Annotated in this window: 97 protein-coding genes and 3 pseudogenes (1 of these 100 running past the window's edge); 57 read left to right on the forward strand and 43 right to left on the reverse strand. The window is 63.3% G+C overall.

The window, feature by feature from the left end:
- Nucleotides 1-954, reverse strand: a 954-nt coding sequence (locus IVB27_RS11410) for an SDR family NAD(P)-dependent oxidoreductase (protein WP_247443623.1), incomplete at its 3' end; no start/stop codon positions are given.
- A 193-nt stretch (nucleotides 955-1147) separates the two neighbouring features.
- On the opposite strand from IVB27_RS11410, the gene IVB27_RS11415 reads away from it, so the two are divergent.
- Entirely contained in the window at nucleotides 1148-2107 is a 960-nt protein-coding gene (locus IVB27_RS11415) for a lysylphosphatidylglycerol synthase transmembrane domain-containing protein (protein WP_247443624.1), read from the forward strand.
- The gene (locus IVB27_RS11420; protein WP_247443625.1) at nucleotides 2104-3123 is read left to right on the forward strand and encodes an MraY family glycosyltransferase; all 1020 of its coding nucleotides are present in this window, start codon (nucleotides 2104-2106) and stop codon (nucleotides 3121-3123) included. The genes IVB27_RS11415 and IVB27_RS11420 overlap by 4 nt, the downstream gene beginning before the upstream one ends.
- Here IVB27_RS11420 and IVB27_RS11425 read toward each other — a convergent pair.
- From IVB27_RS11425 to rfaD, 6 genes are all read right to left on the reverse strand, one after another.
- Nucleotides 3111-4058: an NAD-dependent epimerase/dehydratase family protein gene (locus tag IVB27_RS11425; RefSeq protein WP_247443626.1), complete on the reverse strand. Its 948-nt coding sequence runs from the start codon at nucleotides 4056-4058 to the stop codon at nucleotides 3111-3113. The two genes, IVB27_RS11420 and IVB27_RS11425, sit on opposite strands and share 13 nt — an antisense overlap.
- The gene (locus IVB27_RS11430) at nucleotides 4055-5275 is read right to left on the reverse strand and encodes a glycosyltransferase family 4 protein (RefSeq protein WP_247443627.1); all 1221 of its coding nucleotides are present in this window, start codon (nucleotides 5273-5275) and stop codon (nucleotides 4055-4057) included. Before IVB27_RS11430 ends, IVB27_RS11425 begins: the two co-directional genes overlap by 4 nt.
- Before the next feature lie 2 nt (nucleotides 5276-5277).
- The gene (locus tag IVB27_RS11435) at nucleotides 5278-7191 is read right to left on the reverse strand and encodes a nucleoside-diphosphate sugar epimerase/dehydratase (RefSeq protein WP_247443628.1); all 1914 of its coding nucleotides are present in this window, start codon (nucleotides 7189-7191) and stop codon (nucleotides 5278-5280) included.
- 115 nt (nucleotides 7192-7306) lie between these two features.
- Nucleotides 7307-8596: an O-antigen ligase family protein gene (locus IVB27_RS11440; protein ID WP_247443629.1), complete on the reverse strand. Its 1290-nt coding sequence runs from the start codon at nucleotides 8594-8596 to the stop codon at nucleotides 7307-7309.
- On the reverse strand, nucleotides 8593-10077 hold the full coding sequence (rfaE1, locus tag IVB27_RS11445) for a D-glycero-beta-D-manno-heptose-7-phosphate kinase (RefSeq protein WP_247443630.1): 1485 nt from the start codon (nucleotides 10075-10077) through the stop codon (nucleotides 8593-8595). The genes IVB27_RS11440 and rfaE1 overlap by 4 nt, the downstream gene beginning before the upstream one ends.
- Before the next feature lie 11 nt (nucleotides 10078-10088).
- Nucleotides 10089-11069 carry an ADP-glyceromanno-heptose 6-epimerase gene (gene rfaD / locus IVB27_RS11450; RefSeq protein ID WP_247443631.1) on the reverse strand — a complete coding sequence of 327 codons (981 nt, stop codon included), beginning with the start codon at nucleotides 11067-11069 and terminating at the stop codon, nucleotides 10089-10091.
- Nucleotides 11070-11245: 176 nt separating this feature from the next.
- Here rfaD and waaF point away from each other — a divergent pair, with 176 nt between their 5' ends.
- A complete protein-coding gene (waaF, locus tag IVB27_RS11455) occupies nucleotides 11246-12316 on the forward strand; it encodes a lipopolysaccharide heptosyltransferase II (protein ID WP_247443632.1) in 1071 nt (356 codons plus the stop codon).
- 179 nt (nucleotides 12317-12495) lie between these two features.
- On the opposite strand, the gene IVB27_RS11460 is transcribed toward waaF, so the two are convergent.
- Nucleotides 12496-13533: a glycosyltransferase family 4 protein gene (locus IVB27_RS11460; RefSeq protein WP_247443633.1), complete on the reverse strand. Its 1038-nt coding sequence runs from the start codon at nucleotides 13531-13533 to the stop codon at nucleotides 12496-12498.
- A gap of 125 nt (nucleotides 13534-13658) precedes the next feature.
- Between IVB27_RS11460 and galE the strand changes: the two genes are divergently transcribed.
- The 3 genes from galE (at nucleotide 13659) to IVB27_RS11475 (ending at nucleotide 17331) form a co-directional block, all read left to right on the forward strand.
- On the forward strand, nucleotides 13659-14672 hold the full coding sequence (gene galE, locus IVB27_RS11465; RefSeq protein ID WP_247443634.1) for a UDP-glucose 4-epimerase GalE: 1014 nt from the start codon (nucleotides 13659-13661) through the stop codon (nucleotides 14670-14672).
- A gap of 119 nt (nucleotides 14673-14791) precedes the next feature.
- A complete protein-coding gene (locus IVB27_RS11470) occupies nucleotides 14792-16594 on the forward strand; it encodes an ABC transporter ATP-binding protein (RefSeq protein WP_247443635.1) in 1803 nt (600 codons plus the stop codon).
- A gap of 35 nt (nucleotides 16595-16629) precedes the next feature.
- Nucleotides 16630-17331 carry a fumarylacetoacetate hydrolase family protein gene (locus IVB27_RS11475; protein ID WP_247443636.1) on the forward strand — a complete coding sequence of 234 codons (702 nt, stop codon included), beginning with the start codon at nucleotides 16630-16632 and terminating at the stop codon, nucleotides 17329-17331.
- A gap of 77 nt (nucleotides 17332-17408) precedes the next feature.
- On the opposite strand, the gene IVB27_RS11480 is transcribed toward IVB27_RS11475, so the two are convergent.
- The gene (locus IVB27_RS11480; RefSeq protein WP_247443637.1) at nucleotides 17409-17867 is read right to left on the reverse strand and encodes a YybH family protein; all 459 of its coding nucleotides are present in this window, start codon (nucleotides 17865-17867) and stop codon (nucleotides 17409-17411) included.
- A gap of 129 nt (nucleotides 17868-17996) precedes the next feature.
- Here IVB27_RS11480 and IVB27_RS11485 point away from each other — a divergent pair, with 129 nt between their 5' ends.
- Nucleotides 17997-18539 carry a periplasmic heavy metal sensor gene (locus tag IVB27_RS11485; protein ID WP_247443638.1) on the forward strand — a complete coding sequence of 181 codons (543 nt, stop codon included), beginning with the start codon at nucleotides 17997-17999 and terminating at the stop codon, nucleotides 18537-18539.
- 41 nt (nucleotides 18540-18580) lie between these two features.
- Here the strand turns inward: IVB27_RS11485 and IVB27_RS11490 are convergent, their stop codons facing one another.
- The 3 genes and pseudogenes from IVB27_RS11490 to IVB27_RS11500 form a co-directional block, all read right to left on the reverse strand.
- Nucleotides 18581-19510 carry an aspartyl/asparaginyl beta-hydroxylase domain-containing protein gene (locus IVB27_RS11490; protein WP_247443639.1) on the reverse strand — a complete coding sequence of 310 codons (930 nt, stop codon included), beginning with the start codon at nucleotides 19508-19510 and terminating at the stop codon, nucleotides 18581-18583.
- A 134-nt stretch (nucleotides 19511-19644) separates the two neighbouring features.
- On the reverse strand, nucleotides 19645-19800 hold the full coding sequence (locus tag IVB27_RS11495; RefSeq protein WP_247352127.1) for a hypothetical protein: 156 nt from the start codon (nucleotides 19798-19800) through the stop codon (nucleotides 19645-19647).
- A gap of 144 nt (nucleotides 19801-19944) precedes the next feature.
- Nucleotides 19945-20205 (reverse strand): annotated as a pseudogene (locus tag IVB27_RS11500) (LysR substrate-binding domain-containing protein); the annotation flags it as partial.
- On the opposite strand from IVB27_RS11500, the pseudogene IVB27_RS11505 reads away from it, so the two are divergent.
- A pseudogene (locus IVB27_RS11505) lies at nucleotides 20202-20738 on the forward strand (YbfB/YjiJ family MFS transporter); the annotation flags it as partial. The pseudogenes IVB27_RS11500 and IVB27_RS11505 sit on opposite strands and share 4 nt — an antisense overlap.
- Here the strand turns inward: IVB27_RS11505 and IVB27_RS11510 are convergent.
- The 4 genes from IVB27_RS11510 to IVB27_RS11525 form a co-directional block, all read right to left on the reverse strand.
- Nucleotides 20725-22182: a flavin-containing monooxygenase gene (locus tag IVB27_RS11510; RefSeq protein ID WP_247443640.1), complete on the reverse strand. Its 1458-nt coding sequence runs from the start codon at nucleotides 22180-22182 to the stop codon at nucleotides 20725-20727. The pseudogene IVB27_RS11505 and the gene IVB27_RS11510 sit on opposite strands and share 14 nt — an antisense overlap.
- A gap of 161 nt (nucleotides 22183-22343) precedes the next feature.
- A complete protein-coding gene (gene ahcY, locus IVB27_RS11515; protein ID WP_247443641.1) occupies nucleotides 22344-23765 on the reverse strand; it encodes an adenosylhomocysteinase in 1422 nt (473 codons plus the stop codon).
- A 127-nt stretch (nucleotides 23766-23892) separates the two neighbouring features.
- Entirely contained in the window at nucleotides 23893-25089 is a 1197-nt protein-coding gene (metK, locus tag IVB27_RS11520; protein ID WP_247352142.1) for a methionine adenosyltransferase, read from the reverse strand.
- 60 nt (nucleotides 25090-25149) lie between these two features.
- Nucleotides 25150-26505, reverse strand: a complete 1356-nt coding sequence (locus IVB27_RS11525) for a hypothetical protein (RefSeq protein ID WP_247444024.1) — start codon at nucleotides 26503-26505, stop codon at nucleotides 25150-25152.
- A 175-nt stretch (nucleotides 26506-26680) separates the two neighbouring features.
- On the opposite strand from IVB27_RS11525, the gene IVB27_RS11530 reads away from it, so the two are divergent.
- Entirely contained in the window at nucleotides 26681-28393 is a 1713-nt protein-coding gene (locus IVB27_RS11530; RefSeq protein WP_247443642.1) for a caspase family protein, read from the forward strand.
- A gap of 173 nt (nucleotides 28394-28566) precedes the next feature.
- Here the strand turns inward: IVB27_RS11530 and IVB27_RS11535 are convergent, their stop codons facing one another.
- The 6 genes from IVB27_RS11535 to IVB27_RS11560 all read right to left on the reverse strand — a co-directional run bounded on the left by IVB27_RS11535 (nucleotide 28567) and on the right by IVB27_RS11560 (nucleotide 34415).
- The gene (locus IVB27_RS11535; protein WP_247352145.1) at nucleotides 28567-29685 is read right to left on the reverse strand and encodes a cobalamin-independent methionine synthase II family protein; all 1119 of its coding nucleotides are present in this window, start codon (nucleotides 29683-29685) and stop codon (nucleotides 28567-28569) included.
- 21 nt (nucleotides 29686-29706) lie between these two features.
- The gene (locus tag IVB27_RS11540; RefSeq protein ID WP_247352147.1) at nucleotides 29707-30423 is read right to left on the reverse strand and encodes an ABC transporter ATP-binding protein; all 717 of its coding nucleotides are present in this window, start codon (nucleotides 30421-30423) and stop codon (nucleotides 29707-29709) included.
- On the reverse strand, nucleotides 30416-31171 hold the full coding sequence (locus IVB27_RS11545) for an ABC transporter ATP-binding protein (protein ID WP_247443643.1): 756 nt from the start codon (nucleotides 31169-31171) through the stop codon (nucleotides 30416-30418). Before IVB27_RS11545 ends, IVB27_RS11540 begins: the two co-directional genes overlap by 8 nt.
- The gene (locus tag IVB27_RS11550) at nucleotides 31168-32196 is read right to left on the reverse strand and encodes a branched-chain amino acid ABC transporter permease (RefSeq protein WP_247443644.1); all 1029 of its coding nucleotides are present in this window, start codon (nucleotides 32194-32196) and stop codon (nucleotides 31168-31170) included. The genes IVB27_RS11545 and IVB27_RS11550 overlap by 4 nt, the downstream gene beginning before the upstream one ends.
- Before the next feature lie 8 nt (nucleotides 32197-32204).
- Entirely contained in the window at nucleotides 32205-33074 is an 870-nt protein-coding gene (locus IVB27_RS11555) for a branched-chain amino acid ABC transporter permease (RefSeq protein WP_063982180.1), read from the reverse strand.
- Nucleotides 33075-33224: 150 nt separating this feature from the next.
- Entirely contained in the window at nucleotides 33225-34415 is a 1191-nt protein-coding gene (locus tag IVB27_RS11560) for an ABC transporter substrate-binding protein (protein ID WP_247352155.1), read from the reverse strand.
- A gap of 523 nt (nucleotides 34416-34938) precedes the next feature.
- On the opposite strand from IVB27_RS11560, the gene IVB27_RS11565 reads away from it, so the two are divergent.
- A complete protein-coding gene (locus IVB27_RS11565) occupies nucleotides 34939-35223 on the forward strand; it encodes a hypothetical protein (RefSeq protein WP_247444025.1) in 285 nt (94 codons plus the stop codon).
- A gap of 45 nt (nucleotides 35224-35268) precedes the next feature.
- On the opposite strand, the gene purU is transcribed toward IVB27_RS11565, so the two are convergent.
- Entirely contained in the window at nucleotides 35269-36132 is an 864-nt protein-coding gene (purU, locus tag IVB27_RS11570; RefSeq protein WP_247443645.1) for a formyltetrahydrofolate deformylase, read from the reverse strand.
- A 160-nt stretch (nucleotides 36133-36292) separates the two neighbouring features.
- Between purU and IVB27_RS11575 the strand changes: the two genes are divergently transcribed.
- Both IVB27_RS11575 and IVB27_RS11580 read left to right on the forward strand, forming a co-directional pair.
- Nucleotides 36293-37135: a uroporphyrinogen-III synthase gene (locus IVB27_RS11575; RefSeq protein ID WP_247443646.1), complete on the forward strand. Its 843-nt coding sequence runs from the start codon at nucleotides 36293-36295 to the stop codon at nucleotides 37133-37135.
- Nucleotides 37136-37258: 123 nt separating this feature from the next.
- Nucleotides 37259-38521, forward strand: coding sequence for an MFS transporter (locus tag IVB27_RS11580; protein ID WP_247443647.1), 1263 nt, complete (start codon nucleotides 37259-37261; stop codon nucleotides 38519-38521).
- On the opposite strand, the gene IVB27_RS11585 is transcribed toward IVB27_RS11580, so the two are convergent.
- Nucleotides 38518-39192 carry a Crp/Fnr family transcriptional regulator gene (locus IVB27_RS11585; RefSeq protein WP_247350462.1) on the reverse strand — a complete coding sequence of 225 codons (675 nt, stop codon included), beginning with the start codon at nucleotides 39190-39192 and terminating at the stop codon, nucleotides 38518-38520. The two genes, IVB27_RS11580 and IVB27_RS11585, sit on opposite strands and share 4 nt — an antisense overlap.
- 333 nt (nucleotides 39193-39525) lie before the next feature.
- On the opposite strand from IVB27_RS11585, the gene IVB27_RS11590 reads away from it, so the two are divergent.
- From IVB27_RS11590 to IVB27_RS11615, 6 genes are all read left to right on the forward strand, one after another.
- On the forward strand, nucleotides 39526-40347 hold the full coding sequence (locus IVB27_RS11590; protein ID WP_247350464.1) for an ABC transporter ATP-binding protein: 822 nt from the start codon (nucleotides 39526-39528) through the stop codon (nucleotides 40345-40347).
- On the forward strand, nucleotides 40344-42275 hold the full coding sequence (locus IVB27_RS11595; RefSeq protein WP_247443648.1) for a long-chain fatty acid--CoA ligase: 1932 nt from the start codon (nucleotides 40344-40346) through the stop codon (nucleotides 42273-42275). The genes IVB27_RS11590 and IVB27_RS11595 overlap by 4 nt, the downstream gene beginning before the upstream one ends.
- Before the next feature lie 220 nt (nucleotides 42276-42495).
- A complete protein-coding gene (locus tag IVB27_RS11600; protein ID WP_247443650.1) occupies nucleotides 42496-43389 on the forward strand; it encodes a branched-chain amino acid ABC transporter permease in 894 nt (297 codons plus the stop codon).
- A gap of 3 nt (nucleotides 43390-43392) precedes the next feature.
- Nucleotides 43393-44466 (forward strand): branched-chain amino acid ABC transporter permease, encoded by a 1074-nt coding sequence (locus tag IVB27_RS11605; protein ID WP_247350469.1) that lies wholly within the window; start codon nucleotides 43393-43395, stop codon nucleotides 44464-44466.
- Between the two features lie 45 nt (nucleotides 44467-44511).
- Nucleotides 44512-45795, forward strand: coding sequence for an ABC transporter substrate-binding protein (locus IVB27_RS11610; RefSeq protein ID WP_247443652.1), 1284 nt, complete (start codon nucleotides 44512-44514; stop codon nucleotides 45793-45795).
- Nucleotides 45796-45940: 145 nt separating this feature from the next.
- Complete coding sequence (locus IVB27_RS11615; RefSeq protein WP_247443653.1) at nucleotides 45941-46780, forward strand: ABC transporter ATP-binding protein; 840 nt, start codon at nucleotides 45941-45943, stop codon at nucleotides 46778-46780.
- Here IVB27_RS11615 and IVB27_RS11620 read toward each other — a convergent pair.
- Nucleotides 46777-47931, reverse strand: a complete 1155-nt coding sequence (locus IVB27_RS11620) for an AGE family epimerase/isomerase (RefSeq protein ID WP_247443654.1) — start codon at nucleotides 47929-47931, stop codon at nucleotides 46777-46779. The two genes, IVB27_RS11615 and IVB27_RS11620, sit on opposite strands and share 4 nt — an antisense overlap.
- Before the next feature lie 86 nt (nucleotides 47932-48017).
- Between IVB27_RS11620 and IVB27_RS11625 the strand changes: the two genes are divergently transcribed.
- Complete coding sequence (locus IVB27_RS11625; RefSeq protein ID WP_247443655.1) at nucleotides 48018-49241, forward strand: phenylacetate--CoA ligase family protein; 1224 nt, start codon at nucleotides 48018-48020, stop codon at nucleotides 49239-49241.
- A gap of 220 nt (nucleotides 49242-49461) precedes the next feature.
- On the opposite strand, the gene IVB27_RS11630 is transcribed toward IVB27_RS11625, so the two are convergent.
- From IVB27_RS11630 to IVB27_RS11645, 4 genes are read right to left on the reverse strand one after another with little or no spacing between them, the layout of a single operon-like run.
- Complete coding sequence (locus tag IVB27_RS11630) at nucleotides 49462-50694, reverse strand: Gfo/Idh/MocA family protein (RefSeq protein WP_247443656.1); 1233 nt, start codon at nucleotides 50692-50694, stop codon at nucleotides 49462-49464.
- Between the two features lie 48 nt (nucleotides 50695-50742).
- Nucleotides 50743-51840, reverse strand: a complete 1098-nt coding sequence (rfbG, locus tag IVB27_RS11635) for a CDP-glucose 4,6-dehydratase (protein ID WP_247443657.1) — start codon at nucleotides 51838-51840, stop codon at nucleotides 50743-50745.
- Nucleotides 51822-52595 carry a glucose-1-phosphate cytidylyltransferase gene (gene rfbF / locus IVB27_RS11640; protein ID WP_247443658.1) on the reverse strand — a complete coding sequence of 258 codons (774 nt, stop codon included), beginning with the start codon at nucleotides 52593-52595 and terminating at the stop codon, nucleotides 51822-51824. Before rfbF ends, rfbG begins: the two co-directional genes overlap by 19 nt.
- A 55-nt stretch (nucleotides 52596-52650) precedes the next feature.
- Nucleotides 52651-53916, reverse strand: coding sequence for a class I SAM-dependent methyltransferase (locus IVB27_RS11645; RefSeq protein ID WP_247443660.1), 1266 nt, complete (start codon nucleotides 53914-53916; stop codon nucleotides 52651-52653).
- Between the two features lie 129 nt (nucleotides 53917-54045).
- Here IVB27_RS11645 and IVB27_RS11650 point away from each other — a divergent pair, with 129 nt between their 5' ends.
- The 34 genes from IVB27_RS11650 to IVB27_RS11815 all read left to right on the forward strand — a co-directional run bounded on the left by IVB27_RS11650 (nucleotide 54046) and on the right by IVB27_RS11815 (nucleotide 93729).
- A complete protein-coding gene (locus IVB27_RS11650) occupies nucleotides 54046-55242 on the forward strand; it encodes a glycosyltransferase family 2 protein (RefSeq protein ID WP_247443661.1) in 1197 nt (398 codons plus the stop codon).
- Nucleotides 55239-55946 carry a class I SAM-dependent methyltransferase gene (locus IVB27_RS11655; protein WP_247443662.1) on the forward strand — a complete coding sequence of 236 codons (708 nt, stop codon included), beginning with the start codon at nucleotides 55239-55241 and terminating at the stop codon, nucleotides 55944-55946. Before IVB27_RS11650 ends, IVB27_RS11655 begins: the two co-directional genes overlap by 4 nt.
- 112 nt (nucleotides 55947-56058) lie before the next feature.
- The gene (locus IVB27_RS11660) at nucleotides 56059-58911 is read left to right on the forward strand and encodes a hypothetical protein (protein WP_247443664.1); all 2853 of its coding nucleotides are present in this window, start codon (nucleotides 56059-56061) and stop codon (nucleotides 58909-58911) included.
- Between the two features lie 112 nt (nucleotides 58912-59023).
- A complete protein-coding gene (locus IVB27_RS11665; protein ID WP_247443665.1) occupies nucleotides 59024-60391 on the forward strand; it encodes a GHMP family kinase ATP-binding protein in 1368 nt (455 codons plus the stop codon).
- A gap of 13 nt (nucleotides 60392-60404) precedes the next feature.
- On the forward strand, nucleotides 60405-61259 hold the full coding sequence (locus IVB27_RS11670; RefSeq protein WP_247443667.1) for a class I SAM-dependent methyltransferase: 855 nt from the start codon (nucleotides 60405-60407) through the stop codon (nucleotides 61257-61259).
- Between the two features lie 8 nt (nucleotides 61260-61267).
- Nucleotides 61268-63181, forward strand: a complete 1914-nt coding sequence (locus IVB27_RS11675; RefSeq protein WP_247443669.1) for an N-acetylneuraminate synthase family protein — start codon at nucleotides 61268-61270, stop codon at nucleotides 63179-63181.
- The gene (locus IVB27_RS11680; protein WP_247443671.1) at nucleotides 63181-63870 is read left to right on the forward strand and encodes an acylneuraminate cytidylyltransferase family protein; all 690 of its coding nucleotides are present in this window, start codon (nucleotides 63181-63183) and stop codon (nucleotides 63868-63870) included. The genes IVB27_RS11675 and IVB27_RS11680 overlap by 1 nt, the downstream gene beginning before the upstream one ends.
- A complete protein-coding gene (locus IVB27_RS11685) occupies nucleotides 63863-64624 on the forward strand; it encodes an SDR family oxidoreductase (protein WP_247443673.1) in 762 nt (253 codons plus the stop codon). The genes IVB27_RS11680 and IVB27_RS11685 overlap by 8 nt, the downstream gene beginning before the upstream one ends.
- On the forward strand, nucleotides 64621-65469 hold the full coding sequence (locus IVB27_RS11690; protein WP_247443675.1) for a sugar phosphate isomerase/epimerase family protein: 849 nt from the start codon (nucleotides 64621-64623) through the stop codon (nucleotides 65467-65469). The genes IVB27_RS11685 and IVB27_RS11690 overlap by 4 nt, the downstream gene beginning before the upstream one ends.
- Entirely contained in the window at nucleotides 65466-66227 is a 762-nt protein-coding gene (locus IVB27_RS11695; protein WP_247443677.1) for an SDR family NAD(P)-dependent oxidoreductase, read from the forward strand. The genes IVB27_RS11690 and IVB27_RS11695 overlap by 4 nt, the downstream gene beginning before the upstream one ends.
- A gap of 13 nt (nucleotides 66228-66240) precedes the next feature.
- On the forward strand, nucleotides 66241-67080 hold the full coding sequence (locus IVB27_RS11700; protein WP_247443679.1) for an SDR family oxidoreductase: 840 nt from the start codon (nucleotides 66241-66243) through the stop codon (nucleotides 67078-67080).
- A gap of 44 nt (nucleotides 67081-67124) precedes the next feature.
- Nucleotides 67125-68237, forward strand: a complete 1113-nt coding sequence (locus IVB27_RS11705; protein WP_247443681.1) for an acyltransferase family protein — start codon at nucleotides 67125-67127, stop codon at nucleotides 68235-68237.
- 170 nt (nucleotides 68238-68407) lie between these two features.
- Nucleotides 68408-70099, forward strand: coding sequence for a hypothetical protein (locus IVB27_RS11710; protein WP_247443682.1), 1692 nt, complete (start codon nucleotides 68408-68410; stop codon nucleotides 70097-70099).
- A 140-nt stretch (nucleotides 70100-70239) separates the two neighbouring features.
- The gene (locus tag IVB27_RS11715) at nucleotides 70240-71253 is read left to right on the forward strand and encodes an acyltransferase family protein (protein ID WP_247443684.1); all 1014 of its coding nucleotides are present in this window, start codon (nucleotides 70240-70242) and stop codon (nucleotides 71251-71253) included.
- Between the two features lie 253 nt (nucleotides 71254-71506).
- Complete coding sequence (locus IVB27_RS11720) at nucleotides 71507-72373, forward strand: hypothetical protein (protein ID WP_247443686.1); 867 nt, start codon at nucleotides 71507-71509, stop codon at nucleotides 72371-72373.
- A 39-nt stretch (nucleotides 72374-72412) separates the two neighbouring features.
- Complete coding sequence (locus IVB27_RS11725; RefSeq protein WP_247443688.1) at nucleotides 72413-73879, forward strand: DUF6418 domain-containing protein; 1467 nt, start codon at nucleotides 72413-72415, stop codon at nucleotides 73877-73879.
- Nucleotides 73880-73953: 74 nt separating this feature from the next.
- Nucleotides 73954-75156 (forward strand): HAD-IIIA family hydrolase, encoded by a 1203-nt coding sequence (locus IVB27_RS11730; protein ID WP_247443690.1) that lies wholly within the window; start codon nucleotides 73954-73956, stop codon nucleotides 75154-75156.
- Between the two features lie 132 nt (nucleotides 75157-75288).
- Entirely contained in the window at nucleotides 75289-76308 is a 1020-nt protein-coding gene (locus IVB27_RS11735; protein ID WP_247443692.1) for an NAD-dependent 4,6-dehydratase LegB, read from the forward strand.
- Nucleotides 76309-76327: 19 nt separating this feature from the next.
- Nucleotides 76328-77512: a LegC family aminotransferase gene (locus tag IVB27_RS11740; protein ID WP_247443694.1), complete on the forward strand. Its 1185-nt coding sequence runs from the start codon at nucleotides 76328-76330 to the stop codon at nucleotides 77510-77512.
- On the forward strand, nucleotides 77505-78674 hold the full coding sequence (gene neuC / locus IVB27_RS11745) for a UDP-N-acetylglucosamine 2-epimerase (RefSeq protein ID WP_247443696.1): 1170 nt from the start codon (nucleotides 77505-77507) through the stop codon (nucleotides 78672-78674). Before IVB27_RS11740 ends, neuC begins: the two co-directional genes overlap by 8 nt.
- Nucleotides 78671-79738 (forward strand): N-acetylneuraminate synthase, encoded by a 1068-nt coding sequence (neuB, locus tag IVB27_RS11750; RefSeq protein ID WP_247443697.1) that lies wholly within the window; start codon nucleotides 78671-78673, stop codon nucleotides 79736-79738. Before neuC ends, neuB begins: the two co-directional genes overlap by 4 nt.
- Nucleotides 79735-80733 carry a methionyl-tRNA formyltransferase gene (locus IVB27_RS11755; RefSeq protein WP_247443699.1) on the forward strand — a complete coding sequence of 333 codons (999 nt, stop codon included), beginning with the start codon at nucleotides 79735-79737 and terminating at the stop codon, nucleotides 80731-80733. The genes neuB and IVB27_RS11755 overlap by 4 nt, the downstream gene beginning before the upstream one ends.
- 81 nt (nucleotides 80734-80814) lie before the next feature.
- Nucleotides 80815-81861 (forward strand): nucleotidyltransferase family protein, encoded by a 1047-nt coding sequence (locus IVB27_RS11760; protein ID WP_247443701.1) that lies wholly within the window; start codon nucleotides 80815-80817, stop codon nucleotides 81859-81861.
- Nucleotides 81858-82766 (forward strand): Gfo/Idh/MocA family protein, encoded by a 909-nt coding sequence (locus IVB27_RS11765; protein ID WP_247443703.1) that lies wholly within the window; start codon nucleotides 81858-81860, stop codon nucleotides 82764-82766. The genes IVB27_RS11760 and IVB27_RS11765 overlap by 4 nt, the downstream gene beginning before the upstream one ends.
- Nucleotides 82763-83479, forward strand: a complete 717-nt coding sequence (locus IVB27_RS11770) for an acylneuraminate cytidylyltransferase family protein (RefSeq protein WP_247443704.1) — start codon at nucleotides 82763-82765, stop codon at nucleotides 83477-83479. Before IVB27_RS11765 ends, IVB27_RS11770 begins: the two co-directional genes overlap by 4 nt.
- Nucleotides 83476-84294, forward strand: a complete 819-nt coding sequence (locus IVB27_RS11775; protein WP_247443707.1) for an SDR family oxidoreductase — start codon at nucleotides 83476-83478, stop codon at nucleotides 84292-84294. The genes IVB27_RS11770 and IVB27_RS11775 overlap by 4 nt, the downstream gene beginning before the upstream one ends.
- 12 nt (nucleotides 84295-84306) lie before the next feature.
- Nucleotides 84307-85830: an oligosaccharide flippase family protein gene (locus IVB27_RS11780; protein ID WP_247443709.1), complete on the forward strand. Its 1524-nt coding sequence runs from the start codon at nucleotides 84307-84309 to the stop codon at nucleotides 85828-85830.
- 24 nt (nucleotides 85831-85854) lie between these two features.
- Nucleotides 85855-86739 (forward strand): class I SAM-dependent methyltransferase, encoded by an 885-nt coding sequence (locus tag IVB27_RS11785; protein ID WP_247443710.1) that lies wholly within the window; start codon nucleotides 85855-85857, stop codon nucleotides 86737-86739.
- Nucleotides 86736-87668 carry a hypothetical protein gene (locus IVB27_RS11790; RefSeq protein ID WP_247443712.1) on the forward strand — a complete coding sequence of 311 codons (933 nt, stop codon included), beginning with the start codon at nucleotides 86736-86738 and terminating at the stop codon, nucleotides 87666-87668. Before IVB27_RS11785 ends, IVB27_RS11790 begins: the two co-directional genes overlap by 4 nt.
- 25 nt (nucleotides 87669-87693) lie before the next feature.
- Nucleotides 87694-89088, forward strand: a complete 1395-nt coding sequence (locus IVB27_RS11795; protein ID WP_247443714.1) for a surface carbohydrate biosynthesis protein — start codon at nucleotides 87694-87696, stop codon at nucleotides 89086-89088.
- On the forward strand, nucleotides 89085-90488 hold the full coding sequence (locus IVB27_RS11800) for a capsular polysaccharide export protein, LipB/KpsS family (protein ID WP_247443717.1): 1404 nt from the start codon (nucleotides 89085-89087) through the stop codon (nucleotides 90486-90488). Before IVB27_RS11795 ends, IVB27_RS11800 begins: the two co-directional genes overlap by 4 nt.
- Before the next feature lie 11 nt (nucleotides 90489-90499).
- Nucleotides 90500-91249: a glycosyltransferase family 2 protein gene (locus IVB27_RS11805; protein WP_247443719.1), complete on the forward strand. Its 750-nt coding sequence runs from the start codon at nucleotides 90500-90502 to the stop codon at nucleotides 91247-91249.
- Nucleotides 91250-91410: 161 nt separating this feature from the next.
- Entirely contained in the window at nucleotides 91411-92373 is a 963-nt protein-coding gene (locus IVB27_RS11810; protein ID WP_247443720.1) for a UDP-glucuronic acid decarboxylase family protein, read from the forward strand.
- A gap of 42 nt (nucleotides 92374-92415) precedes the next feature.
- A complete protein-coding gene (locus tag IVB27_RS11815) occupies nucleotides 92416-93729 on the forward strand; it encodes a hypothetical protein (RefSeq protein WP_247443722.1) in 1314 nt (437 codons plus the stop codon).
- Here the strand turns inward: IVB27_RS11815 and IVB27_RS11820 are convergent.
- The 8 genes and pseudogenes from IVB27_RS11820 to IVB27_RS11855 all read right to left on the reverse strand — a co-directional run bounded on the left by IVB27_RS11820 (nucleotide 93726) and on the right by IVB27_RS11855 (nucleotide 104867).
- Entirely contained in the window at nucleotides 93726-94922 is a 1197-nt protein-coding gene (locus IVB27_RS11820; protein WP_247443724.1) for a glycosyltransferase family 4 protein, read from the reverse strand. The two genes, IVB27_RS11815 and IVB27_RS11820, sit on opposite strands and share 4 nt — an antisense overlap.
- Nucleotides 94915-95847 carry an NAD-dependent epimerase/dehydratase family protein gene (locus tag IVB27_RS11825; protein WP_247443725.1) on the reverse strand — a complete coding sequence of 311 codons (933 nt, stop codon included), beginning with the start codon at nucleotides 95845-95847 and terminating at the stop codon, nucleotides 94915-94917. Before IVB27_RS11825 ends, IVB27_RS11820 begins: the two co-directional genes overlap by 8 nt.
- Before the next feature lie 78 nt (nucleotides 95848-95925).
- Nucleotides 95926-96546, reverse strand: coding sequence for an acyltransferase (locus IVB27_RS11830; protein ID WP_247443727.1), 621 nt, complete (start codon nucleotides 96544-96546; stop codon nucleotides 95926-95928).
- 77 nt (nucleotides 96547-96623) lie between these two features.
- A complete protein-coding gene (locus IVB27_RS11835; RefSeq protein WP_247443730.1) occupies nucleotides 96624-97712 on the reverse strand; it encodes a glycosyltransferase family protein in 1089 nt (362 codons plus the stop codon).
- 3 nt (nucleotides 97713-97715) lie between these two features.
- Nucleotides 97716-99554, reverse strand: a complete 1839-nt coding sequence (gene asnB / locus IVB27_RS11840; protein WP_247443731.1) for an asparagine synthase (glutamine-hydrolyzing) — start codon at nucleotides 99552-99554, stop codon at nucleotides 97716-97718.
- Nucleotides 99555-99557: 3 nt separating this feature from the next.
- Nucleotides 99558-101111 carry a lipopolysaccharide biosynthesis protein gene (locus IVB27_RS11845; RefSeq protein ID WP_247443733.1) on the reverse strand — a complete coding sequence of 518 codons (1554 nt, stop codon included), beginning with the start codon at nucleotides 101109-101111 and terminating at the stop codon, nucleotides 99558-99560.
- 353 nt (nucleotides 101112-101464) lie between these two features.
- Nucleotides 101465-101596 (reverse strand): annotated as a pseudogene (locus IVB27_RS11850) (GspMb/PilO family protein); the annotation flags it as partial.
- A 163-nt stretch (nucleotides 101597-101759) separates the two neighbouring features.
- Complete coding sequence (locus IVB27_RS11855) at nucleotides 101760-104867, reverse strand: M10 family metallopeptidase (protein ID WP_247443735.1); 3108 nt, start codon at nucleotides 104865-104867, stop codon at nucleotides 101760-101762.
- Nucleotides 104868-105064: 197 nt separating this feature from the next.
- Between IVB27_RS11855 and IVB27_RS11860 the strand changes: the two genes are divergently transcribed.
- The gene (locus tag IVB27_RS11860; protein ID WP_247443736.1) at nucleotides 105065-105379 is read left to right on the forward strand and encodes a hypothetical protein; all 315 of its coding nucleotides are present in this window, start codon (nucleotides 105065-105067) and stop codon (nucleotides 105377-105379) included.
- A 138-nt stretch (nucleotides 105380-105517) separates the two neighbouring features.
- The gene (locus IVB27_RS11865) at nucleotides 105518-106711 is read left to right on the forward strand and encodes a CaiB/BaiF CoA transferase family protein (protein WP_247443738.1); all 1194 of its coding nucleotides are present in this window, start codon (nucleotides 105518-105520) and stop codon (nucleotides 106709-106711) included.
- A gap of 200 nt (nucleotides 106712-106911) precedes the next feature.
- On the opposite strand, the gene IVB27_RS11870 is transcribed toward IVB27_RS11865, so the two are convergent.
- From IVB27_RS11870 to IVB27_RS11895, 6 genes are all read right to left on the reverse strand, one after another.
- On the reverse strand, nucleotides 106912-108429 hold the full coding sequence (locus IVB27_RS11870; protein ID WP_247443740.1) for a tripartite tricarboxylate transporter permease: 1518 nt from the start codon (nucleotides 108427-108429) through the stop codon (nucleotides 106912-106914).
- Nucleotides 108430-108441: 12 nt separating this feature from the next.
- Nucleotides 108442-108984 carry a tripartite tricarboxylate transporter TctB family protein gene (locus IVB27_RS11875; protein ID WP_247443742.1) on the reverse strand — a complete coding sequence of 181 codons (543 nt, stop codon included), beginning with the start codon at nucleotides 108982-108984 and terminating at the stop codon, nucleotides 108442-108444.
- A gap of 161 nt (nucleotides 108985-109145) precedes the next feature.
- Nucleotides 109146-110132: a Bug family tripartite tricarboxylate transporter substrate binding protein gene (locus tag IVB27_RS11880; protein ID WP_247443744.1), complete on the reverse strand. Its 987-nt coding sequence runs from the start codon at nucleotides 110130-110132 to the stop codon at nucleotides 109146-109148.
- 141 nt (nucleotides 110133-110273) lie between these two features.
- Nucleotides 110274-111071 carry an enoyl-CoA hydratase/isomerase family protein gene (locus IVB27_RS11885; protein WP_247443746.1) on the reverse strand — a complete coding sequence of 266 codons (798 nt, stop codon included), beginning with the start codon at nucleotides 111069-111071 and terminating at the stop codon, nucleotides 110274-110276.
- Nucleotides 111072-111133: 62 nt separating this feature from the next.
- Entirely contained in the window at nucleotides 111134-112333 is a 1200-nt protein-coding gene (locus IVB27_RS11890; RefSeq protein ID WP_247443748.1) for a pyridoxal-phosphate-dependent aminotransferase family protein, read from the reverse strand.
- 181 nt (nucleotides 112334-112514) lie between these two features.
- Entirely contained in the window at nucleotides 112515-113717 is a 1203-nt protein-coding gene (locus IVB27_RS11895; RefSeq protein ID WP_247443749.1) for a pyridoxal-phosphate-dependent aminotransferase family protein, read from the reverse strand.
- Nucleotides 113718-113852: 135 nt separating this feature from the next.
- On the opposite strand from IVB27_RS11895, the gene IVB27_RS11900 reads away from it, so the two are divergent.
- Together IVB27_RS11900 and IVB27_RS11905 are read left to right on the forward strand one after the other, a co-directional pair.
- A complete protein-coding gene (locus IVB27_RS11900; protein WP_247443751.1) occupies nucleotides 113853-114590 on the forward strand; it encodes a GntR family transcriptional regulator in 738 nt (245 codons plus the stop codon).
- A gap of 106 nt (nucleotides 114591-114696) precedes the next feature.
- Nucleotides 114697-115343 carry the 5' portion of an FAD-binding and (Fe-S)-binding domain-containing protein gene (locus IVB27_RS11905; protein WP_247443753.1) on the forward strand. Its footprint extends 2332 nt past the window's final position, so only the first 647 of its 2979 coding nucleotides appear in the window; the start codon lies at nucleotides 114697-114699; the stop codon falls past the right edge of the window.

Raw genomic sequence — 115343 nt, forward strand, 5'->3', positions numbered from 1 at the left:
ATTACGAACCCCGTGCGCAATCGGCGTTGACGGTGCAAAGCCGGTGTCGCGCATCAGATCCGAGACATCCGCGAACGTTTCCAAAACGTCTCCCGGCTGCATCGGCAGCAATTCTTTGACCGCCGTCCGACCCAGCTCCTGCTCCAGAAGTCCGACGACATGCATCAGTTCTTCCGGATGGTGGTTGCCGACATTGTAGACCTTAGACGGCGCATTTGCGGCAGCCGGGTCATCCGCGGGCACCTGATCAATCAGCTTGGACACCACGCGGGTGACATCGTCAATATAGGTGAAGTCGCGACGCATTTTGCCATGGTTAAAGAGCCGGATCGGCCGATCGGCCATGATGGCGTTCACGAACAGAAACATGGCCATATCGGGCCGACCCCAGGGGCCGTAGATGGTAAAGAAGCGCAGGCCCGTGACCGGCAGCCGATAGAGATGGCTGTAGGACTGCGCCATCACCTCGTTCGCCTTCTTGGTCGCGGCGTAGAGGCTCACGGGATGGTCGGTCCGGTCCTGCACGGCAAATGGCAGTTTTGTGTTGGCGCCATAAACGGAGGATGACGAAGCGTAGACGAGATGACGACAGCCATTGTGCCGGCAGCCCTCCAGTATGTTGAGAAAGCCCTGGAGATTGGAATCGGCGTAGGCGTGCGGCTGCTCGATCGAATAGCGCACGCCGGCCTGGGCCGCGAGATGCACGACTTTGGCAAATCGGTGTCGCGCAAACAGCGCCGCGATGGTCTCGCGGTCGGCGAGATCGGCCTCGACGAAGGAGAAACGGGAATCCCCGCGCAACAGCGCAAGGCGCGCCTGTTTCAACGCCGGGTCGTAATAGCCGTTGAGATTGTCGAGCCCGACGACGGGCCGGCCCTCGCTCAGAAGCTGCCGGGCGACGTGAAAGCCGATGAAACCGGCCGCACCCGTAATCAAAATCGCCTGATCCGTCATTCTGTTCCCGAGAAATCCTTCGCCCGTGAGGCCTCTTTAGCGGGGAGCGCAATAGCTCCGCCACCCTGCATGAGGCTGTTCATGAGAACTCTTAATAACCGCTATTGCAAGATCGACGCCAAAACCATACCAAAGCGGCCGAATTCGGCGCCTCGCGTCGGGTGGTTTCAAATCCCTTGTTCACGCGGGCGAAATGCGCCGAATCCTGCTGTCGACGGCCAAGATCCTGATTTCCGGAGCGCTGCTCTATTTGGCGCTGCGCAAGGTCGATCTGTCCGAACTGTTTTCGCGTTTCACCGTGACCAGCCTGTTCTGGATCGGCCTGGCAATCGCGATCACGTTCCTGCAAATCTTCGTCGGCGTGCTGCGCTGGCGCGAGATCAGCGCGGAATGCGGCGCGCCGCTCGAGCTCGGCCGGGCCATGCGCTACAACGTGATCGGATCGTTCTTCAACCAGACCCTGCCGTCGGCGATCGGCGGCGATGCGGTCCGGCTCTGGCTCGTCGCGCGCGCGGGCGCCGGCTGGCGCGCTGCGACCTACTCGATCTTCGTCGACCGCGCGATCGGTTTGATCGCGCTCGCGATCATCATCGTCGCGAGCCTGCCCTGGAGCTACGCCCTCATCGCCGATCCGCACGGGCGCTCGGCGCTGCTGCTCGTCGACCTCGCGGCGCTCGCGGGTGGTCTCGGCTTCCTGGTCTTCGGCGCGCTGAAATGGCACTGGCTGAAGACCTGGTGGGCCACGCATCACATTCACGCCTGTGCCGTGATCGCCAACCGCGTGATCTTCAGCCGCTCGCGCGGACCGGCGGTCGTGATCCTGTCGCTCGCCGTGCATGTGCTGGCCGTCGTGGTCGCCTGGTGCGTCGTGCAGTCGATCGCGGCGCCGGTCGGCTTCAGCGACGTCTTTATGCTCGTACCGCCGGTGATGCTGATCACGATGATGCCGATCTCGATCGCCGGCTGGGGCGTGCGTGAAGCCACCATGGGCCTCGCGTTCGGCTTCGCGGGACTTGCCACCAACGAGGGCGTCAACGTCTCGCTCCTGTTCGGCGCCGTGTACTTCATCGTCGGCGCAATCGGCGGCCTGGTCTGGATCCTCAGCGCGGAGAAAGCCGCGCAGGGGTCGGCGCCGCTCGGGGTGCCGGAGTGAACGCGGCCGTTGACGCGCTCGGCGCCCTACCCTCGCTGCTTGCCGTTGCCATTGCCGCGCTGGTGTCGGCCGCCATCACCTGGACCAGCCGCCCCCTGCTCCAGCGCTACGCATTGGCGCGCCCCAACGCGCGGTCCTCGCATCGTATCCCGATCCCGCAGGGTGCGGGCATCGCGGTAATCGCCGCGACGCTGCTGGTCGCATCAGCCTGGGCCGCCTGGGCGAACGTCGCGATTCCACCCGCGCTGATCGCTGCGACGATCCTGATCGCCCTGGTCGGATTTGCCGACGACATCGTGTCGCTGCCGGTGCTCGTGCGCCTCGTGCTGCAGGCCGCCGCGGTCGGCGCCGTCGTGTTCACCGCGCCCGAGACGGCGCGCATCGCACCGGCGCTGCCGCTGGCGCTGGAGCGCGGCCTCATCCTGCTGGCGGGCGTGTGGTTCGTGAACCTCGTCAACTTCATGGACGGGCTCGACCTGATGACGGCGGCGGAAGTCGTGCCCGTCACCGCGGCGCTGCTGCTGCTGGGACTGCTCGGCGATTTGTCGTGGCCGGCCGCGCTGATCGCCGCGGCGCTGTGCGGCGCGGTGCTCGGCTTTGCGCCGTTCAACAAGCCGCTCGCAAAAGTCTTCCTGGGCGATGTCGGCAGCCTGCCGATCGGCCTTTTGCTCGGATGGTGCCTGCTCGAGCTCGCCTGGCACGGACAAGCCGCCGCAGCGCTGCTGCTGCCGGCCTATTACCTCGCGGATGCCACCATCACGCTGTTTCGCCGCATCGCGCGCCGCGAACAGTTCTGGTCGGCGCATCGCTCGCACTTCTACCAGCGCGCCACCGACAACGCCTTCACGGTCCCGCAAGTGATTCGCGAAGTGTTCGTGCTCAACCTCGTGCTGGCATTGCTTGCCATCGTCACCGTGCGCGCCGGCGCGATCGCGATCACGCTTCTCTCCCTGCTCGCCGGCGCGATCGCGATCGGATTCGTGCTGCGGCGTTTCTCCCGCACTCAGGCGTCCTGAGCCGACAGCGCCAGCCGCAAGCCCTCGTCGAGAGAGACCTGCGGCTGCCAGCCGGTTGCGGTCACCTTGGCGAGGTTGAGCTCAAGCGAGCCGATCAGGCTGTCATGCGTATCCTGCCGGCCCATCACGCTCAGCAGTGTTGAGAGCAGGTCCGGCGGCATGCCGAACAGCCGCGAGTTCTTGCCGGCAGCTTTCGCCAGCCGCTCGATGAATTCGGGCGTGGAGACCTGCTCCTTGTCGGCCACCAGGAAGATCTCGTAGTTGCTCGTGGGATCGGGATGGGAGAGCCGGCGCAGGATGAACGACGACAGGTTCTGCACGGCAAGGAAGGCGCGGTGATTGTGGATCGCGGCAAAGGGCAGCGGCAGCCCGAGGTTCACGGCACGCGTCAACAGCGCGAAATTGCCCTTGGCGCCCGCACCATAGACCAGCGGCGGCCTGATCACCGAGATCTTCATGGCGCTGTCGCGCGCCAGCGTCTTCAAGCCCGCCTCGGCCGCGGCCTTGGACATGCCATAGAGGCCGCGCGGCGTCAGGATATCGTCCTCGCTGAACGGCGCGCGGCCCTCGTTGCTGCGGCCGTGCACGAGAACTGTGCTGACGAAGATGAACTGGCGCACGCCGGCCGTCGCCGCGCTGCGCGCCAGGTGCAGCGTGCCGGCAATGTTGACGTTGCGGTAGAGCTGGACCGCATGCTCCTCGTGCTTGTGATGCACGCGCGCGGCGAGATGGACCACCGCGTCGACGCCTTGAAGCGCGGCCTGCCAGTCGGTCTCGGGGCCAATCGTCTCGATCACGACCTCGTCGTCCATGCCTTCCGGGCTGCGCACCGCGCGGCGGACCGACCATCCCTGGCGCGCCAGCGCGGGCACGACATGACGGCCGACGAAACCGCTCGCCCCCGTCACCAGTACGACTGGCTTGGGCTCGTTCATCGTTGCTCCGCCAGTTCGGGGTTGCGCAGCAATTCGTCGACCACGGCGGCATAGGCGTTCATCGCGGTGACGCGATCGAACTTCGCTGCCGCCTTCACCGCGCGCTCCGCAATAGTGACATCGTCGGAGCGAGACGCCGCGCGGATCGCCTCGGCCAGTTGATCGGCACGGCCCGGCGTCACGACCCAGCCCAGCCCGTTCTCCACCACCGTCAACGCGGCCTCGGCCTCCGGCTCGGAGACCAGCACCACGGGACGGCCAACCGCCAGCAGATTGTAGAACCGGCTAGGCACCGACACTCCCGCAACGTCCTTCCGGTATGGAATGATCCAGAGATTGGCCGCCGCCAGGAATGCCTCGAGCTCGGCATTCTCGACCCGCGCCACGAAGGAGACATTGGGCAAGTTCGCGTCGGCCTGCAACTGCGTCAGCCGCTCGAAGCCGATGCCCCAGCCAGAGAGCAGGAAGTGGATGTTCGAATCGTCTTTCAAAAGGCGCGCCGCCTCGAACACGATCTCCGGATCGTGGGTGAAGCCGAGATTTCCCGACAGGCCGACAATGAAACGCGCGCGATGCGCCTTGCGGAACGGATTGTCCGCCGTCACCGGGCGGGGTGCGGGCGCGAGCGTCGCCCAGTTCGGGATGAAGCGGATCTTGTTCCGCGTCATGCCGGAATAGCTCAGCAGCGGCCGCTCCGCATCGCGGCCGATGGTGATGACGGCATTGAGCGCGCGGAACATCAGGCTGTTGGCGGCGCGCATCGTCATGGCCACGATCGAACCGGGCTTGAGCAGGCCCGCCATCACCAGCACGTCGGGGAAGAGGTCGTGCATGATCAGCGCCGAGCGCGCGCCCTTCAGCCTTGCCGCCGCCGCGACCGCATAAGGCAGCATGAACGGCGCGGTGACGGTGAGCACGACGTCACCTCGCCTCAGCTCCCGTGTCAACGCCAGGAATATGCGCGCCGCGAACAGCAGCTCGGAGGCGCCGCGCCGCACCAGCGCCGCCTTGCCCGCGATACGGTTCTTGACGGCGACGACGCGCGGCTTGCCGGGCCCGGTCAGCGACGCCGGCAGCGCGCCTGATGAGCCCGACAGCACCACGACCTCGTGATCCCCGGCGATGCGGCAGGCGATCTCGGCCATGATCGCCGCCGTCGTGCTGGGATCAGGCGGGTAATGCTGGCTCGCGACGACGATCTTGCCTCGAGGCTGCATGGTCAGGCCGCGGTCGACCCGAATTCCGGAACCGCGTCCTTCAGGATGGTCCTGATGGTGGCGCGATCGTCGCGCGCGATCGCCTGCTCCAACGCCGCAATCCATTTGCGCAGCGTCTGCATCGGCGGCTCGTTCGGCTGCGCGGCCATGATGCCGGCGACGCCGATCTCGCGGGTCGGCTCCTCGGAGGCGAACAGGATTTCGTGCAGGCGTTCGCCGGGCCGCATGCCCGTGAACACGATTTCGATGTCGTAGCCGGGCTGCAAGCCCGAGAGGCGGATCATGCGCTCGGCCAGATCGACGATCTTCACCGGCTGGCCCATGTTGAGCACGTACACCGACACGTCCGAACGCTGTGTTCCGAGCGCATGCGTTGCCGCCGTGATGACGAGATCGCAGGCCTCGCGAATGGTCATGAAGTAACGGACCATGTCGGGATGCGTGACCGTCACGGGGCCGCCGGCATCGATCTGGGCCTTGAACTTCGGCACCACCGAGCCGTTCGACGCCAGCACATTGCCGAACCGGACCGAGATCAGCCGCATCGACCGCCTTGCGCCGCCGTGACCTGCCGCAAGATCATGGTCGAGCGCCTGGCAATACATCTCGGCGAAGCGCTTGGTGAGGCCGAGCATCGACACCGGCTCGATCGCCTTGTCGGTCGAGATCATCACCATGGCTTCGGCGCCGGCACTGTGCGCGGCATCGGCAACGTTGATCGAGCCGAAGATATTGGTTTTGACGCCCTCGCTCCAGTCGCGCTCGAGGATCGGCACGTGCTTGAGCGCGGCGGCATGGAACACGATGTCCGGCTTGAAGTCGGCCATCAGGCGCATGATGCGCTCACGGTCGCGAATGTCGGCGATCCGCCCTTCGATCGAAGCAGCCGTGCCGCGCGCCGCGAGCGCTTCCGTGATCGCGTAGAGCGCGGGCTCGGAATTTTCTACGATCAGGAGGCGCGCGGCGCCGAACGCGACGACACGCTCGCAGATCTCGGAACCGATCGAGCCGCCCCCGCCGGTGACGATCACCGCCTTGCCCTCGATCAGGGCCTCGAGCCGCGCATAGTCGATCGTCTCGCTCGGCCGCAGCAGCAAGTCCTCGACGGCGACGGCGGTGAGCCGCGGCGTGTCGCCGCTCTCGAGCGAGGGCATGCGGCTCACGATCACGCCGAGCTTGCGCGCCCGCATCAGGATCGATTCGGGATGGGCCTCTGGCTCGAATGCCGTCGGCGTCATCACCACGCGCGCGATCGGCTTGCCGCGCTTGGCGAAGTCGGCGACGACATCCTCGATGTCATCGACGCCACCCAGAACCGGGACGTTGCGGATGGACTGGCCGCGATCGGAACTCGACGGCGACAGCACGCCGACCGGCCAGATGCGCTTGATCGCCCCGCTCTCGATTCCGCGCAACAGCACCTCGGCATCCGCGGCGCGGCCGATCAGCAGCGTCGGCGCGGCATCCCCGATGCGGGCCTGACGCCGCACCCGCGTATAGCGGAAATAACGGTAGGCCATGCGCAACGCGCTGAGGAAGGAGATCTCGATGAACCAATAGAGGACGATCGTCACCTTGCCGAGGAAGAAGGCGCCGCGGACGTTGGGGGCGACGAAGATGTAATCGAGCACCAGGAGCGCAACCGTCAGCACGGTCGCGACGCGGATGATGTTCAGCGCGTCGGGCAGTGAGATGAAGCGCCATTTCGTCGTGGTCAGGTTGAAGACGAAGAACACGACCACGCTGAAGGCGAGGAAATAGGGCAGGATCTGGATCAGCAGCGGCAGGCGGTCGAAGAAACCTTCGCCGCCCTCGAAGCGCAGATAGAAGGCAGCGAACAGCGCCGCCGTGGTCGCCAGCAGGTCGTGGAGCGCGATGAAGAAATTGCGCAAGGTGAGATGCGAAAGACGCGTCATCCGCTGACCGATGAAAATCCAGTTAGGTGCAACCTGACCGCGCTGATAACCCATCTCGGCAAGACATGCCAGTCAAGGCTTGCCAGTCAAGGCTTGCTGCTCAACACGCGGCCGTTCAGGAACCGGCTTCCGCCGCCTTCGTCTCGGCCTGCTGGGCCCGAATCACCATGCCGCCGGCAACGCCGACACCGATGACGTACATCCAGCCCTCGTGGAAGTCGAACAGATGGGAATTGAACAGCGAGGTGAAGACGTTCTGGACCACGACCAGGAGGCCGACCCAGTTTGCCAGCCCGTCGCCGCGAAACAACAGCAGATGCAGAATCCAGATGGCGTAGAGAACGACAATTCCGATGATGCCCCATTGCACGGCAACGTTCAGCGTCTGGTTATGCGGGTTGCCGATCACCTCGGATGATGCCTGGTACAGGCCGACGCCCGGCGTCGCGGCCCGCTCGAACAATCCGCGCGTCGAGCCCGTGCCGTGCCCCTTGATCGGCGCCTCCGCAAAGAAGCCAAGGGATTTCCGCCAGAATTCGAGCCGCAAGCCGGCCGAGGTCGGCGCGCCGTTTTCCACATAGCGTGTGTAGTCGCTGGCAAAGCTGTCGGCGGTCTTGCGCAATTGCGGCGAGGCCTGCCAGGCGAGAACCGCGCCCACGAGCAGGGCGGCGGAGATGATCGCGATGCTGCGCCATTTCAGATGAAGCAACGCGAACACACCGAACATGATCGGAACAGTGACGAGCGCAGTGCGCGACACCACCACGAAGGCCATGTTGACGAAGAAGCTGAGCGCAAGCGCCGTGAGCAGCCCGGCGATCCAATAGCGCTTCCGGCGCAGCAACTGCACGATCGGATAGGCGAGCGCGACCGCGCAGAGCGCGAACTCCTGACTCTGGTCGATGTAGTTCTTGACAAAGATGCCGCGTTCGACGCGGTCCGACTTGAGCGCGAGGTCGGGGTAGAAGGCGACGAGCCAGGACATCACCGACAGCAGCGCGCACGACGCCAGGAACGCGACAAACACCCAATGTCCGCGCGGCGAGCGCGCAAAGTGATAGAGCAGGATCGGCAGCACCAGCAGCTTGACGGTCGGATTGACCGCGTAGAAGCGCGCGCCCCAGGCCGCGTCCGACCACAGCGTCCCCACCAGTGCGAGCAGGACCAGCGCAATCGGCGCCGCGCAGATCGGACGCTTGAGCGATTGCAGGAACTCGCGGATGTCGAGAAACGGCGCCATGCAGAGCAGCATCAAAACATTGAAGATCGCCGCAAGCGACGTCGACCATGGCAGCGAGGCCGCAGTCAGGATCGCGAACAGATCAACCGTCTCGGACCAGGCCGCCGGACTGCGCAGACGCCGCCACAGCACCTGGCCGGTCGTCTCCCCCGCGAGCGTCGTCACTTGCCCTCTCCGCGCGCGCGATGAACCAGCGCCGTCGTGCTGAAGCCCCGGAGGATGTCGACCAGCACGACCGTCCCGCCCGCGGCTTCGACGACCTCATGGCCGACCACCTGCTCGCGGGTGTAGTCGCCGCCCTTCACCAGCGCGCTCGGCTTGATGCGGGTGATGAGGTCGATCGGCGTATCCTCCTCGAAGATCACGACGAGATCGACGGCTTCGAGCGCCGCCAGCACTTCCGCACGCGCCCGCTCGTCCTGAACGGGCCGATCCGCGCCCTTCAGCCGCCGCACCGATGCGTCGCTGTTGAGGCCCACGATCAGGCGGTCGCAGGCGGCGCGCGCCGCCGTCAGCACCTTGACGTGACCGGGATGCAGGATGTCGAAGCAGCCATTGGTGAAGCCGATGCGCTGGCCTTGGCTCTTCCATTCCACAAGCTGCGTGTCGAGCGTATCAGGCTCGAGCACGATCTTCTCCTCAGCCGCGAGATAGGCATGCGGCAATATCCTTCGCTTCAGCTCGGCCGTGCTCACGGTGGCGGTGCCCTGCTTGCCGACGGCGACGGCGGCGGCGGCACTGGCCATGCGCAGGGCCGTATCCCAGTCCGCGCCCGTGGCGAGCGACACCGCGAGCGCTGCGGCAACGGTGTCACCGGCGCCGGAGACGTCACGCACTTTCACCGGGAACGCCGGAACATGAACGGCCTCGCCGTTGCGCGGCACCAGCGTCATGCCGTGCTCGCCTTGCGTGACCAGGATCGCCTCGCAATCGGCGAGCCGCATCACGTCCTCGCTTGCATCGACGATGCTTTGTGAAGTGTCGGCGCGGCTTCTGGTCGCCTCCGAAAATTCCTTGCGATTGGGCGTGAGGAGCGTCGCGCCGCGATAGATCGCCCAATTGAGATTCTTCGGATCGACGATCACGGGCTTGCCGAGCTTTCGCGCGGCGTCGATGGTGTGGCGGATCACGCGGGCGGTCAGCACGCCCTTGGCATAGTCGGAGAGCAGCACGATGTCGGCGCGCGCGATCTGCGGCAGGATCGCTTCGATCAGCCTGGTCTCGATCGTATCGGAGGCAGGCTGTGCCTGCTCCCAATCCGCACGCAGCATGTGCGTGGAAAAATGCTCGGAGACGAAGCGGACCTTTCGCGTGGTCGGGCGCGAGGGATCGCACACCAGCACGCTTTCGATTGCACCCTGCTCCGCAAGCGCCGAGGCGAGCTGCCTGCCCGCATCGTCCTCGCCGACGAGGCCGACGAAAATGCAGCGCGCGCCGAGGGAAGCGACGTTGCGCGCGACATTGCCGGCACCGCCGATATGGATCTCGCTGCGCTGTGCCGCGAGGACCGGCGCCGGCGCTTCCGGCGATATCCGCGACACCTCGCCATAGACGAACTCGTCCAGCATGATGTCGCCGATGCACAGCACCGTGCGGCCTGAGATGGCTTGCGCGAGGGCATCGAAATCGAGAATGGGCGTCGGCATGGTGATGGGCCTCAGCGGAAGCGGTCGGGCCGGTCGAGGTAATCCCCGACATAGGCCTTCACCGCGTCCTCGAGCGTCGTGAAACCACCATTATAGCCGGCGCAATGGAGGCGATCGACCTCGCTCTGGGTGAAGTATTGGTAGCTGCCGCGGATCTGCTCGGGCATGTCGATATATTCGATGTTGGGCCTCGCGCCGAGCGCGGAATAGGCCGCGAGCATCAGATCCCTGAAGCTGCGTGCCTTGCCGGTGCCGACGTTGAAGATGCCGAACACCGACGGCGTCGCCAGCAGCCACATGACGACGCGCACGACGTCGTCGACATAGATGAAATCGCGGCGCTGATCGCCGTCGGCGATGCCCTCGCGATGCGACTTGAACAATTGCACGACGCGGCCCGCTTTGACGTCGTCAAAGCGGCGCGCCAGCACGCTCATCATCGAGCCCTTGTGGTATTCGTTGGGGCCGAACACGTTGAAGAATTTCAGGCCGGCCCATTGCGGCGGCAGCTTCTCGCCGTTCGCCGCGCGCTCGGCGACGGCGAGATCGAACAGGTGCTTGCTCCAGCCGTAGAGATTCATCGGCCGCAGTTTTTTCAGCGCAGGCACAGAGCTGTCGTCGTCAAATCCTGCCTCGCCGTCGCCATAGGTCGCCGCCGAGGAGGCGTAGATCAACGGCACCGCATTCGCCGTGCACCAGTCCAGGAGGCGCATCGACAGGCGGAAGTTGGTCTCGAATACGAGATCGCCGTCTGTCGCGGTGGTCGCGGAAATCGCCCCGAGATGGATCACGGCATCGAGCTTGCGGCCCTTCAGCCAGTCCGGCAGCTCAGCCGGCGGCACGATATCCACAAGCTGCCGCTTGGCGAGATTGCGCCATTTGCCGTCGTTGCCGAGGAAATCACAAACCACGACGTCGCTACGGCCGGCCTCGTTCAGCGCGGCGACGACATTCGATCCGATAAAACCGGCCCCGCCGGTCACCAGCAACATTCCAACTTCCCCGCCAGATTTCGCCTGCCCGAAGTTTTGCGGCCCGGTCCTGCCCTAGCGCATGATCCGCCAAAGTGTAAGCGGTTTTGGGATTGCCGCTCCTGCCGGCTTTACCTGCCGGCCCGGAGCGGCTAACCGAACCGCCACATCAGCGAACCCACGGTCCAATATAACGAATGAACAAAGATTCGCAATTTGGCGGAGATACAGATCGGAGCGACACCCGCCCGATCCTGATCGTCCCGTACATGTGGATCGGCGATTTCGTCCGGAATCACACCGTGGTGCGGGTCCTGAAGGAGCGCTGGCCCAACCGGCCGATCGATCTCCTGACGACATCCCTGTGCGCTCCTCTGGTCGACTACATGCCCGGCGTGCGCGAGGGCGTCGTCTGGGACCTGCCGCGCAGCCAACTCGCCGTGGGCCGCCAGCTCGGCTTGGCGAAGCTCCTGCGCGAGCGGAACTACGGCACCGCCCTGGTGCTGCCCCGGACCTGGAAGGCGGCCATTGCACCCGCTTTGGCCGGGATTCCGGAAAGGGTCGGCTTCGTCGGCGAATTCCGGTTCGGCCTGCTCAACCGTTGGCGCTGGGGCGAAAAGAAACTGCCCCGCTTCATCGACAAGAACGCCGCCCTCGCCCAGCCCGACGGCGCCCCCCTGCCGGCGGAATGGCCGGTGCCGCAATTGCGGGTCCCGACCGAGGATATCGTCCGCTGGCGGCAGGCCAACGGCCTCAGCGCGGGCGCGGCCGTAGCGCTGGCCCCCGGCTCGGTCGGGGTGTCAAAGCGCTGGACCCACTATCCCGAGGCCGCCCGCTTGCTGGCCGCGCGCGGCTTTGAGGTCTGGGTGGTCGGCGGCCCCGGGGAAAAGGGCCTGGCCCAGGAGATCGTCGCGGCCGGCGGCCCGGGCGTCCGGGACCTCACCGGCAACGACCTCCGCAACGGCGTCCTCGCCATGGCCGCCGCGGGCGTCGCCATCTCCAACGATTCCGGCCTGATGCACATCGCGGCCGCGCTGGGGACGCCCACCATGGGCATCTTCGGCCCGACCAGTCCCTACCTCTGGGCGCCCCTCAACGGCCTTGCCGCGACCGTGGTCCAGGACAAGAGCGTGCTGTCGTGCCAACCCTGCCAGAGCACGATCTGCCGGATGAACGACCACCGCTGCATGAGGGATATTGCGGCGAACGAGGTGGTGGCGATTGCGGAGAGGGTGCTGGGTGCGGCTGGGATGCGGACCATGACCTGAAGGCCGTCGAGGCTGCGCCGACGATGACATCATGCCGGTGTTTTGCCCGACGAGTCAAAACCATTTCGTAAAATCAGTAACACGTGACGCTAGCCGCCAAGCCATTGATTTCACTATCATCGGCTACCGTGCATGGGGTTGTTTTCGCGGTTTTTGTTTGCGGTCACGAAAGCGCCTGCTCAGAGCAGCGGCTGATAGACCTCGCCGATCCGCGCCGCTTCCGCATCGAGGCTGAATCGTTCGAGCACCCGTGCCCGCCCGCGCTCGCCCATAGCGACCGTGGTGGCCACATCGCGCATCAGCGGCTCCAGCGCCGCGGCCAGCGCATCGGCGTCACCGGTCGGGATCAGCACGCCGGTCACGCCATCCTCGACCACCAGCTCGGCCGCGCCGGCGCGCGCGGCGACCAGCGCGCTGCCGGCTGCCATCGCCTCGATCAGCGTCAGGCCAAAACCTTCGTTGCGCGAGGTGAAGGCGTAGATGGTCAGCCGCTGATACCAGCGCTGCACATGTTCGATCGGCAACTCGCCGGTGATGACGATGCGCGATTGCAGGCCGGCGGCCTCGATCCGCTTCTTCAGATCGTTCGCAAAAACAGTTTGCTCGGGCGTGACCTGTCCGACGATAACGGCGGTGAAATCCGGATAGCGCGGCAGCAAGCGGCACATCGCATCGACGAACAAATCGGTTCCCTTCTGCGAGCGCACGCGGCCGAAACAGCCGATCGCATAGCGGCCCGGCAGCGCAGCTTCCGCGAACGCGGCGGCGCGATCGAGCGGCAGCGCATAGACGTCAGTGTCGACGCCATGCGGGATCACCGTCGCCTGCACTTTCAGGAACGAGGCCGAAATATCTGATGTCGCGATGATCGCGTCCATGCGCCGGATCAGCCAGCGCGTGATCCAGCTATGGTGCCGCTGTGCTGCGGAGGTAAAGACCAGTTTCAACGGCCAGCCGAGCGCACGCAGCACGACGCCCGCGATCATCTCGTTGTTGCGCCGCGCATGCCAGATCAAAGGCTGCTTGCGGCGCCACAATTTCAGGAGATCTGCACTGCTCAGCCGCGCGATCCCCTCTGGCGCGTCGGAGCCGAACCAGCCGGCGCGAAACAGCTTTGCCAGCCGCGGCGCCACCATCCGGTTGGTCGCGGTGACCCCGGAATAGCGCCTGTGCAGATTTGGCACGATCACTTCGAGATCGCTCGGGGAATTCGCCACGTCACGCTCCGCTTCGTTGGCCCCCTATACGCAACATTAAGTATAGTGACCAGTTCAGCCGCGCCGATACCCCCTCTTCACCACGCAGACGTTAACTTGCAGCGTTGATGAAGACGGGTGAGACCATGACTGTGCTAGTCACCGGCGGCGCCGGCTATATCGGAAGTCACACGGTTCTGGCGCTGGCGGAAGCCGGCGAGGACGTCGTTGTGATCGACGATCTCTCCACCGGTTTCTCCGCGTATCTGCCCGAAGGCGTGCCGCTGTTCATTGGCGATGCCGGCGACGAGAACCTGCTCGAAGGCGTGATCGCCCAGCACAATATCGAGAGCATCATCCATTTCGCGGGCTCGGTGGTCGTGCCGGATTCGATGCGCGATCCGCTCGGCTATTACCGCAACAATTTCACGACCGCGCGCAATTTGCTCAATGTCGCAGTCAAGCGCGGCATCGACCGCTTTATCTTCTCCTCGACCGCGGCGGTCTATGGCGATCCGGACCAGGTGCCGGTGCCCGAGCATGCGCCGACACGGCCGCTGTCGCCCTACGGCTCGTCGAAGCTGATGACCGAGATCATGCTGCACGACGTCGCCGCCGCCTACGGCATGCAATACGTGACCTTGCGCTACTTCAACGTTGCGGGGGCCGATCCACAGTCGCGCATCGGGCTTGCCACCGTCGGTGCGACGCATCTGCTCAAGATCGCAGTGGAAGCCGCGACCGGCCAGCGCGCCAAGATCGACGTGTTCGGCACCGACTATCCGACCCAGGACGGCAGCTGCATTCGCGACTTCATCCACGTCACCGACCTGTCGCAGGCGCATCGCTCGGCGCTCGCGTACTTGCGCAACGGCGGCGCCTCGACGACGCTGAATTGCGGCTATGGCCGCGGCTATTCCGTGCTGGAGACCATCGATGCCGTGCGCCGGGTCTCAGGCCGCAGCTTCGCCGTGCAATACGCCCCGCGCCGGCCCGGCGACATCATGACCATGGTCGCCGACACCAGCCGCATCCGCGGCCTGCTCGACTGGAAGCCGCAATACGACGACCTCGAGACCATCGCGGCACATGCGCTGGCGTGGGAAGAGAAGCTGTTCCATGAGCGCCACGGCGAGCTCCGCCACGCCGCCTCGGCCTAGATTCCATCCGGGCGCAAGTCCTTAATTGGGCTTGAAAAGCGCGGCTTTAGCGGGCACAGAGGCCGTTCGATCCCTGACGCGCGGGCAGGCTTTTTTCCTGTGCCGTCAATGGACTACGGATGGCCCAGTTTCCAAAGAAAATCACCGACGATCCCTATGCGGCAGCGGTCCTCGTTCGCCGCCTTGTCACGGAACAAGGGGTCATCTACTGGCGGCGTTACCTCGTCGCCTTCGCGCTGATGGCGCTTGCCGCCGGATCGACCGCGGGCGCGACCTACGTGCTCGGCCAGGTCATCAACCAGGCCTATGTCGACAAGAACATCCCGGGCATCGCGATGTTCTCGGGCATCACGGTGATCCTGCTCTTCATCAAGGGCGTGGCGACTTACGGCCACATGGTGATCCTCACCAAGATCTCCAACGCCATCCTCGCCACCAACCAGCGCCAGCTGTTCGCCAAGCTGATGCGCGAGAGCGTCGGTTTCTTCTCCGAGCGGCATTCGTCGGAATTTTTGGCGCGGCTGACGGCCGGAGCAAAGTCCATCACCGATGTCCTCAACATGCTGGTCAACGCCGTCGGGCGCGACCTCATGATGCTGCTCGCCATGATCGGCGTGATGGTGTGGCAGGACCCGGTGATGTCGTTCATCGGCCTTGTCGTGGTGCCGCCAGCGATGCTGGTGCTGCGCAAGCTGGTCAAGCGCATCAAGGGCCTCGCCTATAACCAGTTCACCGGCACCGCCGACATCCTGGAGACGATGCAGGAATCGCTGCAAGGCATCCGCACGGTCAAGGCGTTCACGCTCGAAGACACCATGCAGAACCGCATCGACGAGAACATCGCGATCGTCGAGCGCAACGCCAACAAGATGGCCCGCGTCGCCAACCGCTCCAACCCGCTGATGGAGATGCTCGGCGGCTTCGCGGTCGCCGGCTGCCTGCTTTATGGCGGCTATAGCGTGGTCGCGCTCAACGCCACGCCCGGCGCGTTCTTCTCGTTCATGACCGCGTTCCTGATGGCGACCGAGCCCGCCAAGCGGCTGGCGCGGCTCAACATCGACCTCAACAGCCAGCTCGTCGGCGCCCGCATGCTGCTCGAAGTCGTCGACAGCCCCGCCAGCGAGCACTCCGACGACGACAAGCCGGCGCTGAAACTGTCGGATGCACGCATCGAGCTCAACGACGTCAGCTTCTCTTACCGGACCGGCGAGACCGTTCTCAACCGCATGAGTTTCGTTGCCGAGCCCGGCAAGGTCACCGCATTGGTCGGCCCCTCCGGCGGCGGCAAGTCGACCGTGCTGGCGCTGCTGCTGCGCTTCTACGAGGTGATTCAAGGGGACATCGTGATCGACGGCCAGTCGATCGGCTCGATCTCGCGCAAATCGCTTCGCGCACAGACCGCCTATGTCGGCCAGGACGTCTATCTGTTCCGCGACACCATCCGCAGCAACATCGCCTTCGGCCGGTCTGGTGCGACCGAAGAACAAATCATCGATGCTGCGAAAGCAGCCTGCGCACATGATTTCATCATGAGCTTCCCGCTCGGCTACGACACGCCGGTCGGCGAGCACGGCACGCAGCTGTCCGGCGGCCAGCGCCAGCGCATCGCGGTCGCGCGCGCGCTGATCAAGAACGCGCCGATCATCCTGCTCGACGAAGCCACAGCCGCGCTGGATTCCGAGTCCGAGCGGCAAGTGCAGGAGGCGATCGAGCATCTCTGCCGGAACCGCACCACCATCGTGATCGCGCACCGCCTACACACTATCATGCACGCGGATGCGATCCTGGTGGTCGAGGGCGGCGAGATCGTCGAGCAAGGCCGGCATGACGAGCTGCTCCGCCGCGGCGGACGCTACGCCTCGTTCTTCCGCCTGCAACATCACGACGCAGGCGCTCTGGCGCCGATCAGCGCAACCGCATAGAGTTCGTTTCACCCCAAGAGCAGCGAGACCGCTTCATGAACGCCGCCTCCTACGTCATCCCGCTTCCGACCCAGGCATCGCTTCCCGTCGTCGGGGAAAGCGGCCGTTATCCCGTGCGCCGCATCTGGTGTGTCGGCCGAAACTATCTCGAGCACATCCGCGAGATGGGCAACGACGAGCGCGCCCCGCCGTTCTTCTTCGCCAAGCACGCCGACATGCTGGTGCCCGACGGCGCCACCATTCCCTATCCGCCGCTGACCAAGGATCTCCATCACGAGGTCGAGCTGATCGTCGCGATGAAAAGCGGCGGGCTCAATATCCCTGCCGACAAGGCGCTCGACCACGTCTACGGCTACGCCGTCGGCATCGACCTCACCCGCCGCGACCTCCAGATTGCCTCGCGCAAGAAGGAGCGTCCGTGGGAGGTCGGCAAGTCGTTCGACGGCTCCGCCCCTTGCTCTGCGGTGCAGCCGGCATCGAAGATCGGCCATCCCGCCAAGGGCAAGATCTGGCTCACGGTCAACGGCAAGGAAGCGCAGCAGGGCGACCTTACCGAGTTGATCTGGAACGTGCCTGAAATCATCTGGCAGCTCTCGCAGCAGGTGAAGCTCGCCGCCGGCGACATCATCATGACGGGCACGCCGGCCGGCGTGTCGCAGCTTCAACCCGGCGACAAACTCGAATGCGGCGTCGATGGCGTCGGCACGCTGAAGGTGTCGATCGGCCAACCGGAGTAGGGCTTACGGCGGCTCGAAATAACAAGGCCCCGGACATGTCCGGGGCCTTTTGCATTTCGATGGCGGACGATGCCGATCTACCAGGCCTTCACCGGCCGGTCGGCGTGGCTTGCCTGCGGCACGCCGCGATTGAGCGACATGTGGGAATGCACGCACAGCCAACCCTCGGCATTGCAGGAAAACACCATGGTGGCGCGGCCCGGACGCGGAAACGGGCTGCCATCGGGCTGATAGCCCGTGCTCGTGAACGGCGCGATCGCGGTTGCCATCGCGCCGTCCCGTGATGCCAGGATCGAGGTTTGCTCAATCACGAATCGGAAGTCGGTCGTCTTCGGCCAGACGTTGTCCCATTGCGTCGAGACCCATTGATCGAGGCCTGGGATGACATCGTTATGCGTGCCGAAGGCCAGCACATCCGGATGGAAGAGCGGCCGCGCCGAAGCATAATCGACCTCGCGGACATAGCCCGCGAAGGTTTCCAGCCACTCGCGGAAGAATTGCACCAGCTCAGTGTTCGCAACTGGCAACGGGGCCATTGCCTGCTCCATGTTTGACCGCTCATCCAGGCAATCTTGTTGCCATCGGGCGAACCGTCCAGCAAGATATGTGGAGAGCACCGGTGGAGACGATCAACGAACCCGGGCCCGATTTCATGGAGCCAGCTCATGAGGCGCCTTATCCTGCTTGCGGCCACACTTATCGTCTCGTGCAACGCTGCCAGCGCGCAGTCCAGTCAGCCCTATGCTGGCCTTGAGCAGCGCCCCATCAAGGCGCTGTCGCACCAGCAGGTCGACGATCTGCGAACCGGTCGTGGCATGGGCCTGGCGCTTGCCGCCGAACTCAACGGATATCCCGGTCCGAGCCACGTTCTTGAGTTCGGTGATCGGCTTGACTTGACCGCGGATCAGCGCATCCAGGTTCAGCGCCTCTTCGATGCCATGAAGCAAGAGGCGGTCCCGCTCGGTAACAAGCTGGTCGAGCAGGAAACGGAGTTGGACCGGCTCTTCTCTGCCCGCGTCGTGACCCCGGAGTCACTCAAGGCGACCCTCGTTGCTATTTCGGAAACCCAGGCACTGCTCCGCGAAAGCCACCTCAAATATCATCTGTCGACAACCGCCTTGCTCGATCAGAGCCAAATGCAGCGATACGCGGAGCTGCGAGGTTACCAGCGCCCTGATAGCTCCGAAGGACACAAGCACCATCACTAGAAAATGCTGGTGGTTTGCTTCGCCACCCGATGCAAACGCGATCACCGCAATGCCGACATCACGATGAGGCCGAGGATCAGCGCCGTCAGCGAATATTTCAGCGTGTAGTAGACGTTGCGATTCCATTGCTTGACCTTGCGGCTCGCAAGGTGGATCTCGTAGAGCTTGCCGAACAGCTTGTTGAGCACGCCGACATCCTCGCCGTCGACGTTCTGCGTCGCCGACGCCTTGACGATGTGATGGCTGACCCAGCGGTTGATCGCGGTCATGAAGCCGTACTTCATCGGACGCTCGACGTCGCAGAACAGGATGATGCGGTTGACGTCGGTCTCATTCTCCGCGCTGTGGATGAAGGTCTCGTCGAACATGAAGGCCTCGCCGTCGCGCCAGACGCATTCGACGCCGTCGACCAGGATCCGGCACTTGTTCGAGTTCGGCGTGACGAGGCCGAGGTGGTAGCGCAGCGAGCCGGCGAAGGGATCGCGGTGCGCGCCGAGCTTGCCGCCCGGCGGCAGCATCGCGAACATCGCGCCATGCACGCTCGGGATAGAGTTGAGCAGCTCCACCGTCTTCGGGCACAGCGTGCGCGCCGAGGGTAGAAAGTCGTCGTACCATTTCAGGTAAAACCGCTTCCAGCCGCTCTTGAAGAACGAGTAGAAACCCCAATCGTTGTTCTTCGCCGCTGCGCGAATGAAGCCTTCGTCGAACAGGCGAACGGCCTCATCGCGAATGGTCTGCCAATTCTCGCTGAGCGGCTTGAGCTCGGGAAACTGATCGACCGGGATCACCGGCCTGTTCGGCACCGCCGATCCCGCATACATCAGCACGTTGTAGGGCGAGAGATAGGTGGAGTGATCGCCGAGCTGGCGCGCGAAGCGCAGCCGGTGCTTGCCGCGGAAATGAATGTAGATCGTCGACGCCGCCAGCACATAGAGTATGACGAGCTGCGGTGCAAAAAGCTGTTTCAGCATCTCCCGTTCCCCCAGTGATCCAGCCGGGGACGTGATCTACCCCGACACCGCCCGACCGGCAAGATATTCACCGGTGGGCTGCAATCACGCTCGAGAGAGTAAGGACGGGTGACTTGAGGCTGAAACGAGCCGAATCAGAGCCGCGACAGCGCCTGGAGACCCTTGAAGGTCAGGCGCTTGGGATCGGTTACGCCGGCGAGATAGAGCCGGCGGATGAAGGCGATGACGGCGTCGCGGTCGCAATCGGTCAACGCGACGACGGCGTCGACCGCGATCTTCTGGGCTTCCATTGGGCTCACCTCGGCCTTGCAAGTAACCCGGCCGAGACAGGCTAGGACTCCGCGGTTAATCCGGCGTTAACCGTTCGGCCAGCATGGCCGATTCACCGGGGTGGCCGAATACGCGAAACAACGCATTGCCGAGCGCGCAGCCGTTCAACGCGCCTTGATGCTCTTCTTCAGTTGCGCAAAGTGCTTCTTCAGCCGGGGCACGGCAAAGTCGGTGAAGGCTCGCACTTTGGGCACCGAGAGCCGGCCCTGCGGGCAGATCAAATGCGCGGGCATCTCCGGATCTTCGTCGCCGGCCAGCACGATCTCTAATTCGCCGCGCGCGACCTGCTCGGCCACCTGGTACGAATACATCCGCGCCACGCCACGCCCGGCGACGGCGGACGCCACGGCCGCATAGGCGGCGCTTCCTGTCCGGCCTCACCGGAGGAATCATCATGGTGCTGGCGGCCTCCGTCATTCTGCCGCACACTTCGGCCACGCGGCGCGGCATCGTCGGCGGCGTGATCTTTGCGGGCGTCGGGCTCGGCGTCGCCGCGTCGGGCTCGCTGGTGGCTGCTGCTCCAGCAGGGTTTGCAGCAGAGCTGGTATGGGCTTGGTGCGCTCTCGTCTGTACTCACGCTAGCGAGCTGGTGGAGCTGGCCTGCTGAGTCTAAGGCCGATGCGGCGACTTCGCATCACGCGAAGCACGACCATGCTTCGCCCGCTGTCCGCGCCCTGCTGGTCCAATACGGCCTCAACGCGGTGGCCCTGGTGCCGCACATGGTCTTCATCGTCGATTTCGTCGCGGGCGGGCTCGGCCAGGGCATCGCGGCCGGCCCCCGCTACTGGGGGCTGTACGGCCTTGGCGCAATCGTCGGCCCGCTGGTCACCGGCCATCTCGGCGATCGCCCGGATTTGGATCGGCGCTGCGGGCCGCCGGCGCGATCAGGAATACCGCATCACGCCGTCGTCGATCCGGCCGAACCGCAAGGAGACGATGTCGAACGCATAGTTCTGGTAGAGCCGCCACGGCTGCTTCGAGCCCTGCTTCGGCATCTTCGCGACCGAGCGCTGCACGTAACCGGAGGTAAAATCGAGCGACGGCTGCGCGGTGATCTCCGGGTCGTCATTATGCGGCATGCACTGCCGGAAATTGTGCCGGTCCATGTAATTGATGAGCCGGCAGACATATTCGCAGGTGAGGTCGCATTTCAGCGTCCATGATGCGTTGGTGTAACCGAAGGCCGAAGCCATGTTCGGCACGTCGGCATACATCATGCCCTTGTAGGTCAGCGTATCGGCGAAATCGACGGCGCGGCCGTCGACACTGATGTCGAGACCGCCGACGACCTGGAGCACCAGCCCCGTCGCGGTCACGACGATGTCGGCCGCAAGCTCGCTGCCGTCCTTCAGGCGGATGCCGTCGTGGATGAACGTGTCGATCTCCTTGGTGACCACGGAGGCGCGCTGCTCGCGGATCGCCTTGAACAGATCGCCATCCGGCACGAGGCAGAGCCGCTGGTCCCAGGGATTGTAGCGCGGCGTGAAATGGGTCGCGACGTCGTAGTCGGATCCGAGGGCCATCTGTACGCCCTTGAGAACCAGCTCCTTCACCTTCGCAGGACGGCGGCGGCTGAGCTGGAAGAAGAACATCCCCCACATCACGTTGCGCCATCGGATCAGATGATAGGCAAGGCGCGTCGGCAGATTGCGGCGCAATTTGTTGGCGACGGGATCCTGCGCCGGACGCGACACCACATAGGTCGGCGAGCGCTGGAGCATCGTGACCTGCGCAGCCGTCTTGGCGAGCTCCGGCACCAGCGTCACCGCGGTCGCGCCCGAGCCGATCACGACGACGCGCTTGCCCGCGCAGTCGATGTCGTCGGTCCATTTCTGCGGATGCACGATGCGCCCGGCGAAATCCGCGACGCCCGAAAACTCCGGCGTGTAGCCCGCCTCGTATTTGTAATAGCCCGAGCACATGAACAGAAAATTGCAGGTGAAGCGCACGGTTTCGGTCGCGCCCTCGCCCGTGATGCGCTCGACCTCGATCGTCCAGCGCGCCTCACTCGTCGACCACGCCGCACGCTTGACACGATGGCGGAAGCGAATGTGCTTCTCGATGCCGTTCTCGGCTGCGGTTTCGCGCACGTAATTCAGGATCTGCGACCCGTCGGCGATCGCCTTCGGGTCGGTCCTCGGCTTGAAGGAATAGCCGAGCGTGAACATGTCGCTGTCGGAGCGGACGCCGGGATAGCGAAACAGGTCCCAGGTGCCGCCGATGCAGTCGCGCCCCTCGAGGATGACGTAGCGCTTGCCCGGGCATTTGGTCTGAAGATGATAGCCGGCGCCGATGCCGGACAGGCCGGCACCGACGATCAGCACATCGAAATGGTCTTGCATCGTTTCCCCGCAGCCGAGGATTGTCCGCTCGCGGGCGCTGCGCGTCAACTCGCAATCATCTCCCGACACAGCCACGACGAGAGGCGCGCGCGTTGCGTTCAAAACAACGAAGCCCCGGATTGCTCCGGGACTTCGCCTCGATGATCAGTCAGATCAGCGGATCAGTACCGGTAGTGGTCCGACTTGTACGGACCTTCCTGCTTCACGCCGATGTAGTCGGCCTGGTCCTTGCGCAGTTCGGTGAGCTTGACGCCGATCTTGGCGAGGTGCAGGCGCGCGACCTTTTCGTCGAGCGATTTCGGCAGCACGTAGACTTCCTTCTTGTACTTGCCGTCCTTGTTGTTGGCGAAAAGCTCGATCTGCGCCAGCGTCTGGTTGGTGAAGGAGGCCGACATCACGAACGAGGGATGGCCCATGGCGTTGCCGAGATTCACCAGGCGGCCTTCCGACAGCATGATGATGCGGTGCTTGTCGGGAAATTCGATCTCGTCGACCTGCGGCTTGACGTTGGTCCACTTCAAGTTGCGCAGACCCGCGATTTGGATCTCGTTGTCGAAGTGGCCGATGTTGCAGACGATGGCGCGATCCTTCATCGCGCGCATGTGCTCGATGGTGATGATGTCCTTGTTGCCGGTCGCGGTGACGAAGATGTCGGCGCGGGGGGCGGCGTCTTCCATGGTCACGACTTCGTAGCCTTCCATCGCAGCCTGGAGCGCGCAGATCGGATCGACTTCCGAGACCAGCACGCGGCAGCCGGCCTGGCGCAGCGAAGCGGCCGAACCCTTGCCAACGTCGCCGAAGCCCGCGACCATCGCGACCTTGCCCGACATCATCACGTCGGTGCCGCGGCGGATGCCATCGACCAGCGATTCACGGCAGCCATAGAGGTTGTCGAACTTCGATTTGGTGACGCTGTCGTTGACGTTGATGGCAGGCCACAGCAGTGTGCCCGCCTTTTGCATGTCATAGAGACGATGCACGCCCGTGGTGGTTTCTTCGGAAACGCCCTTGATGCTCTTGGCGATCCCGGCGAAGTAGCCCTTTGGCTTTTCCTTGAGCTGCTTCTTCAGAAGCGCGAAGAATACTTCCTCTTCTTCCGAACCCGGGTTGTCCAGGAACTTGGTGTCGCCGTTCTCGGCGCGCAAACCGAGATGGACGTACATGGTGGCGTCGCCGCCGTCGTCGAGGATCATGTTCGGGTGACCGCCGCCGTGCCAGTCGAACAGCTTGGCGGTGTAGTCCCAGTATTCGGTAAGACTCTCGCCCTTGACCGCGAACACCGGAATGCCGGCGGCCGCGATCGCAGCCGCGGCGTGGTCTTGCGTCGAATAGATGTTGCAGGAGACCCAGCGGATGTCGGCGCCGAGTGCGGCCAGCGTCTCGATCAGCACGCCAGTCTGGATCGTCATATGCAGCGAGCCGGCGATGCGTGCGCCCTTCAGCGGCTGCTTCGGGCCGTATTCTTCCCGCGTGGCCATCAGGCCGGGCATCTCGGTCTCGGCCAGCGAGAGTTCCTTGCGGCCGAAATCGGCGAGCGAAAGGTCCTTGACGATGTAGTCGGTGAAGCCGGGCTTCGCATTCATAGCGGAGGTCCTGTTGTTGAATTGGTCATTCCGGGTCGCCCTCGAAGAGACAAACCCGGAATCTCGATACAATGGATAAGGTTCCGGGTTCGCCGCTGTCGCGGCGCCCCGGAAATGACGTCGGTGATCAGACGGCGCGCTTGAGCGCTTCGACGAGATCGGTCTTCTCCCAGGAGAAGCCGCCCTCGTTGTCGGGCGTGCGGCCGAAATGGCCGTAGGCGGAGGTGCGCGCATAGATCGGGCGGTTGAGATCGAGATGGCTGCGGATGCCGCGCGGGGTGAGATCCATCGCCTTGGCGGCGGCCTTCTCGAGCTGGTCCTCCGACACCTTACCGGTGCCGTGGGTGTCGATGTAGATCGACAGCGGGCGCGCCACGCCGATGGCGTAAGCGAGCTGCAGCGTGCAGCGATCGGCGAGACCGGCCGCGACGATGTTCTTGGCAACGTAGCGGGCAGCGTAAGCCGCGGAGCGGTCGACCTTGGTCGGATCCTTGCCGGAGAACGCGCCGCCGCCGTGCGGGGCCGCACCACCGTAGGTGTCGACGATGATCTTGCGGCCGGTCAGGCCGGAATCGCCGTCGGGACCGCCGATGTAGAACTTGCCGGTCGGGTTGATGTGCCAGATGGTTTTCGCCGTGATCCAATCCTTCGGCAGCGCCTCGCGCACGTAGGGCTCGACGATGTCGCGAATTTGCTTGGACGAGATGTCCTCGACGAGATGCTGATGCGACACCACGATCTCGCGCACGCCGACCGGCTTGCCGTTCTCGTACTGCACGGTGACCTGGCTCTTGGAGTCAGGGCCCAGCACCTTCTCGCGGCCCGAGTGGCGCGCTTCGGAGATGAGGCGGAGGATCTTGTGGGCGTAGAAGATCGGCGCCGGCATCAGATCGGGCGTCTCGTTGGTGGCGTAGCCGAACATGATGCCCTGGTCGCCTGCGCCTTCTTCCTTGACCTCGCCCGGCTGCAGCGCATCGACGCCCTGCGCGATGTCGGCGGACTGCGGATGCAAGAGGATCTCGATGTCAGCGGTGTTCCAGTGGAAGCCGTCCTGCTCGTAGCCGATGTCCTTGATCGCGGCGCGGACGACGCCTTCGATCTGCTCGTTGGTGACGGATGCGGGACCGCGGGTCTCGCCGGCGATCACGACCTTGTTGGTGGTCGCGAGCGTTTCGCAGGCGGCACGAATTTGCCAGGGATCGATGCCTGCTTTCGGTCCTTCGCGGTAGAACAGATCGACGATCTCGTCGGAGATCCGGTCGCACACCTTGTCCGGATGGCCTTCGGACACGGACTCGCTGGTGAAGAGATAGGACGCGCGCATCAGTAACCCCTTGTTCCGCCGCTAGCTGGCGGACGTTGCGATATTTAGCTTTGGATGATGTCAATCACGCCGGCGCGAGATGACGTAGGATTCGTCGAGAAACCAGAGCCCATTGTACTTTCGCAGCACGTCCCTGGCGGCATCCAGAGTGCGGCCGTTTTGAGTCATTTCTGTCAACCGGTCGTCCTCGATCTGGGCGACGTACACTGCCGCATTCCACGCTGCAAAGGCCGTCGAGGTGCCGATAGTGCCTGTCACCTCGTTGGGCAGAGCTTCCATATCATACCTGAAGATCGAGCGGTTATCCGCATAAGCATTAAAATTTAAGTCGCGGCCCACCGAGCCGAGCTCGTACTTCACTGCGCGCAATAGCTCATGACGGCTCACTGAGAAAGGATTTTCTCCGGGCCAGATCGCCTGGATCATTTCCATGCCCGGATCCTGGCCGTGGGAGTGAATTCCGATCAGGCGCCCGCCCGCCCGCAAGGCCCGCGCCAGAGGCGCAATGATCCGTTTTGCCCGAAAATTGACCGAGGACAGCGCGCGGTATGGCTGGGATGCAATAACGAGGTCGAAATTGGCCTCGGTCTGGCCTGGCCGCGGAATGGTCGAATCGAGCAGAAACCGCTGGTCTTCCCGGTAAAGCACCAGCACGACAGGCCGCTCATACAGCGGCATGCCCGTGCGCGGGCTGACCGCCGCGCGCCAATTCTGCTCCAAAAACGGCTTCAGCTCCGCGATCTGGGTCTCGAACTCGCCCGAGGAAGCCCCCCGCAAGGGAACCTCGTGCCAGACCGTCGCGGCGGCCGCCGCGGGCGATGCCGGCGTGAGCCAGGGCGCCTCGGAGTAGAGCATGTTGGTAAAGACGAACACCGACGCCGGATGCTCGAAAATGCGATCCGGCACCTTCTCCAGCGTCAGACGGAGGTCTTCGAGGCTGAGCTCCTTGCCGGCGACATAGAACGGCATGTGCGGAAAGCGCTGATGCATCGAGCGCAGCACGCGCGCCAGCACCGTGCCGTCGCCCACGCCGGCGTCGAACACGCGCAGCGCCGGGGGCCGCGGATGGATGCTGGCAAGCTCCAGCGCCACGCGCTCGGCTACCACCCGCTTCTCACTGCAAGTGTGGACGAACAGCAGGTATTTCTGGCGGTTTTCGAAAAAGCGGAAATTGCCGCGCGGATCGCGCTTTTCCGGCGGCACCTGAAGCCCCCGCGGGGGCGGCACGCCGCCGGCCATCGATGCGGCCATGTAGGCCTGGATCCGGTCCAGCGTGTCGATGGTGATGCGCTTGCCCTCGCGCAAGCGGTGCACGAGCTTCCCATCGTTCACCGCGCGCCGGCCGAACGTCGACTCCGCCATGTCCGCCTTACGGCAGAACTCGGTGATTTGGCTCAGGATTTCGTCGTTCTTCATGGAGTGGGACGCGGTGGGCAGAAGGGTTGGGTATTGCCTCCTAGCAAAATCTGCCCACCAAGGGAATAGGAGATCGAGCCGCCTTCCGTTTGCCGTGTGCACAATGGCGAGGCCGTGAACCACGGCGCCCCGCCAGGCAACAAACAGACGCCTCTCCTCAACGGGACCACCGCCAATGCGTCGCCTGCTCGTCGCGTTCTGCCTGCTCGCCGCAACCCTGTGGTCGGCGCCCGCTTTTGCGCAGGCGCGCAGCCAGCTTGGGCCGCTCTGCACTACCGACACCACGCCGGCGGATCAGATGATCGACGCCTGCACCAGGATCATTGCGCTGAAGGTGTTCAAAGGCGCGCAGCTCGCGACGGTCTACTTCTGGCGCGCGGTAGGCTGGAACAAGAAGGGCGATTACGCCAAGGTCATCACTGACGCCACGGAAGCGATCCGGCTCCAGCCGAACCAGGCACTCCTCAACCTGCGCGGCTCGGCGTATTACGACAAAGGCGACTACGAGATCGCGGTCGCCGATTTCGACGATGCGCTGAAGCTCGGCCCGCCTGATGGCACCATCTTCCACAATCGCGGCAATGCCTGGCGCGGCAAAGGCGATTACGCCAAGGCGATCGCCGACTACGACATGTCGATCACGGCCAATCCGAAATCGGCATTCTCGTACCAGAACCGCGGCATCTCCAAGGAGGCGCTCGGGGACCTCGACGGCGCGCTCGCCGATATCAACCAGGCGATCCGGCTCGACCCGACGCTGCCGCAGCCGCTGGTCAACCGGACCGCCATCTGGCGTCTCAGAGGCGATTACGATCGCGCGATTGCCGACGGCAGCGAAGCGATCCGGCTCGCGAAGGAAAAGCCGCACGCCAACATCATGACGCCGCCGAACAGCGTGCTGATCTCGGGCTACACCCATCGCGCGCTCGCCTACGAGGCAAAAGGCGACTACGCGCACGCGCGAGACGACTACAAGGCGACGCTGGCGATCGTGGCATCCGATGCCGGCAGCAAGGCCAACCAGGCCACCGCAAAGGTGCGGCTGTCGCTGGTCACGGACGCAAGCGCGCCGATCCCGCGCGATGCCCCGTCAGCAGTGACGCAGCCGGCACAGGCACCGGCTCCTCAGCAAACGAACACAGCCCCCTCACCTGCTCCGGACGCTCGCGGCACGCGCATGGCGCTGATCATCGGCAACGGCGCCTATGCGCATGTCAAGGCGCTGCCCAATCCGCCCAACGACGCACGCGCCGTCGCGAAGAGCCTGCGCGACATCGGCTTCACCGTGTCGGAAGGCGTCGATCTCGACCGCGCAACGATGCAGAGGATGACGCGCGACTTTTTGCTGGAGACGGCGCGGGCGCAGGTGGTGGTGGTTTATTATGCCGGCCACGGCGTGCAGGTCGACGGCCGCAACTATCTCATTCCGGTCGACGTCGAACTCAAGCCGGGCGCGAGCATGACGGACGCGATGATCGACATGGACACGATCATGGCCGGCCTCGACGACCAGGTCCGCACCAACATTCTGATCTTCGATGCCTGCCGCAATAATCCGATGGCACAACGGGTCGCATCGGCCGGCACCAACCGCACCCTCGAGGGGGCCTCGGGCCTCGCGGCGCCAACCAGCCTGGGGACGGGCGCGACGCTCGGCGCGGGCACGCTGATCGCCTTCGCTACCGCACCGGGCCAGGTCGCGCTCGACGGCGAAGGCGCCAACTCGCCGTTCTCCGCCGCGCTCTCCCGCCATCTCGGCACGCCCGGCCTGGAAGTGCAGCAGATGCTGACGCGGGTGCGGGCCGAGGTGGTCTCGAGCACGAAGAACAAGCAGGTGCCGTGGTCGAACTCGTCCCTGCTGGGCGAGGTTTATCTGGCGGAGAAGTGAGATATTCTCGTGCCCCGGACGCAGCGCAGCGCCTCTTCAGCGGTGCGCTGCAGAGCCGGGGCCCATGTCTCCGCGATGCAGTTCGTGGCCTTCTGGGTCCCGGCTCTGCGCAGCAACGCTAAAGCGTTGCTGCGCCTCCGAGACACGAGCGAGGGGAGCGTCGCACCAACCTGTCAGTTGCCCCACACTTCCTTTGCGATCTCCACCGCAAGGCCGAGCTTGGCCCACTGTTCTTCTTCGGAGAGGACGTTGCCCTCTTCCGTCGACGCAAAACCGCACTGCGGGGAGAGCGCAAGCTGCTCAAGCGGCACGAACTTGGCGGCTTCTTCCAGACGGCGCTTGATGGCGTCCTTGTTCTCGAGCTCGCCGAATTTCGAGGTGATGACGCCGACCACGACGACCTTGTTGCCCTTGGGCAGGAAGCGCAGCGGCTCGAAGCCGCCAGCACGGTCGCTGTCGTATTCCAGGAAGTAACCATCGTAATTTGTGCCGGCGAGCATGGTCTCGGCCACGGGCTCGTAGCCGCCTGAAGAAATCCAGGTCGAGCGGAAATTGCCGCGGCAGACATGGGTCGTTACCACCATGTCGGCCGGCTTCTCGGCCAGCGCGTAGTTGATGATGCGCGCATAGATCTGCTGGAGACCCTCGGGATTGTCGCCGCGCTCGCGTGCCTTCTGCAATTCGTCCTGCGAGCAGAGATAGGCCCACACGGTGTCGTCGAACTGGAGATAGCGGCAGCCGGCGTCGTAGAACGCCTTCACGGCCTTGCGGTAGGTCTTGCCGAGGTCCTCGTAGAAGGCGTCGAGATCGGGATAGACGTCCTTGGAGATCGCCTTGCGGCCGCCGCGGAAGTGCAGCACCGCCGGCGACGGGATCGTCATCTTGGCGGTGACGTGAGCCTGATCGGCGACCTTCTTCAGGAAGCGGAAATGGTCCAGCATCGGATGGTCATCGGGAAAGTCGAGCTTGCCGATCACCCGCACCGCGTCGTGCCGCGTCTCGACGCCCGCGAACTGGATGCCCGTGTCGGGGTGGAACATTTCGCAGCCGGTGAGCTTGGCCAGGAAGTCGAAATGCCACCAGGAGCGGCGGAATTCGCCGTCGGTTGCGAGCTTCAGGCCGACCGAGGCCTGCTTGTGCACGACCTTCTCGATCTCCATGTCCTCGATCTTGCGCAGATCGTCGGCCGAGATCTCCCCCTTCTCCAGCCTGGCGCGGGCTTCCTTAATCTTGGCAGGACGCAGAAGGCTGCCGACCTCATCGGCGCGGAAGGGGGCTTTGGTTCGCTGCATTCTTCTAACTCCCGGAAATCTCTAGTGGGCGGCCGCTCCGGCGACGCCGAGATGGCGCTCCAGCACCGACGGGTCGGCCTTCAGCGCGGCGCTCGGGGCGTCGTGGACGATCGTTCCGCGCTCCAATATCACAACGCGGTCGGCCAGCCCCAGAATTTTTTGGGCATTCTGCTCGACGATGATCGAGCAGATGCCGCCCGCCCGAGTGATGGCGCCGATCGCCTTTAACAGCTCCTCGACGATGATGGGGGCAAGGCCCTCGGTCGGCTCGTCCAGGAGAAGGACCTTCGGATTGAGGGTCAGTGCGCGGCCAATCGCCAGCATCTGCTGCTCGCCACCGGAGAGCTGGTTGCCAAAATTGCTCCGCCGCTCCTTCAGCCGCGGGAACATCTCGTAGACCCTCTCGACGGTCCAGGAACCGGGCTGGGCCACCGCGGTCATGTTTTCTTCTACCGTGAGCGAGCGAAAGATATTGCGCTCCTGCGGCACCCAGCCGATGCCGGCGCGCGCCCGCTGGTCGGGCCGCAAGGTCGTGACGTCAGCACCGGCCAGCTCGACAGTGCCGGAGAAGCGCCGGGTCACGCCGACGATCGAATTGATCAGCGTGGTCTTGCCGGTGCCGTTGCGCCCCAACAGCGCCAGCACCTGGCCCTCGGCGAGACGCAGGGACATGTTCGGCAGCACCACCGCTTCGCCGTAGCCGGCGCGAAGCGAATCGATCGCGAGCAGGTCAGACATTGACCGCCTCCTCGCCGAGATAGACCGCCTTGACCTGCGGGTCGCGCGCGACCTGCTCGGGCGGGCCTTCGGTGAGCAGCGCGCCCGAGACCAGCACCGAGATGCGGTCGGCAAAGGAGAAGACAAGGTCCATGTCGTGCTCGATCAGGAGCACGGTGACGTCGCGCGGCAGGCTGCCTACGACGGCGAGAATGTCGTGGCACTCGCTCTCGGGCACGCCGGCGGCAGGCTCGTCCAGCAGCAGCACGCGCGGCTTGCCCGCGATCGCGACCGCGATCTCGAGCAGGCGCTGCTTGCCGTAAGGAAGCGTCACGGTCTGTTCGTTCATGACGTCGAGCAGATGGAAGCGCGTCAGGAGGTCGGCGATCTCGCCGTTGACGTCGCTGCGCGTGCCCATCCGCCGCCACCAGTCGCCGCCATGGCCGAGGCGCTCGGAAACCGCGAGACCGATGGTCTCGAGCGGCGTCAGGTCGGGATAGAGCTGGTTGATCTGGAAGGTGCGCGACAGGCCGCGCAACACGCGCTTGTGCACGGGAATATCGGTGATGTCCTGGCCTTCAAGCAGAATGCGGCCAGAGTTCGGCTTGAGCACGCCGGTGAGCAGGTTGATGACCGTGGTCTTGCCGGCGCCGTTCGGACCGATCAGCGCGTGGCGGGCGCCTTGTTCGATTTTTAGCGACAAGTCGCGGGTGACGCGCAGCCCGCCGAACTGCTTTTCGAGATTTTGGGTTTCGAGCGCGATGGTCATGCGTCGCTCTCCGGCACGGCAACCACGGCCTTGCGCCCGGCAATCTGTTTGATGACCAGGTTCGGCAAATACAGCACCCAGCGATGCAGGCGCTGACGGCCGATCAGGACGATCACGACCAGCACCAGGCCGATCCAGAACTGCCAGTATTGCGGGGTGATGGTGGAGAACAATTCCTGGAGCATGCGGAACAGCACCGCGCCAACCAGCCCGCCATAAAGATAGCCGGTGCCGCCGATCACGAGCACCAGCATCAGGTCCGCCGAGCGCTCGAAGGCGAACACATCGAGCGAGGCGATCGCGGTGGTCTGGGTGAACAGCGCGCCGGCGATGCCGGCATAGAACGCCGCGAGCGTGTAGATCGCGATCAGGCGGCGGTTGACGGGGATGCCGATGGCGGCAGCGCGCAACGGATTGTTCTTGATCGCCCGCAATGACAGGCCGAACGGGGAATGCACGACGCGGCGGGCGAACAGGAACAACAGGAACAGAACGGCGAGCGAATAGAAGAATCCGGTCTTGCCGAACATGTCGAACGGGATTTCGCCGAAGATCGGCTGCATCTCGATGCCTTGCAGCCCGTCGGTGCCGCCGGTGATGTTGGAGAAGCGTTCGGCCAGCGCCTCAAGCAGCAGCGCGATGCCGAGCGTCACCATCAGCCGCGTCAAGTCGACGCCGCGGATCACCAGGAAGCTGGTGGCAAAGCCGAGCACCATCGCGACAAGGCCGGCGACGACAAGCGCAAGCACGGGCTCGTTGACGATCCCGTGCAGCGCAAGAAGCCCCGCCGCATAGGCGCCAACGCCGAAGAAGGCGGCATGGCCGAGCGAGACGATGCCGGCGTAGCCGAGGACGAGGTCGAGCGACATCGCAAACAGCGCCAGCCGCAGGATGTCGGTCATGATCAAATAGCGCGTGGGAAATGCGAAGCCACAGGCCAGCACGATCAGCCAGAAAGCGGCCTCGCCATAGTGCCAGCGTGCCTGGCGCTGGGCGTGATAGCCGACGTCGGAGGAGGCGCTCATCGGCCAACTCAACGCGCGGCCGTGCGGCCGAACAGACCGTTCGGGCGCCAGATCAGGATCACGATCATCATGGTGTAGATCACGAAAGGTCCCATCTTCGGCACATAATATTTGCCGGCAACGTCGCCGATGCCGAGCAGGAGCGAGGCCAGAAACGGGCCGGTGATCGAGGACGAGCCGCCGACGGTGACCACGATCAGGAAGTAGATCATGAACTTCAGCGGGAAATACGGGTCGAGGCCGAGGATCTCGGCGCTCAGCGCGCCGCCGAGGCCGGCGAGGCCGCAACCGAAGGCAAATGTAAAGGCGAACACCTGCGGCACGTTGATGCCGAGGCCGCTCGCGGCGCGGGGATCATCGACCGCGGCGCGCAGGCGGCTGCCGAACCGGGTCTTGGCCAGCACCATCTGGAGACCGATGGTGAGCAGCCCGCAGATCACGATGATCATCAGGCGGTAGCGACCGATGCCGACGCCGAACACGTCGAACTGGCCTTGGAGCGCGGCCGGCAGGTTGATGAAGACCCGCGACGAGCCCTGGATGTAATCGACAGCCGCGACCGACATGAAGGTAAGACCAATGGTGAACAGCACCTGGTCGAGATGGCTGCGCGCATAGAGGTGTCGGTATAGCGTGCGCTCGAGCACGATGCCGATCGCAGCAGCGGAGACGAAGGCAAGCGGAAGTGCGGCGAAGAACGGCCAGCCCATCCGGTTGACCAGCACCATGCAGACATAGCCGCCGGCCATGGCGAAGGCGCCGTGGGCGAGGTTGACGAAGTTCATCAGGCCGAGCGTGACCGCAAGCCCGCAAGCGAGCACGAACAGCAGCATGCCGTAGGCAACGCCATCGAACAGGTTGGTGAGGATAGAGGTCATCGTCTCAGCTTGGACTTGGGCGTCGTGGCCGGGCTTGTCCCGGCCATCCACGTTCTGCCTGGTTTTCCCGGCTTTGCGTGGATGCCCGGGACATGCCCGGGCACGACGCAGACACCGGAGGCGGGCTCCGGGATGACGCGCTTTCGCGCGTCACTTCTTGGTCTTACCGAGATCCTTGACAGCCTCGAAGGTCGCGAACTCTACGTTGTAGAGCTCGCCGTCGACCTTCTCGACCTTCCGGATGTAGATGTTCTGCACGATGTCGCGGGTCTCGGGGTCGATCGAGATCGGGCCGCGCGGGCTCTCCCACTTCTGGCCCTTCATGGCTTCGACCAGCTTGGTGCCGTCGGTGTCGCCGTTGGTCTTCTTCAGCGCTTCGTAGATCAGGTGAATGCCGTCATAGCCGCTCACCGCCATGAAGCCCGGCCGGTTTCCGTACGCCTTCTTGTAGGCCGCGACGAAATCCTTGTTCATCTGCGAGGGATGCGCCGCCGAATAGAGGTGCGCGGTGACCGTGCCCAGCACGGCGTCGCCCATGTTGTTGAGGAGGTCGTCGTCGGTGACGTCGCCCGGTCCGATCACCTTGATGCCGGCCTTGTCGAGCCCACGCTCGGCATACTGCTTCATGAAGTTGCCGCCCTGGCCGGCCGGCACGAACACGAAGATCGCGTCGGGTTTTGCGTCCTTCATGCGCTGGAGGAACGGTGCGAAATCGGGATTGGCAAGCGGCGTCTTCACCTCTTCGACCACCTCGCCGCCGCCGGCGGTGAAGTTCTGCTTGAAGAAGTTGAGCGCGTCATTGCCCGGCGCATAGTCCGAGGTCAGCGTCGCCACCTTCTTGATGCCGTTCTTCACCGCCCAGTCGGCGATGATGGTGGAGGACTGCGCCAGCGTGAAGCTGGTGCGCACGATATAGGGCGAGCGCTCGGTGATGATGGAGGTGCCGGCCGCCATCACGACTTCCGGGATCTTGGCCTGCGTCGCGAGCGGAGCCGCAGCGAGCGCGGCCGGCGTCACGCCAAAGCCGGCGATGAAATTGACCTTGTCGTTGACGATCAGTTCCTGCGCGGCCGTCTTGGTCTTGTCCGGCACCGCGCCGTCGTCCCTGAGGATGATCTCGATCTTCTTGCCGGCGACGGTGTCGCCGTTCTGCTGCATGTAGAGCTTGATCGCGTTCTCGATCTGCTTGCCGGTCGAGGCCTGGCCGCCGGTCATCGGCAGGATCAGGCCGACCTTGACGCTGTCCTCGGCCTTGGCCGGAGCGACGGCAGCAAGGCCGGCGATGGCGGCCACTGCTGCGGCCCAAACAGCCTTATGAGACAATTGTTTGCGTTCGAACATCAGATGTCCTCCCCTTCATTCCTGATCTCTTGTGCGCCGGACCGAGTGCCCGGTCCTTGCGCTAAGTTTAGGTCACGCACGCGTGATGTCGCGCGCCACAAGGCGTCTTTCGCGCCCTTATTGTCAATCGGACGTTTGGCGACCATTCGGCGCAAGCCGAGCGTTCCGATTGCCGACATCCGAAAGCGATGTCGGAGTTACGTCGGGGTAACCCGGGCATCGCGATTGCGGTCGCCATCATTTGTACGATTGTACAAATAAAATGGACCTGTCAACGAAAAAGCCCCCTCGCTGATCAAGCCACTTTGCCGCGAGCCCTTGCCGGAGTCTACAAACGCAGCCAGCCGGGTGGATGGAGGATTTCGCCTTTCATTTGCAGAATTTGAACATCTTCGTGGCTTGGATCGGCATTCGCCGGTAGCTAATTACCTACCTCGAATAAGTCTCTTTTACCTTGTTGAAGGCTACTCTCACGGCGCCAGCCCTGGCGTCCAAAATGACTGACCTCGCGCGTGCCGGTACAATGCCCAAGTTTTTTCGTTCCCTCCTGATCCTTCTCACACTCGCCGGGGGGCTATCCGGCTGCGGCACCGTGAACGAAAAGCTCTCGTCCGGCATGGGCGACTACGTCCCGCAATGGGCCGGCGGTCTGCCGGCCGACGCACCGCCGCGACCCGGCACGCCGCAATACGATGCGTACCTGAAGGAGCGCGAGCGCAAGCGGCTAATGCCGGCAGCGGATCGCGAAAAGGAAGAGCAGGCGCAGAAGGGCGCAACGGGGTCTACGTCGGGCAACGCGGTGCGCTAGAACAGTGCGCTCCCTCGCCCTGCAAGCGGGAGCGGTGAAGCAACATCAATCCATAAACACCACGGTCTTGCGGCCGTTGAGGATGACGCGGTCGTCGAGGTGGTAGCGGATCGCACGCGCCAGCACGCGACGCTCGATGTCGCGGCCCTTGCGGACGAGATCCTCCGGCGTATCGCGATGGCTGATGCGCTCGACGTCCTGGTCGATGATCGGGCCCTCGTCGAGATCGCGTGTGACGTAATGCGCGGTGGCGCCGATCAGCTTGACGCCGCGCTCATGGGCCTGGTGATAGGGTTTTGCGCCCTTGAAACCCGGCAGGAACGAGTGGTGGATGTTGATGCAGCGGCCCGACAGATTTGCCGAGAGATCGTCCGACAATATCTGCATGTAGCGGGCGAGCACGACGAGATCGGCCCCGGTCTTGGCGACGAGGTCGAGGATCTGCGCCTCCTGCTCGCGCTTGGTCTCTTTCGTAACAGGCAGATAGTGGAAGGGAACCCCGCCGAAATCGAGCCCGTCATAGACCTCGCGCGGATGGTTGGAAACGATTGCGGCCAAATTCATCGGCAGCTCGCCGGTGCGCCAACGATAGAGGATGTCGACTAGGCAGTGGTCGGACTTCGACACCAGCAGCATCACCTTGCGATGCGCGGCACGGTCGCGCATCTGCCATTCCATGCCGAAACGCTCGGCAATCGCGGCAAAGCCGGTCTGGAGCGCCGACAGCTCCACGGCAAGGTCGGCGGCGGTGAACACCACCCGCATGAAGAACTTCTTGGTCTCGATGTCGTCGAACTGCTGGGCGTCGAGAATGTTCTGTCCGTTATGGGCCAGGAAGGTCGACACTGCCGAGACGATGCCGGGACGATCCGGACAGGACAGGGTCAGGACATATTGATGATCGGGCATGGGCCTTGATGAAGGTTTGGGCAGCGGCTGCGAAACGACCCGCGATTTGCGCACTGCTCTATCACCGACCCCACCCTTGCGCCAATCCCAAGACTTGAATGAACATAATGCGAGGAATCAGGCTGAATGTACCATTGCTTTGATTGACCGGAGTGCGCCGATGGCCGACCGCTTGAACGGTTACCGCATCCTGATCCTGGAAACGCGCGAGGAGGCGCAGTTCTCGAAGCTGCTGGCCGAGCAAGGCGCCGAGGTCGTGCAGTGCCCGATGTTCACCATCCAGGATGCACCCGACCCCGCCCCGGTCGAGGCCTGGATCCGCCGTGCCGTCGACAAACCGTTCGACGACCTCGTCCTGATGACCGGCGAAGGCCTGCGCCGGATCATGAAACTCGCCGTCGCGCGCGGGCTCGACCAAGCCTTTGTCGCGGCGCTCGGCAAGGCGCGAAAATTCACCCGTGGCCCGAAGCCCGGCAAGGCACTGCGCGAAGTCGGACTCGAAGCGCAGCAGACCACGGAGAAGCCGACCACCGAGGGCGTGATCGAGATGCTCGGCAAGCTCGACCTGAAGGGGCATCGCCTCGGCCTCCAGCTCTATCCTGACAAGGACCACAGCGCGCTGACCGGCGCGCTTGCCGCGCAAGGCGCCGTTGTCGATGCCGTGCTGCCTTATGCCTACGACTCAAAGGCAGCGGATGCGAACATCGTCACCGCGATCGACGACATGGTCGAGGGGCGAATCGATTCGATTGCGCTGACCAATCTTGGCCAAGTGCGCCGCCTGATCGAAGCCGCGAAGGCGCATGGCAGCGAGGCGAAGCTGCGCGCAGGTTTCGAGCGCACTTTGATCGCCTCGGTGGGACCTGCTGTCTCAGGCGAACTCGCCGCGCATGGCCTGCGCACCGACGTCTCGCCCGCGGATGAAGCTTATTTCATGCGGCCGCTGATCTCGGCGATGGCCGCGGCGCTGGCGGAGCGGAAGCCGAGACCCGCGGCGACGTAGGAGCCGAGCGCGGGGCCGGCCTGCGGCGGCGCCGATTGACACGAGCATCGCCAGCGCTAGGTTGCCGAACAGCAAGAAGAAGCAACAAGGCAAGGGAATCGCCGTGATACGCGCCATCGCGCCTTGAGCACAGCCGCACGACCCTCCGCGCTCGCGCCGTTTCGCATCCGCAACTACCGCTTCCAATGGCCATCCGATCTGCTCACCTCCTGGGCGTTCGAGGTCGAGACTCTCGTGCTCGGTTGGTACATTCTGATCGAGACCGGCTCGGTGTTGCTGCTCACCGTGCTTGCGTCGCTGCAATTCGTCGGAACGCTCGTCGCACCGGTGCTCGGCATGATCGGCGACCGCATGGGTCATCGCGATCTCCTGGTCGTAATGCGCCTTGCCTATACGGTGCTTTCGTCGACCATCATGGCTCTGGCCCTGACCGGTCATCTGTCGCCGCTGAGCGTCATGATCATCGTCGCGATCATGGGCCTGATCCGCCCCTCCGATCTCGGCGTTCGCGGCGCGCTGCTTGCCGAGATCATGCCGGCCGAGCAACTGGTGGGCGCCATCAGCGTTGCGCGCACGACCCAGGACAGCGCGCGCATCGCCGGCGCGTTGACGGGCGCCGGGCTGTTCGCCGTCCTCGGCATTGGCCTCGTTTATGTGGCGATCGCCTGTCTCTATTTTGTGGCAGCGCTTCTCATGCTCTGCCTGACCCGGCCGGAAAAAACAGTTGTCACAACTGATCTCCCGGCGAACGGCCGCGCCGTTTCGAGATTGCTGGGCGATTTGAAGGAAGGGATCGTCTACGCCTGGAATGGCCCGGGGATGCGCGCAGCGCTGTGCGTCGCCTTTCTGGCCAATCTCACCGCATTTCCCTTCACCGGCGGATTGCTGCCCTACATCGCGCGGGACATCTTTCATACCGACCAGACCGGCCTCGGCTATCTCTCGGCGAGCTTCGCCGTCGGCTCGCTGATCGGCTCCATCACGCTCAGCCTCGTCGGCGGAGTGCGCATTGCCCGGCTTCTGATCGGCGCGACGCTGGCCTGGTACGCCATGCTCCTGGTGTTCGTCGAGATCAGAACCATGCCCGTGGCGATGGCCTGCCTCGTCCTCGCCGGCATCGCCCAGAGCATGTCGATGATTTCAGCTGCCGTGATTCTGATGCGGACGGCGAGTGCGCATCTGCGCGGCCGCGTCATGGGCGTGCGCATGATGGTGATCTACGGCCTGCCGATCGGACTGCTCGCAGCCGGCAGCCTGATCGACGTCATCGGCTATTCGGCGACGGGTTCGCTCTATGCCGCCTCAGGATTCATCGCAATGCTGGCGATCGCAATCCGCTGGCGCGCCGACCTCTGGCCGGTGCACGCTCCTGCCAATGGGCGCTAGTCCCCGTAACCGCGCAACCGCTCGATATCGAGAATGGTGACGCCGCCATATTCCAGCCGGAGCAAGCCCTCCTTCTCCAACCGGTTCAGCGCGCGATTGGCATTCTGACGGGACATTCCGGAGAGCGCGCCGATCTCCTCCTGGGTGATCTCCAGATGCGCGGTCGATTCCGGATAGAGGATCGGATTGAACAGCGACGCGATACTGCGGGCAAGCCGCGCGGTGGCATCCAGCGTGCGATTGACCTCGAGCATGCCGATGAACTGGCCGAGCCGCTCGTTGAGCTGGCGCACCAGGAAACGGTTGAAGCCAACGCTGTTCTCGAACAGCCACATGAAGGCGCTACGTTCCATCAGTGCGACGCGGCTGTTGCGCAGCGCGACCACGTCATAGCGGCGCGGCTCGTTCTTCAGCACGCTGCCTTCGCCGAACCATGCCCCTGCCGTCAGCCCGGCAAGGCTCGTCTCCTTGCCGTCGCGCGAGACCCCGCCCATCCGGGCAAGCCCAAAAACCATGCCGGCCCAATAGTCGAACGTGTCGCCGCGCATGAACACGGTCTCGCCGGTGCCGTAGAACCGCTCCGTGATCCCGGCACGCGCGACCTCGATCTCCCTTTCTGTGAGCTCGCGCGCCCAGGCAGCGACGCGCTTCAGTTGATCCTCTGAAATCATGATCCCGAAGCCAGCCGCACCGTTCGCCACTCCTTGTTCTGCTGCATTGCAGCATGGCCGCTTCGACCACCATCCGACGAAAGACGGAGGCTGCTACCGCCCGAAAACTTTGTCGCAGAATTGTCAGGCGGGAGACATTTCAAAATAGCGCTTTCCCCTATTGAGGACCACCTCGGACGATGCAGCTTTTGATCCCAACGGGAACGAGAGTGGCGCGGCTCCGGTCGAGACCATCTGCTGCATGGCCTCACCGGCACAGCCGTACTAGGATCGCCGAAGTGAAACGGACGAAGAGCGCCCCTGAATGCGCCATCACCGGGAGGGATTTGTTTGGTGGCTACCAGTCTCGAAGTGCGCGGCGTGTCCTTGCGATTCGGCGGCGTCCGTGCGCTGACCGATGTCGGCTTCGCCATCAGGGATGGCGAGCTGTTCTCGATCATCGGCCCCAACGGCGCCGGCAAGACCTCGATCGTGAACTGTATTTCCGGCCGCTACAAGCCGACCGAAGGCCAGCTGTTCTATCAGGGCCGCGACATCACCGGCCTGACGCCCAACGCGCGCGCTTCGCTCGGCATCGGCCGCACCTTCCAGAACCTGGCGCTGTTCCACCACATGAGCGTGCTCGACAACATCATGGTCGGCCGCCATCACCTGCTGAAGAACAATTTCCTCACGGGCTCGCTGTACTGGCTCACCGGCGCGCGCAAGGAAGAACTCGAGCACCGCCGCAAGGTCGAGGAGATCATCGACTTCCTCGACCTCCAATCGGTGCGAAAGGCGCCGGCCGGCACCCTCTCCTACGGCCTGCGCAAGCGCGTCGAGCTCGCCCGCGCCATGGCACTGCAGCCGCGCCTCATTCTCCTCGACGAGCCGATGGCCGGCATGAACTTCGAAGAGAAGGAGGACATGGCCCGCTACATCGTCGACCTCAACGAGGAGTTCGGGATGACCGTGGTGATGATCGAGCACGACATGGGCGTGGTGATGGACATCTCCCACCGCGTCATGGTGCTGGATTTCGGCCGCAAGATCGCCGAAGGCGATCCGGCCGCCGTGCTCGCCGATCCCCACGTCAGGCGCGCCTATCTCGGCGAAGAGGACGAGGTGCTGGTCGATCCCGACGATGCACCGCCGGCGCAGGAGAGCGCGGCATGATGGATTACGTGGGCCGCGTCGCGCAGGCCGACACCTATCCGAAGATGCTCCGGCTCAACGCGAAGGAGTACGGTAACGAGATCGCATTGCGCGAGAAGGATCTCGGGCTGTGGCGCCCCTTCACCTGGAATGACTATCAGACGCGGGTGCGCGATTTCGCGCTCGGTCTGGTCGAATTGGGCCTGGGGCGCGAGGATGTCATCGGCATCATCGGCGACAACCGGCCGGACTGGGTCGCCGCGGAAGTGGCGGCTCATGCGATCGGGGGATTGAGCCTCGGGCTCTATCGCGATGTGCTGGACGAAGAGGCCTCCTATCTCCTCAACTATGGCGAAGCCCAGCTCGTCTTCGCCGAGGACGAGGAACAGGTCGACAAGCTGCTTACGCTGGCCGAACGCGTGCCGAGGCTGAAGCACATCATCTATTCCGACCCGCGCGGCATGCGGAAATATGACGATCCGCGCTTGATGTCCGCGGAGAAGTTTGCCGAGCTCGGCCGTGCCCGGGCCACGCGCGAGCCTGAGCTTTACGACCGCCTGGTCGACGCGACCAAAGGCGAGGACGTCGCGATCCTCTGCACGACGTCAGGCACCACCTCCCATCCAAAACTTGCGATGCTCGCCGCCGGTCGCGTGCTCGGTCATTGCGCGACCTATCTCGCCTTTGACCCGAAAGGACCGGACGACGAATACGTCTCTGTGCTGCCGCTGCCCTGGATCATGGAGCAGGTCTATGTGCTCGGCAAAGGCCTCTTGTGCCGAATGAAGATCAACTTCGTCGAAGAGCCCGATACCATGATGAACGATCTGCGCGAGATCGCGCCGACATTCGTGCTCTTCGCGCCACGCGTCTGGGAATCGATCGCTGCGGACGTGCGCGCCAAGGTAATGGACGCGACGCCCTTCAAGCAGCGCCTGTTCGACATCGGCATGAAGTCGGGTCTCGCTGCGCTCGCAGACGGCAAGCGTTCGGGCTTTGCCGACGCGATCCTGTTCCGCGCACTGCGCGACCGCCTCGGCTTCACTCGCCTGCGGTCGGCCGCGACTGGCGGCGCAGCACTCGGCCCCGAGACTTTCAAGTTCTTCCAGGCCATGGGCGTGCCGCTGCGCACGCTCTACGGCCAGACGGAATTGCTCGGCGCCTACACGCTGCATCCCGAGGGCAAAGTCGATCCTGACACGACGGGCGTGCCGATGGCCGACAGTGTCGAGATCCGCATCGACAACGCCGACGTTCACGGCGTCGGCGAGATCGTGGTGCGGCATCCCCACATGTTCCTCGGTTACTACAAGAACCCGGAGGCGAGCGTCGCCGACATCCGGGAAGGCTGGATGCTGTCCGGTGACGCCGGCTATTTCAACGACAACAAGCAGCTCGTGGTCATCGACCGGATCAAGGATCTCGCCGAAACCTCGCGCGGCGAGCGCTTCTCGCCGCAGTTCATCGAGAACAAGCTGAAATTCTCGCCCTACATCGCGGAAGCGGTGGTGTTAGGGGCAGGCCGCGACGCGCTCGCGGCGATGATCTGCATCCGCTACTCCATCATCTCGAAATGGGCGGAGAAGAACCGGCTTTCGTTCACGACCTACAGCGATCTCGCCTCGCGACCCGAGGTCTATGCGCTGCTCCGCAAGGAGGTTGAGACCGTCAACGTCACACTGCCGCCGGCGCAGCGCATCTCGCGCTTCCTCCTGCTCTACAAGGAGCTCGACGCCGACGACGGCGAGCTCACCCGCACGCGAAAAGTGCGCCGCAGCGTCATCAACGAGAAATACGAAGCCATCATCGACGCGATCTACCGCGGCGACGCCGACATCCCCGTCGACACCATGATCCGCTTCCAGGACGGTACCACGCAGAGGGTCCGGACGACGCTGCGAGTGGTGGATCTGGGTCGACCGGAGCATTTGGCGGAGGCCGCGGAGTGAGGTCGCTTCGGGAGAACGCGCGGCCAGTCGATGCGCCCTCTTCCCTTGCGGGAGAGGGCATCACCGCCGCCAACCACACCCTCACGCGGGTGAGGGGTCCTCTCTCCGCACCGTCACTGCGGAGACAACCCCTCACCCGGCTTCGCTTCGCGAAGCCACCCTCTCCCGCAAGGGGAGAGGGTGCACCATCATCGCTTCTGCATTTTGCGCGGACATCGGCATGAACACCGCCTTCCTCATTCAGCTCCTCGTCAATGGCCTCGTGGTCGGCACGCTCTATGGCGTGGTCGCGATGTCGTTCGTGCTGATCTACAAGGCGACACAGGTCGTCAATTTCGCGCAGGGCGAGCTCTTGCTGGTCGGCGCCTGGGTGTGCTGGACCTTGCTCGCGAAATACCAGGTGCCGTTCTGGATCGGCATGCCGCTGACGCTGGTGTTCATGTTCGTGTTCGGCATCGCGGTGCAGGTCCTGATCCTGCGGCCGATGATCGGCGAGCCCATCATCTCCGTCATCATGGTGACGATCGGCCTCTCCACCGTACTGCAGGCGACGCTGAAGTGGATGTTCGGGGTCAATCCGCAGCCGTTCCCGCGCGTGTTCGAGAGCCAGTCCGTCAGTCTGTTCGGACTCCAGATCCAGACCGTCTATGTCATGAGCCTCGTGGTCTCGGTCGCGATGATGATCGGCATGGCCTGGTTCTTTCGCGCGTCAAAGTACGGCCTTGCGATGCGCGCCACCGCATTCAACCAGCAGGTGGCGCAGTCGCTCGGCATTTCCGTGAAAAGCGTGTTCGCGATGGCCTGGGCGATCTCGGCAACGGTGTCGGCCGTGGCAGGCGTCGTGGTCGCGGTCGTGAACGGCGTATCCTCGGGCCTTGCCGCCTACGGCATAAAAGTGTTTCCGGCGGCGATCCTCGGCGGGCTCGATTCCGTCGGCGGCGCCGTGCTCGGCGGCATCATCATCGGGCTACTCGAGAACATCGCGCAATATGTCGACAGCGAGTATCTGCACTGGGGCAATCTCTACGAGATCGCGCCGTTCTACGTCCTCATCATCGTGCTGATGATCAAGCCCTACGGCCTGTTCGGCACCCACGACATCGAACGGATCTGATCCATGGCCGGCCCCGCCCTCATCCCTGCTGGTGATTTCCGCACTTCTTACGCGGCCGACACCACGATCTTCCCGACCACGACCAGCCGCAACTTTGCGATCGTCGGCGTGGTGCTGCTCTGCCTCGTGCCGCAATTCCTTGGTGGCTACTGGCTCAGCATCCTGATCCAGATCGGCATCTTCTCGATCGCCGCGCTTGGCCTCAACATCCTGGTCGGCTTCACAGGCCAGATTTCGATCGGCCACGCCGCCTTCTTCCTGCTCGGCGCCTTCACTTCGGCCTACATCTCCAACAGCGCATCGATCCCGGTGTTCTTCGCGATCCCCCTCGCGGGCGTCGTCACTGCGCTGGTCGGGCTGATCTTCGGCATCCCGGCGGCGCGACTGAAGGGGCTCTACCTCGTCATCGCGACGCTCGCGGCACAATACATCCTGCTCGACTTCTTCTCCCGCGCGGAGTGGTTCACCGGCGGCTCGGTGCCGGCGAGCGCCAACCCGTTCTCGCTCTTCGGATACACGCTGCGCGGCGACAGGCAGTATTTCTATGTCGTGCTCGCCTATGTGATCGCAAGCTACGTTCTCGTCACCAATCTGATGCGCACGCGCGACGGCCGCGCGCTGGTGGCGATCCGCGACCATTATCTCTCGGCGGAGATCATGGGCATCAATCTCACCAAATACCGCACGCTGTCATTTGGCCTCGCCGCCTTCTTCGCCGGTATCGCCGGCGCGCTCTATGCGCACTACCAACTCGTGGTCTCCCAGGAAGGCTTTGGCATCGAACGCTCGATCCTGTTCCTCGCCATGATCATCATCGGCGGCACCGGTTCGATCATGGGCACGCTGATGGGCACCGCCTTCGTGGTGCTGCTGCCTGAGACGATGGAATTCCTCAGCGTTGCCCTGAAGGGCGGCGCGATCGACAAGGCGCTGTCGCTCAACACCAACATCACCTTCCTGCGCGAGATCGCGATCGGGGTGATCATCATCGCGTTCCTGATGTTCGAGCCGGACGGGCTCGCCCATCGCTGGCGGCAGATCAAGGCGTACTGGAAACTCTACCCGTTCTCGCATTGAGCACGGCAACTCTCTAACCAACAAATAAACAGGAGGAGACAACCAATGAAGACAAAATCCTTATTGAGCACCGCATCGCTGGCATTGGCCATCGCCGCATTCTCGGCAAGCGCGCAGGCGCAGATCGCGATCGGGCATCTCGCCGATTATTCCGGCGGCACGTCCGACGTCGGCACGCCCTACGGCCAGGCCGTCGCCGATACTTTTGCCTGGGTCAACAAGAACGGCGGTGTGGGCGGAAAGCAGATCAACGTCGACACCAACGACTATGGCTACCAGGTGCCGCGCGCGATCGCGCTCTACAAGAAGTGGTCGGCGCCCGACAGCAAGGTCGCCGCGATCATGGGCTGGGGCACGGCGGACACCGAGGCCCTGACCGGTTTCCTCGCCCAGGACAAGATCCCCGACCTCTCCGGCTCCTATGCTGCGGCACTCACCGACCCCGAAGGCGTCAGCGGCAAGGCCAAGCCCGCGCCCTACAATTTCTTCTACGGCCCGAGCTATTCGGACTCGCTGCGCGCGATGCTGATGTGGGCCGCCGAAGACTGGAAGGCCAAGGGCAAGTCCGGCAAGCCGAAATTCGTGCACATGGGCGCCAACCACCCCTATCCGAACGCACCGAAGGCCGCCGGCGAAGCCATGGCGCAGGAGCTCGGCTTCGAGGTGCTGCCGCCGCTGGTATTCGCACTCGCGCCGGGTGACTACAGTGCGCAGTGCCTGAGCCTGAAATCCTCGGGCGCCAACTACGCCTATCTCGGCAACACGGCCGCTTCCAACATCTCTGTGATGAAGGCCTGCAAGACCGCCGGCGTCGACATCCAGTTCATGGGCAATGTCTGGGGCATGGACGAGAACGCCGCCAAGACCGCGGGCGATGCCGCCGATGGCGTGATCTTCCCGCTGCGCACCGCGGTGAGCTGGGGCGGCGATGCGCCCGGCATGAAGACGGTGATGGAGATCTCGAAGATGTCCGATCCCACCGGCAAGGTCTATCGCCCCGTGCACTACATCGCCGCCGTCTGCTCGGCTCTCTACATGAAGGAAGCGCTCGACTGGGCCGCCAAGAACGGCGGCGCCACCGGCGACAACGTCGTGAAGGGTTTCTACCAAAAGAAGGATTGGGTGCCGTCAGGCATGGAAGGCGTCTGCAATCCCTCGACCTGGACCGAGAAGGACCACCGCGGCACGCTGAAGGTCGATCTGTACCGCACCAAGATTGCGGGTACGACCGACGGCGACCTCAACGACCTCATGGCCAAGGGCACGATCAAGCTCGAGAAGGTCAAGACCGTGGAGCTGCCGCGCAAGCCGGAATTGCTGGGCTGGTGAGCCCGACGCTCACCTCACGCACAATCGTCATCCCCCGCGAAGGCGGGGGATCCAGTACGCCGCGGCTTCTCCGTGAATCTCAAGCGTCTCTGGACTACTGGGTCGCCCGGCCAAGCCGGGCGACGACTGCGGAGAACTGCGAAGCATGACTCAGATTGCAGAAGCGACACGCCCCTCCCCCAGCATCGTAGCCGCGCCGCCCCTCCTCGGCGTGCGCAACATCGAAGTCGTCTATGACGATGTCATCCTGGTGCTGCGCGGCCTCAGCCTCGACGTCCCCAAGGGCACGATTGTGGCGCTGCTCGGCGCCAATGGCGCGGGCAAGTCGACGACGCTGAAGGCGATCTCGGGGCTGCTCAAGACCGAGGACGGCGAGGTCACGCGCGGCGAGATCCTGTTCGAGGGTGAGCGCATCAACGGTATCGATCCCGACAAGATCGTCCGCCGCGGCATTTTCCAGGTGATGGAGGGCCGGCGCATCGTCGCCGACATGACGTCGCTGGAAAACCTCAAGCTCGGCGCCTTCACCCGCAAGGACCGCGAGGTCGGTGCCGATCTCGACATGGTCTTCGACTATTTCCCGCGGCTGAAGGAGCGCACCGGGCTAGCCGGCTATCTCTCCGGCGGCGAGCAGCAGATGCTCGCGATCGGCCGCGCGCTGATGGCGCGACCGAAGATGATCCTGATGGACGAGCCCTCGATGGGCCTGTCGCCGCTGCTGGTGAAAGAGGTGTTCTCGATCATCCAGAAGATCAACCGCGACCTCGGCGTCACCATCCTGCTGGTCGAGCAGAACGCCCGCGCAGCGCTGTCGGTGGCAAGCCACGGCTACATCATGGAGCAGGGCAAGGTCGTCCTCGACGGCACCGCGGACGAATTGCGCGACAACGAGGACGTCAAGGAATTCTACCTCGGCGGCGCCGGCGACCAGCGCAAGAGCTTCAAGAACCTCAAGAGCTTCAAGCGGCGCAAGCGCTGGCTTTAACCTTCCAATACCTGCTCCGCTTCCGTGACTGCGCAGAGAACATGATAAAACGACGACGCAGGAATGGTGTCGATCAGCGATTTGCCGTCGCGATCGAACTGGTCGTACCAGCCGCCCCGCACAGGATGGTTGAGATAATGCCGTTCGAGCCGCGCCAGCGCCATGCGCGCCTCGTCCGCCGCGCCCGTCTCGCCGGATTCGGCCTGCGCGATCCACGCTTTCGCAATCTCGGTCTGCGGCCACAGCCGGCGCGTGCCGCGGCGAATGTTGCCGGCGTCGTCGCCCTCGTCGATCAGGCAACCGTTGGCCGCGTCGCGATAGCGCAGCGCGGTCTCCAGCAGTTCGGCGCGCCGCTGTCCGGTCGGGCAGCCCGTGATGCGTTCAAACCCCTTCAGCAGCCAGACCCATTCCGCCTGGTGTCCCGGCTCGACGCTGACCGGCGCGATCTTCGACCAGTCCTCCTCGAAATATTCGCCGAGCGCGCGCGTCTGCTTGTCGTAGAGATTGGCGAGGAACAGCGCGAAGAACTCGCCGGCGCGGTTCTGGAACGACAAATCGTGGGTCGCGTCGAAGCACGCGATCATCGCCTCGAACAGATGCATGTGCGGATTCTGCCGGCGCGGCAGCGAGACCGGAAGACTTTCGTGGACCCCGCCGTGCGGCGAGCGCAAATGGCCGTCGAGGAAGGTGAGCAGTGCGTCGATCTCGGCGCGAATTTGCGCGTCCTGGTCGAGCGCATAGACGGTCGCCAGCGCAAACAGGATGAAGGCGTGGTCGTAGGCGTCGCGCCGGCCGTCCAGCACCGCGCCCTCCGGCGTCAGCCGGTGCACGTAGCCAGGCCGGCCGTCGGGCGCTTTCGCTCGTGCGAGCAGATGCTCCAGCCCCTTGAGCGCGATGGCGCGCCCCTCAGGATACCAGCCCATCTGCGCGGCCTTGGCGTAGCACCAGATCTGGCGGGCCTGCACGAACACGCGCCGCGGCGCGGCCACGTCCGCCGTACCGTCACGGTGCAGCCGATCGATGAAACCACCCGCGCCATGGTCCCAGCCGACCGTCGACCACAGCGGCAGCGCCTCGTCGATCATGCGGCGCTTCAGGCGCGCGACGACGTCCGCCGCCTCGCCCGCCGCAATGATTCCTTCGTCCGCCATCACGTCCTCTTCAAACCTCGCCAATGGCCGTCTGATACCCATGCCGGCGGCGGCGCGCAACGGATGCCAACCCGGAAAGATCAGCCATGACCGCCCATTACGACGCCCTCGAGACGCGCGAACAAGCCGCGCGCGAGGCCGATCTGTTCTCCCGCCTGCCAGGCGTGCTGCGCAGTGCGATGACCGCGCCCGCCTATGCCGATCGGCTGAAAGGCGTCGATCCGGCCGCCGTGACCTCGAGGACGGCCCTCGCAGGCCTGCCGGTGCTGCGCAAGTCGGAACTGCCGGCCCTGCACAAGGCCTCCACGCCCTTCGGAGGCTTCGTCGCGGCTGCGCCCGGATCGTTCGCCCGCCTCTTTACCTCTCCAGGGCCGATTTTCGAGCCGGAGGGACGACAGGCCGACCCCTGGCGCGGCGCACGGGCGCTGTTCGCGGCCGGGTTCCGGCCCGATGACATCGTGCTCAACACCTTCAGCTACCATCTCACCCCCGGCGGCTTCATCTTCGATGCGTCGGCGCGCGCGCTCGGCTGCGCCGTGATCCCCGCAGGTCCCGGGAATACCGAGCAGCAATTCGAGCTGATCGAGGCCTACCGCCCTGTCGGCTACAGCGGCACGCCCGACTTCCTGAAGATATTGCTCGATGCCGCTGCCAGTTCGGGCCGCGATGTCTCCTCGATCAAACGCGCGCTGGTCTCGGGCGCGGCGTTCCCGCCCTCGCTCCAGGCGGAGATGAAGGCTCGCGGCATCGACGCCTATCAAGCCTTCGGCACCGCCGATCTCGGCCTCATCGCCTTCGAGACCGGGGCGCGCGATGGCATGGTCGTGAGCGAGGACCTGATCATGGAGATCGTCAAGCCAGGCACCGGCGATCCCGTGGCGCCGGGCGACGTCGGCGAGATCGTCGTGACCTCGCTCGACCCGCACCATCCCTGGATCCGGCTCGCGCTCGGCGACCTCACCGCGGCGTTGCCGGGGACCAGCCCCTGCGGGCGCACCAACATGCGCATCAAGGGCTGGATGGGCCGCGCGGACCAGACCACCAAGGTCAAGGGCATGTTCGTCCGTCCCGAGCAGATCGCCGAGATCGGCAAGCGCCATTCCGCGCTCGGAAGACTACGCCTCGTCGTCGCGCGCCAGGGCGAGACCGACGCGATGACGCTGAAAGCGGAAACGGCGGCCGCGAGCGACGCGTTGCGCGACGAGATTGCAGGCAGCTTGCGCGCAGTGACGAAACTCGGAGGCGACGTCGAACTGGTGAGGCCCGGCGCGCTGCCGAACGACGGCAAGGTGATCGCGGACGAGCGGTAACGTCGAAATCAGGCGAAGACCGCGTTGGTGCCCAAAGTCCATCCGCGACGTTTCGTGACTGAATGTTCGCGCTTCAATACCCGCGACCATAATATTTTGGCCGGTCCTGGAATTGGCGCGGCACCGTCCCGGTCGGGTAGCAGCGGCCATAGGCGTGGGTGAGCGGTGCGATCGCAAGGCCCGCCGCATTTCATCATCGCGGCGCCCAGCGCCACGCGGCTCAAGCCAATCGGCTCAGCGTCAGATGCCTGAAGAAATCCGATTGCTGTATCGTTGCGATCAGGGGGCGCAGACCGTCGTGGTGGACGTGAGCCGTGGGGTCAGCGGCTTCGACCGCATCAACGATAACGTCTGCAAGCTCCTGTCTCAGGTCGCTGGTACGCGGCTCCTGAATGTCCAGGAGCGGGGCAACATTATCGATGATCCAGGCCGAGATATCGGGATCCTTCATCTCGTCCCCGCGCGCGAGACGGGCTGACACTGCCTGCGCCTCTTCTGCAATCAAGCGGGTCCGCACCGCCTCGGCCAGCTCGACGGCACCGATGCAACGGGACGCCAGCTGGGGCGATGACGAGAAGTCCCGACCCGCGCGGATGACGTCCAGGAATCCCGCCAGTTCCGTCGCAAGCGGCCCGAGCTTGCCGCCGACATCCAAGCCTGGCAACTCAACGCCATCGATGAAGATGCGGCCGGGCTCAATGGTGAAATCAAGCTCGGCCCTGCCGCCGTCGCGTAATTCGAGGCGGATCAATCGCTTGCGCAGCACAGCCCTCCGTCCGAACCGAAGCACTGCAAGCGACCGCCCCAAGCCCAGTTCCACCTCGACCGCGCCTTGCGCCAGCGGCTTCACCGCGCCCAGTTGCGGCTCGGCGTTGTCGTCGATCAGATGCAGCATCGACCAAAGATGAGGAATGATCTCGTCGACCTTATGCGTCGTGAGATTGGACAATTTGACAATGCCGTGCCGGGTCTCCTGCTCAGGATCCAGCCACTCCAATTCAATGGCAGCGACCGCACGCCCCGTGCACAAACCCAAGAAATGACGCAAGAACGGCGCACTTAGCAGATGTAGGCCGACAAGCAGTGGGACGTTGCGCTCAGCCGCCAGATCGACCAGACCCTTTGCACTGTCGACGCTCAGCGCAAGCGGCTTCTCGACCAGGGTTGGCACATCCCTGCGCAGCAGGCTCTCGGCAGTCCCGGCGTGATCGGCGGCAGGTGTCGCAACGATGGCAGCGTCGGGACGCAGAGCCAACGCTGCGTCAAGGCTTGCGAGCGGCGTGAACCGATGAGGCGCTCCTGTACGATCAGCGAGAAACGCATTGAGGGCTTCGCCGTTATGGCGCGACACCCACAGCACTCGACCGACACGGTCGGAAAGCTGTGCCAGGATGGAAGCGTGCGTACGCCCCCATCGTCCGCCACCGACCAAGGCCACCGTGAGCCCGCTCATTGAAACTCTCCTCATCTCCGCACGGAGTGAGCCGTCGGAAACGTCCGGTCAGGTCGCGTGGCAATAGTCTTGGATCTGACCGAGCGTGAAATCACGCATTGAGGAGGCCGACCGCTCCAAATCCGCCTTGTACCAATCGACTGTCATTTTCAATGCGTCGTCAAATCCGAGCCGGGGCCGCCAGCCAAGCAGTGTTCGCGCCTTCGAGGAATCGAGCTTCAAGAAAGTCGCCTCGTGCAATTCGTCGCTGCCGACATGCTGCCATTGCGCGCCATTGCCCCAAATCGCGGCCAGCGTGTCGGCGAGGCGCGCCACCGGCTGCTCGCTTTCCGGCCCCGGGCCGAAGTTCCAGCCTTCCGCCACGGCACTGCCTTGCTTGAACGAGGCCTCGGCCAGCAGCAGATATCCGGCAAGAGGCTCAAGCACGTGCTGCCAGGGGCGAATGGCACGCGGGCGCCGCACCTCCAGTGCGCGTTGCATCGCAAAGGCGCGGATCGCGTCCGGCACAATGCGATCCTTCGCCCAATCGCCGCCGCCTATAACATTGCCCGCACGCCCCGAAGCCGCCGGCGGCTCCGCGAAGCTACGATTATACGACGTCAGCAGCAGCTCGGCGCATCCCTTGCTCGTGCTATAGGGATCGTGGCCTCCCATCGCCTCACTCTCGCGATAGCCCCACACCCACTCGCGATTTTCATAGCACTTATCGCTGGTGACGATGACGAGCGAACGGACGCCGTCGCCCGCCCCCTCCACCTTCGCCTTGAGATTGAACTGACGAACCGCCTCGAGCAGGTTCACCGTACCCATCACGTTGGTCGAGACAGTGCCGATCGGGTCGAGATAGGATTCGCGCAGGACGGATTGCGCGGCAAGGTGAAACACGACAGCAGGCCTGCTGGTCGCCAAAGCATGCGACAATGCCCCGATATCCCTGATGTCGCCGCGCGTGTCGTCGACGACGGCCGCGACCTCTGCCCGGTCGAACAAGGACGGCGTCGTCGGTGGGGCTAGCGAGAAACCGAAAACGCGCGCGTTCATGGCGGATAGCCACAGGCTGAGCCAGGCGCCTTTGAAACCGGTGTGTCCTGTCACCAGAACGCGCCGGCCGCGCCAGAACTCCGGGTTCACGTCCACATACGCCACGGCGGGTTGTTCTCCTTCCAGAGCGCCTCGAGCAAATTGCGTTCTCGCAGAGTATCCATCGACTGCCAGAACCCTTCGTGGCGAAACACACGCAGTTCGCCGCTTTGGGCCAGTTGCTCGAGCGGCTGCCGCTCCCAGGTCGTGGAGTCACCGGTGATCAGCTGGGCGACGCGGGGATCGAGCACGAAGAACCCGCCATTGATCCACCCGCCGTCGCCGAGCGGCTTTTCGTTGAACCCCTTCACGACGCTGTCCTCGAGCACGAGGCTGCCGAACCTGCCCGGTGGACGCACGCCGGTAACGGTCGCAAGCTTGCCATGCGAGCGATGAAACGAGATCAGCTTCGCGACGTCGATGTCGGCGACGCCATCGCCATAGGTCAGGCAGAACGCATCCTCGTCTTGCACATAAGGGAGCGCCCTCTTGATGCGGCCGCCGGTCTCGGTCTCCGCTCCGGTGTCGACCAGTGTCACGCGCCATGGCTCCGACCGGCTAGCGTGAAAGTCGATCTGGTTGTTCTTGAGATCGATCGTGACGTCGGACGTGTGCAGCAGATAGTGCGAGAAATATTCCTTGATCAGGTAGCCCTTGTACCCCAGGCATATCACGAAGTCGTTGATGCCGAATGACGAGTAGATCTTCATGATGTGCCAGAGGATCGGATGACCGCCGATCTCGACCATCGGCTTCGGTCGGACGGAGGTTTCCTCGCTAAGGCGACTGCCGAGGCCCCCTGCCAGAATCATCGCTTTCATGACACTATTCCTACCGAGGGCGGCCCGGCGCGCCGACTTGACGTCCGGCCCACGCTCAATCCGGGAGTATGCGGACTTCGGGCAACGGCATAACGAGTTTCGACTTCAACCCTCTTGCCCGCAATTGTTCCGCAATCGGTTGACCATAGTGCCAGGCGAGCAGCACCACGTGGTCCGGCTGTTCGCGGATCAGGCGCTCGTTATCGACGATCGGAATCTGCTTTCCTGGCAAATGCAGGCCGAGCTTGAGCGAGGTGGGTTGCTCGCAGATATAAGGCATCAGCATGCGATCGATGCCGACATAGTTCAGCAGCGTGCTACAACGGCCAGGGCACGAATTGCCGACGAAGCTCAGGCCCTTCTTGTTGCAGTCGAGGGCGAGTTCGAGGAGGTCGCGCTTGACCTTTTCGGCGCGTGCACGGAAAGCCGCGTAGCATTCCGGGTTCGAGAGACCGAAATCATCCTCGGCCTTCAGGAGTTGAGCGACTGCGGGCTTGACCGGACGCCCCCTGCCCTTCGCCACGTACACGCGGATATTGCCGCCATAACGGCTGACGCGCTGCGCGTCGACACAGGTGAAGTCGAAGAACTCGAACAGCTTGACAATCGACTTCAGCGAATAGGTGCGAAGGTGCTCGTGGTAGATCGTGTCGAACTGGCCGCCCTCGATGACGTCGAGCAGATAATGGTTTTCGAGGATGAAGACGCCGTCAGGCGCCAGCAGCCGCTCCAGGCCGCGAATGAAGCCACCGAGCTGCGCCACATGCGCAAAGACGTTGGTGGCGGTCGCGACCTTCGCGTGGCCGTGATTCTCTACGATCTTGCGGGCAGTTTCCTCGTCGAAGAAGGCCTGCAGCGTGTCGATGCCCTGCTCCTGCGCGATCCGCCCGATGTTGGTCGGCTCGATGCCGAGAACGCGCATGCCGCGCCGCTTGAACCCTGAGAGCAGCGTTCCGTCGTTGGACCCGATGTCGACAACGAGTTCGTCCGGCTTGAGCCCGATATCTGCGACCGCATCCTGCACGAACGCGTCCTGGTAGACCGCGAGCTCCTTGGTGATGCCGGAGCGGTACGGATATTCAGGATGGAATACGACTTCCGGCGGAACGACGTAATCGATCTGTGACAGCGAGCAATCGCGGCACCACACCTGACGAAGCGGATAGCTCGTTTCGGGACCGTCGAGCTGCGCTTTCGACGGCAGCGAATCGCACAGCGGTTGATGGCCAAGGTCGATGACAAGCTCGAGCCGCTCGGAGCCGCAGACCTGACAGCGCGTCAGCTTCCCGGTTGGGATGTCATGATGTGAGGCGTTGGGCATTCGGAACCTTAATTGCAACAACGAGATACTGCATATTTCCGGGAGGCGATCCTCCCGAGCGACGGCGCGACATCAATCGAGCCGGGCGACCCTTACTGGAAAGCCCCCCATTAATCAAGCATATGCCCTTTGGAATACTACGTAATTCGCCCGCGAGAGGCCCGGGCGGCTTTGCGCGATGCGCCGCATCTGGTACTAGCATTTTTCAGCCGACATCAACCTCGACCAATACCGGTACACACGGACAGGACATCAAACGAAATGCGCGGAAAGTCTGCTGACACAGAACGCAAGCTCATTTCCGTTTTGATTCCCGTCTTCAATGAGGAAGGCAACATACGCAGGGCCTATGACGCGGTTCGCGATGTCTTCGAACAAATGAACGATCGCTATACGTTCGAGATCATCTTCACGGACAACCACAGCACCGACAATTCGAGTGCTATTGTCTCCGAACTGGCGGCGGCCGATCCGCGCGTTCGCGCGGTGCGATTTGCTCGAAACTTTGGATTCCAGAGGTCCGTGCTCACGGCCTATCGTCTGGCCTCCGGAGATGCCGCCATCCAGATCGACTGCGACCTCCAGGATCCACCGACAGTGTTCCCCAGATTTCTCGATCTGTGGGAGCAGGGTCATGACGTGGTCGTGGGCATCAGGCGCTTTCGGCAGGAAAGCAAGCTGTTGCAGTGGGCGCGACGGGTCTATTACCGGCTGCTCAAGCGGCTGTCCGACGATAATTTGATGCTCGACAGCGGCGATTTCAGGCTGATCGACCGCAGCGTGCTGGACCAGCTTCATCTGATCAACGACGTCGCGCCTTATACGCGCGGTCTGACCTCGCTGCTCGCGACCAAGCAGATCGGCGTAGCCTACGATCGACAGGCGCGCCAAGCCGGGGTTAGCAAGTTTCCGCTCGGAAAGCTGATAGCGCTGGCGGTAGACGGATTGATCACGCACTCGATCTTCCCGCTTCGCCTCGCCGCCTTCATTGGGCTGGGAATCTCGGTACTGACCTGCCTCGCGAGCTTTTTCTACATCTTCTCGCGGCTATTCTTCGGCATCAACTGGCCGGCGGGCTTTGCCACGACAACAGTGCTGCTGCTGTTCGGGATCAGTCTCAACGCCATCTTTCTTGGCATCATCGGCGAGTATGTGGGACGCATCTACAATCAGGTACGCTCACGACCGACGACGGTCATCGAGTTCAGCATCAATATGCCGGATGTGTCCCTGGAACGCCTGGCACTACAGGCGCCGGCGGCGGCGGGCGTCCGAAGAATACCGGTCGATATCCCCCGCCGAACCGGCACGGAGCAGGCGTCATGACGGAATTCGATCGATATCGCGACGGCTACAGCGCGCAAATCGACAGCGCGATCGCCTTTAGCGGCCAGCCTCAGGATTTTTTCACGCGCGCGAAGGCGCGCTACCTGCTGGATGCGTTCTCCAAGCTCCGCTCCCAGAACCACAATTCATTGCGACCCCTCGATGTTCTCGATATCGGCTGCGGCCAAGGCTTGATTCATCCACACCTGCGGCCCGCGCAATCCGGCATCAAGCTGACCGGGATCGACGTCGCCGGTACCGTGATCGAAGAAGCCAAAGCCAGCAATCCGGACGTCCATTACGATGTCTATGAAGGCACGCGGCTTCCCTACAATGATCGCAGCTTCGACATCGCCTATGCGATCGCTGTCATGCATCACGTTCCGCCCGATGATTGGGAGCCCTTCCTCGTCGAAGCGGCTCGCGTGGTCCGGCCGGGAGGCCTCGTCATCATCATCGAGCACAATCCGCTCAATCCGCTCACGCAGAAGATCGTCAGGAGCTGCCCGTTCGACGAGAACGCCGTGTTGCTCCGCTCCGGTCGGCTCGCCAAGCTGTTTCGTGCCGCCGGCATGCTCGATCCGAAACAGCAATTCATTATCTTCACACCGTTCGATACTCCATTCTTTCACAAGGTGGAGACGATCCTCGGCTGGCTGCCGCTCGGAGCGCAGTACTGCATGTCCGCCCATGTGCCCTCCTGAGGCGCATCACTCAAGCCTCGCGCGGAAGCAGCCCGCGTCGCCCAAAGTCGCGGCAAAGTGCGCCGTCCGTTACCCTCTCAACTTGCCCGCCTGAGGCTTCCGGGACGATTTCATGACATCAGACATGCATGAGCATCGCTACGAGGCGGTGCGGCAACGATCGGGCGCCTGGCTCGACGACGTGGCACCACTGCTGTCGAGCGCAGCTCTGACGTTGCTTGGCCTTCTGTTCGAAATCGCGCTTGCCAAGCAGTTGGGCATTGAACCCCGACTACGAACCATGCTGGTCTTCATCTCGGGCATTTCGGTTCTGCCGATTTGTACCGTGACGTTGCAGTATTGGCTCGACCGTCGTTTAGCCACGGCGGGTCGTCTGCTGGAAGCCGCGAACGTGTGGTGCTCAGTCGCCGCGCTGGTGAGCCTTGCCCTTGTCGCCCTCGCGGCCTGGGCCAGCAAGGGAGGCGTGGAATTCTGGCGCAAAGCCGCGCTGCACGTCGCCGAGGTCTCGGCTGTCGGGTATGTCGTGCTGATCGCGTCGCTGCGCTCCGCGTGCCGAAGAGAAGGATTCCTTGATCGGGCTCGCGCGGTCATTACGCGATGGAGTTCAAGGTCGACGCAAACGATTGCGCTCGTGTTCGCCTTTGCAGCCGCTCTGATCGTCCTCTTCAGGATCGAGCCGGGAAATCGCCATTTCAACCCGATCTTCAGCTTGTTCTTTCCGAGCCTGCCCGGAGGATTTCCGGATCGGTCGAGCCTATTGCTTGCGACATTGTGCGCAGGCCTCCTGGTGGCAGTCGGCGGATGCCTGCTGATGCTCGAACGACGCCTTGCTGCGACCCATCCCGCCCGACTTCGGTCGGCTCAGCGGGCCGCCCTCGCCGTCGCGCTCGTCGCCAGCACCGTCCTGAGCTTCGACTTCTCGCTCGCAGGCGACCCGTTTCACTACATGACTGTCGTTGGTCCCGCCTTGCACCTCCTGCACGGCGGCATGCTGATGGTCGACACTTTCTCGCAGTACGGACCGGGCCCGGTCCTCGTCACCTATTTTGCGTTCCGGCTCGGACCACCGTCCTTTGCAGTGGCCAATATCGCCATCCAGCTCTGCAACCTGATCTTCTACGGCCTCTTCATCGTCGCGCTGTGGCAATCCAGCCGGACCCGGATGAGCGCGGTCTGGTTCGGACTGGTGTTCATCCTGTTTTGGCTGTCCGGGTGGGACAACGGCCAAGGCAACGTCAATTCCGTGCCTTCGGTGCTGGGAGCGCGTTATCTTGCCATCCTGCTCATGGCCGTCGGACTCGGCGCACGAAACGGCGTCAGGCATTCCCCACTCGTCTTCCTTGCTGGCTTTCTCTCGGGCCTCTGGAGCATCGAGGCCTTCATCGGCGCGTTTGCGCTTTATGCCGGCTCGCTCACGCTGCGCAATTTCCGCGACCGGAGCTACGCCAGGCTGGCGAAGGACCTCGTCATCGCAGCCCTTTCCATGATTTCAGGACCTGCCGCGCTGTCGATGGGCACGCTGCTGGCGGCGGGCAGTTGGCCAGCCTTCGATATCTATCTCAGCTTTCTGTCGAGCTATAATCCCCTTGCGCAGTTCTGGTCCGTACCATTCGATGCGGCCTTCTGGGGCTGGATTCCGATCCTGGCCGCGGTCACGATCGCGGTCGCCGGCTGTTGGCTGCTGGTGATCGACAACAAACACAGCTCGTTGCAGGCCACGAGCGACACCTGGCTGCGCCACGCGCTGCCTGCGGCAATACTCACGGCGATTACGGGCGCCTATTTCGCCGGCCGGTCGGTCGATTTCACCGCCATCATCGCGCTTTTGCCGTTCGCACTCCTGTTCTTACCCGCCACACTCTGGCTGGCCGGGCTTGCGCTTGGTGGGGATCGCGTAGCGGCCATATTGACCGCATTGGCAGCTGTCCTGGTGTTCTGGGCCTCAATCTTCTCCTGCCTCTATGTGTTTCGGGCCGATTCACCCTATGCGCTGCTCCTGCATGAATGCAGGGATCACCACCGTTGTACTCCGGCTGCGTTGGGGCAGTCGTTGTCCGAGACGGTGAACAGCGAGACCGCGCTTCGTTCCAGAAATAACTTCTGGTCCCTGGACGACTACGATCGCGTGATCGTCGCGGAAGCAAAGAGCCTGATCGAGCGATTCTCCGAGAATTCGACGAAGGTCACCGTGATGCTCGGGGAGAGCTCCGACAGTCGGCAGATGCTCAGCGACATCGCGCTGATGTACGCGAACAAGTGGCACACCTTGCCGCGATCCTTCACATTTTCCGATGAGCTCGTTCCGGCACTCCTCACACGCATCCTGGCGCATGAGGTGACGCTCGGGACCGGTGATGTGGTCGTGGTTCGGCGCGACGATGCAACCCTGGGGCCGCTCGAACGGACGATCCTGGACCGGATCCGAAACAGTGGCCGTCTCTGCGAGTTGGGCGGATCGACGCGGGAGGTTGTGGTCTACCGGTTCCAGAGGGCGGGCGCCCCCCAATCTCCCGATGCTTGCAGCGACCGGGACGTGAAGACGGCTGGTGATCTCGCTGACCGGTCGAGCGGGTCAGTGGCAGAGCTTACCTCACTGATTGAAGGACTTCGAGCGGCGCGCAACGCTCTCCCCGACGGCCCGCTGGACCTTCCCGCCTTGGAACGCGCGGGCGCGGCAGCTCCTCCGACCCTGGTCAGCGGCCGGCGCCTGGTTTCTTTCTCAGGACCAATGTTCCTGATGAAATCCGGATCTCAGCTGACGATCGATCTCTTTGCTTTCCCCAGAGCGCTGTGTCAGCAGCTTTTGCAGCCCATCAGCGGTCTCGCGGGGGTGGTGCGAATAGCTGTCACCGCGACTATTGCTGACGAACGGAGCGTCCCGCTTTCGCAGGCTCAAGCCCAGCCGTTGTGTGCCCAGAACACCAGACAATTGCGGATTATCGTGGACCTCCGGGATCACTCGTGATCCGTGCAGGAACGGTGAGAGCCATCCTTGCATCGCTGCATTGCCTAACGTATTACCGAGCTCATCTGCCCCTTCAAGGCCGGGGAACGGGCCTTTTCCGGACCCAAAAATCGTGCTTGAGCGGACCCTCGTTACTATCGCTGAGACCGAGACAATTGAGGAGGCCTTTCGCCGCCTCAACGCCAACATGCTCGGTATCCTGTTTGCGCAGGATATTAGCGGGCGGATCGTCGGCTCGGTGACCGACGGCGACATCCGCAGGCGAATGCTGACGGGCATCACGATCCACGACCGGGTCGCAACTTGCGTCAACCGCAGCTTCGTCTGGGCGCAGGCTGGTGGACCGCGCGAGCAGATCCTCAAGCTGCTCGACCAGCGCGTGCACGTGGTGCCGATCCTCGATGGCGAAGGACGGCTGGTCGACGTATTCAGCCGCGAGTTGTTCAACCTCTCGGAAGAGAGCGAGGTGTTTGCGCGCGCCCGCTCGCCGGTGCGTATCAGCTTCTCCGGCGGCGGCACCGATCTGACCCATTATTTCATGGCGAATGACGGCGGCGCGGTCATCAACGCCACGATCAAGATGTACGCTCACGCGACGCTGCGGCGACGGAACGATCCCAGCATCCGTATCTACTCGCACGATTTCCGCTGCACGATCGAGGCCGACGATCTCGCAGGACTTGGCTCAGGCGGCGATCTCGCGCTGATCAAATCGGTCGTGCGCCTGATCAAGCCGACTTACGGATTCGAGCTCGATGTGTCCGCCGACTTCCCGGTTGGTTCCGGCCTAGGCGGCTCGGCGGTCGTCTCGTCCGCCATCATCGGCTGCTTCAACGAATTCCGCGGCGACCAATGGGACCGCCACGAGATCGCCGAGATGGCGTTCCAGGCTGAGCGGCTGATGCTTAACATTCCCGGCGGCTGGCAGGATCAGTACGCCACCGTGTTCGGCGGCTTCAATCACATGGAGTTCTTCTCCGATCAGAACACCATCGTGCCGCTTCGTCTCGACCCCAACATCATCGCCGAGCTCGAGGAGAGCCTGGTGCTTTGCTACACTGGTTCGGGTCATGACTCCGGCGCGATCCATCGCGATCAGAAGGCCCAGCACGAGACCACCGATGCGGCGGCGGCCGCCGCCAAGCAGAAGGAAGTGACGCGCGAGATCCGCAGGCACCTCCTGCGCGGCCGGCTGCTGCAATGCGGACGCCTCATCGATGAAGCCTGGCACGCCAAGCGCAAGCTCAGTTCGAAGATCTCATCGAGCGAGCTCGACGCCATTTACGATTTCGCCAAGTCGCACGGCGCCGTCGGCGGAAAGCTGCTCGGCGCCGGTGGCGGCGGCTATTTCATGTTCTTCGTACGCCCGTTCGAGCGCTACCCGCTGATCTCGGCGCTGGAACAGCGAGGGCATGGCTGCTCGCGCATCATGTTCGAGGAGAATGGTCTTCGAACCTGGAAGTCGCGTTTCAATAATTGACCTGAGGCCGATGATGCTGAGCAGCGATGGAGGTTCGTTGGTAACCACGGGTGCCGAAGATCACGCCGGATCCATTTCCCGTGACGTCTGTCCGCTCTGCGGTTCGAAAGCACGATCTCGATTTCGCGCCGTCGAACGCGGTGGATCGACCTATCACCTCGAACAATGCTCCGATTGTGGCTTCGTGTACACCTCGACCGCACGTTTCGATACGGCGGATCACGGGGATCTGGCAAAACTCTATTGGCGTTTCCGCAGCCGTCATCATCAGATCAGACGGTTGATCCAACTGCACCTGAAGCCGGGAGCCCAGATTGTCGAAATCGGCTGCGGGCGGGGAGAACTCGGCTACCTCATGAAGGATGACCCTTACAGATATACCGGCTACGAGCCCGCCAGCGGCCTGTCCCGTTTTGGCCAGCAGCACGGCGTGAATATCATCCATGATTTCTTCAAGCCTGAGAGGGCGCCTCCCGCCGACGCCATCGTCATCGACAACGTCCTCGAACATGTGCTCGATCCCCAGCAACTGCTTGCGGACGCGGTCAAGACACTGAACGGCGGAGGTATTGCCATTGTGATTGTCCCCAATCGCAATGATCTGCGGCAGATGGTGCCGAGTTGGCGCGATGCACGACACTGGATTCCGCCCGACCACATCAATTATTTCTCCATGAGCGACGTCAGGAAGATGTTCGCCTATTGTGGCTTGCAGGCCACGCCGTTCGGATTTCACGCGTTGACCGCGCGCGACTATCGATATTTCCCGCGCGCGGTGCTTGAAACCGCAAAAATCTCGCTGCTCGGACATAATGTCTACGCTGTGAAACCCGAACCATCGGAAACAGGAGCCATGCTGGCGCGATGAATAGTGCCGTGATTCGGAATCCGACGACCGCAAAGATTGGAAACCGCTCTGTTGGAGACGGTGCGCCCTGCTACGTCATCGCCGAGATCGGCAACAACCACAACGGCGACTTCGATCGCGCCATTGCGCTGGTCGATGCTGCGGTCGCGGCCGGCGCGGATTGCGCCAAATTCCAGATGCGCAAGCTCGACGAGGTCTATCGCGCTTCGAGCCTGTCCGGGAAGGACGACGACCTAGCCGTCGAATACACGCTCGATCTCCTGCGCCGCTTCGAGCTCCCGACCGCGCAGCAAAAGAAGATCGCCGAGTACTGCGCGACAAAGGGTATCGAGTATCTCTGCACACCTTGGGACGCAAAGAGCGTCGCCGTGCTCGAAGGGTTCGGCGTGCAGGCCTACAAGGTTGCCTCCGCCGACCTCACCAATCTGCCGCTGCTCGCGTGCCTTGCCGCCACCGGCAAGACGCTGATCGTCTCGACCGGCATGAGCACGACGGACGAAATCAAGACCGCGGCGAAATTCCTCGACGACCGCGATGCGAGCTACGTGCTGCTGCACTGCCAGAGCACCTATCCGGCCGCGCTCCACAACATCCATCTGCGTTTCATGGAAACTCTGCGCGAGATCCATCCGGTCGTCGGCTATTCGGGCCACGAGCGCGGCGTTGCCGTTTCGACGGCGGCGGCGGCGCTCGGTGCCGTCGTCATCGAACGCCACATCACGCTCGACCGCGAGATGGAAGGTCCGGACCATGCCGCGAGCCTGGAGCCAGAGGAATTCAAGACGCTGGTCTCGGGCATCCGCGAGGTGGAAGCGGCGCGCGGTGAGAAACTGGCCGAGCGCGCGCTGAGCCAGGGCGAGCTCATCAACCGCGAAAACCTCGCCAAGAGCCTGGTGGCTGCGCGCGAGCTTCCGGCCGGCATCGTGCTCTCCGACAGCGACATCGCCGTGAGGAGCCCGGGACAGGGCCTGTCGCCGCTGAAGATGCCGGCGCTGCTCGGCCGCAAGCTCACGCGGGCGATGGCGACCGACGATTATTTCTTCCAGAGCGATCTCGACGAAGGCACCGCAAAAGCACGGCGCTACCGCTTCGACCGGCCTTGGGGCGTGCCGGTGCGCTATCACGACACCAAGCGCTTCCTGGAGATCTGCGAGCCTGATATCATCGAGTTCCATCTCAGCTACAGCGACATGGAGCGCGATCCCGCGGCGTATCTCTCCGGCACCTACGATCTCGGCTTCGTCGTACATGCGCCGGAGTTGTTTGCTGGCTCCAAGCTGATGGATCTCGCAACCCCCGACGAGGCGCTGCGGCGCTATTCGCTGGAGCAGACCCAGGCCGTGATCGACATCACCCGCGGCCTGAAGAAATTCTTCCCCAAGACGAAGCGCCCGTCCATTGTCGCCAACATCGGCGGCTTTACCATGGACGAGCCATTGCCGCCGGAGGAGAAGGCCGAGCGTTACCGCATCTTTGCCCGGAGCCTGAAGGAGCTCGACATGGACGGCGTCGAGCTGACGCCGCAGACCATGGCGCCGTTCCCCTGGCATTTTGGCGGCCAGCGCCACCAGAACATCTTTATCTTCCCGGAGGAATCCGCCGCGTTCTGCGCCAAGCATGATCTGCGCATGTGCGTCGACATCTCCCACACCAAGCTTGCCGCCAACCATTTCGGCTTCGACTTCGCACAAGGCCTGGCGCAGCTCGGGCCGCACACCGCGCATCTGCATTTCGGTGACGCCAAGGGGCTCGACGGCGAAGGGCTCCAGGTCGGCGAAGGCGAGATCGATTTCGACGAGATCGGGCGGGTGCTGCGCAAGCATGCACCGACCGCGTCGTTCATCCCTGAAATCTGGCAGGGCCACAAGAACATGGGCGAAGGCTTCTGGATCGCGCTCGAGCGTCTCGAGGGGCATATCTGATGGCGCGCAAGACGCTGGCCGTGATCGCCGCGCGTGGCGGCTCCAAGGGCATTCCGCACAAGAACCTGCTCGATCTCTGCGGCAAGCCGCTGATCGCGTGGACGGTCGAGCAGGCCCGCGCGGCGCGCGGCGTCGACGTGGTGGCGGTGTCTTCCGACAGCGACAATATCCTCGCTGCGGCCGAAGCCGCCGGCGCCGTCGGCGTGCGGCGCCCCGAAGACATTTCGGGTGACCTCGCCTCCTCCGAATCCGCCTGGCTGCACGCGCTCGATGCGACCGACGAGCGGATGGGACGGTTCGAGCGGGTCGTCGCGCTCCAGGCGACATCGCCGATCCGCGAGTCCAGCGACATCGAGAACGCGCTTGCGACCTTCGACCGCGACCATCTCGACAGCCTGCTCTCGGTCTGCGAGGTCGAGGATTATTTCAACTGGCGTATCGGCCAAGAGGGGCCGGAGCCGATCAACTACGATTATCGTAACCGCCGCATGCGGCAGCAGATCGAGAAGCGCTATTTGGAGAACGGCTCGTTCTACGTCTTGGTACCCTCGCTCCTGCGCGAGCAGAGCAATCGTCTCGGCGGCAAGATCGGCTTTCACGTGATGGAGCGTCACAAGATGTTCCAGATCGATCGTCCCGAGGACGTCAAGCTTTGCGCCGCCATCATGCGTAGTTACGGTTATGCCTGACCTCAGCGCCTTTTCTCTCGCCGGCAAGATCGCGGTCGTCACCGGCGCTTCGCGTGGCATTGGCGCTGCGATTGCGGCCGGCCTGCAAGATGCTGGTGCCACGGTGTTCGGCCTCAGCCGTTCCGGGACCGCGCCACGGGGCGTGAGCGCGATGGCCTGCGATCTCGCGGATGATACGAAGATCACGCAGGCATTCGACGACATCGCAAAACAGCACGGACGGCTCGACGTGCTCGTCAACGCCGCCGGCATCAGCCTGCCGCCATCGAACGCCGAAACCGAGCTTGCACGCTTCCGCACGACGCTCGGGACTGACCTCACCGGCGTCTATGCGACCATCCTCGCCGCTTATCCGCTGTTGAAGACGGCCGGCGGCTCGATCATCAACGTCACCAGCATCAATTCGGTGCGCGGCTTTCCCGGCAATCCCGGCTACGTGGCGGCGAAGGCCGGCCTTGCCGGGCTGACGCGCGCACTCGCCGCCGACTATGCCGCCGACGGCATCCGCGTCAACGCGCTCGCGCCGGGCTATGTCGCGACCGAGATGACCGCGAAGAGTTTTGCCGATCCCGCCATGCACGAAGACCGCCGCCGCCACACCATGCTCGGCCGCTGGGGCCAGCCCGCCGACATGGTGGGAGCCGCTGTTTTCCTGGCGTCGGACGCCTCCGCCTATATGACCGGCCAGGAGCTCTTCATCGACGGCGGCTGGACCACCAAGGGCCTCGCCATCAGCTCGGACAAACAACCGTGACCGTAACGCTCGAACGCATCGGCTTCATGCAAGGCAGGCTGTCGGCTCTCGTCGACGGCAAGATCCAGGCGTTCCCCTGGAATGAATGGCGCGAGGAATTTCCCCGTGCGAAGGAGCTCGGCCTGACGCGGATGGAATGGACCATCGATCAGGAACGGCTGCGCGAGAACCCGCTCACGACCGAGCCCGGGCAACAAGACATTCTGGCGCTGTCGCGCGAGAACGGCGTACGGATCCCGAGCCTGACCGGCGACTGCTTCATGCAGGCGCCGTTCTGGAAGGTCGATGCCGTCGTCCGCGACGCGCTCGTCGCCGACCTCGATCTCCTGATCACCGCCTGTAGCCGCATCGGCATCGAATTCGTCGTGATCCCGCTGGTCGACAACGGCAAGATCGAGCGCGAAAGCGAGAGCGATACGCTGAAGCGCGTGCTGCTCGCTCGCTCCGAGCAACTTGCAAGACGGAACGTCAAGATCGTCTTCGAATCCGATCTGCTGCCGCGCGAGCTCGCCCGGTTCATGGAGACGTATCCAGCCGACGTCTTCGGCATCAACTACGACAGCGGTAACAGCGCTTCGCTTGGTTATGACAGCGACGAGGAGATCGGTGCCTACGCGCCGCGTATCCTCAATGTGCACGTAAAGGACCGCATTCGCGGCGGCACTACCGTGCCGCTCGGCACCGGCAACGCAGATCTTGCCAAGACGATCCGGCTGATCGAGCGATCCGGCTACAAGGGCCAATATATCCTGCAAACCGCGCGCGCCGCCGACGGCGACCACGCCGGCGCACTGGCGAAATACCGCGATATGACGGTTCGCTGGATCGAGGACGCGGCACGATGAAGCTCGAGCTGACCGATCGCGTCGCTCTCGTCACCGGCGCCAGCCGCGGGATCGGGCTTGCGATCGCGATGACGCTCGCGGCAGAAGGCGCCAAGGTCGCGCTGGCGGCGCGCGGCGCCGATGCGCTGAACGCCGCGCGTGCCGCAGTCGGCGGACGGAACTCGATTCACGTGGCCGACGTCACCGATCCCACCAACGCCGCAGCCCTCATTCAGGACGTCGAAAAGCAGTGGGGCCGGCTCGACATCCTCGTCTGCAATGTCGGCAGCGGCGCATCCGTGCCCCCGGGAAAGGAAACCGCGGCGGAGTGGTCGCGGGTGATCGACCTCAATCTCTTCGCCACGACCAACATGATCGAGGCCGCCCGGCCGCTGATGGCGCGCGGCAGCGGCGATCGCGCTATCGTTTGCATCTCCTCGATCGCAGGCATGGCCGCACTCGGCGCGCCCGTCGCTTACTACGCCGCCAAAGCGGCGCTGAATGCGACCGTGCGCGGTCTGGCGCGCCCACTGGCGCTGGAGGGCATCCGCATCAATGCGGTCGCGCCCGGAAACATTTTGAGCGCGGACGGCACCTGGGCGCGGAAGATCGCCGAAAACAAACAAGCAGTCGACGACATGCTCCAGCGCGAAGTGGCGCTACGCCGGCTCGGCACTCCCGAGGAGATCGCCGACGTCGTCGCCTTCCTTGCTTCGACCCGCGCCGCCTTTATCACCGGCAGCGTCCTGGTGGCCGACGGCGGCCAGCTCAGAAGCTGAACAGGAGCCTTCGATGGCAAATCCCTTCTCCCGCTACGACCTGACCGGACGGACCGCCCTCGTGACCGGCGCCGGCGGCCTGTTGGGCAAACAGCATGTTGCAGCGCTCAGCGAAGCCGGCGCGCGCGTGGTCGTCACCGACGTCGGCTTGACGCAGGCCGAAACCGCCGTCGCCGCGCTGAAGCAGGTCGCGGCTTCAGCCGATCTGATCGTCCTTGCGATCGACGTCACTTCGCTCGAGTCGGTGCGCGCCGCGAACGAGCAGCTTGCAGGCCGCGGAGTTACCATCGACATCCTCGTCAACAACGCCGCCATCGATCCGAAGGTGACGTCGAACCCGGGCGTCATGCACTCCTCGCGCTTCGAGGCGTTCCCGGTGCCGCAATGGCAGACCGAGATCGCCGTCGGCCTGACCGGCGCGATGCTGTGCGCGCAGGTGTTCGGCAACGAAATGGCCAAACGCGGCCGCGGCGTGATCCTCAACGTCGCCTCCGATCTCGGCGTGATCGCGCCGGACCAGCGGCTGTATCGGCAGCCGCATGTGGCGCGCGAAGAGGAACAGCCGGTGAAGCCGGTGACCTATTCCGTGATCAAACACGGCCTCATCGGATTGACGAAATATCTCGCGACCTACTGGGCCGACCGCGGCGTTCGCGTCAATGCGATCTCGCCGGGGGGCGTCTTCAACAACCAGGATCCGGCGTTCGTCGAACGGCTGACGCGCCTGATTCCCATGGGGCGTATGGCCGAGGTCGACGAATACCGCTCCGCCGTGCAGTTCCTCTGCTCGGACGCATCGAGCTACATGACCGGTCAGAACCTGGTCATAGACGGCGGCAGGAGTGTGTGGTGATGGGTCCGGAACTCTTGTCCAAAGTGTCTTTGAGCTTTCTCTAGATGTTCATTCTGAGCAGAACAAAGAACGACACCTCGGTAGCGCTCGACGCCTTGCGAGCGGTCGCGGCACAAATGGTCTGTGTCGGACACGGTATCTCGTTCTTTGCGTCAGATTGGAGGCCGGCAAATCTGGCGTTTATGCAGAACGTCGGCGTGCTTCTGTTCTTTCTCATTTCTGGCTTTTTGATCACGCACACCCTGATCCAGAAATCGAACGACCCAAACTATGGATTTCTCCAGTTCGGCGTTGACCGGTTCGCTCGGATCTATGCCGGGCTCATCCCAGCGCTTGTATTCGTCGCGATCGTCGACGGCGTAACGATATACCTGACGAATGATCCAGCTATTCAGCGCTACTACACCTGGAAAACCATGATAGCCAACCTCTTCATGCTCGAAGGCTATCGCGGAATATTTCCAGGTTATCTTCAATGGTCCGCAGTGGGATCGGCAAGCCCGCTTTGGACCCTGGCTATCGAATGGCATATCTACATTTTCGTCGGATCGCTTTTTTTCATGGCAGCGCGACCCAAGTCATTCCCCTTCCTGATTCCGGTAGCGCTGTTTTTTGGACAGACCCCCGTACATTTCCTTTTCGGCGCGTTTCAACCCGATGGAGTTGGCCGCAGCCTGTTTGCGCTTTGGCTCGGTGGAGCGCTCGTCTACTTTCTCGACCGGTCGCCCGTCGCGAAGTTCGTGCCGGCAGCGACGATTGCACTGGTCGGAGTTGCTGCGTTCACCGCGACCACCCTTCCGGGCGCTGAGTACAACCTCATATCCTATGGGTTGCTCGCTGCCGTCTTCTTTGGGCTGGTTGCGATGAGTCAATCAGTTCATCTGATCACCTCGCCGGCCATCCTCAAAACGATTGCCTTTGTCGCCGATTATTCCTTCTCTCTGTACCTGGTTCATCACACGATCATGTACGCGATCTGGACGATATTTCCTGCGAGAGGACCAGGCATCTTCGCTATCGCCGTCATCGTCTCAAATCTGGTTGCTATTGGACTGGCCGAGATTGGGGAGAAGCACCATCGCATTGTCGCCAGCTTTCTCCATCGCAAGTTACCGTCCAGGTCGAAGCCAACCAATATAGCTGCCAACCAGGGCTAGCGGCTCGGTTGCTCAAGCGCTGCCCCCATGGTAGTTCCGAAAATGGGCGGCGCAGGCCGAAGCCTGCCGAAACAAACGCAGCGTAGCGGCAAGTTCTTGAATAGACAGACGACAGGAAATATTGCTTGCACACCGCTCTGAGAGACCGGCGCGTCAAGGTGGAGAGTTGTTTGTCCTCAGGATCGAAGCAGAATCTACACCTCAAATTCTACTCGTTACTGGTGTTTGCGACCGTTGCTGCCTTCGGGCCCGTTGTCCTGATCAATCAACCGTTGTGGGACGACTGGGTGCTCAGGGCATATTCCGATGCCGGCACGCTCTGGGAGCTTTACAGGCAGGTGGGCGCGCGCGAACTGTTCTGGCTGGTAAAGCCGTTCGCCTCGACCGCACCCAGCGTCTGCGTCGCGACCGAGCTGCTGCTCTACGCCCTGCTCGGTCCGCTGATCTATACCATCATTCGGAAGACCACTCTCTGGTCGCCGAGTGACGCGTTCTGGGCGGCACTGTTGACAGTTCTCGTGCCCCTCAACCAGGCGCGATTCGTCCTTTCGACGCTGCCTTATGCATTTTCGTCCTTCTTTTTCGCGCTTTCAATCGTGCTCCTGCTGCGCGATCTGGAGAAACCCTCGATCATCGGGCGCCTTTCGATCGCGATATGCCTGCTTGTCGCTTTCACGACCAATTCGTTTCTGGTCCTTGCCTGGCTGATGCCCCTGGTTGTTGCAGTCGACGCCTCGCGGAGCGAAGCGTCGCCTACCAACTCCGACAAGGCTCGGGAAGCGTTACGAGCGATCTTGAGACGAGGCGAATTGTTGCTGCTGCCGGCCGTCTACTGGCTGGCAAAGAAAGTATTCGAGCCCACCTACGGGCTCTATGCCGACTACAACAAATTTCAAATGGGACTTGCGTCGGCGCTTAAGCAGACCGTGGTCGTGCTGGTCAGCCAGTTCAAGGACGCCCGAACGCTCCTCCCGCACTCGTCAGACGTTCCGGAGTTGTCGGTCGCCGCCGCAATCGTCATTGCCATCTTCCTGCTCGCTGCCCTGAGTTGGAAGTTGCCGCTTGACGCAACGGACGAGCCCCCTCGCGGAGCAGCCCGCCCCACCGACGCGTTCGCGATGGCAATCGGTCTGGCGCTCGCGGTCTGTTCACTGCTTCCATACGTGCTGGTCGGCAAGCCACCTCGATTTTACGGTCTCTGGGAGACGCGACATCAGACGACGTTGATGCTGTTCAGCGGTTTCGTGATTTACTCCGCGCTGCGATTGAGCGTACCGCGGCGCGCCCTGCCGGCGGCGTCTGCGGTGTTGGCGGCATTTTTTCTGGTCCTCAACATTTCGGTGACGCATCGGCTTGTTCTCGATGCGCTCGAAACGCGCGAGATTTCCAGCCTGCTGGAAGCGCAGCCGCCAGCGCCCGGCACGATGATGCTGGTCATGGAGGAGGACCGGAACTATCGCGCTCTTGGTCGATTTTTCGCTTTTTATGAGCTTTCCTACGTCCTGAATCCGGACGGCGAACACCGCGTGTTGGCTGTGTCAAACCAAGAAATTCTCGATCCATCGACCGGCACCTACGTGACCGGCAGAATTCCGGCCGTAGAGTCCAAATTGATCGATTTGTGCGAGAAATATCGGTCCGCGCCGCAATACGGCTTTGGCGGTTTCGTTTCAAACGGCAATATCGAGACCGTTAGGCTACTGTCCAACCGCGAGCCTCCGCGATTGTTCGAGGTCATCGGCGAAAGCATCCGCTCCGCCGTGAATGCCAGGCCGGCCAGCACGTCGCCCATGGTCCGCATCGAGCGCAAGGCGTCCGCCATGGAGGGCGCGTGCCGATCTCCGTGCTGTGCTGGAGACTAGTGCGTGACAAGCTTCTGCATGACTTTGCCTCGCAATTGCACGCGTGCGCGGTGAGATAGCCATGCGAGTTGTCGACAGCACCTGGCCGTATGCTATCATCTGAAAGCAAAGACGGCCGAGGGAAACCGGTGGAACGCAGGTTGGAAGGATTGCAGGCCGCGCGTGCGATTGCGGCCCTGAGCGTCGCTTATTTTCATTCATACATCGCCTTGCGCGGTTTTCCCGAAACTGCCCAGCTACCCATCGCCCCCCTGAAAAATTGGGGGTATCTCGGTGTTAATTTCTTCTTTGCGATCAGTGGATACGTGATCTGCCTGGTGGCCGCGAAACCGACATTCGAGCCCATAGTCTTCGCAATCAAACGGCTGTTCAGACTCTACCCAATGTACTGGATCGCGATGACGATCATCGCCGTGATGATAGGCCTCGGCAGATATGCTCCTCAGTCGTTCGATCATTTCTTCTATTCGATGACGTTGCTGCCGCAGCAGGGAGCTCCAGCCTATGATGTCAGCTGGACGCTTGAGCGGGAGATGGTCTTCTATGTCCTCGCCGCGATCGTGGTGCCAATTTTGGGAGTACGCGGCCTTGCAATCGTCCTGATAATACTCGCGACCGGCGGCTGGTATTTCGGGAATCCATGGACATTCCATTTGCTATCCACGACCCAGGCGGATTTTCTTGCCGGAGTTCTGGTGTTCCTGTTTCGCGAGCGCACGAAGCTGCTCGGCGGCATCACTCCAATCATTGCGGGCTGCGCCATGCTCTGGTTCAGCCGAGCGCATGATTTTCCCTTTGCGGTCCCGATCAGCATGGCCTTTCTGCTGTTGGGGATGACCCAGCTCCGGCTATCCTGGGAGCGACCACCGTTCCGATGGATCGTGGCAACGGGTGACGCGTCCTACTCGATCTACCTGCTGCACTACATCGTGTTCTACTGGTCAGCCTTCACCTCGGTCCGATTGCCGTGGACATTGCCAGATTGGCTCTGCGAGCCATGGCGATGTTCGGCGCTAATTCTGTGCTGCCTGGTCTCCCGGCTCACGTGGCGCGGGATCGAGCTGCCCGCGATCGGATTCAGCGAAAAGATGGCACGGCGCTTGCGCAAGGTTCCATTCCCGAACAGCCAGAATTCGCTGATAGCCAAACCGTAAACCGTGACGGCAGCGAGGACGACCTCGACGCTGTCTCGGATTGCGAGAAAGGCCGAGCGCGAGGCGGTTATGGGCCCCGCTTGACCAACCGTGACATTCACGCAACGAATTGATGGCTCCCCATCATCGAAACGGTTGGTCGGAAACTGCTGGCCTCGCTAAGCTGCAATGGGCCGGTCTGCCGGGATTGCCTCAGAGCCTGACCACGGCTAGAGATTCGGGCGGGTGGGGCAACCAGTTCGGCGAGAACAGCGTGGATCAGAACGATACGGAGTTGGCACCAGATGCGCGGAGTGTCTTGAAGTTCATTGCAACGCGCGTCTGGGGCTTCAAATGGTTGATCGGAAGCGCAGCGCTTGTCGTTGCCGCACTGGTTTTTGCCTTCTACAGACCGTCCACCACGGAGCTCTGGACCGGCAAGTCAAAATTGACGATCGGAATGGCTCCGCCCCTGCCTTTCGTCTTGCAGAGGTCCGGGCCGCCGTTGGTCCCGCTTGAACCTCCACGGGAGCTGATTGGGCGGATGTCAGCTCAGGACTTCAAGAACAAGGTCGCCAGTCGTGCGGCCTTCGATCCCAAAACGGCAAGCTTGTCCAAGGACATGGTGATCTCGAGCTTGCGCGGCATCGTTCTGGACGATCGCGACGTCGCCGTTGAACTTTCGGCGGGGTCGCCTGGAGACATTCACGCCGCATTTGCGGCCCTTGCCGCCGAGATCAGCGAGGTGCATGGCGAGCTTCTCAAGCGGTACCTGCAGCCTCTGCGGGCGCAAATTGACGACGCTAACGCACGGGTTGCGCTCATCGAGAAGGCGAGCGAAAATCTGAACGAACGCCTGCTGACTGCCGAATCCAGCGACAAGAATCGTTCGGGGCCTGCCATTGGCGCGCCGAGCATCACTCCGACGCTCCCGGCCTGGAACCAATTGAAAGATCGTATTCAAGTCGATGAGAATCTGTCAGGGTTGACGGAACCTACGGTTGTGTGGTCTGCGCCCCCCATGTTGTCGATTGCCTCCCGCTCGGTCGGAACCTTGAGGCAGTCCCTCACGGCCGGTTTTCTTATGCTCGTCGCGATAGGCCTTCTTACGTTGGCCATAAGCCCGAAAGCAAAATCTTGAGCGTGCGGGTATTTCATCGGTCCCACGAACAAACGCTCGATGCCGGTAACTCCTGAACAGATCGCGGTTGCTTTGTCGGCAGGCATCTTCTGCTTCTTGGTGCTTTTCCTGGCAGCTTACCGGCCCGTCATTTTTCTGGGATTCTTCTTCATCCTGTTCACGCTCGTCTGGCGCACCGCGTCGATGGCTTTTATCGATCTGACCGGGCCCGTATGGTCGTCCCAGACCCTTCGCTACATCGGGCCCGGCCTTGCGACCCCGTTGTACGTGCTGGCCTATTGCGCGACCCTCGTCCCCTTTCTGATCGTGCTGCGGCCAAGCGCGATCAGGACCTGGCCGGACGGGATCGATCGCCGACAAGCCCCGCAGGGGATGCTGACGCTCTCGAGCTTGACCGTCGTCCTGTCGATGCTGTTTCTCGCCTATCTGTTTCTCGACATGTTGCGCCACGGCTCAATTCCCCTGTTCGCGCATATCGAGCGATATACCTACACGGCGGAACGTGCAGGCGCTGCTCACCGCTGGCTGGCCACTTACGGCAATTTCCTCGCATTCTGGTGGGGACTTATGTTTGCGGCGGAGCGGTTGCGAAATGACAGGCTCGATCTCCGCTATTTGGGGCTGCTTGCGACGTTGCTTGGGTACATGTTTCTCGCCGGGAATCGGTTCTCCGCCTTCTATAGCTTGTCGAGCTTTTTCGTCATTCCGTTGTCGGCTGTCTTCGTACAGCAGGCGGTCGGACGATCCGGCGCGCCTTTTCACTGGGTCGTACGGATGTTTGGCAGGCGGGAAATTGCAACATTTGGCGCCGGCGCGTTGCTCGTTGTCCTGCTCGCCGCAGGCGCCATCTTCATCAATCTGGTCAGCGTGCGCGGGTACGAAGGCGAGCAAGTCCTCTCGCAATTCTGGGAACGCGTGCTGGTCCAGCCTAGTGAATTGGGCTGGATTTCCTACGAGCGCGTGTTCCTTCACAATCAATGGCAGCCCGACCCCGTCTATGATTTCCTGTTTCAGAGCCCGCTCGATCCAAACAGGAACACGTCGCCGCAATATCTGATGCTGCAAACCATCGGCGAGCCCCGCACCTCCGAGCACTTGCGCGCTGGCGTTCAGCTTGCCGGAGGATTCCCGGAAATCTTCTTTGAGTTGTTCGGGCCGATCTACGCCTGGCCGTTTCTTCTGGGCTCCGGCTGCATTGCCGCCCTGCTGACCGCGCTGATCGTGAAAGGCACGATCCAGGGGCGCTACGCGTCGGCGTTTCTCGCTCTCTACGTGTTGTTCGGTTTCGACGTGATGTATATCGGCGGCATGCTCAATTTCGTCATCGCGCAGAGCTACTGGATCAAGATCGCGGCTCTTGCGATTGCGCTTCTCCTGGAAAGGAGCCTGGCTGGTTCCGGACTACCTCTCCTGCCGTGGAGTATCGCTCCGATTCCTCGACCCTGCTGGCTTGTTGCCGCCTCCAGATCAATCCGATTGAGATTCCAACCCCAGGCAAGGCAATAGTTGTCTGAAATGACCGCAGCCCATTACGGATATCTCGCGCCGGAGAAAGCGATTGTGTATCACGGGCGCGCGACATGTTGAGACAGGCCGTCATCCTCGTCGGCGGTCTGGGTACACGGCTCGGCGATCGCACCAAGCTGGTTCCGAAGCCGATGTTAGAGGTCGGCGGGCGGCCGTTCCTCGACACGCTGATCGACGAGCTGGTACGCTATGGCGTATTCGATGAAATTCTCCTGCTTGCGGGCCACAAGGCGGAGATCGTCGAGACGCACTACGCTGCGGCTGCCAGGGGCCAGGCGCGAATCGTCGTGTCTCGCGAGACCGAGCCGCTCGGCACCGGCGGCGCGCTCGTGCATGCGCGCGACCTGCTGCACCAACGGTTCCTGCTGCTCAACGGCGACTCACTGTTCGACTTCAACCTGCTCGATCTGATCGCGCGCGCGCAGGGCGGGCGCGTTCACATGGCGCTGCGCGACGGCGTCGTCGGAGATCGCTATGGGCGTGTCGTGCTTGACGGTGACGTGGTGCGTGACTTCATCGCCCCGGGTGCGGGCGCCACGGGGCCGGTCAATGCCGGAATCTACGTCGTGGACAGGTCCGTTCTCGCCGACATCTCGACGCTTCCCGCCTCGCTCGAGCAGGACGTGTTCCCCGGCCTCGTCAAGTCCGGCGCGCTGCGCGGCACGGCCTATCGCGGCTACTTCATCGACATCGGCATTCCCGATGATTTCGCCCGCGCCGATCGCGAATTGAGGGAGAAGCTGCGGCGACCGGCCGTATTCTTCGACCGCGACGGCGTTCTCAACCACGATGCAGGATACACTTTCGAGGCGCACAAGCTTGAATGGATCGAGGGCGCGCGCCAGGCCGTGAAGGCCGTCAACGACGCCGGCTATTTCGCCTTCGTCATCACCAATCAATCCGGCGTCGCGCGCGGCTACTACGAAGAGCATCACATCGTTGCCCTGCACCGCTGGATGTCGGACCAGATGGCTCTGGTCGGCGCACATATCGACGCGTTCGAATATTGCCCCGATCACCCCGACGGCACCGTGACGCACTATTGCCGCACGAGCAACCGGCGCAAGCCGGCACCCGGCATGATCACCGATCTCGCGCAGCGTTTCCCAATCGACATGACGCGCAGCATGGTAATCGGGGACAAGGACACCGACATGGAGGCGGCGCAGGCCGCGGGCCTTGCGGGCCATCTGTTCGAGGGCGGAAATCTGGAGACGTTCGTGAAGCAACGCCTGGTCCCCACTGGGAACGCCTAGACCGGCGTCCAAAAGTGCTGCATCCCCGGGCATTTGGCGGATATCGAACGCTGCTCTGTTGCACACGACGGCCAGTGTGCTATAGCGCCATCTTGTTGCGAACACTGGCTTAATCGCCCTTTGGGGTCCGGCATGGCAGATCTGAGGGACGCCCGCGTCCTCGTTACCGGCAGCGACGGCTTCATCGGTTCGCATGTCGTCGAGGAGCTGGTGAAAGCCGGTGCCCGCGTCAAGGCGATCGTCTATTACAACTCCTTCAATTCCTGGGGCTGGCTCGACACGATGCCGGCCGACATCATGAATTCGGTGGAGGTCGTGGCCGGCGACATCCGCGATCCGCACTTCATGATCGCGGCCGCGAACGGCTGCACCGACGTGCTGCATCTGGCGGCGTTGATCGCGATCCCGTTCTCCTATGTCGCGCCCGACTCCTATGTCGAAACCAACGTGCGCGGCACCGTGAACGTGCTCCAGGCCGCGCGCATGGCCGGCGTGCGCCGCTTCGTGCAGACCTCGACCAGCGAGGTCTACGGCACGGCGCAGACCGTTCCGATCAAGGAGAGCCATCCGCTGGCCGGACAGTCGCCCTACTCGGCCTCGAAGATCGCCTCCGACCAGATGGCGCTGTCATTCCAAGCCTCGTTCGACATGCCCGTCGTGGTGATCCGTCCGTTCAACACCTTTGGCCCGCGACAGTCGGCGCGCGCGGTGATCCCGACGATCATCAGCCAGATCGCGACTGGCAAGCGGAACATTCGCCTCGGTGCCGTCAGCCCGACGCGCGATTTCTCTTTCGTCACCGACACCGCGCGCGGCCTGATTGCGGGCCTTACGGCGCCTGCGGAGCAAGTCGTCGGCCAGACCATCAATCTCGGCAGCGGTTTCGAGATCTCGGTCGGTGCGACCGCGCAGATGATCGCCGATGTCATGGGGACGACTATCGAAATCGAGACCGACGAGGCGCGTCTGCGTCCCGCCAACAGCGAGGTCGAACGGCTCTGGGCCGACAATTCCAAGGCACGCCAGCAACTCGGCTGGAGCCCTGAATTCGACGGTGTCGACGGCATGCGCCGCGGCATGACCAAGACGATCGACTGGTTCACCAATCCCGCAAACCTCAGCCGCTACAAGGCTGACGTCTACAACGTCTGAGGCAATGGTGGACAGTCCAGTGACCAGGTCAGACTTCGAACCAAAGGCGATCGTCGAGGCCGTACGGCGCGCCGCGGGAACGCCCAACGGAATCCTCGGCCTGCACGAGCCGGTGTTCGCCGGCAACGAGATCGCCTACCTCGAAGAGTGCATCAAGAGCACCTTCGTCTCCTCGGTCGGGCCGTTCGTCGACCGGTTCGAGCGCATGCTGGAGGAGGTCACCGGCGCCACGCGAGCGGTGGCCGTCGTCAACGGCACGGCCGCGCTGCATGCCTGCTTTCACCTCGCCGGCGTCGAGCCCGGCGACGAGGTCATTTCGCCGGCGCTGACCTTCATCGCCACGACGAACGCGATCGCTTATTGCGGCGCGACGCCGCATTTCGTCGACAGTTCGCTCGCCACGCTCGGCATGGATGCGCGCGCACTCGCCACACGACTCGACGAGATCGCCGAGCGGACTGCCAAGGGGACAGTCAATCGCGAGACAGGACGCCGCATCGCCGCGATCACGCCGATGCACACATTCGGGCATCCGGTCGCGCTCGACGAAATTGCCGCGACCGCCCGCGAGTGGGGCATTGCGCTCGTGGAGGACGCCGCAGAATCGCTAGGTTCGACCTACAAGGGCCACGCCGTCGGATCGCAGACGCAGCTCGCGGCGCTGAGCTTCAACGGCAACAAGATCGTCACCACCGGCGGCGGCGGCGCCATCCTCACCAATGACGAGGAACTTGGGCGCCGCGCCAAGCACCTTACCACCACGGCGAAGCTGCCGCACAAATGGGCGTTCGTGCATGACGAGATCGGCTTCAACTATCGCCTGCCCAACCTGAACGCGGCGCTCGGTTGCGCCCAGCTCGAGCAGCTCGACGGCTTCCTGGCGAGCAAGCGTAAGTTGGCTGCGGCCTATCAGCGCGCCTTTGCGGATATTCCCGGCGCCCGCTTCTCGCGCGAGCCGGACGGCACCACGAGCAATTACTGGCTGAATGCGATCCTGCTCGACGAGGCCCATGCGGAGCGGCGCGACGACGTCCTCGCCGCGCTCAACGACGCCGGCTTTGGCGCGCGTCCTGCCTGGACGTTGATGCATAAGCTGCCGATGTTCGCGCAAGGTCCCCGCGGCGATCTCGGCACTGCCGAATCGATTGAGCGCCGCCTGATCAATCTTCCCTCCAGCGCCAGCATCCGGGCCCACGATGAGTAAACCAAGCCGCAAGATCTGCTTCGTCACGGGCAGCCGGGCCGATTTCGGCCTCATCATCTGGCCGATGCGGGCGATCCGCGAAACAGCCGGACTGACGCTTCAGCTCATTGCCACCGGCATGCATCTGTCGCCCGAGTTCGGCTATACCATCGACAACATCCGCGACGAAGGATTCGACGTCGACGAAAGCGTCGAGACGCTGCTCTCGAGCGATTCCGGCGTCGGCGTCGCCAAGTCGGTCGGTCTTGGCGTGATCGGATTTGCCGACGCCTTCGCTCGGCTGAAACCGGACCTCGTGGTCGTCCTCGGCGACCGCTACGAGACCTTTGCGGCCGCCCAGGCGGCGATGTTCATGCGGCTGCCAATGGCGCATCTGTTCGGCGGCGACGTCACCGAAGGTGCCGTCGATGAATCCATCCGTCACGCCATCAGCAAGATGTCGCATCTGCATTTTGCCACCAACGCCGATTCGGCGCGGCGACTGACCCGCCTCGGCGAAGACCCGGCACGCGTCTTCACAGTCGGCTCGCCCGGTATCGATTCGATCAAGCGCCTCAAGCTGATGGATCGCGAGACCCTCGGCCGCGAGGTCGGGATGAAGCTTGGCAAGCGCAATGTGCTAGTCACGTTCCACCCCGTTACGGTCGAGATGGATCGCTCCGTCGGCGCGCTGGACGAATTGTTCGCATCGCTAGCAGCACTCGATCCCGAGTTCAGCCTGTTCTTCACGCTCGCCAATGCCGATGCGGAAGGCCGCGCGCTCAACGAACGCATCAAGGCCTTCGTCGCCGGCCGGCCGAACGCCATCGCGGTCGCCTCCCTCGGTCAGCTTCGCTACATCAGCCTGATGAACCAGGCGGATGTCGTCGTCGGCAACTCATCCAGCGGCATCTATGAAGCGCCGTCGCTCAACGTTCCGACCGTCGACATCGGCGACCGGCAGAAGGGACGCGAACGCGCCGGCTCCGTGTTCCACGCCGCGCCTGATCGCGCATCGATTTCAGCGGCGATCGCCGGTGCGCTCGCGCGCGGGCGGCAGCCGACGATCAGCCCCTACGGCGACGGCGAGACCAGCCGCCGCGTCGCCGACAAGATCGCCGCGATTCCCAGCTTCAACGCGCTGCTGAAGAAGGGCTTTTACGACGGCGAGGCCGGGACATGACGCGCACGCTCATCATCGCCGAAGCCGGCGTCAATCATTCCGGCAGCCTGGAGACCGCTCTCGCCCTCGTCGATGCTGCTGCTGATGCCGGCGCCGATATCGTCAAGTTCCAGACCTTCAACGCCAACTCGCTCGCGGGCCGGAGCGCACGCAAGGCCGACTACCAGCAGCGCACGACAGACGCCGCTGAGAGCCAGCGCGCGATGCTGAAGCGACTCGAATTGCCGCATTCGGCGCATCCGCCGCTGATCGCCCGCGCCAAGGAGCGCGGCATTGAATTCCTGTCGACGCCGTTCGATCATCAATCGCTGAACTACCTGCTCACGCTCGGCCTGCCCCGGATCAAGATCGGTTCGGGCGATTTGACCAACGCGCCGCTGTTGCATGCGATCGCGAGCGCCGACATGCCGCTGATCCTGTCGACCGGCATGGCCACGCTGATCGAGGTCGAGGAGGCGCTCGGCGTGCTCGCGCATGGCTACAGCCGCAGCAATGCGCCGCCTGGCGTTGCCGGCTTCCGTGCCGCATGGCGCGACGGCGAAGCCCGCGCGCGATTGTCCGAGCGCGTCAGCCTGCTTCACTGCACGACCGAATATCCCTGCCCGGCCGAGGACGTGAACCTTGATGCGATGCAGACGATGCGGACCGCCTTCCACCTTCCGGTCGGTTATTCCGATCACACCGACGGCATCGAGATCTCGCTCGCGGCGGTGGCGATAGGCGCCTCGGTCATCGAGAAGCATCTCACCCTCGATCGCAACGCGGAAGGGCCGGATCATGCCGCCTCGCTCGAGCCCGGCGACCTCAAGCGCATGGTCTCCGCCATCCGCCGGATCGAGCAGGCGCGCGGCGACGGCATCAAGGCGCCGAGAAATTCCGAGATCAAGAACATCGACATCGCACGCAAGAGCATCGTGGCCGCGCGCGCGTTGAAGACCGGCGAGGTGCTGCGCCCCGAGGACCTCACCTGCAAGCGGCCAGGCTCCGGCCGGTCGCCGGTCGAATACTGGTCGCTGATTGGCACTACGACCACCCGTCCTTATGACGAGGAAGACCCGCTATGAGGATCGGCTATTTCGGCGACGGCGTCTGGGCACAGCGCGCCCTCGCCCGGCTGATCGACGATGCCCGCTACACCATTGTCTTCGTCGCGGTGCGCGCGGCCAGCCCCGATTCGACGCTTCTCGCGCTTGCGGAAGCCAGGGGTATTCCGGTGCTACGCCCGAAGGCCGTCAACGCGCCGGAGAGCCTTGCCAAGATCGCGGAATTCGCGGCCGAACTTCACGTCTCGATGTCCTACGACCAGATTCTCCGTGAGCCAATTCTGGCGCTGCCGCCGCGCGGCACGCTCAATTGTCATGCCGGTGCGCTGCCGTTCTATCGCGGCCGCAATCCGTTAACCTGGGCGCTAATCAACGGCGAGACCGAATTCGGCATCACGGTTCACTGGGTCGATCTCGGCATCGATACCGGCGACATCGTGCGGCAGATCAAGGTGCCGATCTCCGCGACCGACACCTACGCGACGCTGCTCAAGACCGCCGAGGCGCTTTGCGCCGACACGCTGGTCGAGGCAATCTCCGGCGTCTATGAACGCACTGACAAGCGCATCGTGCAGTCGTCGATTGATCCTGTCGGCCTTTATTGCTGCCGGCGCAGGAAGGGCGACGAGGAGATCGACTGGAGCTCCAACAGCGCCGCGCTCGAACGGTTCGTCCGTGCGCTGGTGCCGCCCGGCCCCGGGGCCCGCACGATCTGGAAAGATAGGTCCTACGCCATCCTTGCGGCCGAGTTGATCCCGGGTGCTAGGTCCTATGTCGGGGTACCCGGCGAGGTGATCGGCAGGGACAACGCCGGCATCCTGGTCAAGACCGGCGACAACCTTATCCGGATCACGCACTGGGCGTCGGTCGGAACCGACGGCGCCCTTTGCACCGCCCTGATCCCGGATGCCGCGCGCGGCAGCCGGCTCGGCCGAAATCTCAAGGCCGAACTGGCAACGGCCGAGGCGAAATTGGCGGTTCTGGAGGCCAAATTGGGCCCTGGCCGCGGGGATTGACGTCCCCGTTCGCACCCGCGATATAGCTGCTTTCTGATCGGGTGAGCGCCGGCACAGGCGCGGCCACCCGCGAGGTCCATCATGAAGTCCTGGCAAAAAGCCCTCGTTGGAACAGAAGCCACGCTGAGCGAAGCCATTGCCGCCATCGAAAGCGGCAGCATCCAGATCGCGCTGGTCCTCGACGACGGCAGGCTCACCGGCATCGTCACTGACGGTGACATAAGACGCGGGTTGTTGCGCGGCATCCCGCTGAGCGGCCGCGCGATCGACGTGATGAACCCGAGCCCGGTGTCGGCTTCCGTCACCCTGCCGCGCGACGAGCGCCTGGGCCTGATGCGGCAGAAATCGATCAAGCAGCTTCCGCTGATCGATGCCAACGGCAAGCTCATCGGCGTCGAAACCTTCGACGAACTGCTCGAGGCGCCGCAATACGAAAATCCCGTGCTGATCATGGCCGGCGGGCTCGGCGAGCGCCTGGGCGTGCTGACGCGCGAGGTACCGAAGCCGATGCTTCACGTCGGCGGCCGGCCGCTGCTCGAAACCATCGTGCGCAATTTCGTGCAGCAAGGCTTCCGCAACATCTTCATATCGGTGAACTATAAAGCCGAGATGATCCAGAATTATTTCGGTGACGGCACCACCTTCGGCGCGACCATCCGCTACATCCACGAAAGCGAGCGTCTCGGCACCGCAGGCGCGCTCGGTCTATTTTCCTCGTCGCCCGATCTGCCCCTGGTCGTGACCAATGGCGACATTCTGACGACCATCAATTATGGCGCGCTGGTCGACTTCCACAATGCGACACCGGCGGAAGCCACGATGGCGGTGCGCGAGCACAAGGTTCATGTTCCCTACGGCGTCGTCACCGCATCGGAAGGATATCTCCAGGTCATCCGGGAAAAGCCGACCGAGAGCTGGTTCGTGAGCGCCGGCATCTACGTGATCGGCCCCAACGTGTTTCAACTCGTCGATCGCGGCATCAAGATCGACATGCCGGCGGTTTTGGAACGTATCGTCGCGAGTGAGGGCCGCGTCGCGGTGTATCCGATCCGGGAGTACTGGCTCGACATCGGCCGGGTCGAGGATTTCGAGCAGGCGCATGCCGAGTTTCATGAGGTCTTCCAGTGAGCCCGACCAGCGCGGTCGTCGTCGGTCTCGGCTCGATCGGAACGCGGCATGCGCGAGTGCTCTGCGAGCTCGGTCTCTCGGTAGCGACCGTCAGCCGGCGCGGCGGCGGAAATCATGGCAGCATTGGCGAAGCGCTTTCGCGTGGGCAAGTCGACTATGTCGTCATCGCTACCGAAACCGCGCGGCATGTCGAGGCGCTGCGCGAACTTGCGGATGCCGCCTTTCGTGGAACGGTTCTGGTGGAAAAGCCGATGCTGGCAAGGCCTGAGCCGCTGCCGACCTTTCCCTTCTCAAAGCTCCTCGTCGCCTACAATCTGCGCTTCCATCCGGTGATGGCTGCGCTCGCCAGGCACCTTGGGGGACGCCCCGCGATCACCGTCTCGGCCTATGTCGGACAGGACATTCGGGATTGGCGACCCGGTCGTGATCATCGCGCCACCGCCTCATCGACGGTAGATGCCGGCGGCGGGGTGCTGCGCGACCTGAGCCACGAGCTCGACTATCTGCTCTGGCTGTTCGGACCGTGGCAACGTGTCGCCGCGCTCGGCGGAGCATCCGGAGCCCGCGATATCGAGGTCGACGATCACCTTGCGCTGCTGATGGAGATGGCGCGAGCGCAGGTCGTGCAGGTTCATCTCGACTATCTCGACCGCGCGGGCCTGCGCCGGATTCGCATCAATTTTTCCGACGAGACGGTCGAAGCCGACCTTGTCGGCGGCAGCCTGTCCATCAATGGCGTCGCCAAGCAGTATGCGAACGAACGCGATGCGAGCTACCGGGCGATGCATCTGGCGGCGCTGAGTGGCAACGGTCCGGTCTGCTCGTTCACCGAAGGCATGGCCGTGATGGATTTGATCGACGCGAGCGAGCGGGCCCTGCATTCGAGGAGCTGGATTTCAGCATGAGCCTGTTCTGTACGATGTGCGCGCGTGGCGGCTCCAAGGGCGTTGCGGGCAAGAACGGCCGCGATCTTCTCGGCAAACCGCTGCTCGCCTGGAGCATCGCGCAGGCACGCGAGACCGGCCTGTTTTCGACCATCGCCTTCAGCAGCGATTCCGATGCGTTGCTGGAGACGGCGATCCGCGCCGGCGCCGATCTGGCCGTCAAGCGTCCCGACGAGATGGCGACCGACGCGGCGCCGAAAATCCCCGCCATCCGTCACTGCTTCGAGCAGGCGATGGCACAGACTGGGCAGACGCCCGACATCTTCGTCGACCTCGACGTGACCTCGCCTCTGCGGCTCGCCTCCGACATCGTCGGCGCCGTGGATTTGTTGCGCACTTCCGGCGCGCCCAGCGTCATCACCGGCGCGCCCGCCCGGCGCTCGCCCTATTTCAACCTGGTCGAGGAGCGCAAGGACGGCACCGTCGGCCTGTCAAAAGTTGCCGATCCGCCGATCGTACGGCGGCAGGACAGCCCGCGTTGCTTCGACATGAACGCGTCGATCTACGTCTGGCGCGTCGCTCGATTCCTCGATGAGCCGGCGGTTTTCTATCCGGATACCCGCCTGTTCGAGATGCCGGAAGAACGTTCGGTCGACATCGACTCCGAGGTCGACTTCACACTGGTCGAGCTCCTGCTCCGTCGACGGCAGGGGCTCCAGGGAACATCCTCATGACGAGCTTCAAGGCGCTGTTCGATCTCACCGGCCGCACTGCCGTCCTCACCGGCGGCTGCGGCATCCTCGGACGTCGCTTCGCAGAGGGCCTCGCCGAGTTCGGCGCCAATGTCGCGATTGTCGATCTCGACCAGGCCGCGACCGATGCGGCTGCGGCCGACGTCACGTCGCGCCATGCCGTCCGCGCCAGGGGTTATGGTTGCGACATCACCCAACCCGATGCGGTGCGCAACACGGCCGCTGCGATCGACGCGGACCTCGGAACAGTCTCGATCCTGCTCAATAACGCCGCCAGCAAGACCCGTGATGTCGATGCCTTCTTCGCACCCGTCGAGCAGTTTTCGCAGGACACCTGGCGGGAGATCATGGCGGTCAATCTCGACGGCATGTTCAACGTCGCGCAGGTGTTCGGAGGCCGAATGGCCGAGCGCGGCTACGGCGCCATCGTGCAGACCGCCTCGATCTATGGCCTGATGGCGCCCGACCAGCGCATCTACGAAGGCTCCGAATATCTCGGGCGCGCCATCAACACGCCGGCGGTCTACACGGCGTCCAAGGCAGGAGTCATCGGACTGACCAAGCATCTGGCGACCTATTGGGCGGCGAAAGGCGTTCGCGTCAATACACTCACCCCGGGAGGGGTGGAGAGCGGGCAAAACGAGACCTTCAAGGCGCGCTACGGCGCCCGCGTTCCGCTCGGCCGCATGGCCCGCGCGGACGAGATGGTGGGCGCGATGCTGTTCCTGGTGTCCGATGCCGCATCCTACGTCACCGGACAGAACATCGCCGTCGACGGCGGGTTGAGCGCCTGGTGATATAATACCGCAATGATCAAGCGCCTGATCCACAACACCCTGATCTCGATCATCGCCTTTGGCGGAGCTGCCGTGCTCGGCCTGGTGGTGATCCCGGTTATCATCCGCACCTGGGGCGTGACCGAGTTCGGTCTGATCGTGCTCGCGCGGCTGCTCCTCCCGACCGGGATGATGGCCGTGTTCGATCTCGGTCTTTCGGAGGTGGCCACTCAGACGGTGGCGCGTGGTCGGGAGCATCGCGATTGGGCTCTGGCTGCCCGGCAGCTCACTTTTCTGAGCGTGGTGTCAATCGTCCTGGCGTTGAGTCTGAGCACCGCGATCTGGTTCGGGGTCCCGTATCTTGCGATCTTGATGAAGGTCGATGCCGCTCACGTTGAGGCGTTCGTCAGCATACTCCGCTTCACTGCGCTCGGAAATCTGATCCTTATTCCAGCCTTGGTGTGGGAAGGGATCATCAAGGGATTCGAACGCTACAATCTTTTGCGGGTGGCGGAGGTTGCTTCGACCGTCGTCTATGTCGGTCTGACGATATTGGCCTCCTGTAGGTCCGTTGGCTTCGAAGTCGTCGCCTATATCTATCTCGCCACGCTTATCGGCCGCGCGCTTGTCGTGCTCCTCGGTGCCGCAATCGCGCTGGGGCGGAAGAACACGCGTTTTTCATCGTGGACGTCCGACATTCGCCGCGACCTCCTGCACCGTTGTATGCTCCTTCTGCAGGGCCGGTTGATCGGCGGCATTTCCGGCCCCCTCCAACCCTTGTTGGTCGGGGTGCTATTCGGCCCAACGGGCGTCGGAACTTACGATGCGCTGGTGCGGCTTTCGCGTGTATCCAGGACCGTGGTCAGCCTGCTGACCTCGGCACTACTTCCGGTGGCGAGCCGCCTCGACGAGCGCGGCAGCTCGACAACGTTTCAAAGGTTGGGTGAACTCGGTCTTATTCTGCTACCCATGTTTACGGTGCCCCTCTTCGCAGCCGCCGCCATCCTGTCGCCTGACATCTTGCGAATTTGGATCGGTCCGCTTCTGACGCCCTACGCCACCTGGATGGGCGTGAGTTTCGTGGCTCCGATCTGTGCCCAATACATTGCGATTGGGAGTTTGATTTTTCTGACGCGCCCGGAGATCCAGGCGCGGCTCAATATGCTCATGGGCCTTCAGCTGCTGATCTGGGCGGTCGTATCTGCCGCAACGCTGCACCTGTTCGCCGAGCGGGCCTTGATTCTGGGCCAAGCCGTGGCCAACGTGTTGGTCCTGCCGCTGCAACTCAGCCAGTTGCGTAGTGCACTTGATCTCAACCTTGAACGCTTTGCAAAAGCGATCGGAACTCAGGCCGCCATCATGGTCGTCGGCGGCATTTTTCTATGGATAATTGCAGGTTACATTCAGTTCGACAGCGTGCTAAGGCTCACCCTCGGTTCCGGGCTGTTCTGCATCATCGTCTGGATCCTTCAATATTTCCTGGTTCTCGAAAAACGCCACCGCACCATCTTTCCTGCCATGGGGCAACTGATGGGACTGGTGCCCAAGAGCAATTGAGCGGACATTCGCCGGATCGATGGAATGAGCACGACGGGCGCAAACAACATCAGCCTGCAACGCTTCGCTAAGGCGTCCCTGGCGGACCGCGCGACGACCTATGCATTAGACGCGGTCAGGAGCATTGGTCGTCTTGTCATGCGACGCGTGAAGCGGACCGCCGATGTCGTTAATTCGGAATATAACCTCCTGATCTGGCAAAGGGTGCTCACGGCCAGGGCGTGGACCAAGACGAACGATCTGAGCGAGTTTCTGATTCCTCCAAATACGGCGCAAGAACTCCGCAAGGTCGACAATCAGATCTGCAGGATTGCGGCTCAAGACTATTATCGATATCGCGCAAAGGCGCTGGGCGAACTGATTGCGCGGCACGCGGACTCGAAGCGGATCGTCGAGCTTGGCACCGGCTACGGCTATAATCTGTTTTCACTCCATCTCGATCATCCGGAGTGGACCTTCAAGGGTTTTGACATCGCCCCGAACGGCATCGCCACCGGCCGCGAGGTCGCCGCGCATTTTGGCCTGTCGGACAAGGTCGCGCTCGATCGGATCGATCTGACGGACGCATCCGATATCAACTTCGCAGCGATCAACGGCGAAGTTGTATTCACCTATTTCTGCATCGAGCAGATCCCCTATGACGTTCGCAAGGTGGTTGACAACATCATTGCCGCCAGGCCGAAGCGCGTCATCAACATTGAACCGACGACCGAGCTTCTCAACCTGACCGACCCGCGGGATATCGTCAGCTTCCTCTATATCCGGTCAGTCGACTACCAGACGCAGCTGTTCTCCACGCTTGACGAGTATGAGCGCCAGGGCCGCATCCGCATTCTGGCGCGGGAACGGATGCCGTTCGCTCCGTCGATCCACAACGATGGGTTTTTGTTTTGCTGGGAGCCAACATGACAACCGTCAACGCGACTACCAATCGCCCTATTCCCAACAAGCGGAAGATCAGCCAGTTCCGGCGCCTGCTGTGGCACTTCAACCGGACTGATCTCGGCTGGGTTACCAAGGCGGCCCTGAGCAGCCTGCAACCGGGCGCTCGCGCCAAACGGATCGGGCTCTTGGAACAGCTTCCCTCGAAGCCGGAATGGAGCGCGGCGAGCCGCAAGCTCGACGAAGACGGCTATGTCGACGTATCCTCGCTGATGGAGCGCAGCCTTGCGGAAGCCGTCGCTGCAGTTTCGGAAAGCAAGGTGAGCCGGCTCAACGAACTCTCCGGCAAGCAGCAGCTCGGACACAAATCGTTCTGGGTTAGCCTCCTGGATGAGGATCTCGTCAACGGTGCGTTCGCGACCGACCATCCCTTTGTGCGTTATGCGCTGCAGCCCGCGGCGCTTCGCATCATCGGCGATTTCATGCATGATTTGCCGCAGCTCTCCGACGTGCTGCTGACCTTGTCACAGCCGACACCAAACCAGACCCTGAGCTATTCCCAGCTCTGGCATCTCGATCACGACGACAAGCGCGTCTGCAAGCTCTTCATCTATCTGACCGACGTCCGCGACACCGCCGATGGTCCGTTCACCTTCATTCCGGCAGGCCCCTCAAAGCCGTTCCGCAACACGCTGAAGAGCCACATGAGCGATCAACAGGTGTTCGCCAAGACCGGGCCCGATGCGGTGAAGGAGATCGTTGCGCCGCGGCTGTCGTCGTTCATCGTCAATACGGCCCGCTGCCTGCATATGGGCAGCCGGATTCAGTCCGATCACAACCGCCTGCTCTATACCGCAACCTATATTCAGCAGCCGCGCATCTACCCCGAACCGGCTCCGCGCTTCCGGGCAGCCGGGTCGCTCACAGATATCGATCGCGCCGTGATGCGCCTCTGAGTCGGATCTGCCGGGAGCCCCGATCTTGCGCATAGGCTTGGTGGTCGATCACCCCAAGCGTGACCTGCCGGGGGCAGTCATGCTTGGTTATCAACTCGCACGGCGCGGCGTCTCCGTCGTGCTGGTGCCGATGTACGAGCAGGCGGTCGACGTCCCGCGGCTCGGGCTGGACGCACTGGTCGTCAACTACGCACGCCCGGTCAATCTCGACCTGATGCGCAGCTTTGCCAAGGCCGGCCTCGCGCTGTACGTGCTCGATACCGAAGGCGGTGTCCTCGCGGAAAAGGGCGGCAACTCGCCGCCCGCGATGGCCGCGCACGTCAAGGAGAGCGGCTACGCCGACATCCTGGCAGGCTATTTCTTCTGGGGCAGCCGGTTGCACGACGCGTTCCTGGCGGCCGGAACCATGCTGCCGGAGCAGCTTCACCTCACCGGTTGCCCGCGCTTCGATTTTGCAGCTTCACGCTGGCGCGCGCTGCTCGACGGCGAACCGCGCGGCTATCTGCTCGTCAACGCCAACTTCCCGCTGGTCAATTCGCGCTTCACCGGCAAGCCGGGCGGGGAGCGCGAGGCGATGGTGCGGTCCGGTTGGGACGGCGACTATGTCGATCACTTCATCGCGGATTTGAAGCAGGTCTTCACGAACTATCTCGCCGAGATCGAGCGGCTCGCCGCAGCGCGGCCCGACCGCAAAATTCTCGTACGTCCGCATCCCTTCGAGAGCGAGGACGTCTATCGCAACGCGCTCTCGCGCCATGCCAACGTCGTGATCGACGGCACCGGCAGCGTGCTCGACCGCATCCGCAACGCGGCCGCGATCGTTCATCTCAACTGCGGGACGGCCGTCGAATCGGTATTGCTCGGAAAGCTGCCGCTTCAGCTCGAATATTTGAACACACCGACCACCGCGGGTCATGCCGGCCTGCCCGCGCGCGTGAGCCGGCAGGTCGCCTCGTTCGACGAGCTGCTTGGCGCGATCGACCACGTCGAGCGCGAAACCGGGACCTTCGATTTCGCCGGCGTTCACGCCGCCGACATCGAGACTTTCTTCCATCTTAACGACGGACGAGCGGCCGACCGTGTCGCCGATATCCTGACCCGCACGACCGGTTCGCGCCGGCCTTACGTCTCGCTGCTTGCGACCCTGAAGGGCACGCGCGCCAAGCCGAGCCTCGGCCAGATCGTCAAGGGCGCCGCGAGCGCCGCGCTCGGTTCGGCCGTCACCGAGCGGCTGCGCAGCCGGTTCAATCCAGCCCGGCGCGACAAGCGGATCGAGCCCGCCTTCGTCAAAACCCTGCTTCAGCGGATCGCAACTCATGATCGCGCGAGCCCGTTGCAATTCAGAGCGCGACGCGCGCATTGCGCGACGACGGGCTTGCCGCTCGCGAGCATTGCGATCGACCAGGTCCTAGAGCAATGACCCCATCTGCAAAGACCATACTCATCACCACGCTGGCGGAATACCAGACCCGGTTCTGGATTCCGGTCGCGCAGCGATTGCGCGCGGCTGGCCATGATGTCGAATTGCTTGCCTTCGACGATCGCAGCGCCGAGATTTCGGCCGCGGCAGACGTGCCGGTCACGAACATGTATCGCGAGGGCCTCAAGGCCGGGCCAGCACCCGACGACCGCAAGGCGTTCGACGCGCGCGTTGCTGCCTACGGGCTCGACGGGACCAATTTCCTGTTCAGCCATGAGCGTTTCACTTTCGGCATCCGCGACACGGCCGCGCTGCGCCGGCGCTTCATGATTTATGCCAACGCCATGGAGGCGCTGCTCGACCGGCTGGAGGCGCAAGGCACGCGCGCCGAGTTGGTGCAGGAGCTCGGCGGTTTTCTCTCCGTCATCGCGAGCTTCTACGCCGCCAGGCGCCGCAACATCCGCAACTGGTTCATCGAGCCGTCGTTCTTCCGCGGCCGCATGTATTTTACGCCCGACAGCCTCGCAGCTCCCGACGTGATGTCGACGCCCGCAGACACGGTGTCATCAGAGGTGCGCGCCTATCTCGACGACACGCTGACGCAGCGTGCGATCGTCATCCCCAAGAAGGACCAGCATCATTATTCGGCGGCCTTCAAGAAGGTCGTCAATTTGCGCAATGCCAATCGTCTTGCCGAAAAACTCTGGGACCAATTTGCGCTCGGCAAGCACCAGGAGTTCGGGCACAATTTGCGCCACGCGCGTGTTCATGCGGCAATGGCGCTCAACGCGGCGCGGCTGCGCAAGCTCTATCGTCCGCTTCCCGAAACGCCCTTCGTCTACTATCCCTTCCACGTCCCGGCCGACATGGCGCTGACGCTGCGCTCGCCGGATTATCTCGACCAGGTCGCGACCGTCGACTTCTTGTTGCGCACGATCCCGGATTCGCATGTGCTCGTGGTCAAGGAACATCCCGCCCAGATCGGCGCGATCGCGGCTTCGCGGCTGTTCGAACTCGCGCGCCGGTTCGACAATTTCGTGCTGCCGCCGCCGCAGACCAACAATTACACCGTGCTCAATCGCGCCGATGCCGTGATCTCCGTCAACAGCAAATCGGGTGCCGAGGCACTGCTGCTCGGCAAGCCTGTCGTGGTGATGGGCGATGCGTTCTATCGCTCCTGCCCGCTGGTGTATGCGGTCGACCGTCTGGCCGACGTGCCGGCACGGTTGCGCGAAGCGCTCTCCGCCGGGCCGTTCGATCCGGCCAGGGGAGCACCCTACTTCGAGTCTGCCTGGCGCCGGTCATATCCGGGCGAGCTTTATATTGGCGATCCCAATCTGCTCGACACGTTTGCGGCTTCTTTGCGCGCGGCAATTGCCGAGCCCGCCGGCACGAACTGAACGGACCCATCATGCCGCTCGTCTCGATCATCACACCGTCCTGGAACGTCGAAGGCCTGATCGAGGAGACGATCCGCTCGGTGCAGGACCAGACCTTCGCCGATTGGGAACTCTTGATCGCCGACGACTGCTCGACCGACAGGACGCCGGCGATCATCGCGGCAATCGGCGAGCGTGATCCCCGCGTCAAGCTGATCCGGCAGGCCAAGAATGGCGGCCCGGCGCTCGCCCGCCAGGCCTCGATTGATGCCGCGCAGGGCCGCTATCTCGCCTTCCTCGATAGCGACGATCTGTGGCTGCCGGGCAAGCTCGAGCGCCAGCTCGCCTTCGCCCGGGAGAAGCGGGCCGCCCTCAGCTACACCGCGTTCCGCCGCATCGACGAGAGCAACACCATGTCCGGCCGGCTGATCGAGGTGCCGGCGTCACTGAGCTACAATCAGCTCCTGGAGAACACCGCGATCGCCACGCTGACCGCGCTGGTCGACCGCGAGATCGCCGGTCCCATCCTGATGAAGAACGAGGGCTACGACGATTTTTGCCTGTGGCTCTCGATCCTCAAGCGCGGCCATACCGCATACGGCCTCAACGAGGACCTTGCGCGCTACCGCGTCAGGGGCTCCTCGGTCTCCAGCCGCCCGGCGCGCTCCGCCAAATGGGTCTGGCAGATCTACCGCAATGTCGAACAGCTCTCCCTGATCAGATCGGCCTGGTGCTTTGCTCATTGGAGCGCGCGCGCCTGGCTGAAACGGCGGGAATTCTAGCCTCCCACGCCCTGCCGAGGGCACCCACGAAAATATCGAAACAACCTCATGCACAGTAAGGGTATTCAAATACCTTTGACCAAGCCATTTGTCTATTGGCGAGTCCGGCCGTTGCCGATACCACTCAGCGCGCTCTGCCGCGGACAATCCTGGAACCGATCATGCCGTTTGAAAGCTACAAGAACAGCCGCATCCTCGTCACCGGAGGCGCCGGCTTCATCGGATCGCACCTCTGCGAGCGGCTGCTCGATACGGGGGCCGAGGTGGTCTCCGTCGACAATTACTTCACCGGCAGCCGGCGCAACATCGCCCATCTGATCGCCAATCCGCTGTTCGAGGCAGTCCGGCACGACGTCACCTTCCCGCTCTACATCGAGGTCGACGCGATCTTCAACCTGGCCTGCCCGGCCTCGCCGATCCACTACCAGCGCGATCCCGTGCAGACCACCAAGACCTCGGTGCACGGCGCGATCAACATGCTCGGCCTCGCCAAGCGGCTCAAGGCGCGCATCTTCCAGGCCTCCACCAGCGAGGTCTATGGCGATCCGCTGATCCATCCCCAGACCGAGGACTATTGGGGCAACGTCAACCCGATCGGCATCCGCTCCTGCTACGACGAAGGCAAGCGCTGCGCCGAAACGCTGTTCTTCGACTATTGGCGCCAGCACGCCCTGCCGATCAAGGTCGCGCGCATCTTCAACACCTACGGCCCGCGCATGCAGCCCAATGACGGGCGCGTGGTGTCGTCCTTCATTGTCCAGGCGCTCAAGGGCGAGCCGATCACCGTGTTCGGCGACGGCGGGCAGACCCGCTCGTTCTGCTATGTCGACGATCTCGTCGAGGCCATCATGCGGCTGATGGCAACGAACGAAGATGTCACCGGACCGATCAATCTCGGCAACAATTCCGAGTTCACGATCCGGGAACTGGCCGAGAAGGTCATCAAGCTCACGGGCTCACGCTCCAAGCTGATCTTCAAGCCGCTGCCCCAGGACGACCCGCGGCAGCGCCAGCCCGACCTCGCCAAGGCGAAGGCGGCGCTGAACTGGGAGCCGAAGGTCGCGCTCGAGGACGGGCTGAAGGAGACGATCGCCTATTTCAAGCGCACGCTCGAGCTGGCCTGATCCCGTTCGCAACTTCGTCGGCCGCAAGCGAGCCTGTCCGCCATGAGCGCATTGTCCGACATCATCCAGAAACTGCGATCGCGGCTGGATACCTGGGCTGCACTAACGATCCTGCTGCTGCTGCAGAGCGCCGTCACCTGTCTGTCGCTGATCAAGGTCGCAAACTTCCAGTCCTATATCCACTTCAGCGGCGAGCGCGTCTGGATCGCGGTCGCGATTGCGGTCGCCTTCTCCGTGGTCTCGCTGCTGTTCGCCGCCGCTCGCTTCAGCTTCGGCTATTTCGTCGGTTTCTATTTCTACACGATGATCCTGGGCTTCCTGTGGATCGACGTCTTCTCCGAATACAGCTACGAGCGATTGCTCGCGGGATGTTCGGCAGCGTTCTCGCTGATGCTTTTCCTGCTGCCCGTTCTGTTCATCCGGGCGCCGTTCCGCCAGCTCGTCGTGCTGTCGAATGCCGCCTTCGAGCATCTGCTCACGGCTATTTTGGCGATCTCCATCGGCACCATTGCCGTCGCCTCGACCTACAATTTCCGTATGGTCGCCATCGCAGACATCTACGACTACCGCGGCGCGCTGCAATTTCCTGGAGTGGTGCGATATCTCGTCGGCTGGGTCTCCAGCACGCTGCTGCCGTTCGCCTTCGCCTGCTACTGGCTGCTCGGCTATCGCTGGCGCGCCGGCCTGGTGTTGATCCTGCTCCTGTTTTTCTACCCGATCACGCTGACGAAGTTCTCGTTCTTCACGTCAGCCTGGCTGATCGTGCTTGCCGTACTGTCACGCTTTCTGAACGCAAGAACCTCGGTCATCACATCGCTCTTCATCCCGATGCTGCTCGGCGTCGCCGCCATGGCCTTGGCGGGCTACGTCCTCCACGACCCTCTTAGCAAGTACTTCGACGTGGTCAACATCCGCATGATGGCGACGCCATCGAGCGCTCTCGACATCTACAACCATTTCTTCGCCAGTCATCCGCTGACCTGGTTCTGCCAAATTTCGGTGCTGAAAGCGGTCATGTCTTGCGCTTACCAAGATCAGCTGTCGGTCGTGATGCAGGACACATACGGGTTCGGCATGCTCAACGCCTCCCTGTTCGCGACGGAGGGTGTCGCCTCGGTCGGACCTTATCTCGCGCCGCTGACGGCGCTTGCGTCGGGTTTCATCCTGGCTCTGGGCAACCGTGCCTCGGCAGGATTGCCGCAGCGTTTCGTGTTGATCTCCAGTGGCACGCTGCCGCATGTTCTGCTCAATACCCCGCTCACGGTCGCCATGGTGACCCACGGCACCGCGCTTCTCTTCCTGCTCTGGAACGTGGTGCCGCGAAGCATCTTTGAGCGGCCCGGACTCCCTGACTAGCGAATTCCTGCGGTTTGCATCACGTCCGCAGTCAGTCGGACGAAATCCGCAACGAACGCCTTCACGCGCTCCTCGAGATTCGGCAACAGGTTCCGGATAGTCGCATGATCGGATGATTGTGCGACTTCCGACAGGTGATCGGCCAAGGCTTCGGAATCGCGGATGCCGAAATATCGCGCGCCGCCCTCGGTCTGTTCGCGATGGACATCGATGTCGGACAGGATCGTCGGGACACCAAACGACTTGGCTTCTTCGACAGTCGTGCTCCACCCCTCGCACTCCGAAGGATTGATGAGAGCCATCGATGCGCGCAGGAGCGCGTAGACGTGATCCAGTGGAATCATTCCGAGATGCTTGAAGTTCATATCGAGACCACGCGACCTGACCTCACTCATGGTCCTCTCGAAAAGCCCGGATTCACGGAAGTCCTGCGTACTTCCCGATGCCGCGACGACGACGTCGAGCCCCCGGCTTTTCAGCAGATCAAGCGCATCGACCACGATCTGGTGATTCTTGTGCCGCCAGAACTGGTTTGGCAGGTAGAAATACCGTGACGGAAGACCATAATGCGCAATCACGTCGGACGGCTGCGTGGCGAGCAGACTGGCGGGCGGCTCGGTCGCAAACCGGACGACCGAGACGCCGTTCGAATTGCCCGGGTAGAACCTCTTGAGATCGCCGAGCGCCGTGGCGCTGCTCAACATGATGTGCCGGCCCGATGCGATCTGAACCCGAAAGCCGAGATCACGCCGCCAATATGCTCTCCTGGAGAACAGATGCGGGAGCAGTCGATGCTGGAAATCCGGGAACCATGCGACCGCCGGAAATGGCAGGCGCCAGCCGAAGAAGCGCGCGGATTCGAACACCATGTCGATCTGGCTGGCCGTGAACGCGGCGACGGCAGGTGCGTCCAAACCAAAGACGATCGCGCGGGCGAGGTCCGTTGCGCGGGCAAGACCGGTCGCGGCGTGATCGAAAACCGGCGAGCGCACGACCTCAACGCCGGGAATGCCGGCCAGCACCGCGATCTCCCCGGGATCGTCCGCCGTTCCGGCAAACAGCACGGGTACCACGGTCCCCGGAGAATGCCGGTTCAGCACCTCGAACAGATTGCGTTGATAGTTGTAGCCGCCCGCCCATAGCCGACGCGGGATGTTGGTGAATGCAATCCGCAGCGACGTACGCTCAGGCACGAGCCTGGCTCCTGAACCATTCGACGTAATCGGCCAGACCGCGCTCCAATGGGATACGCCAATCGAAATTCATGTCGAGCACGCGCCCGTTGTCCGCCAGCAAGCTCGTCGGGTCCCCTGGCCGCGCGACGCCGGAAAAGCGCGCGACCGTTTTGCTGTCCCAATGCCTGATCAGTCCCTCGGCAATATCGGCCACGCTCACGCCGCGCCCCGAACCGCCATTGATCACGCCAAAATCGTCCTGCCACTCCGCCTCCGCGACGCGCGCCAGCAAGCGAACGACGTCGCGAACGTCGGTCCAATCCCTTATCTCGGCGCCCGTCCCTCCGAGATTCAGCGTTTCTACCTCGCTCCGCAGCCGAGAGCAGATATCCCAGAGCAGTTGCTTGCGAAGGTGGGGACCGTAGACGGAGAACAGTCGCACGACCATGCAGTGAATGCCGAAGCTCTGGACGTAGCTTTGGCACAGCTGTTCCATCACCAGCTTGTGGTGTCCGTAGGGCGACATCGGCAGAAGCGCTGCGCTCTCGGGGATCGGACCGGTGTGATCGGCGCCGTAGACCGCGGCGCTCGACACCACGATCAGCCGGCTGCTGGGCGCGAAACTTCGAAGCCATTCGAGCAGACGCGCCGTGCTCGTCACGGTCCGCGAAAAATCCTCGAATGGGCGCGCAATCGACAGCCCGACCGACGACCCGCCGGCCAGATGAAAGACGTGCGACGGCAGGCCGTGCAAGGCGGCGAGTGCATTCAGATTGGCCGCATCGACTTCACCATTGATCCAACTCTGCAAGCCGAGAGCGTGCGCATCGGCCGGATCGAGCGCACCGTGACCAACGCCATGGACCACACGCCCGGCGCCCGCCAGCTCGCGAACGAGATGACGTCCGATGAATCCGTTCGCACCGGTAACCCACGTGGACATTATGCTACCTTGGGTACTGCCAACGAGACGCTCGCTTGGCTCGCAAGCAAACTGCTATCGGTATTGCCATATGCTCCCTCATCGCTCGCCCGGCGACAATTCCCTGACGATGGTCGCAGGATTACCTGCTACGATGGAATATGCCGGAACATCCTTGGTGACCACAGCACCCGCGGCGACAATCCCACCCTCACCAATGGTCACGCCTCGCATAACCATGGCGCAAGCACCGATCCACGCATCATCGCAAATCTTGATCGGACGGTCGTCAAGAGAAAGCTGCCTTGGGTGACCGGTAGAGAAAATCTGCTTCGCCTGTTCGTGCCGCTCAGAGGCACGGATCGGATGCGAGAGATTGTCGAATATATTGACGGAATGCGAGATCAAGACACGATTTCCGATGTCGATCGACGCACCTGACCAAATACGCGTGCCGACCCCAACATAGCACCACTCTCCGATAGTGATTTGACCGCCGTGACCGAGGATCATCAGTTCACCCCTGACGTGAGAATGGCTGCCAATGACAATCCTTTCGCTTTTGCCAAGCGCATTCCTGATCCGCGCGCTATGGGCCAAGAAAGCATCTCGTTCCAAGCGGCAAGTCGCCCGTCCGACCAGACGCTGGACGATATAGTGTAAGTTGAAGCCATCGATGGCGTGCGCAAACCGGCGCACAAGCGTGGAGAGGCTGGACATCAGCCTATCCTCTCACATAGCAAAATCCAACGTGCACGGATTTTCAATTGAACACCTCCAACGGAGCGGCTGCGCGGTCAGAGGCGCCCCACGAGCTCGCCGAATAGCTTCCACTGCATGTCCTTATGGTAAATGTCCCGGATGCGAGCTCGACCTAGTGCTGCGATCTCGGCCGATCTGCGCCAGTCCTGCAGACTGTGTGAAATGACCTCGACCGCCCGTTCCGGTGTATCATAGGTTTCGATGGTCACCCCCTCATGCATACCATCAATATATCTTCCCGCGTCGGACACGAGCAATGCACCACACCCCATTGACTCGAAGCAACGCATATTACCACGGTCCTCGCCTGCCATGTCGATCGAGCCATTAAGCGCGATCTTAGACGAGCCAATCAGCTCGTAGAGATCTCTCCCGAATACCGGCGGCCGAGCGATAGCTGCGATTGCTTCGGGACGTCTGTGCTGCTGCAGGGGCAGCAATCGCCCGATTGCACTCTCGGCGAGCCTGGTCAAGCGCGATGCGTCAAGACAAAATACGACACCATGACTGCCCGATAGGCTCGCGACTCGCTCAAGCGTCTTCGCACGCTCACGATGATGTCGTGAATAACCGCCGACGAAGACGACGTCGATCGGACGGTCTCCGTGGCCATACTCGTCCATCACTGGATCATGCGCCGGGTAAAATACCTCGGCCCGGCATCCCTTGCGACGCCACATGTCGAGCATCGAGGGAAAGTTTGCAAGCACGGCGCCATAGGACGTAAAGTCAGCATTTCCCGATGGCGCGCCACGCCAGCACAACGTCTTCTTGACGCAGCCCGGCAGCTTGGCAACGAAAGCGCTCGGGTAGCGCACGGGATCGAGATTGTAGAACACCTCGGTGGCGTGATGCTCGATCTGGGCGAGCAGGATGGCCTCAAGCGTCGGCTCGCCCGACATGCCCTGCTCGCGCGCCCAGCGTCGCTGCAGGATCTCGTCATCCCCGTTGGTGAAGAAGGCGTCCGGCGAACCGTCGAGCACCGGTTGAAGGAAATGCGACGCACCGAAACGATCGTTGAGAAAAACCCGGCGTCGCTCTTCGAAGCTGACGGCCTTTGCCGCGAGCTGGTTCAACCGCGGCAGGTAGGATGGATAGAAACAGCTATTTTGGAACAGACGCATTGCTTATACGTACCTCGCCAACATCCATTTCATATTCAGATACGGCCAGATCCGCCCGACCGACTCCCAATCCCAGGACTTCGACGCCGTCAAGCGGCTGACGGCCGCGCGCAGAGCCGCTTCATCCACCAGTTCGGCAAACGCCGGCACGTTCCTATCCAGCAGGTCGGCCGTCCAGCCGGCCAGCGGTCCGTTCAACCATTCCGGCATCGGTGAATTGAAGCCGACCTTGCGACGCGCGGTGCGAATGGACTCCGGCATCAAATTGGCCATCGCCCGCCGGGCAACAGCCTTGGTATAGCCGTCGGACGACTTGCTACTCTCGGGAAGCGCCATCGTGTAGGTCACCAGCCGCCAATCCATGAAGGGCATGCGGACTTCGACGCCGTGCGCCATCGAAAGGCGGTCGAAGTTGCGCAGGATGGTGGGCAGCACCGTGCTGTGAAACATTCGATAGAGGCGCTTGTTCAAGCCACCCCATTCACGCGGCAGCACATCGTCCTCCGCTATCAGCGGGAGCGGGGCGGGAAGATTGCGCAGGCCACCGCGCAGAAAATACACGCCCTTGCGCTTCAGAGCCAACGCACGCAGCACATCCACACAGCGCCGGGCCAGTTTCGAACGGGACGCGAGGTCCTCTGCCGCGTTCCGTATTTGAAATGCGCGCGCTTGTCCTTCCTGCAAATAGCCGCCCATCAGCTCGTCCGCCCCGTGGCCGTCGAGTGACACCGTCACGTTGTTGTGGGTCAATTGCCGATAGAGCAGCCATATGGCGCTGGGCAGCGCGATGTAGACGTCATCGAGATCGTCGAGAATCCGATCGAGGTCCGTCAGTGCATCGGCCTGTCCGATTTCGAGAAAAGTAGGCGCGACATTGGCCCAGGCGGCGGCCTCCTCAGCCATCGGCCTCTCGTCGTTCAAGGCGCCGGGAAACGTCGCGACAAAGGCGTGACGCCATGCCGTGCTGTCGCGCGGCCCCATGCCATCTTTCTCGTGCGCCGCCATGGCGCAAATCACCGCCGACGAATCGAAACCACCGGACAGGCATGTTCCGATCGACACGTCGCTGCGCATGCGCAGCGCCACGGCATCCTGGAACAGCTCGCGAAAACGCGCGACACGTTCGGCTTCGGTGGCCGGCACGGGCGGCAGATGATCCACGGTCCGCCACCAACGCTTGACGCTGACCTTGCCCTGGCGCAGCCACATGCAATGGCCGCCCTGCAGGCGGCGAACCTGCCGAAACAGGGTCCGCTCGCTTCCTTCGATCCCGAAGGCATCGAGCAGCAGCCGGCGTGCGACTTCCACGTCAACGGAGGCATCGATCAGTCCGCTCCGCACCAGCGCCCGCTGCTCGGAGGCGAAGATGAATCGTTCCGGCGACGCGGCATAGAGCAGCGGCTTGATGCCGAAGCGGTCGCGCGCAAGAAACAGTTCGCGGGTGCTGGTGTCGAAGATCGCCAAGGCCCACATGCCGTTGAAGCGGGGCAGCATGTCTTCCCGCCAGGCCTGCCAGGCGGCCAGGATCACTTCGGTGTCGGATTGGCTGCGGAACACCGCGCCCTGCGCCTCGAGCTCGCGGCGAAGCTCGAGGAAGTTGTAAATCTCGCCGTTGAACACGATCACATGGCGGCCGTCCGCAGACAGCATGGGCTGATAGCCGCCTTCGCCGGGATCGATGATGGCCAGGCGGCGGTGGCCGAATGCGAGGCTTCGGTCCGCGTTGAACCAGGTCCCCTCGCCGAACGGACCGCGATGCGCGATCAGGCTGGTCAGCCGCGAGATGTCGGCCGGTTCGACCGCGTCGCCACCCAGATTTACGATGCCTGCGATTCCGCACATGTCCTAGACAGCCTTGAGGGGCAAGATGCGATTGACGATCGAACGAATGTCTTGCCAAGAGGCCCTTCGATACGGGCCCAATTGCGACGCGGCAACTGCGATCACGAAGATGGTCGCGGCCGTCAGCGACGAGACGGCTCCCACCGACCACCAGGAGGGCGCGAGCTGGAGTGGCGCGTGGTCGAGACCGTATCGCACGGCCAGCGCCGACGCGATTCCGATGCCGAGCGGCATCAGCACGCAATGCACGATGCGCGACCACATGCCGGCAAGGTCAAAACTCCGGCGCAACAGGAAGACAATGGTCGCCATCTGCGCGATCATTCCGGCGCATGCGCTCCAGCCTGCGGCCTGCCATCCAAAGCGTGGCAATGCGATCGCGCTGGTCACGAGTGTGACGACACCCGTGATCAGGGCGATGAGCGCGTTGGAGCGCGACCGCCCGTTCGCGAGCAAGTAAAAGCCGAAGACGTTCGCGCTCGATCCGAGGATCCCGGCAATCGACAGGACGACGAGAACCCGTGCGGCCTCCGCTGCGACCTCGGCGCCGGTCCAGACATGCAGCAGCGAGCCCGCCACGGGGATCAATCCGCCGAGCGCGCTTGCGGCCAAAACGTTGAGGATCCACGACGATCGGAACAGCAGATCGACCTTACGGTCCTCGCTCTCCCCTTGCAGCGTGCTGAAGAAGGGAAACAGGATCTCTCCGACCTTCAGGATACCGATATAGGTCGCCTCCTGCAGGCGCTGCGCAACGCCATAGAAACCGACGAACTGCGGTTGCAGCAGCGCGCCAAGCAGATATCGATCGGCCTGCCCCGCAAGCAGCGCACCGCCCTGTGCGGCAACTTGCCATCCGCCGAACCGAACCAGCCTGCCGAGCGCCTCGCGATGCAATGCTGGAGGAGCCAGCCACTTGCGCATTTGGCCGCTAGACCAAGCCAGGGCCAGCAGCAGGCCTATTGCCAATCCGAGCGCCTGGCAACCTAGGAATGTCGATGCGTGCGGCGCGGCGGGGATCAGGAGGAGCATCGAAAGAGTCGAAACCACGGTGCTGACGATGCCGATCGAGGCGATCCGGCGATAGTCTTGCCGTGCGGTGAACAACGAAATGAAGACCGCCGATACACACTGGCACAACCAGCCGATACCGGCCAGCGCGAAGGCCAGTCCGAGATCGTCGGCGGCCGGACCGGCCAGATGAAATCCGAGACGCGCAAGCGGAGCTCCGGCAACCAGAAGGAAAATGACGATCGGTCCGCCCGCACCGACCGCGAGCATGACCGCGGTCGCGAACAGGCGTCGCGCATCGTCGCGGTCGGATGGCTCCAGTCGCTGTGCAAGTTCGCGCGAGGTCGACAGGCCGAGCGCGTTGCTGAACACCAGTGCTGGCGCAATGCATGCGGTGACAAGTCCCGCGACGCCGAATGCAGCGAGGCCGAGGTGAGTGATCACGAAAGGCAGGATGGCCAGGTTCAGCACCACGGCCACCAGAAAGGCCATCGCATTCCACGCCGAATTCCCCAGCAGATCGGGCGGTGTTTTTCTCAACGTCATGTCAGCCACCCGGCCATCACCTCACCAAGCCCTTGCCCCGCGCCGATCAGGGTTCCCCCTAGGCATCGCGAATTCGGGCTAGCAGTCAGTAAAGGGAATGTCGATAGCCGGCGGGGACCGCAAACAGCCGGGCTGGGCTCGACCCGTTCCAACGTTCTTTCAGGGCTCAATCCGAGGCTCGCCGGGACAGATTACGGGCGTCTGCGGGGCGACCTCGGAAAGGCACGCTCAAAGCCCGTCCGACTCGCCATTCTTCGGCGTGGAGCGCGACACGGAAGGCGAGAGGGCCGGATCAGCCGGGCCCGGCATCATCGGGGTGCTGCCGGCATCCGCGGGCGAGCCCGCGGGAGCGGCCGCGTCTCGAGCTGGTCGATGAACAGGAACGGCATGCCGGCTTCGAGATCGTAGAGGAGCTTCTGTAGCGCGGGCTGTTCCAGCTCGCAGCTGACGACGAGGCCGACGAAACCATCCCTGGTCTGCGCGCCTGGCAACACCCAAAGTCCTGGTCGCGTCGAGCTTCGCATCCCGCAAAACCGTCGGGCGAAGCCCCCGATCAAGGGGCTTCATCTCACCCGCTCACCGGCCTGGGTCGCCAGACTAGTGTACGGACACTAGAGAATCCAGAGCTGCAGTGAAAACTCCTCTCGATCAGATCAGGTGAAAATCGCCGACATGGTGCTGCGCCATCTCGGACAGGTTGTCGAACACGAAATGAGCATCCGTCACGTCCGTCAGTTGCTGGGCCCTGGACGCCAACACTGAAACGAGCTGCGCGAGTTGGGCATCATCCGCCCAGTGCAGCCCGCCGACTGCTTGCGCGTTGTCGGTATGTGACAGCGCGAAATTGTCTTGAACATTCGTACGTCCAGCAAGCAGAGCGCCGCCCGTGCCAGCGTCTCCATTCGTCGTTGTCTGCGCCAGCGACAGCGAAGCGGTCGGCGCTTGCGATATTGCCGGACTGCTCGCAGCAGTCACGGCAATCTGCACGACATTGTAGGTGTTGTTGCTTTCGCTGCTTTCGGTGAGCTGATTGTTGTAATCGGCGATGCCGCCGATGTAGTAGGTTCCCGGCGCCAGACTGCCCGGCAGCGTCACCGTGGCCATCTGGTGATCGTAGTAGCCGGGCTGGCTGATCGTGGCCAGCGTCGACGATGTCGAAATTGTCGTGAGCAGCGCGTCCGACGTCGTGATCGTCGCGTCAGTCGAGATATAGATGCCAGCGGTGGTCGGAGACGACGCCACCGCGTTGCCGAGGTTCATGTTGTAGGCATCGACCGTCAAACTGTCCCCGGCCGAAGCAGCCGTCTTGTTCACAGCCACATATTCGGACAGGTCGGGCTGCTGCGGCGCCGTTACCGTGACCTGCACCACGTTGTAGGTGTTGTTGGTCTCGTTGCTCTCGGTCAGGTTATTGTTGTAGTCGGAAATGCCGCCGACGTAATAGGTGCCAGCCGCCAGATTGCCGGGCAGCGTCACCGTCACCGTCTGCTGGTCATGGTAGCCGGACAGAGTGACGGTTGCCAGCGTCGACGATGTCGCCAGGGTCGTGAGCAGCGTATCCGACGTCGTGATCGTCGCATCGCTCGAGAGATAAATTCCCGCAGTCGTCGGGGTCGCGTCAACTCCGTTGCCGAGATTCATGTTGTAGGCGTCGACCGTCAGACTGCTCCCGGCGGCAACGGTCGTCTTGTTCACAGCCACGTATTCAGACAGGTCGGGCTGCTGCGGCGCCGTTACCGTGACCTGCACCACGTTGTAGGTGTTGTTGGTCTCGTTGCTCTCGGTCAGGTTATTGTTGTAGTCGGAAATGCCGCCGACGTAATAGGTGCCAGCCGCCAGATTGCCGGGCAGCGTCACCGTCACCGTCTGCTGGTCGTGGTAGCCGGGCAGACTGACGGTTGCCAGCGTCGACGATGTCGCCAGGGTCGTGAGCAGCGTGTCCGACGTCGTGATCGTCGCGTCGGTGGAGATGTAGATTCCAGCCGTCGTGGGGCCTGCCACGGCGTTGCCGAGATTCATATTGTAGGCGTCTAGGCTCAGACCACCGCCGGCGGCAACGGTCGTCTTGTCCACGGCCACATATTCGGACAGGTCAGGATGGCCCGCCGCCGTCACCGTGATCTGCACCACGTTATAGGTGTTGTTGGTTTCGTTGCGTTCGCTGATCTGGTTGTTGTAGTCGGCGATACCGCCGATGTAGTAGGTGCCGGGCGCCAGATTGCCCGGCAGCGCGACCATGATCGCCTGATGATCGTAGTAGCCTGGCTGGCTGACAGTGGCCAGCGTCATCGAGGTCGACACCGTCGCGAGCACTGTATCCGATGTCGTGATCGTCGCGTCGGTGGAGAGATAGATTTTGGCGGTTGTCGGTCCCGATACCGCGTCGCCAAGATTCATGTTGTAGGCGTCGACTGTCAGGTTGCCTCCGGCCGGAACTGTGCTCTGGCTCACCGCTACGTACTCGGACAGATCGGGCTGAGCCGGCCCCGTCAGGGTGGAGCTTGCCGCTAGACTGTCGGCAAACTGGAACGACTCCGCGCCGGTAACCGTGTCGGTGCCGTCCGGAGAACCGGACCGTTGATCAACCACAGTAAAGGTCTGCGTGACCGCATTATAGGTTATCGCGTAATTCGCCTTGCTGCCCGAATACACCGCCGTATCCGTGCCCGAGCCGCCAGTGATGGTGTCGTTGCCGCCGCCGCCGGTGATCGTATCGTTGCCCGAGCCGCCGTTCAGGATGTTGGCGATGACGTTGCCGATGATCGTGTCGTTGCCGGAGCCGCCGATGGCGTTGTCGATCAGCGAACGCCCGTCGTTGTTGTAGAGATAGGAATTGTACACGTTGCCCGACGCGTAATGGCCGTTTCCGAGATTGGCCAGTTGAACCGACGAGAACACGGACGACGCACCTGGATTGAGATTGATGCTCAGGTTCGTCGTGTAGTTCGACAGGTCGTAGGTATCGACGCCGCCACCATCCCAGATAGTCTGGTAGATGCGATTGGCCGAGCCACCGGCACCGCCATTGTCGGCCGGCTGGCCAACGCCGTTGATGAACTCCTGCCCGGTGCTGGAGCTCCAGGTATAGACGGTGGCTCCGGCCTGGGTGGTGTAGTCCGCGCCGTACATCGTCTGCAGCGCGAGAATATCGTTGGCCATATAGGTCTGCGGATATCCATAGGCTTCGTTGGTGTAGCCGCTCGTCGTCGAAGCACCGACATAGCTGCGATAGCTCATGACGGTGTATTCGCTGTCGTCATGCGCGCTCGGCACCGCGACGTTGGCGACGCCGCCCGTTTCCTGACTATGCTTCAGGCCAAGGGCGTGTCCGAGCTCGTGCAACGCCGTCGTGAAATAGTAATTGCCGAGCGCAGCCAGCGAATAGTTGTAGGCGCCTCCGAACCACACGTCGCCGCCGGCCGCGTAGTTTCCGGGGTAATAGGCGTAGGATGTCGGATTGGCCGCCGGCGACTGCGCGACCATGATGTCGGCACCGTTCGTCCCCGCGTACTGGATGTTGGCGTTGGTGTAGCCGAGGATCAGCCCGATCGCGTAATTGATCGCCGCCTGCATCTGACTCGGCGCCGCGGCAAAACCCGACGTCGTCGGCTCACTGCTGCCGCCGGAGTAAGGACTGGAGTAGTCGCTTGCAGCGTCCGGAAAGCTGTAGGTGATCGTGCCGGACCATTTGTAGCCCGACAGCAGGCCGTCGATTTCGGCGTTGTTGGTTGCACTGACGTTGACGGCGCTGGCCAAGGGAATCTCCGAAGCAGCAAACCCCGCTCGATTCGGGGCGCGACAGGTGATTCTAGCTTGAGAGTTAAACGTTTGGCTTAATTTTGGCGAGCCGGTCCGGACTCCTTCCATAAGGCCGTGTTAGCCATCAAATCCCGTAGTCACACGGGCCAGGGCAAAGGATGTCGGTTCCGCCCACCTGTGTTGCGAGTGAAATCATGAAACTACGTCCACTCTCGGCCGGTCTGTTCGGCGCCCTGGTGGCGCTCGCCGGGCCGGACCATCTACCCTTCGGAGGACTGCCTGTCATGGTCGGGAAAGCCAGCGCGGATGAGAGTGGCAAGCAAGGCGGCACAGCGGGACGCGCCCCCTCCGTTCCAATGGCCCGCGACCCCTCGGCTGCGGTAGCGGAGGAGTACGAAGCCGCCCGCCGGCAGGGTACACGGGAGGCGTTCGAGCTCTTCATCGCGCGTCACGGTGACGATCCCCTGGCCGAGCAGGCGCGTGCCGAGCTGAAGCAGCTGGCGCGCTGATCCTTCGCGCGCCGTGCCCCCTCAGGCATTGCATTTCGACAGGCGGCATCCGCGCGGCCCAGACCTGCCGCGTGATGTCTTGCCGCATGGTCTTTCGGCACTATGGTAGGCCCGCAATCTTTCCCGGAGCCTTTCAAGATGCCCTTTCCGCATGCCTCCGAAGCCTTGTCGCGCTTCACCGTACTCGATCTGACCCGCGTCCGGTCCGGGCCCACCTGCGTGCGGCAGCTCGCGGACTGGGGCGCCAGCGTGATCAAGATCGACGCGCTGACCGAGGATTCCGGCGGCGAACAGCCGGGCGGGCCGCGGCGGGGCTCCGATTTCCAGAATCTGCATCGCAACAAGCGGGCGATGACGCTGAACCTGAAGGACGAGCGTGGGCTTGCCGTGTTCAAGCGCCTCGCCGCCAAGGCCGACGTCGTGGTGGAGAATTTCCGTCCCGACGTGAAGAAGAAGCTCGGCATCGACTATGAGAGCCTGCGCGAGATCAACCCGCGCATCGTCTATGGCAGCATCTCCGGCTTCGGCCAGGACGGGCCCTACCACAAGCGGCCGGGCTTCGATCAGATCGCGCAAGGCATGGGCGGGCTGATGTCGATCACCGGCGCGCCGGGCGAAGGCCCGATGCGGGTCGGCATTCCCGTCGCCGACCTCACCGCGGGCCTGTTCTGCGCCATGGGCATCCTCACCGCGCTGCTGGAGCGCGAGGTCTCGGGCAAGGGCCAGTGGGTACAGACTTCTTTGCTGCAAGCCCAGATCTTCATGCTCGACTTCCAGGCCGCGCGCTGGCTGATGGAAAAAGACGTGGCAAAACAGGCCGGCAACAATCACCCGACCAGCATCCCGACGGGCGTGTTCAGGACCTCGGACGGCTACATCAACATCGCCACGACGGGTGGCCGGATCTGGGAGCGCTGCGCGCAGGCGATCGGCGCGCCGGAACTCTACAGCCACCCCGACTATGTGACCGCGCCAGCCCGCTCCAAGAACCGCGACGCACTCAATGCCGAGATCGAGAAGCGTACCTTGACGAAGTCCACCGAGACCTGGGTCAGTGAACTCAACGAGGCCGGCGTGCCCTGCGGGCCGATCTACGCCATCGACCAGATGTTCGAAGACGCGCAGGTCAAGCATCTCGGCATCGCGCAGGAGGTGCCGAACGACGAGGATCGCGACATCCGCCTCGTCGGCCAGCCCGTGACGCTGTCGCGCACGCCGAGCAGGATGGTGGCGCGGCCGCCGGAGTTCGGCGAGCAGACCGACGAAGTGCTGAAGGAGTTCGGCTTCAACAAGGAGGAAGTAGCTCGTTTAAGGGAGGCGAAAGTCGTCTAACAGTCTGCTGAAAAAACCCCTCGCCAGGGAGGGGACTTGATGATTCACTTTATCATCTCGAATCGGCGGAGACGATCATGCGCGGCAGGTTTACGGATCAGCGCGGCCTGTTTTCGTACATCGCGCCGGATAAACGTGTGCCGGCGAACGATCCGCTGCGGAAGGTCCGAACTTGTCCGGGATGTTTTGAGTGATAGACGTCAAAGTGACCTGGCTTTGCCCCGTTGCATCCCTCCAATGCGTGTCAGAAGCCTATCAATGATAGGCCAGAACAGCAGCACGATCGCGAGCGTCGTGATCGAGCCGACCAGGCCGTTCGACCAGAACACCTTGAGGTCGCCGCCGGAGCCGATCATCGACAGGCGGAAGGCATCCTCCGCGCGGTTGCCGAGCACGAGCGTGAGCGTGAACGGCGCCAAGGGAATGCCGATCTTCTTGAAGACGTAGCCGACGACACCGAAGCCGAGCATCAGCCAGATGTCGAACATGGCGTTCTGGATCGCATAGGCGCCGATCGCACAGGACACCACGATCATCGGCGCCACCGCGGCGAACGGCACGCGCAGGATCGAGGCGAAGATCGGCACCGTCGTCAGCACCAGCACGAGGCCGACGACATTGCCGAGATACATCGAGGCGATCAGGCCCCAGACGAAATCCTTGTGCTCGACGAACAGCAGCGGGCCGGGATTGAGCCCCCACACCATCAACCCGCCGAGCAGGATCGCCGCGGTGCCGGAGCCGGGAATTCCGAGCGCCAGCATCGGCAAGAGGGCCGCGGTGCCGGAGGCATGCGCCGCCGTTTCCGGCGCGAACACGCCCTCGATGCGGCCCTTGCCAAAGCTCTCGGGATCCTTGGCGAAGCGCTTTGCCAGATTGTAGCCCATGAAGGAGGCCGCGATCGCGCCGCCCGGGGTAATGCCGAGCCAGCAGCCGATGACGGAGGAGCGCAGCAGCGTCACCCAGTATTTCGGCAGGTCCTTCCACACACTCAGCACGACGCGCAGCGAAATGCTCGCTGCGTGTCCGCGCAGCGCGAGGCGCTCCTCCATCGTCAGCAGGATCTCGCTGATGCCGAACAGGCCGATGACGGCGACCAGGAAGTTGATGCCGCGCAAAAGCTCGGACGAACCGAAGGTCATGCGCAGCTGCCCCGACACGGTATCCATTCCGACGCCCGCGAGCAGGAGCCCCAACGACATCGAGATGACAGTCTTGTGCTTGGCCTCGCGGCCCAATCCGACGAAGGAGCAGAAGGTCAGCAGATAAACAGCGAAGAACTCGGGCGGGCCGAACTTCAACGCAAAGGACGAGATCATCGGGGCGAGGAAAGTGATCAGCAGCACAGCGACCAGCGAGCCGATGAAAGAGGACGTGAACGCCGCGGTCAGTGCCTCCGCTGCCCTGCCCTGCTGCGCCATCGGATACCCGTCGAACGTGGTCGCGACCGACCAGGCCTCGCCGGGGATGTTGAACAGGATCGAGGTGATCGCGCCGCCGAACAGCGCGCCCCAGTAGATGCAGGACAGCATCACGATCGCCGAGGTCGGATCCATCGTGAAGGTGAGCGGCAGCAGGATCGCGACGCCGTTGGGTCCGCCGAGCCCGGGCAACACGCCGACGAAGATGCCGAGCACCAGCCCGACCATCATCAGCGCGAGCGTCTTCCACGTCAGCAGGACGGCGAAGCCGTGAAGCAAGAGACCGAAAGCTTCCATCGCAGGCCCCGCCTAGTAGCCGAAGGCCGCTTCGAGCGGCCCTTTCGGCATGATGACGTCGAAGGCGATGTCGAAGGTGAGGAACATGATCGCCGTGAACACGACAGCGGTGAGCAGCGACTTCCACAGCGCGATCTTGCCGACGAGGCGCATGAAGCCCGCGATCAGCAGGAAGCTCGCGACATAGAGGCCGAGAAACTGCGTCGTCAGGCAGAACAGCAGCGTCGGCACGAACACCGCCATCACACGGCGGGCCTGCGCGCGCGTGACGAAGGTCTCAGCCGCCTTGCGGTGCGCGACGAGAGCCACGATCAGGCCGTAGAGGCTGCTGCCGCCGAGAATGACGGAGAGATAGAACGGGAAATAGCCAGGCTCCGGCCCGGTCGAATCCCAGGAGGCGCCGGTGCGCCAATTGTCGTAGCCGAGCGTGGCAGCCAGCGCGAGCAACAGGAGACAGACGAATATCTCGACCGTGCCGGAGGAGACGACGGAAGGCGAGTCGTCTTCGGGCGCGGTCGGATCGTCGACGACGATTTCAAGATCGGTTTGGGACATGAGCCGTTGGGGACCGAGTAGTTCAATTCCCCCTCTCCCCGCTTGCGGGGAGAGGGTTGGGGTGAGGGGGAGTCTCCGCGATGACGGTGAGGATTGGACTCGCGGAGAGAGCCCCTCACTCCGACCCTCTCCCCTCAAGCGGGGAGAGGGAGAAACCAAAGCTACTTCGCGACGAATCCGGCTTCCGTCATCAGCGACTTGTTGACTGCATCGTCCTCTTCGAGGAATTGCACCATGTCCTTGCCGGTGAGGAAGATCGGCTTCAACGCCTGCTTTTCCATGTAGTCCTTGTATTCGGCGGTCTGCGTCACCTTGTGGAACAGGTCGACATAGAACGCCTGCTGCTCAGCCGTGACCTTACCGGGCAGGAACGTCGCGCGCAGCATCAGATACTGGACGTCGACGCCCTCCTCCTTGCAGGTCGGGATGTCGGCCCAGGACTGCGTGTCCGTCACTTTGCTGGTGTAGGAGATGCGCTCCTTGTCGAACACGCAGAGCGGACGCACCTGGCCCGCGCGCCAGACTTCGAGATTTTCGGACGGGTTGTTGACGTTGGATTCGGTGTGGTTGCCGACCAGCTGGGTCGCGGCCTCGCCACCGGACTTGTAAGGCAGATAGGAGAATTTCGCGCCGGTCTTCTGCTCGAGAAACACCGTCAGCACGTGATCCTCGCGCTTGGAGCCGGTGCCGCCCATCTTGAACGGGGCGCTCGCAGCCTTCGCGGCGGCGACGAACTCCTTCACCGTCTTGGGACCCGAGCTGTTGTCCCATAGGACGAACTGGTCGAGCGCGATCACCGAGACCGGGGTCAGCTCACGCCAGTTGAACGGAATCTTCGCCGACAGCGGCAGCATGTAGATCAGCGAATAGGCGATCAGCACCTTGTTGGGATCGGCCTCGCTGGACTTCATGTACATCAGCGCTTCCGCACCTGACGCGCCGCCCTTGAGCGAGACCACGATCGGCTGCTTCATCAGATTGTTCTTCTGGATCGCGGCCTGCATCATCCGCGCCATCTGATCGGAGGCGCCGCCCGCGCCCGCCGCCACCACGATCTCGACCGGCTTGGTCGGCTCCCAGCCGGCAAAGGCCGGCGCGCTCAACGTTAGCGCCGCTGCGACCCCGACAGCTTTCACTAGAATTCGCACGAGTTTCGCCCCCTGGTTATTGTTGGCTTTGTTTGTCAGTAATTTATCGGCACATTGTGCGGACTAAAGCCAGCGAGTTCAAGCAGGCGGGCATCCCGCCGCCTATGACTTTCGGCTGACGAGGCCCAAGCCGGAGATACGCTACTTGCCCTTCCAGTTGGGCGTGCGCTTGTTGAGGAAGGCGTCCATTCCCTCGCGGAAATCTTCGCTCATATAGGCCTTGAGGATCAGATCCTCGCCCTCTTCGCGCGACAGCGTGCGGCGGATGCGGCGCACCGCCTCCTTGGTCGCTTCCAGCGTGAGCGGGGCGTGGCTCGCCACAAGCTTGGCGGTCTCGTCGGCACGGCGCTGGAGCGTCTCGACATCGGGCACGATTTCGGTGAGCAGGCCGAGCGCGAGCGCTTCCGGCGCCTCGACCAGGCGCGCCTTGAAGATCATATCCTTGGTGCGGGCGGGGCCGACCAGCGAGACGACGCGGCTGATATTGGACATCGACAGGCAGTTGCCGAGCGTGCGCGCGATCGGAAAGCCGATGCGTGTCGCTTCAGTCCCGATGCGAAGGTCACAGCAGGCCGCAATTCCGGCACCGCCGCCGGTGCAGGCCCCCGCGATCGCCGCGATCACGGGCACGCGGCACTGCTCGAGCGTGCCGAGCACGCGGTCGATGCGAGCCTCATAGTCGAGCGCATCCTGCGCGGTTTTGAACGCACGGAACTGAGAAATGTCGGTGCCGGAGGCAAACGCCTTGTCGCCGGCGCCGGTCAGGATCAGTGCCTTGATCGAGCGATCGGCGTTGATCTCCAGGCAGATCTCCGCCATGCGCTCGTACATGGCGAAGGTCAGTGCGTTGCGCGCCTGCGGACGGTTGAAAGTGATCCGCGCGATGCCGTCCGTGACGGAGTAAAGCAGGTCTTCGTTGGCAGTCGTCGGTGCGTTCATCGCGCGCTCACTTCTTTTCTAAGCTAGTTCAAGCCACTTGAGCCTTTAGGCCACCTGAGCCCTCAGGCTACCTGGGCCTTGGCCATCGGCACCACGTCGCGTCCCTTCAGGACGTCCATGGCCGCCAACACGCCGCCGCTCCGGTGCGGGATCTTTGCAAGATCGAGGCCCATCTCGACGCCGGCGAGCGTGCCCATCAGCATCAGATCGTTGAAATGGCCGATATGGCCGATGCGGAACACCTTGCCCTTGACCTTGTTCAGGCCGGTGCCGAGCGACATGTCGAAGGCTTCCAGCACAACCTTGCGGAAGGCGTCGGCGTCATGGCCATCAGGCACGCGCACGCCGGTCAGCGCCGGCGAATGTGCGGCGGGATCGGCGCACTGCGTCTCCAGGCCCCAGACCTTGACCGCGGCACGCGTCGCCGCACTGTGGCGCTTGTGGCGGGTCCAGGCGTTCTCAAGCCCCTCTTCTTCCAGCATCTTGACCGCTTCGCGCAGGCCGTAGAGCAGATTGGTGGCGGGCGTGTAGGGGAAGGTACCGAGCTTGTTGAAGCTGATCACCTCCTGCCAGTCCCAATAAGAGCGCATGCCGGGGTTGGCCTTGGCCATCGCGAGCGCCTTCTCCGAGACGGCATTGAAGCCGAGGCCCGGCGGCAGCATCAGGCCCTTCTGCGAGCCGGCGACCGAGACGTCGATGCCCCAGGCATCGTGTTCGTATTCAATCGAGCCGAGGCCGGAGATGGTGTCGACCATCAGCAGCGCCGGATGCTTGACCCGGTCGAGCAGCTTGCGCACTTCGAGCGGCGGCGTCACGCAGCCGGTCGAGGTCTCGTTGTGGACGACACAGACCGCCTTGATCGCGTGCTGCTTGTCGGCGGCAAGCCGCTTCTCCATCTCGGCGAGATCGGCGCCATGGCGCCAGTCGCTCGGGATGAAGTCGACGTCGAGCTTGAACTTCTCGGCGATGCCGCGCCACAGCACGGCGAACTGGCCGGTCTCGCACATCAACACCTTGTCGCCGGGCGCTAGCACGTTGACCATCGCAGCTTCCCAGGCGCCGGTGCCGGACGAGGGGAAGATGATCACGGGCTGCTTGGTGCGGAACACCCGCTGCATTCCGGCGAGGACGGCGAAACCGAGCTCGGCGAACTCCGGACCGCGATGGTCCAGCGTCGGCATGTCCATCGCCCGCAGCACCCGGTCGGGCACGTTGGTCGGTCCTGGAATCTGTAGGAAATGCCTTCCAGTATGCACGGTCATCGGCGTCCTTCCCGGTCTTGCCTTGATTTTAGATGGCCGCCGAATAGCACCATTTGACCGGCTTGTCCCCTCTTCTAAAGGCGGCTCCCATGCATGGCCGGAGGGCGGCCGCCCCCTACTCTGCGGCCATAGTCCCATCTCACCCTCCCTGAATGCTTTTTGTGGTTGTCCCCGCGCGGTTTTAAGTGCCGACCACTTTCAGATGCGGCGACGCATTGCCCTGCGGGCGCTGCTCCAGCAGCTTCATCGCGGCATCGACGCCGCCGGAGCGGTGCGGCACGCCCGCGACCGAAAGGCCCATCTCCACGCCGGTGAGCGCGCCGAGCAGCGTCAACGCGTTGCATTCGCCGAGATGGCCGATGCGGAAGACTTTGCCCGCGACCTTCGACAGGCCCGAGCCGAGCGACATGTTGTAATTGTCGAGCACGATCTTGCGGAATTGATCGGCGTCATGTCCCGGCGGCATCAGCACCGCCGTGAGCACCGGCGAAAATTCCGATGGCTCCTGGCAGAGGATTTCGAGGCCCCAATGATTGACGGCGGCACGGGTCGCAGCAGCCAGCCGCTGATGCCGCGCGAACACGTCGTCGAGCCCCTCTTCGAGCAACATCGCGATCGCCTCGCTCAGGCCGTAGAGCAGATTGGTTGCCGGCGTGTAGGGGAAGAAGCCGTTTGCATTGGGCTTGAGCATCTCCTCCCAGTCGAAATAGGAGCGCGGCATCTTGTTGGTCTTCGCCGCAGCGCGCGCCTTCTCCGAGATCGCGTTGAAGCCGAGGCCGGGCGGCAGCATGAAACCCTTCTGCGAGCAGCTGACGCTGACGTCGACCTTCCATTCGTCGTGGCGGTAGTCGACCGAGCCGAGCGAGGAGATGGTGTCGACCATCAGCAGCGCCGGATGCCCTGTACGATCGATCGCGGCGCGGATCTCGGCGATGCGGCTGGTCGCGCCGGTCGAGGTCTCGTTGTGCACGACCATCACGGCCTTGATCGCGTGGGCGGTGTCGTCAGTGAGTCTTGCCTCGATCACGGCCGGATCGGCGCCGCGGCGCCAGTCGCCGGGAACGAAATCGACCTCGATGCCGAACCGTCCCGCCATTTGGCGCCACAGGGTGGCGAAATGGCCGGTCTCGACCATCAGCACCCTGTCGCCCGGCGACAGCGTGTTGACGATCGCGGCCTCCCAGGCGCCGGTCCCCGACGAGGGGAAGATCACCACCGGGCCGGCGGTCTGGAAGATTTTCCGGCTGCCTTCGAGCACGGCCCGGCCGAGCTCGCCGAATTCCGCGCTCCGGTGGTCGATGACGGGCATGTCCATGGCGCGCAGGACGCGCTCGGGGACCGGGCTCGGGCCGGGAATCTGAAGGAAATGGCGTCCCTGATGCATGAAAACCTCCCCTGTCGGCGGATTCTGGTCGGCCTCCGAAGCCTATTTCGCATTCATTTTTTGTACTTTCAACCTAAATTTGGTATTCGATTGTGGACATCGACGCGACCAAACGAGCAAACTATTGTGCTGCAAATGAAATCCACGATTCCCGACACCGGGGTTCCGATTGCCCCGTCCGCCGCAAATGGCGGTGACCGCCAGGAGGCCTCGCTTCACGGCGAGATCCTGCTGCGGCTACGCGACTACGTGGTCGAGGGCAACATTCCGGACGGCGCCCGCGTTCCCGAGCGGCAGCTCTGCGAGATGCTCGGCATCTCCCGCACACCGCTGCGCGAGGCACTGAAAGTGCTCGCCGCAGAGGGGCTGATCGAGCTTCTCCCCAATCGCGGTGCGCGGGTCCGCCAACTCAGCCAGCGCGATCTCGAGGAGCTGTTCGACATCATGGCGGGGCTGGAAAGCCTGGCCGGGCGCCTCGCCTGCGAAGCCATCACAGATGCGGAAATCGCCGCGATCGAGCAGCTGCATTACGAGATGTACGGCCACTATCTGCATCGCGACATGCACGGCTATTTCCAGGTCAACCAGCGCATCCACGAAAGCATCGTCGCGGCCGCGCGCAACGAGACGCTGAAGACCGCGTACGCCAACTTTGCCGGGCGGATCCGCCGCGTCCGCTACTCCGCCAATTTCGCCCGCAAGCGGCAGCGCTGGGCGGAGGCGATGCGCGAGCACGAGGCCATCCTCGACGCGCTGCGCCGCCGTGCCGGCAGCGAGCTCAGCGACATCCTGTTCCAGCACCTGCGTAACAAGCGGGCGGCCGCGATCGAGCACCTGACCGAGCCCCAAGAGGGCGCTTCGGCCGCGCCGTGAGGGCAGCCGGGCTTGCTGATTTGCATTCATAATGTAATCGATCAGAAACAAGAATGAATACTCCAGTCCGGCCCGTAGGCCTCGCTGGACCAGTCCGGGACCAGGGATGACAAACGCCTCCTCGCTCGAACGGCGCCTGCGCGCGGAAATGACCGGCGACGTCCTGTTCGACGGTTTCAGCCGCGGCCGCTACGCCACCGACGCCTCGTTCTACCAGATCGTGCCCGCGGGCGTGGTTGTGCCCAAGACCATGGACGAGGCCTTGCGGGCGCTGGCAATCGCCCGGGACGACGGACGCAAGGTCACGCCGCGCGGCGGCGGCACCTCGCAATGCGGCCAGACCGTCAATGACGGCCTTGTGGTCGATCTCTCGAAGCATCTGACCCGGATCCTGTCGCTCGACGTCGAGGCCCGCACCTGCGTGGTCGAGCCGGGCATCGTGCTCGACGACCTCAACCGCCAGCTTAGGAAGCACGGCCTCTGGTTTCCCGTCGACGTCTCCACGGCATCGCGCGCGACCATCGGCGGCATGGCCGGCAACAATTCCTGCGGCGGCCGTAGCTTGCGCTACGGCACCATGCGCGACAACACGCTGTCGATGGAGGCCGCGCGCGCCGATGGCACGCTGAGCCGTTACGGCGAGGTGGCGCGCGATCTCTCTGATCTCGATGCGAACGACAGCGCCCGCGCCCTGTTCCGCGACATGCTCGATCTCGGCGCCCGCGAGGCCGAGGAGATCGCCGCGCGCTTCCC

The organism is Bradyrhizobium sp. 197 (assembly GCF_023073375.1).
Lineage (GTDB): Bacteria > Pseudomonadota > Alphaproteobacteria > Rhizobiales > Xanthobacteraceae > Bradyrhizobium.

Excerpts from the sequence above, each read along its gene's own strand:
- IVB27_RS11845 (WP_247443733.1), bottom strand. The coding sequence starts at position 101,111 with ATGACGTTGAGAAAAACACCGCCCGATCTGCTGGGGAATTCGGCGTGG.
- IVB27_RS11865 (WP_247443738.1), top strand. The coding sequence starts at position 105,518 with ATGCCCTTTCCGCATGCCTCCGAAGCCTTGTCGCGCTTCACCGTACTC.
- IVB27_RS11735 (WP_247443692.1), top strand. The coding sequence starts at position 75,289 with ATGGCAGATCTGAGGGACGCCCGCGTCCTCGTTACCGGCAGCGACGGC.
- IVB27_RS11555 (WP_063982180.1), bottom strand. The coding sequence starts at position 33,074 with ATGACCTCTATCCTCACCAACCTGTTCGATGGCGTTGCCTACGGCATG.
- IVB27_RS11625 (WP_247443655.1), top strand. The coding sequence starts at position 48,018 with ATGACCGCCCATTACGACGCCCTCGAGACGCGCGAACAAGCCGCGCGC.
- IVB27_RS11415 (WP_247443624.1), top strand. The coding sequence starts at position 1,148 with ATGCGCCGAATCCTGCTGTCGACGGCCAAGATCCTGATTTCCGGAGCG.
- metK (WP_247352142.1), bottom strand. The coding sequence starts at position 25,089 with ATGCGCGCGTCCTATCTCTTCACCAGCGAGTCCGTGTCCGAAGGCCAT.
- IVB27_RS11425 (WP_247443626.1), bottom strand. The coding sequence starts at position 4,058 with ATGAACGAGCCCAAGCCAGTCGTACTGGTGACGGGGGCGAGCGGTTTC.
- IVB27_RS11485 (WP_247443638.1), top strand. The coding sequence starts at position 17,997 with ATGAGGCGCCTTATCCTGCTTGCGGCCACACTTATCGTCTCGTGCAAC.
- IVB27_RS11565 (WP_247444025.1), top strand. The coding sequence starts at position 34,939 with ATGCCCAAGTTTTTTCGTTCCCTCCTGATCCTTCTCACACTCGCCGGG.
- IVB27_RS11885 (WP_247443746.1), bottom strand. The coding sequence starts at position 111,071 with ATGAACGCACCGACGACTGCCAACGAAGACCTGCTTTACTCCGTCACG.
- IVB27_RS11545 (WP_247443643.1), bottom strand. The coding sequence starts at position 31,171 with ATGACCATCGCGCTCGAAACCCAAAATCTCGAAAAGCAGTTCGGCGGG.
- IVB27_RS11875 (WP_247443742.1), bottom strand. The coding sequence starts at position 108,984 with ATGTCCCAAACCGATCTTGAAATCGTCGTCGACGATCCGACCGCGCCC.
- IVB27_RS11755 (WP_247443699.1), top strand. The coding sequence starts at position 79,735 with ATGAGGATCGGCTATTTCGGCGACGGCGTCTGGGCACAGCGCGCCCTC.
- IVB27_RS11890 (WP_247443748.1), bottom strand. The coding sequence starts at position 112,333 with ATGACCGTGCATACTGGAAGGCATTTCCTACAGATTCCAGGACCGACC.
- galE (WP_247443634.1), top strand. The coding sequence starts at position 13,659 with ATGACTGTGCTAGTCACCGGCGGCGCCGGCTATATCGGAAGTCACACG.
- IVB27_RS11725 (WP_247443688.1), top strand. The coding sequence starts at position 72,413 with ATGCCGGTAACTCCTGAACAGATCGCGGTTGCTTTGTCGGCAGGCATC.
- IVB27_RS11480 (WP_247443637.1), bottom strand. The coding sequence starts at position 17,867 with ATGGCCCCGTTGCCAGTTGCGAACACTGAGCTGGTGCAATTCTTCCGC.
- IVB27_RS11430 (WP_247443627.1), bottom strand. The coding sequence starts at position 5,275 with ATGCAGCCTCGAGGCAAGATCGTCGTCGCGAGCCAGCATTACCCGCCT.
- IVB27_RS11585 (WP_247350462.1), bottom strand. The coding sequence starts at position 39,192 with ATGATTTCAGAGGATCAACTGAAGCGCGTCGCTGCCTGGGCGCGCGAG.
- IVB27_RS11595 (WP_247443648.1), top strand. The coding sequence starts at position 40,344 with ATGATGGATTACGTGGGCCGCGTCGCGCAGGCCGACACCTATCCGAAG.
- IVB27_RS11760 (WP_247443701.1), top strand. The coding sequence starts at position 80,815 with ATGAAGTCCTGGCAAAAAGCCCTCGTTGGAACAGAAGCCACGCTGAGC.
- IVB27_RS11660 (WP_247443664.1), top strand. The coding sequence starts at position 56,059 with ATGACATCAGACATGCATGAGCATCGCTACGAGGCGGTGCGGCAACGA.
- IVB27_RS11600 (WP_247443650.1), top strand. The coding sequence starts at position 42,496 with ATGAACACCGCCTTCCTCATTCAGCTCCTCGTCAATGGCCTCGTGGTC.
- IVB27_RS11800 (WP_247443717.1), top strand. The coding sequence starts at position 89,085 with ATGACCCCATCTGCAAAGACCATACTCATCACCACGCTGGCGGAATAC.
- neuC (WP_247443696.1), top strand. The coding sequence starts at position 77,505 with ATGAGTAAACCAAGCCGCAAGATCTGCTTCGTCACGGGCAGCCGGGCC.
- IVB27_RS11835 (WP_247443730.1), bottom strand. The coding sequence starts at position 97,712 with ATGCGTCTGTTCCAAAATAGCTGTTTCTATCCATCCTACCTGCCGCGG.
- rfaD (WP_247443631.1), bottom strand. The coding sequence starts at position 11,069 with ATGTTGCTGGTGACCGGCGGGGCCGGTTTTATCGGATCGAATGTCGTC.
- IVB27_RS11645 (WP_247443660.1), bottom strand. The coding sequence starts at position 53,916 with ATGCCCAACGCCTCACATCATGACATCCCAACCGGGAAGCTGACGCGC.
- IVB27_RS11895 (WP_247443749.1), bottom strand. The coding sequence starts at position 113,717 with ATGCATCAGGGACGCCATTTCCTTCAGATTCCCGGCCCGAGCCCGGTC.
- IVB27_RS11770 (WP_247443704.1), top strand. The coding sequence starts at position 82,763 with ATGAGCCTGTTCTGTACGATGTGCGCGCGTGGCGGCTCCAAGGGCGTT.
- IVB27_RS11560 (WP_247352155.1), bottom strand. The coding sequence starts at position 34,415 with ATGTTCGAACGCAAACAATTGTCTCATAAGGCTGTTTGGGCCGCAGCA.
- IVB27_RS11830 (WP_247443727.1), bottom strand. The coding sequence starts at position 96,546 with ATGTCCAGCCTCTCCACGCTTGTGCGCCGGTTTGCGCACGCCATCGAT.
- IVB27_RS11705 (WP_247443681.1), top strand. The coding sequence starts at position 67,125 with ATGTTCATTCTGAGCAGAACAAAGAACGACACCTCGGTAGCGCTCGAC.
- IVB27_RS11530 (WP_247443642.1), top strand. The coding sequence starts at position 26,681 with ATGCGTCGCCTGCTCGTCGCGTTCTGCCTGCTCGCCGCAACCCTGTGG.
- IVB27_RS11860 (WP_247443736.1), top strand. The coding sequence starts at position 105,065 with ATGAAACTACGTCCACTCTCGGCCGGTCTGTTCGGCGCCCTGGTGGCG.
- neuB (WP_247443697.1), top strand. The coding sequence starts at position 78,671 with ATGACGCGCACGCTCATCATCGCCGAAGCCGGCGTCAATCATTCCGGC.
- IVB27_RS11730 (WP_247443690.1), top strand. The coding sequence starts at position 73,954 with ATGTTGAGACAGGCCGTCATCCTCGTCGGCGGTCTGGGTACACGGCTC.
- waaF (WP_247443632.1), top strand. The coding sequence starts at position 11,246 with ATGAACAAAGATTCGCAATTTGGCGGAGATACAGATCGGAGCGACACC.
- IVB27_RS11685 (WP_247443673.1), top strand. The coding sequence starts at position 63,863 with ATGCCTGACCTCAGCGCCTTTTCTCTCGCCGGCAAGATCGCGGTCGTC.
- IVB27_RS11620 (WP_247443654.1), bottom strand. The coding sequence starts at position 47,931 with ATGGCGGACGAAGGAATCATTGCGGCGGGCGAGGCGGCGGACGTCGTC.
- IVB27_RS11615 (WP_247443653.1), top strand. The coding sequence starts at position 45,941 with ATGACTCAGATTGCAGAAGCGACACGCCCCTCCCCCAGCATCGTAGCC.
- IVB27_RS11805 (WP_247443719.1), top strand. The coding sequence starts at position 90,500 with ATGCCGCTCGTCTCGATCATCACACCGTCCTGGAACGTCGAAGGCCTG.
- IVB27_RS11495 (WP_247352127.1), bottom strand. The coding sequence starts at position 19,800 with ATGGAAGCCCAGAAGATCGCGGTCGACGCCGTCGTCGCGTTGACCGAT.
- IVB27_RS11700 (WP_247443679.1), top strand. The coding sequence starts at position 66,241 with ATGGCAAATCCCTTCTCCCGCTACGACCTGACCGGACGGACCGCCCTC.
- IVB27_RS11870 (WP_247443740.1), bottom strand. The coding sequence starts at position 108,429 with ATGGAAGCTTTCGGTCTCTTGCTTCACGGCTTCGCCGTCCTGCTGACG.
- IVB27_RS11780 (WP_247443709.1), top strand. The coding sequence starts at position 84,307 with ATGATCAAGCGCCTGATCCACAACACCCTGATCTCGATCATCGCCTTT.
- IVB27_RS11535 (WP_247352145.1), bottom strand. The coding sequence starts at position 29,685 with ATGCAGCGAACCAAAGCCCCCTTCCGCGCCGATGAGGTCGGCAGCCTT.
- IVB27_RS11575 (WP_247443646.1), top strand. The coding sequence starts at position 36,293 with ATGGCCGACCGCTTGAACGGTTACCGCATCCTGATCCTGGAAACGCGC.
- IVB27_RS11900 (WP_247443751.1), top strand. The coding sequence starts at position 113,853 with ATGAAATCCACGATTCCCGACACCGGGGTTCCGATTGCCCCGTCCGCC.
- IVB27_RS11775 (WP_247443707.1), top strand. The coding sequence starts at position 83,476 with ATGACGAGCTTCAAGGCGCTGTTCGATCTCACCGGCCGCACTGCCGTC.
- ahcY (WP_247443641.1), bottom strand. The coding sequence starts at position 23,765 with ATGAATGCGAAGCCCGGCTTCACCGACTACATCGTCAAGGACCTTTCG.
- IVB27_RS11655 (WP_247443662.1), top strand. The coding sequence starts at position 55,239 with ATGACGGAATTCGATCGATATCGCGACGGCTACAGCGCGCAAATCGAC.
- IVB27_RS11540 (WP_247352147.1), bottom strand. The coding sequence starts at position 30,423 with ATGTCTGACCTGCTCGCGATCGATTCGCTTCGCGCCGGCTACGGCGAA.
- IVB27_RS11630 (WP_247443656.1), bottom strand. The coding sequence starts at position 50,694 with ATGAGCGGGCTCACGGTGGCCTTGGTCGGTGGCGGACGATGGGGGCGT.
- IVB27_RS11475 (WP_247443636.1), top strand. The coding sequence starts at position 16,630 with ATGAACGCCGCCTCCTACGTCATCCCGCTTCCGACCCAGGCATCGCTT.
- IVB27_RS11470 (WP_247443635.1), top strand. The coding sequence starts at position 14,792 with ATGGCCCAGTTTCCAAAGAAAATCACCGACGATCCCTATGCGGCAGCG.
- IVB27_RS11435 (WP_247443628.1), bottom strand. The coding sequence starts at position 7,191 with ATGACGCGTCTTTCGCATCTCACCTTGCGCAATTTCTTCATCGCGCTC.
- IVB27_RS11695 (WP_247443677.1), top strand. The coding sequence starts at position 65,466 with ATGAAGCTCGAGCTGACCGATCGCGTCGCTCTCGTCACCGGCGCCAGC.
- IVB27_RS11790 (WP_247443712.1), top strand. The coding sequence starts at position 86,736 with ATGACAACCGTCAACGCGACTACCAATCGCCCTATTCCCAACAAGCGG.
- asnB (WP_247443731.1), bottom strand. The coding sequence starts at position 99,554 with ATGTGCGGAATCGCAGGCATCGTAAATCTGGGTGGCGACGCGGTCGAA.
- IVB27_RS11550 (WP_247443644.1), bottom strand. The coding sequence starts at position 32,196 with ATGAGCGCCTCCTCCGACGTCGGCTATCACGCCCAGCGCCAGGCACGC.
- IVB27_RS11785 (WP_247443710.1), top strand. The coding sequence starts at position 85,855 with ATGAGCACGACGGGCGCAAACAACATCAGCCTGCAACGCTTCGCTAAG.
- IVB27_RS11815 (WP_247443722.1), top strand. The coding sequence starts at position 92,416 with ATGAGCGCATTGTCCGACATCATCCAGAAACTGCGATCGCGGCTGGAT.
- IVB27_RS11670 (WP_247443667.1), top strand. The coding sequence starts at position 60,405 with ATGCTGAGCAGCGATGGAGGTTCGTTGGTAACCACGGGTGCCGAAGAT.
- rfbF (WP_247443658.1), bottom strand. The coding sequence starts at position 52,595 with ATGAAAGCGATGATTCTGGCAGGGGGCCTCGGCAGTCGCCTTAGCGAG.
- IVB27_RS11810 (WP_247443720.1), top strand. The coding sequence starts at position 91,411 with ATGCCGTTTGAAAGCTACAAGAACAGCCGCATCCTCGTCACCGGAGGC.
- IVB27_RS11525 (WP_247444024.1), bottom strand. The coding sequence starts at position 26,505 with ATGAAGAACGACGAAATCCTGAGCCAAATCACCGAGTTCTGCCGTAAG.
- IVB27_RS11605 (WP_247350469.1), top strand. The coding sequence starts at position 43,393 with ATGGCCGGCCCCGCCCTCATCCCTGCTGGTGATTTCCGCACTTCTTAC.
- purU (WP_247443645.1), bottom strand. The coding sequence starts at position 36,132 with ATGCCCGATCATCAATATGTCCTGACCCTGTCCTGTCCGGATCGTCCC.
- IVB27_RS11680 (WP_247443671.1), top strand. The coding sequence starts at position 63,181 with ATGGCGCGCAAGACGCTGGCCGTGATCGCCGCGCGTGGCGGCTCCAAG.
- IVB27_RS11490 (WP_247443639.1), bottom strand. The coding sequence starts at position 19,510 with ATGCTGAAACAGCTTTTTGCACCGCAGCTCGTCATACTCTATGTGCTG.
- rfaE1 (WP_247443630.1), bottom strand. The coding sequence starts at position 10,077 with ATGCCGACGCCCATTCTCGATTTCGATGCCCTCGCGCAAGCCATCTCA.
- IVB27_RS11825 (WP_247443725.1), bottom strand. The coding sequence starts at position 95,847 with ATGTCCACGTGGGTTACCGGTGCGAACGGATTCATCGGACGTCATCTC.
- IVB27_RS11510 (WP_247443640.1), bottom strand. The coding sequence starts at position 22,182 with ATGCAAGACCATTTCGATGTGCTGATCGTCGGTGCCGGCCTGTCCGGC.
- IVB27_RS11610 (WP_247443652.1), top strand. The coding sequence starts at position 44,512 with ATGAAGACAAAATCCTTATTGAGCACCGCATCGCTGGCATTGGCCATC.